This is a genomic window from Nonomuraea rhodomycinica, from assembly GCF_013363995.1.
Classification (GTDB): Bacteria; Actinomycetota; Actinomycetes; order Streptosporangiales; family Streptosporangiaceae; genus Nonomuraea; species Nonomuraea rhodomycinica.
Genome location: NZ_JABWGO010000017.1, coordinates 1 through 112,364 on the forward strand (window position 1 = coordinate 1; position 112,364 = coordinate 112,364).

The following is a 112,364-nucleotide window of genomic DNA, read 5'->3' on the forward strand; positions in this document are numbered from 1 at the left end:
CAGGGCGCCTGCCCGCCCGCGCCCGGTCCGGCGGGGTGGGCGCCGGCGCCGCCCGCGGCGGCCTGGGGCATGCCGGGGTGCTGGGCACCGGGCTGGGGCATACCGGGGTGCTGCTGGGCGCCGGGCTGCGGCATGCCGGGGTGCTGGGCGCCGGGCTGGGGGCCCTGCTGGGCCGCGCCCGGGTGCTGCCCGCCGGCGACCGCCTGAGGCATGCCGGGGTGCTGCCCGCCCGCGGCAGGCTGCGCGCCGGGGTGACCGCCGGGCTGCTGCGCCGCGTTGGGGAGATGCGCGCCCGTCTGGTGCGGGCCGGAGTAGGGGGCCTGGCCGTCGGCGACCGCCTGGCCCGGGATCGCCTGGCCGCCCGTCACCGGCTCGATCGCCGCCTTCGGCGCGGGCTGCCCCGTGAGCCGTACGATCAGCTCGTCCGCGCTCGGCCGCACCGCCGGGTCCTTGGACAGGCACAGGGCGACCAGCTCGCCGAGCGTCCCGTCCATCCCGCCGAGCTGCGGCTCCTCGTGCAGGATGCGGTTCATCACGACGGGGATGGAGTCGGCGCCGAACGCCGGCGCGCCCGTCGCGGCGAACACCATGGTGACGCCCCACGCGAACACGTCCGCGGCCTCGGACACCACGCCGCCGCTGAGCTGCTCCGGAGCGAGGTACGAGGGCGTGCCCATGGCCATGCCGGTGGCCGTCGCCCCGGGCGAGTCGAGCGCCCGCGCGATGCCGAAGTCGATCACGACCGGCCCCTCGGGGCCCATGAGCACGTTGGCGGGCTTGAAGTCGCGGTGCAGGATCCCCGCCCGGTGGATGGCCGCCAGCGCGGTCGCCGTACTGATCGCGAGCCGCTCCAGGGCGGCCCCCCGGCGCGGCCCCTCGTTGAGGACGAGCTCGCGCAGCGACGGGCCGGGCACGAACTCACTGACGATGTACGGCCGGCTGCCCTCGAGGTCGGCGTGGAGCACGGGCGCGGTGCAGAACCGGGCCACCCGCTGCGCCACGGCGACCTCGCGCAGGAAGCGGCTGCGGGCCTCGGGGTCGGCGACCGCGGCGTGGTGCAGGAGCTTGACCGCCACCTGCTCGCCGGATTCGTCACGTCCCAGATAGACGACGCCCTGGCCGCCCTCGCCGAGACGGCCGAGGAGCTCGTAGGCCCCCAGCCGTCGCGGATCGTCCGCCGCCAACGGCTGGTACGGATTCACGTTGGACCCCCATGACCACGCATGACTTCATGACAACTGGGGCAGAACGCTACCAGCGTGATGCTTGGTGCGTGGCCCGGCCTTGACATTTCTTTCACGATTTGTCGTCTCATGTCAGCGCTTGTGTGCGGATTGTGGCCAGGACCACGCTCGCCGTCATGCCCGGCGTCAGGGGAGGAGCAGGGCTAGATGGCCTTGCCCGGGTTGAGGATGCCCAACGGGTCGAACACCGCCTTGATCCCCTGCTGCACCTCCTGCGTGAGCGGCCCGGACTCCAGCGCCAGCCACCGGCGCTTGAGCAGGCCGACCCCGTGCTCGCCGGTCAGCGTGCCGCCGAGCTCCAGCGCCCGGGTGAACACCTCGTCGGCCGCCGCCCACACGTTCGCCGGCGGCTCGGTCAGGCCGTGCTCGAAGACGAACACCGGGTGCAGGTTGCCGTCGCCGGCGTGCGCGACCGTGAGGATCCTCGCCTCGTGCCTGGCCGCCGCCGCCTCGACCGCGCCGACCATCTCGGGCAGCGCCGAGCGGGGCACGCACACGTCCTCCACCAGGCACGCGCCGAGCCGCTCACCGGCGTGGTAGGCCATCCGGCGCACGGCGATCAGCTCCTCGGCCTCCTGCGGGCTGGAGGAGACGGCCACGAACGAGGCGCCGTTCGCCACGCACAGCGCCTCCATGCGCTCGACCACGGCCTGGCTGTCGGAGGCGTCGGACTGGCCGATGAGCATGGCGTTCGTCCCCGGCTCCAGGCCGATGTTGCGCCACTCGTCGATGGCCTCCAGCGTCGCCCGGTCCATCAGCTCCATCAGCGACGGCTGGCAGCCGGCCGCCATGATGGCCGCCACGGCGGCGCCCGCGTCGCGCAGCGAGCCGAACTCGGCGGCGAACGTCGCCGGCGGCCGGTCCGGTGCGCGCCGCAGCCGCACCGTGGCCGAGGTGATGACGCCGAGCGTGCCCTCCGAGCCGACGAACAGCCCGGTCAGGTCGTAGCCGGTGACGCCCTTCATGGTGCGGCGGCCGGTGGTGAGGATCCGCCCGTCGGCCAGCACCACCTCCAGGCCGAGCGCCGAGTCGCGCGTCACGCCGTACTTGACGCAGCGCAGCCCGCCCGCGTTGGTCGCCAGGTTGCCGCCGATCGTGGAGATCTCGTACGACGACGGGTCCGGCGCGTACATGAGCCCGTGCTCCCGGGCGGCCCGGTCGAGGTCGGCGGTGATCACGCCGGGCTCCACCACGGCGATCTCGTCGGCGGGGGACAGCTCCCTGATCGCCGTCATGCGGGCGAGGGACAGCACGACCGCGCCGTCGGTCGCCGTGGCCGCCCCCGCCAGGCCGGTGCCCGCGCCGCGCGGCACGACGGGGACGCGGTGCTCGCTCGCCCAGCGCATCGTGGTGACGACGTCGTCGCGGGTGGCGGCCAGCACCACGCCGAGGGGCTTGCCGGGCTCGACGAACGTGCGGTCGCGCGCGTAGGAGTCGGCCACGTCGGGATCGGTCACGACACGCCCGGCGGGAAGGGCGTCGACCAAGGCATCGATGGGTCTCACATGAAGAACCTTACGGTTTGCGCGTATCGACGCTTACGGCCAGACTGCCCGGGTGGAAGTGACGTGTCCGGTGTGTTCCCAGGCTGACCAGGTCGTCTCCGTGCCGGGCGCCGTGGCGGCGGGGACCACGTACCGCATCGGACGCGTGCGGCTGCCCGGCGAGCGCGAGATCGCCGACCTGCCGACGGCCGTGTCGCTCGGCGCGACCAAGCACCAGATGAGCCGCACCCAGCTCGCCGTGTGGATGTCCTTCCCCAGCCGCCAGTACGCGCCGTGGGTGCGCAACCAGGGCTACATCCTGCTCGGGGTGGCCGCCCTCGTGCACCTGGTGGTGTCGCTGGTGATCGCCATGGGCAAGGACTCGGGGTGGGGCGAGGTGCTGCTCGCGCCGTTCTGCCTCACCGGCCTGTTCTGGGGGTTCGGCCTGCTCCAGGTGCTCGGCTCGTACGGCGCCCGCCGGCGCGACCGGGCCGAGGAGCCCGCGCGCGAGCAGGCGCTCCAGGTGTGGGAGCGCCTGCGTTACTGCGCGCGCGACAACGCCGTCTTCGAGCCCGGCGTCGGCGTCTCGGTCCATCCGAGCGAGACGCGCGACTACATCTTCGGCTTCAGGCGCGCCGGCCGCTCCTGAAGCCGTCCTGCGTGGCGCCGGTCAGGCGTGCTCGTCGGCGACCAGGCGGGCGCACACGGCGAGCCCCGTGATGGCCTGCTCCAGCTCGTCGAGCCCCGGGAAGGTCGGCGCGATGCGGATGAAGCGGTCGTCGGGGTCCTTGCCGTAGGGGTGGGTGGAGCCGGCCGGGGTGAGCGCGATGCCCGCCGCCTTGGCCCTGGCCACCACCTCGGCGGCGTGCGGCACCTCCAGGCTGATGAAGTAGCCGCCGACGGGGCTGCTCCAGGTGCCCAGGTCGCCCAGCTCCTTGGCCAGCACCCGGTCGACCAGCTCGAACTTGGGCCAGATGAGCTCGGCGTGGCGGCGCATGTGCGCGGCGACGCCCTCGGGGTCGCGCAGGAACTCCACGTGCCGCAGCTGGTTGACCTTGTCGGGGCCGATCGACTGCTTGGAGGTGTTGTGCAGGAACCACTCGACGTTGGCGGGGGAGGAGCCGAAGAACGACACGCCGCTGCCCGCCAGCGTCACCTTGGAGGTGGAGGCGTAGACGAACACGCGGTCGGGGTTGCCGTGCTCGGCGGCCAGCGCCAGCAGGTCGGCCAGCTCGGCGGGGGCGTCGGTGAGGTGGTGCACCGCGTAGGCGTTGTCCCAGAAGATGCGGAAGTCGGGCGCGGCGGCCGGCATGGCGGCCAGCCTGCGCACCGTCTCGGCGCTGTAGGTGACGCCGGACGGGTTGCTGTACTTGGGCACGCACCACATGCCCTTGACGCTCGCGTCGGTGGCGACCAGCCGCTCGACCACGTCCATGTCGGGGCCGTCGGCGTTCATCGGGACGGGCACCATCGTGATGCCGAACCGCTCGGTGATCGTGAAGTGCCGGTCGTAGCCGGGCACGGGGCACAGGAACGTGACCTTCGGCTCCTCGACCCACCGCCGCGCGGCGCCGGGGACCGGGGTGAGCAGCGCGTGCACGATCGTGTCGTGCATCAGCGCCAGGCTGGAGTTGCCGCCCACGACGAGCTGGCCCGCCGGCACCTGCACCAGCGGCGCGAACAGCTCGCGCAGCTCGGGCAGGCCCTGCAGGCCGCCGTAGTTGCGGGCATCGGTGCCGTCGGCGGCGCGGAAGCTCGTCGGCAGGCGGAGCATGTCATTGGAGAGATCCAGCTGGCGCGGGGACGGCTTGCCACGGGTCAGGTCGAGCGAGAGGCCACGCTGGACGAGGTCGGCGTAGTCGCGCTGAGCGTTCACGAGATTCTCTCCTCCGAATGGGTCGGATACGAAGGATAGAAGACGCGGGCCCACGAGCAGGAATCCGTCCGCCATCTGGAAGGGCGGACAGGACGAAACATGACGAACGCATTGCGGGGCTTCACGCGGGGCGATCGGTGGCGTGCAATGGAGGGCACCCGGGGGTCCGGTACGGCAGGGCCATCACTCCGCTCAGGAGGGAGCAGGCGTGACCACTGTTCGCGAGACCTCGATCGCCCAGGTGAGGCGGCGCCGCACCGGCACCGTGGTCGTCTCCTGGCTGTCCACGACCGACCACAAGGTCATCGGCTACCTCTACCTGATCACGTCGTTCGTGTTCTTCCTGGTCGCCGGGGTCATGGCCATGGTGATGCGCGCGGAGCTGGCCCAGCCGGGCATGCAGCTCGTCACCCAGGAGCACTACAACCAGCTGTTCACCATGCACGGCACCGCGATGCTGCTCATGTTCGCCACCCCGCTGTTCGCGGGGTTCGCCAACGTGGTGATGCCGCTGCAGATCGGCGCGCCGGACGTGGCGTTCCCGCGGCTGAACGCGGTGGCGTACTGGCTGTTCCTGTTCGGCAGCCTGATCGCGACGGCGGGGTTCTTCACCCCGGGAGGCGCGGCCGACTTCGGCTGGTTCGCCTACACGCCGCTGGCCTCGGCGACCTACTCGCCGGGCATGGGCGGCGACTTATGGATCATGGGGCTGGCGCTGTCGGGCCTCGGCACGATCCTCGGGTCGGTCAACTTCATCACCACGATCATCGGGATGCGCGCGCCCGGGATGACGATGTTCCGCATGCCGATCTTCACCTGGAACGTCCTGCTGACCAGCATGCTCGTGCTCATGGCGTTCCCGGTGCTGGCCGCCGCGCTGCTCGTGCTGGAGTCGGACCGCAAGCTCGGCACCCACGTGTTCGACGCGGCCAACGGCGGCCCGATGATCTGGCAGCACCTGTTCTGGTTCTTCGGCCATCCCGAGGTCTACATCATCGCGCTGCCGTTCTTCGGGATCATCACCGAGGTCGTCCCGGTCTTCTCCCGCAAGCCGATCTTCGGCTACATGGGGCTGGTCGGCGCGACGATCGCGATCGCCGGGCTGTCGATGACGGTGTGGGCGCACCACATGTTCCCGACCGGTCAGGTGCTGCTGCCGTTCTTCTCGTTCATGACGTTCCTCATCGCGATGCCGACCGGCGTGAAGTTCTTCAACTGGATCGGCACCATGTGGCGCGGCCACATCAGCTTCCAGACACCGATGTTGTTCGCGATCGGCTTCCTGGTCACCTTCCTGCTCGGGGGCCTGACGGGCGTCATCCTGGCCTCGCCGCCGCTGGACTTCCACATCAGTGACACCTATTTCGTGGTGGCGCACTTCCACTACGTGGTGTTCGGGACGGTCGTGTTCGCGATGTTCGCCGGCTTCTACTTCTGGTGGCCGAAGATGACCGGCCGGATGCTCGACGACCGGCTCGGCAAGGTGCACTTCTGGACGCTGTTCATCGGCTTCCACACGACGTTCCTCGTGCAGCACTGGCTGGGGGCGGCCGGCTTCCCGCGCCGCTACGCCGACTACAGCGCCGCCGACGGGTTCACGACGCTGAACGAGATCTCGTCCGTCGGCGCGTTCCTGCTGGGGCTTTCCACGCTGCCGTTCCTCTACAACGTCTGGAGGACCGCCCGGCGGGCCCCGCGGATCACGGTGGACGACCCGTGGGGCTTCGGCAACTCCCTCGAATGGGCCACCTCGTGCCCGCCGCCGCGGCACAACTTCACGTTCATGCCGCCGATCCGCTCCGAACGGCCGGCCTTCGACCTGCACTACCCGCACGAGAAGCCCGCGGAAGACGCGGAGCGGGGCGGGACACCGCCGCAGGAGTGACCGCCATAACCCTCCTATTCTGAAATGTCCTAAATACATCACATTTCAACAACGCCCTTTACGTCCCCTTTACCCACCCTCTAACGTCCGGCATTGCACACCCCATGGCCATGCGCCCGGCGATCCCGGGCAGAGAGGGTTCCTGGTGCCCAGCACGAAACGCCTGTTAACAGCCATGCCCGCGGCGGCTCTGCTCGCGGCCGCGCTCACCGTCCCGGCAGCCACCTCCCAGGCCTCGGCGTCGGCGGCCGTCTACCAGCCGACCAAGGCCGACTACTACATCAACTACGCCCCGCCCCGGGACGAGCCGGAGCCCGGCGAGCCGCCGTCGCCGAACAGCCGGCGCGCCCGCGCCCAGTCCCCGGCGGAAAAGGTCGACCGCAAGTACACCGAGGGCAACCCGGCGGCCGCCCGCGTCCTCGCCGCGCGCGAGCGGGAGGCCATCAAGACGGGCCGAAACCCCGCTGAATTCATCTTCAAGAACGCGCAGCAGACGAAGACCGCCAAGCTTCTCACGCTGCTCGTCGAGTTCAACGAGAACGCCAACGACGACTTCTCCGGCTTCAACCGGCTGCGCACCCCGGACAGCGCCCCCGACGACTGCGTCGTCGAGCCGCCCGGCACCCTGAAGAACGGCCCGCTGCACAACAAGATCCCTGACCCGGCCACGCTCCCGCACCAGGACAACAACTCGTTCTGGGTCAAGGACTTCAGCACCGAGCACTTCAACAAGATGCTCTACACCGACCAGGGCATCACCGAGCGCGTCCGCCCCGACCTCAAGGACCCGCGCGACGGCAAGCCCGGCATCGACATCTCCGGCTTCACGATGAAGAAGATGTACGAGGAGATGTCCAAGGGCGCCTACTCCGTCACCGGCTCGGCCGCCGGCTGGATCAAGGCCCCGCACTCCGAGGCGTGGTACGGCGCGGCCGCCTGCGGTGGAGCGCCCCAGGACATGTCCGGCCACCCCGACAACCCGACCGGCGCCGGCCAGCTCGCCATCGACGCGGTCAACGTCCTGGCCCAGACCCAGCCGAACTTCCCGTGGGCCGACTACGACCTCGAGGACGTCTCCGACGCCGACGGCGACGGCAACTACGCCGAGCCCGACGGCGTGATCGACCACCTCGTGCTCGTCCACGCCGGCAAGGACAAGTCCGCCGACGGCGGCGCCGAGGGCACCTACGCCATCTGGGCCCACTCCAGCGCGGTCGCCGGCGGCTACAAGGTGCCCGGCACCGACAAGAAGATCTCCAACTACATCGTGCAGCCCGAGGACTCCGGCGTCGGCGTCTTCGCCCACGAGTACGGCCACGACCTCGGCCTGCCCGACCTGTACGACACCAGCGGCGCGGCCAGCAGCGCCGTGGACTTCTGGGACCTCATGTCCAGCGGCTCCCACTCCGGGCCGATCTTCCAGTCGATGCCCACCCACATGGGCCTCTGGGACAAGTGGGTGCTCGGCTGGGCCAACCCGAAGGTGTTCAACCCGGGCGACGCCGCCAAGCTCGTGACCGTCGGCCAGTCGTCGCGCACGCCCAAGCTCACCCAGGACGGCGTCCGCGTCAACCTCGCCTCCACGCCGCTGAAGATGATCGACCCGCACAGCGGCGCCAACGCGTGGTGGTCCGGCATGGACCAGGAGTGGGCCAACGTCTCCCTGGCCCGCGACGTGCCCGTCCCCGCCGGGAGCGACGTGCGCTTCTGGATGTGGAACAACTACGAGATCGAGCAGGACTGGGACTTCGGCTTCGTCGAGGTGTCCACCGACGGCGGCCAGACCTGGGCGCAGCAGAAGGTGTACGACGAGGCGGGCAACGAAGTCAGCACGCCCGACGGCTACCCGGACCCGAACAAGAACCTCAAGACGTTCGGCGACAAGAAGTACGGCCTCACCGGCAACACCAACGGCTGGCGGCACGACTACGTCAACCTCACGCCGTTCGCCGGCAAGACCGTCAAGCTCCGCCTGAACTACAACAGCGACGCGGCCTTCACCCCGCGCGGCTGGCACGCCGACGACTTCCAGCTCACCAACGGCGGCACCGCCGTGTGGAGCGACGACGTCGAGAACGGCGCCAACGGCTGGAAGGCGACCGGCGGCACCCACACCAACACCAGCGGCCAGGGCTGGACCATCAACAACGGCTCCCGCCAGATCGACCGCTTCTACCTCGCCGAGTGGCGCAACTTCGACGGCTTCGACAAGGGCCTGCAGTTCGCCTACGACAGCACGTACTCGCGGGACGGCGCCTGGAAGGTGCAGAAGGTCAAGTACAACGCGCCCGGCCTGCTGGTCTGGTACCGCGACTCCACCTTCACCAACAACTCGATCGGCAACAACCTCCAGCTCCCGCCGAGCATCGGCTCCAAGGGCAGCCTGCTCGTGGTCGACTCCCACTACGACCCGCTGCGCCGCACCGGCACGGCGGCCGCCAAGGACCCGACCCGGCACAAGAACATGGAGGGCCGCTCGCAGTCGTCCAACGCCGCCTTCTCCTTCGGCAAGACGTACCCGTTCAAGGAGTGCCTGGAGGCCGCGGACGAGCCGTTCAGCGAGTACTGCACGGACGTCCCCGCGCTGAAGGGCGTGCCGAACTTCACCGACGCCAAGACCTGGTACCCGGGCCTGGAGGTGCAGGACGGCAACCTGTACTACCGCGACTTCGACGCCTCGACGGTGGTGCCCTCCAAGGGCGACCAGCAGTACAGCACCCGCGTCGTGCACCTCGACGGCACCCCCGCCACCGAGCTGTACGGCACGGACATGGGTGACGGGCACAAGCTCGGCTCCGGCAACCCCGGCGACGAGGGCAAGGCCCTGGGCGTCCAGTTCAAGCTGGTCTCCCCGCTGCCGGGCAACCTGGGCGCCGTCGTCCAGGTGATCCCGCCCAAGAAGTGATCTCCACACGATGATCCGCAGGGCCGCCGGGGCACCCCCCGGCGGCCCTACGATTGGGCACTATGAGCGAACTGCGCACCAAGGCCGAGCACACCGAGGCGATCCGCAAGGACCGCCGCGTGGCAGTGGTGATCAACACTCGCTCCCGCCGCGGCCGGCGCCACTACGTCGAGGTGATCGAGCGGCTGCACCAGCTCGGCTTCGAGCCGCTGGCCGAGATCGGCGTCTACAACCCCAAGCGGCTGCGCGAACTCCTCGACACCGCCCTGGCCACCCGTCCCGACCTGCTCATCGTCGGCGGCGGCGACGGCACGCTGTCCTCCGCCGTCCGCCACGTCGCCCACCGCGACGTCGCGCTCGGCGTGCTGCCGCTGGGCACCACCAACAACTTCGCCCGCAGCCTGGGCCTGCCGCTCGACCTCGCGGGCGCGATCCGGGTGTTCGACACGGGCAAGGTCGCCGACATCGACCTCGGCATGGCCGACGACCGGCCGTTCGCCAACCTGGCCAGCTTCGGCGTGTCGGTCGAGGTGGCGGGCAAGGTCAAGCCGTGGCTCAAGCGCGTCCTGGGCCGTCCCGCGTACCCGCTCACGGCTCTGACGATCCTGCCGGGCCACCGGCCGTTCCGGGCCTACATCACGGCCGACGGCAAGCGGCACGAACTGCTCACCCACCAGCTCAACATCGCCAACGGCCGCTTCCACGGCGGCTGGCAGGTCGCCAAGGACATCAGCATCGACAACGGCATGCTGGTGGCCTACCAGCTCGGGTCCGGCAAGAAGCTGCGGCTGCTCGGTGAGACGCTGGCACGCGCCACGACGGGCCGCTGGCGCAGCCTCGCCGGCGGGCCGTTCGTGGTCGGGCGCGAGATGCTGCTGGAGACGGACCCGCCGATGGCGGCGGATGTGGACGGCGAGGTGCGGCTGCGCACGCCGATCCGGCTGCGGGTGGTGCCGAACGGGGTCCGCGTCATGGTCCCGTCCTCCTTCGAGGACCGCTGACCTCGGGCGTAGAGGGCTCTCAAAGCACGGTCCTCGTACGGGGCTCGGGCTGCGAGGGGACTCGAAGCGCGGTCCTCGCATGGAACGCGCTTCGCGCGACGAGGCTCGGGCTGTGACAGTGGGGGAGCCGAGCTCCCCCACACCCCCTTGCCGGGGGTCTCCCGACCCCCGGGCCCCCGAGCGTGGGCGAGCTGCGGCGGCAAGCGCATGCCGGGGCAATCACCAGAAGGCGTCACCGTCGGCGCAGCACGGGCACATCACGACCGGCGAGATCACGGCCAGATATCCGCGCTGTTCAGGCCGTTGATCGGCGCGCGGTCGTGAGTGCCTCCGCCACCGTCTCCACGTGCGCCGAACGACGACTTCGGAGGAGTGTCCGCACATCCACGAGTTCCTTGTGGGCATGGCGGTTCAGCTTGACGGCATCGTCGACGATCGGGAGCCCCACGTCCAGGGCAGTCCGTGCGTCCCCGGCCTCCGCGTACGCCCTGACCAGGCAGGAGCCGTACCACGCGCGGTCGCGTCTGTAGGACGTCGGCAGGCTCGCCAGTCCGGCCGTCAGCAAGTCGGTGGCCTTGGGCCAGTTCGACAGCTGCAGCTCGGTCATGCCGCGCTGCAGCCGGAACCATGTCTCGTCGTAGAAATACATCCACGCCGGTTCGCCGTCGGCGTGCTCGGCGGCTCGGCGGATCAGGGCTTCCGTCTCGTCCAGGAGCGTGCGCGCCGGACAGGCCTCTCCGGCCAGCGCGTGCCCTCGGGCCGCCATTTGGGTGGCCATGCCGCGTACGCCGGGAGTCACCCGTCCGGCGTGCAGACGCGCGGCTTCGGCCAGCCGGATGGTCCGGCGGGCGTTGCCGGCGCTCCATGCCTGATGGGCCTTCATGCTGAGCGTGGTGGTCGCTATGTTGACGTCGCCGATCTCCCATGCCCAGTCGTGGGCGCGGTCGTACCAGGCGAGCGCGGCGGCCTGGTCGTCGATGTCGAGTGACATCCACGCGACGAATTGGGCGTACTGCGCAGCCAGATCCACCACGGTGCCGGCGATGCCGCCGCGGGCGTTCCGCGCCAATTCGACCACAATGCGATGAATCCTGCAGGAGTTCCGACGCCCGCCGATCCGGCAGATGACACCGTCGCACGGCTCCATGCCGAATTTCTGCGGCAGGCCACCCGCTTTCCCGGACGATCGGCGACCTGGCGGCCCTTCCCGGTTCTACAGAATGGCGATCTCCTGCCGCGTCGCCTGATCCACCAGGCGGCGTCGGGAAAGCGGCTCCTTGAGGTGGAACTGATATGTGCGCGGAAAGCCGAAGTTCGTCGACACACCTCCGCCCTCCCAGGGGAAGATCGACTCACAGTCGTCGCGAACCTCGATACCCAGGACGACCTGCTCCGAGGTTTCCGACATCTCCGTATCGGTGACCCGCACGCAGAACCTCCCGTCGGGGCCCGGCCTGCCGGTGATGATCATGGCGGTTATCGTGCGACCCCCGGTGCTGACGGCGGCGGACTCGATGGGATACCAGTGTGCCTGCCGGGCGCACCCTGCGGTCAGCAGGGCGCTGACGGCCGCCAGCGCCCATCCCAGGCGGTTCACCATGACCTCCTCCGGCTCACTCAGGTGATCTTACGTTTCCTGGCCTCGCTGCCGAACGCGTCGCTTCCGCCCCCTGAGCCGGCGGTGTCCGGATGTGACAGAACACCGTCATGGCGGCCACGCGCCGCCACCGGTGACAATGAACGCATGTCCGCTCCGCACCGTGTCGTCGTCGCCGTGTTCCCCGACGTCGATCTCCTCGACGTCACCGGGCCCGCGGAAGTGTTCGCGGTCGCGAACCGGGAGATGTCCGGCGGGACGCCCTACCAGGTGCTCCTCGCCGGGCCGGACGGCGGCCAGGTGCATACCAGCGCCGGGGTCCGGCTCGCCACCGACCTGTCGTTCGACCAGGTCGGCGAGCGGGTGGACACCCTCGTGGTGCCCGGCGCGGTGGACGGTCGCGGCAGGCCGGTGATCGACCCGGCCCTGGTCGGCTGGATCGCCGAGACCGCCCGGCACGCCGGCCGGGTCGCCTCGGTGTGCGTCGGCGCGCACCTGCTGGCCGCCGCCGGGCTGCTGTCGGGCCGGACGGCGACCACGCACTGGGCCACCGCCGACCGGCTGGCCGCCGACCATCCCGACGTCACCGTGGACCCCGACCCGATCTACGTGCGGTCGGGGAACGTCTGGACGGGCGCGGGCATCACCGCGTGCATGGACCTCGCGCTCGCCCTGGTCGCCGAGGACCACGGCGAACGGCTCGCGCTGGCGGTCGCCCGGCACCTGGTGATGTACCTCAAGCGGCCGGGCGGGCAGAGCCAGTTCAGCGTCCCGCTGTGGCTGGCCCCGGGCGAGCGCCGCGACATCGGCGAGCTGCGGTCGTGGATCACCACGAACCTGGCCGCCGACCTGTCGGCGGCGGCCCTCGCCGAACGGATGTGTCTCAGCGAACGGCACTTCGCCCGGGTCTTCCGCAAGGAGACCGGCGTCACCCCGGCCGCCTACGTGGAGGCGGCTCGGGTGGAGGCGGCCCGGCGGCTGCTGGAGGGCACCGACGAGCCGCTCGGCCAGGTCGCCGCCGCGTGCGGGCTGGGCTCGGTGGAGACGCTGCACCGGGCGTTCCGGCGACGGCTCGGCACCACCCCGGCGGCCTACCGGCGACGCTTCCGCACCGCCGCCTGACCGCTCTTTCCCTGCCCCGGCCTGCCCGGCCGGCGGCTTCACCCTGCCCCGCTTCCCGGCGATCCCGGCCGGGCATGCCGAAAATCCAGGAGGACGAGATGACTGTTTCGACGACCCTGCGCGACGTGATCGGCCTGGAGGGCGCGCTGCCGGCGCTGTCCACCGGCACCCTGATCATGATCGATTTCCAGAACACCTACCGCACCGGCGTCATGGCGCTCCCGGACGCCGGCCGCGCCCTGGACGCCGCCGCCCGCCTGCTGGAGCGGGCCCGCGCGGCGGGCACCCCCGTGGTGCACGTCGTCAACGACGGCGGCGAAGGCACCCCGTACGACATCCGTGCCGAGATCGGGCAGATCGCCACGCCCGTCGCGCCCAGCGACGGCGAACCGGTCGTGGTGAAGCGTTTCCCGAACTCCTTCCACGAGACCGACCTGCTGGAGACGCTGCGCCGGCTGGACGCCGGGCCGGACCTGGTGCTGGCGGGCTTCATGACCCACATGTGCGTCCAGTTCACCGCTCAGGGCGCGTTCAACCTCGGCTACCGGCCGACGGTCGTGGCCGAGGCCTGTGCGACCCGGCCCTTGGCGGGCCCGGACGGCACGCCGATCCCGGCCGACGTCCTGCATGCCGCCGCGCTGACCACGATCGGCGACCTGTTCGGCCGGATCGCCTCCCGCGTGGCCGACCTCCCCGCCTGACCGGGCGTGCCGGCCGGCCCGGCTCGTTCATCGCCTGTTCCCTGGCCCAGGCGAGAATCCGGTCGGACCTGCTCGGTGGTTCGTCGCGGGCCGTCTCCTGATATCGGGCGGCGGCGTCGGGTCCGACGTCGACGGGCCAGATGGTGATCAGATACACCTCTGGGCAGACCTGCCGGCGCGCCTCGTCGTCGAGGCTCCCACGCGCCGAGGTCGGGCATGGGCGGGGCCGCTGTCGCGAGCTGGATCGTCACGTCGAGAAAGGCCGTGTGCACCCCTGTCCAGATCACCGCGGCCCCGGGCCGGGAAGAGGCCAACCGGTCAGGTGAGTGGTCCGGGGCGCCCTTGTCCGGACCCGCGGTCGCCCATCAGGAGCTCGTTCAGGGAAAGATCATCTCATGTCCCCGTTTCACCGGCGAATGTCAGCCCTCGTCTCCGCAATCGGCTACCGCGAGGACGAGCCGCTCGTCGCCGGGATACGGCGGCGCGGCGCGCCGCCCCTCCTCCTGGCCCAAGGGCTGACCTTCACCGGTGAACCCATGACCGCCACGACACTCGTCTACGCGGCGTCGCTGTCGAAGCAGATGACCGCGGCCTGCGCGGCGCTGCTCGTCCGGGACGGCGTGCTGGACATGGAGTCGCCCCTGTCGCCCTGGCTGCCCGAGCTGCCCGCGTGGGCCGGCGCCGTCCGGCTCCGGCATCTCGTCCATCACACGGCGGCCCTGCCCACCGACGCCGAGGTCGACGCCCTCATCGCCGGCGATGCCGACCGGACCACCGCCGGCGTCATCCGGGCGCTCACCCGCTTCCCCGCCCTGGACCGCCGGCCGGGCGCCGGGTACCTCTACTCCAACGCCGGATACGTCTGCCTGGCCGCGGTGGTGGAACGGGCGGCGGACATGCCGCTGCCCGCCTTCGCCCGGCGCCACCTGTTCGCCCCGCCGGCGATGGCGGACACCCGCTACTGGGCAGGCCCCGGCCCCATGCCGCCAGGGGCCGCGCCGCTCGCCCGGCCTCGTCCCGCGCCGCTGTCCCTGGGCGACGGAGGGGTGTGGACGACCCTCGGCGACCTGCTGCGATGGGGACAGGCGCTCAACGCCGACACGTTCGGCGTCTCGGAGCTCATGCAGACCCCTGGACGCCTCGATGACGGAACGCCGATCGACTACGCCTGGGGCGCCGGCGTCCGGTCGCACGCCGGGTACCGCGTCTACCGGCACGGCGGAGGCTGGCCGGGCCTGCGCGCCCTGCACGCCCGCGTGCCCGCCCTGGACCTGAGCGTGGCCGTCGTCGCGACCGACGACCGCACCGAGCGCCGGGTCCCTCTCCTGAACGGCCTGCTCGACGTCGCGCGGGACCTCGCCTCACATTCCGGGGGGCTGCGTCGTCGTACCGGTGAACCCAGGTGAGACAACAGGGAGAGCGAGCATGCGAACCGTGAACGTCGCGGTCATCTACTACAGCGCCACCGGCACCGTACACACCCTGGCCCAGGCCGTCGCCGAGGGCGCGGAGAAGGCCGGCGCGCACGTGCGGCTGCGCAAGGTCGCCGAGACCGCCCCGCCGGAGGCGATCGGCTCCAGGCCGGAGTGGGGCCGGCACCTCCAGGACACCGCCGGCGTCGCCGAGGCCACCCTGGACGACCTGGCCTGGGCCGACGCCGTGCTGTTCGGCGCACCGACCCGTTTCGGCAACCCGGCCGGCCAACTGCGGGCGTTCATCGACACCACCGGCCCCCTGTGGTTCCAGGGGAAGCTCGCCGACAAGGTGTACTCGGCCTTCACCGCCTCCAACACCGCCCACGGCGGGCAGGAGTCCACCATCCTGGCCCTGGGCAACACCTTCTACCACTGGGGCGGCGTCATCGTGCCGCCCGGCTACACCGACCCCGTCCAGTTCCGGACCGGCAACCCGTACGGAACCTCGCACGTGGCCGGCGACGGTGCGCCCGGCGAGGTGACCCTGGAGGCGGCCCGTCACCAGGGCCGCCGCGTCGCCGAGACCGCCGCCGCGCTCAAGGCCGGCCGCGCCGCCTGATCCCCCGGCGGAGCCGGGGGATCAGGCGTCCCGTACGGGGTCTCGACGCACTCCGTGATCGTCGTCTCCGCGCCCCCCGCCGGTAGAGTGCCGCTCGATGGAACCCGACCGGACCAACGCGCTCATCCACGCGCTGTCCTCCTGGATCGACCAGTCGCCGGACAACCTCCACCGTGACCCCGAGGCGCTGCTGTGGGGCAGGGTCGCCAAGGTCGCCGAGGAGGCCGGCGAAGCGATCAGCGCGCTCGTCGGGGTCACGGGCCAGAACCCCCGCAAGGGCCGCTCCGCGACCCGCCAGGAGCTTGAGAACGAGCTCCTGGACGTGGCGCTGACGGCCCTGACCGCCCTCGCCCACCTGCGGGCCGACGACCCGCGACCGGCCGACCTGCTCGACCTGCTCGCCGGCCACGTCGAAGCCGTCGCCCGGCGAGCCGGCCTCGCCTGAACGCCTGCCCGCGCGCCCACGGTACGCCGGAGCCCGCCGGTCAGGGGCCGTCGGCGGTGGCGAAGTCGGGCAGCTCGGTGGACAGCAGTCCGTCGGCGGCGCCGTCGAGGAGCCGGGCCGTCTCCGTGGAGCGGGGAAGCATGGTCTGCTCGTAGGCGTGGACGGCTGCGCCGAGGGTGTCGTGGCGGGCGATGGCCAGGGCCAGTTCGCAGGCGTCCAGCATGGCGAGGTTGACGCCGACGCCGAGCGGGGGCATGAGGTGGGCGGCGTCGCCGAGCAGGGTGACCGTGGGGTCGTGCTCCCAGGTGTGGGGGACCGGCAGGGCGAAGATCGGGCGGTCGACGTAGGGACCGTCGTTGTCGGTGATGAGCCGGCGCAGGCGGGGTGACCAGTCGCGGTAGCGCTCCAGGAGGAGGGCGCGGATGCCGTCGGTGGCCTGGGGGGTGAGACCGCCGGCGGTGATCCAGTCGGCCGGGACGCGCTGGATGATGTAGACGCGGATGTGGTCGCCGCCGTTGCGCTGGGCGAACAGGCCACGGTCGCCGTCGGCCGCGGCGGCGCTGCCCTGGCCGACGAGGTCGGCGATGTCGGGGTGCCGGGTGGTGACGTCGTGGAACCAGGCTTCCAGGAAGCCGATGCCGGTGTGGCGGGGGGTGGCCCGGGAGACGGCGCGGCGGACCGTGGACCAGGCGCCGTCGGCGCCGACGACGAGGTCGGCTTCGACGGTGGTGCCGTCGGTGAAGTGCAGCCGCCGGGGGCCTTCGGCGGGCCTGTCGATGGTCCGCAGGGTGTGGCCCCAGCGCACGGTGCCGGGCTGGAGCGAGTCGAGCAGCAGCTCGCGCAGCAGGCCGCGGTCGATCTCCGGTTTGAACCGCTCGTCCTGTTCGGGGACGTGGTGGTGGAGGATCGTGCCGGCCGGGTCCATCTGGCGCATCTCCTGGCCCTCGGGCCGGGCCAGCCGGAAGAACTCCTCCAGGAGGCCGGCTTCGCGCAGGGCGATCTGGCCGTTGTCGGCGTGCAGGTCGAGGGTGCCGCCCTGATCGCGGGCGGCGGGGCCGGCGTCGCTCTCGTAGACGGCGGCGGCGATGCCGTGCCGCTGGAGGATGCGGGCGCAGGTCAGGCCGCCCGGGCCGGCTCCGACGATGGCGATGCGGGGCGTCGCGGTGGTCTTCATGGTGGTGCTCCGTTCATTCCGTGCGGCCGGGTGGCGCCTCGGAAGCGCCGCCCAAGAAAAACACACCAACTCAATAAGTGCAACAACCCAACTTTTGGACTCGGTCAACCGAGGGAGGTAGGGTTCCGGTATGCCCAGCACGACGACCGACGCCGCCCCAGATCCCTCGCCCGCGCCGGTGGGACGCCGCGAGCGCAAGAAGGCCGCCACCCGCCAGGCCATCGCCGACGCCGCACTGCGGCTGTTCCTGGAGCGCGGATACGACGCGGTCGGCATCCGCGAGATCGCGGACGCCGCCGACGTGTCCACCACCACGCTGTTCAAGCACTTCCCGGTGAAGGAAGCCCTCGTCTTCGACGAGGACTCCGAGCAGGAGGCCCGCCTGCTCGCCGCCGTCCGCGAGCGGCCCGAGGGCCAGTCCGTCCCCGCCGCGCTGCGCGAGCACGCCCTGACCAGACGGCTCGCCACCGCCGGCGGCGACGCCCGCTTCGCCGCCTTCACCGACCTGGTGGCCGGCACCCCCGCGCTGCGCGACTACGCGCAGAACATGTGGCTGCGCCACACCGCCGCACTCGCCCGGGCCATCGCCGAGGAGAGCGGCCTGGCCGCGGACGACCCCGCCTGCGCCGCCCTGGCCCACTTCGCCCTCGAAGCTCCCCGCGCGGCCTACGCCTGCGCCGATCCCCGCGAAGCCGTCAACCGGGCCTTCGACCTCCTGGAACACGGCTGGACCGCGCTCGCCCGGACCGAGGCGCCCCCGCGATCGTAAGCGACTGCTTACGTCGCGACGAGGCCCGAGTTGTACAGTGAAATCATGAACCCTCCAGGATCGTGGTGCGAGCGGCCCGGGCCGCAGGCCCCCTCGTGCGAGCTCCCGTCGCCGTGGAGCGAGCCGAAGCGCCCGGCGGGCTGGTGCGAGGTTCCCGAGTCGCCGGTCGTGTCCCTCCTCGGCCACCTTCTGAAGGCCGCGGCCAAGCGCTGACGCCCCGCGAGGCCGCGGCCGGGCAGCACCGGTCGCGGACCGTGGCCGAGCGCTGACCGCCCGTCGGGACGGCGGGGCCGCCGTAGATCCTCCGCGGCCCCGCGCTGAGCTGTGCCGTCGTCCGCGGCGTGGCGGCAGCCCCGTGATAGAAGGGCGATTCGATGGGTAGGCGCCTTCCTCGTCAGAGGAGGCGACGACGTGAACGAGACCCACAGACTGGTCAACGACCTGTCCGATCAGGTCACCCGGCTCGTCAAGGACGAGCTGCGGCTGGCCCGGCTGGAACTGACCGAGAAGGGCAGGCACGCGGGGTTCGGCGCGGGCCTGTTCGGCGCCGCGGGCATGCTCGCGTTCCTCGGCGGCGCGACGCTGGTCGCCGCGGTCGCGCTGCTCCTGGCGCTGGTCATGCCGGCATGGGCGGCCACCGCGGTGGTGGCGGGCGCGCTGTTCGTCATCGCGGCCGTCGTCGGCCTGATCGGTAAGAGACAAGTGGAACGGGCCACGCCTCCGGTGCCCAGCGAGGCCATCGAGAGCGTGAAGACCGACATCGACGTGGTCAAGGGGAAGGTGCGGCGATGAGCGAGACGGACCCCGGATACAGCGAGCAGCACGCCGGGAACGTCGGTGCCCACAGGGTGACCGTGGGCATGCCGACCGACGAGGAGTCGATCAACGTGCCCCAGACCCGGGCGGGCGCGGCGGAGAACGCGCTCAAAGCCGAGGCGGACCGGACCGAGCACGAGAGGTTCGACCCCGAACCCTTGGTGCGGGACGACCGCACGGCGGCTGTGGAGGAACGCGAGGGTGAGGCCCGCTCCCAGGGCCCCCAGCAGGTGACGGCCGAGGCCAGGCACGGGGCCGGGCCGGGCGCGGGCACCGCCGCGGACGTGGGCCGGGGGGCCGGTGCCGGACACGCGCGCGAGGCGCGGCCGGCGCGTCACGGCGGTGGCGAGGACGACGAGGAGGATCAAGTGCGCAGACGCATCGAGGAGACCCGCGGGCAGCTGGGCCAGACCGTGGCCGAGCTGGCGCACAAGGCGGACGTGAAGCACCGCGCCGGTGAGATGGCCGGCAGCGCCAAGGCCAGGGCCGGCGAGATGGCCGGCGCGGTCTCGCACAAGGCGGGTGAGGTCGCGGGCACGGTCTCGCACAAGGCGGGCGAGGTCGCGGGCACGGTCTCGCACAAGGCCGGCGCGATGGCGGGCACGGTCACGGGCAAGGTCCGTGAGGTGACGCCCGACCAGGTCAAGGACGTGGCCGGCAAGGTCGGCGAGCGGGCCCGCAGGCGGCCCGCGCTGGTCGTGCTGGCCGCCGCCGGCACGGTCGCCGTGTTCGTGCTGCGCCGCGCCATGAGGCGCACCAGGCGCAGGTGAGCGGCAAGGAGGAGGAGGCCCACCGGGCACAGACGGGCGGCGAGGAACAGCGGGAGCGTCGGGCACAGGTGGGCGTCACGGAACAACAGGACCGGCGGGGCGTCCCCGAGCGCCCCGCCGACTTCCCGCGCAGGGCCTGGTGGAGCGTGCTGAAGCGCACGTTCATCGAGTTCAAGGACGACAACGTCCAGGACCTCGCCGCCGCCCTCACCTACTACGCGGTGCTGTCGATCTTCCCGGCGATGATCGTGCTGGTGTCGCTGTTCGGGCTGCTCGGCCGGGACGACACGGCGGTGATCGTCGGGCACCTCGCGGTGCTGGCCCCCGCGGAGGTGCGCGACCTGCTCCAGCAGGGTGTCGCGGGCGTGCAGCGGGTCGGGTCAGCGAGCGTGTTCGCCCTCGTCGGCCTGGCCGTCGCCCTGTGGTCGGCCTCCGGGTACATCGCGGCCTTCATCCGGGCCTGCAACGCCATCTACGACATCGAGGAGGGCCGGCCGTTCTGGAAGACGACCCCGCTGCGGATCGGCCTGACCGTCCTCGTGACCGTGCTGCTCGCGGTCGGCGCGATCGCCGTGACGCTCACCGGCCGCCTCGCCGACGTGGCGGGCCGGGCCCTGGGAGTGGGCGACGTGGTGGTGACCACCTGGAACATCGCGAAGTGGCCCGTCCTGGCGCTGATCGCGGCCGGCCTGATCATGGTGCTCTACTGGGCGGCGCCCAACGTGCGCCAGCCGGGCGTGCGCTGGATCAGCCCCGGCGGGCTGCTGGCGGTCGTCCTCTGGGTGATCGTCTCGGCCGGGTTCGCCCTGTACGCGAGCCACTTCGGCTCCTACAACAAGACGTACGGCACCCTCGCCGCGGTCGTGGTGTTCCTCATCTGGCTGTGGCTGTCGAACATGGCGCTGCTGTTCGGCGCGGAGCTCGACGCCGAGCTGATGAGGGAGCGCGCCATCGCGGAGGGAAGACCCGCGGATCGCGAGCCGTACGCCGAGCCGCGCGACGCGCCGGAGCCCGATAATCTGCCTGAGTGAGGCGTCGGCGAGCAGGCATCGCGTCCGTGCTGCTGATCGCCGCCGTGACCGCCGGATGTGGCGGCGGGGCGGCGGTCAGCGATCTCGGCGTGGTCGTCAAGGGCGCCAAGGGCGCCACCGTCCCGGTCGAACTGCACCCCGGCCAGCGGTTCTCGCTGGCCGTGCCCGACAACCGGTCCGCGGGCGACAGCTGGACCCTGGAGGCGCTGCCGGACGCCACGGTCGCCTCGTTCATCAGCAAGGAGGCGCGGCGCGAGGACGCGCAGGGCGTCACCTACTTCGTCTTCAACGCCAAACGGCCCGGCGCCACCACCATCAGGCTGCACGACTGCTGGCGCTGCGGCGGCGCGACCACGCCCCCGACCGAGGAGAGCCGCCTGCGGTCCGGCGAGGCGATCTTCGACCTGACCGTGTCCCCGCGCTGAGCCGGGACGCGGGAGGCGTCCAAGATCGATCCTTGATCGAAACGATTCGGGTCGGGCAGGCTGCGGGGATGGACTACGGCAGGGACTTCGTACGGGTGCGCGCCGCGGCGGACGGCGCCGAGACCATCTCGTGGTGGACCGGCGACGTGTACGGCTGGCGGCGCGACGACGGCCCGCACCACCTGTTCGGCTTCGAGGGGCTCAACGTGGCCCGCGCCGAGCGCGACGACAGCGGCGGCTGGCGGCTGCTGACCCGCGAGGCCGCCGCCTACCTCGACCCGGTCACCCGGGAGCCCCTCACCACCTGGGACAACCCGTTCACCGGCGAGGCCGTCGAGGTGATGCACGTCTTCAACGACCCGGTCAACCAGCCGCTCGGCGACCGGCCCGTGCCGTTCACCCGGGTCGGCGACCAGGTCGTCCACCACGTGGACGTGCGCCTGGCCTACCCGTCGCCGCTGCCGGTCGCCGACTTCCCCGGCCACTCGGCGGGCGACACGTACCGGGCGATGGAGCTGTTCCAGTTCTTCTCCCGCGCCGCCGACCTGGACACGGGCGCCCCCGACGTGCCGAGCCACTTCTCGTGGTGCCGGGTGTCGCCGTGGCTGCCGTGGATGGCGATGGGGCAGCGGGAGGGGGCGCTGGTCTACCACTGCCGGGGCGGCAAGGTGAGCGAGGTGCCCGAGTGGCTGGCCGGCTTCGCCGGGGAGCGGTTCCTGCGCGCGCCCGAGACCTGGTCGGCGCCGAACATGACGAGCTGGACCGCCTTCCGCGACCGCGCCGGGGACCCAGGCCGTGCCGGCGACCGCTCCCGCGCCGGCGATCCCCGCGGGAGCCGGGCCGGCGGGTAGGGTCGGCCGGTGAGCACCGACCTGTTCTGCGAGATCGTCGCCGGGCGACGGCCCGCGTTCGTCGTCCACTCCGACGCGGTGGCCGTCTCGTTCCTCGACGCGCGGCCGCTGTTCAAGGGCCACGTGCTGGTGGTGCCCCGGCGGCACGTCGAGACGCTCGCCGACCTGCCCGCCGCCGACGTGGGGCCGTTCTTCGCGCGGGTCCAGGCCCTCGCCCGCGCCGTGGAGGAGGCCATGGAGGCCGCCGGCACGTTCGTCGCGATGAACAACCACGTCAGCCAGAGCGTGCCGCACCTGCACGTCCACGTGGTGCCGCGCAACCGCAAGGACGGCCTGCGCGGCTTCTTCTGGCCGCGCACGAAGTACGACTCCGACGACGAGGCCCGCGCGTACGCCGCCGCCGTCGCCGGGGCGCTCGCCGCGGGACAGGCCGCCGGAGCCGCCGAGTAGGCTCGCGCGGTGTGGAGTACCTCGTCGCCGTCGCCGTGGCGGCCGGGCTCGTGGGCGTGCCCGCGCTCGTCCTCTGGCGGGTCATGCGCGGCCGCCGGGAGCTGGGCACCAGCCCGGCCGAGCGGGCCACGTTCGAGACCCTGCACACCGCCTCCCTCGCCGGCCCGCCGCTGCGGGCGGGCCTGACCGCCGACGGCGCCGAGCGGGCCTCGCGGCACCTGCGGGCGCTGCTCGGCTCCTCCGCGCTCGCCATCACCGACGGCGAGCGGCTGCTGGTGTACGACGGCGCGGGCGAGCACCACGCCGGGCAGGCGTTCGAGCAGGCGCGGGCGACGCTGAAGGACGGCCGGACGCAGGTGCTGGCCGTGGACTGCGACCTGCTGGAGTGCCCTGTCCGGCACGCCGTCGTCGTGCCGCTCACCACCGACGACCGGGTCGTCGGCACGCTGGCCGCCTACGGCCCGCACGCCTCGGCGGGCCTGGTCAAGGCCGCCCAGGAGGTGGCCGGCTGGGTCGACTCGCAGCTGGAGCTGGCCGAGCTGGACCGCTCGCGCACGCTGCTCATGGAGGCCGAGGTGCGGGCGCTGCGCGCGCAGATCTCGCCGCACTTCATCTACAACTCGCTGACCACCATCGCCTCGTTCGTCCGCACCGACCCGGAACGGGCGCGCGAGCTGCTGCTGGAGTTCGCCGACTTCACCCGCTACTCCTTCCGGCGGCACGGCGAGTTCACCACGCTGGCCGAGGAGCTGCGCTCCATCGACCGCTACCTCACCCTGGAACGCGCCCGGTTCGGCGACCAGCTCCAGGTGACCCTGCGCATCGCCCCCGAGGTGCTGCCCGTGGCCGTGCCGTTCCTGTGCCTGCAGCCGCTCGTCGAGAACGCCGTCCGCCACGGCCTGGAGAGCCGCAACGGAGTCGGCCGCATCGTCATCGTGGCCGAGGACGGCGGCGCCGAGTGCCGCATCAGCGTCGAGGACGACGGCCTCGGCATGGAACCCGACCGGCTGCGCCGCATCCTCGCCGGTGAGATCGCCCCGTCGGGCGGCGTCGGGCTGGCCAACGTGGACGAGCGGCTGCGCCAGGTCTACGGGGACGAGTACGGGCTGGTCGTGGAGACCGGCGAGGGAGCGGGCACGAAGGTCAACGTGAGGTTGCCGAAGTATCACCCGGGCGTCTCGGCCCGTTGACCGCGCCGCTGGATGTCGGTTTCATCCATGTCTATGGCGCAACTCAGGGTCCTCGCGGTCGACGACGAGCTGCCCGCTCTGGAGGACCTGTCGTACCTGCTGCGCGCCGACCCCCGCATCGGCGAGGTGGCGACCGCCCGTGACGGCGCCGCGGCCCTGCGGCTGCTGGACCGCGCCATCGCCGAGGGCCGCCCGATCGACGCGGTGTTCCTCGACATCCGGATGCGCGGGCTCGACGGCGTCGTGCTGGGCCGGCTGCTGTCGCGCTTCGCCAACCCGCCGCGCGTGGTGTTCGTCACCGCGTACGAGGAGCACGCCATCGAGGCGTTCGAGATCAAGGCGGAGGACTACCTGCTCAAGCCGGTGCGCCCGGAGCGGCTGGCCGAGGCGATCCGGCGGGTCGCGGTCTCGGCGGAGGTGCCGGTCGAGGGCGGCGAGTCCGACACGATCCCGGTCGAGCTGGGCGGCGTGACGCGGTTCGTCTCCAGCGCCGACGTCGTCTACGTGGAGGCGCACGGCGACTACGCCCGCCTGCACACGCCCACCGGCAGCCATCTGGTGCGCATCCCGCTGGCCACGCTGGAGGAGCGCTGGGCCTCGGCGGGGTTCGTCCGCGTGCACCGCAGCCACCTGGTGGCGGTCAAGCACATCGAGGAGCTGCACATCGACTCGGGCCGCTGCACGGTCCGGGTGGGGGAGACGGAGATCCCGGTCAGCCGCCGCCACACGCGCGAGCTGCGCGACCTGCTCGTCCGCCGCGCGCGGAGAGGACGCCCCGAATGAGCCACCGCGCCCGCAGAGGATGCCCCCGATGAGTCATCGCGCCCGCAGAGGATGCCCCGGATGAGCCGCCGCGCACAGAGGCCCCCGGACGAGCCGCCGCGGCGGGTGGCCGTGACCAGCCCGCGGACCGCCGCCGCGCGCCGTCCCCGCTACCCGGCGACCCGGGAGATCGACGAGCAGACCCACCTCGGCGAGGTCTACATGCGCTCGCTGCTGCGCACCCAGTTCCGGCTGGCGATGTTCGTCTGCACGGTGCTGGGCTGCGTGGTGTGCGGCCTGCCGCTGCTGTTCCTGCTGATCCCGCGGCTGCGCGAGGCCGAGCTGCTCGGCGTCCCGCTGCCGTGGGCGGTGCTGGCCGGCCTCATCTACCCGGCGTTCGTGATCGGCGCCTGGCTGTACGTGCGCCAGGCCGAGCGCAACGAGCGCCACTTCGCCGACCTGGTCGAACGCCCGTGAGCCTCACCGCCGTCCTGATCGTCGTCGTGGCGGCGGTGCTCATCGGCGCGTTCGGCATCCGGGTCTCGCGCACCACCTCCGACTTCTACGTCGCCTCCCGCACGGTCAGCCCGCTCTGGAACGCCTCCGCCATCGGCGGCGAGTACCTGTCGGCCGCCTCCTTCCTGGGGGTGGCCGGGCTGATCCTGTCGTTCGGCGCCGACATGCTGTGGCTGCCGGTGGGCTGGACGGGCGGCTACCTGGTGCTGCTGGTGCTGGTGTCGGCCCCGCTGCGCCGTTCGGGGGCGTACACGCTGCCGGACTTCGCCGAGGCGCGGCTGGAGTCGATGACCGTGCGCCGCGCCGCGAGCGTGCTCGTCGTGCTCATCGGCTGGCTGTACCTGATGCCGCAGTTCCAGAGCGCCGGCCTGGTGCTGAGGGAGATCACGGGGGCGCCGCACTGGGCGGGCGGGCTGCTCGTGGCGGTGGTCGTCGCGGTCAACGTGCTGTCCGGCGGCATGCGGTCGATCACGTTCGTGCAGGCGTTCCAGTACTGGCTGAAGCTGACGGCGCTGGCAGTGCCGCTGGTGTTCCTGCTCATGGCGTGGCGGGCCGGCGGCGGGCCCGGGCTGAGCCCGCAGGACGCCGCCACCTGGCAGGTGCCGCTGGCCGGCGGTAAGGAGTACGCGCTGTACTCGACGTACTCGCTGATCCTGGCCACGTTCCTCGGCACCATGGGCCTGCCCCACGTGCTCGTGCGCTTCTACACCAACCCCGACGGGCGGGCCGCGCGCCGCACCACGCTCGTCGTGCTGTCGCTGCTCGGCGCCTTCTACCTGCTGCCCGCCCTGTACGGCTGGCTCGGCCGGCTGTACGCGCCGGACCTGGTCCGCACCGACGCCGTCGTGCTCACCCTGCCCGGCCGGATGGTCGGCGGCACGCTCGGCGAGCTGCTGACCGCGCTGGTCACGGCCGGGGCGTTCGCCGCGTTCCTGTCCACCTCCTCCGGCCTGACCGTGTCGGTGGCCGGGGTCATCGCGCAGGACCTGCTCAAGGGCGGGGTCCGCTCGTTCCGGATCGCGACGCTCATGGCGGTCGCCGTGCCCCTCGGGCTGGCGCTGCAGGCCCGGGCGCTGCCGGTGGCGGACGTGGTGGGGCTGGCGTTCGCGGTGGCCGCGTCGTCGTTCTGCCCACTGCTGGTGCTCGGCATCTGGTGGCGGCGGCTCAGCACCGCGGGGGCGCTCGCGGGACTGTTCGTGGGCGGCGGGCTGGCCTGCGCGGCGGTGCTCGTCACGATCGTCGGCGGCCCGTACGAGGGGCTCGCGAACGCGCTGCTCGCCCAGCCGGCGGCGTGGACGGTGCCGATCGCGTTCGTGGTGATGGTGGCCGTGTCGTTCCTGACGCCGCACCGGGTGCCGCCGGGCGTGGGCCGCACGATGGTGCGCCTGCACACGCCCGAGGACCTCGACCTGGACCGCGGCGACTGGCGGCCCCGCTCCTCCTGACCCGCGCCCGGGAATGCGGGGCGGTGGCCGGGTGTTGAGGCGGGCATCCGGTTGAAGTTTCAATCAAATGGAGGTGGGACATGCCCGCCATCACCGCCGACACCCTGACCCTGCCCCGCGTCGCCGTACCCGACCCGGCCCTCGCCGGACGGCGCCCCGTGAGGTCGGTGACGACCGCGCCCAGCGGCTTCGAGGGCGAGGGCTTCCCGGTGCGCCGCGCGTTCGCCGGCCTGCCGCAGTCCCTGCTGGACCCGTTCATCCACATGGACCAGATGGGCGAGGTCGAGTACGCGCCCGGCGAGCCCAAGGGCACGCCCTGGCACCCGCACCGCGGCTTCGAGACCGTCACCTACATCATCGACGGCGTCTTCGAGCACCAGGACTCCCAAGGCGGCGGCGGCACGATCACCGACGGCGACACCCAGTGGATGACCGCCGGGTCGGGGCTGCTGCACATCGAGAAGCCCCCGGAGCACCTCGTGGTCTCGGGCGGGCTGTTCCACGGCGTCCAGCTCTGGGTCAACCTGCCCCGCGCCCACAAGTTCCACCTGCCCCGCTACCAGGACATCCGCGGCCGCCAGGCGGCGCTGCTCGCCTCGCCCGACGGCGGCGCGCTGCTCCGCGTGATCGCCGGCGAGCTGGACGGGCACGCCGGTCCGGGCGTCACGTTCACCCCGATCACGATGGTGCACGCGACCGTGAGCCCCGGCGCCCGGCTGGAGCTGCCGTGGAACCCCGGCTACAACGCCCTCGCGTACGTGCTGGCGGGCCAGGGCTTCGCCGGGCCCGAGCGCAGGCCGGTCCAGAAGGGGCAGCTCGCCCTCTTCGGCCCGGGCGGCGCGCTCACCGTCGAGGCCGCCACGGCCCAGCCGCAGGCCGAGCCGAACCTGGAGGTGCTGCTGCTCGGCGGGCAGCCCATCCGCGAGCCGGTCGTCCACTACGGCCCCTTCGTGATGAACACCCGCGCCGAGATCATCCAGGCGATGGAGGACTACCAGGCCGGCCGCCTGGGCGTCGTCCCCGCCGACCGCGTCCCGCACGCCGACGGGCCCGTCCCGGGAGAGGAGTGACATGCCGATCGAGAAGATCGAGCAGCTGGCCGAGGAGTACGAGCGCGGCCGCCTGTTCTTCGACGCCAAGGACTACATCGGGGCCGCCCGCATCCTGGCCGAGGTGGTGGCGGCGGCGCCGGACAACCTGGGGGCCCGGCTGCTGCTGGCCCGCGCCTACTACCACTCGGCCCAGCTCGGCCGGGCCGAGGCCCAGCTCCGGCTGATCCTGGAGCGCGACCCGGCCGAGGGGTACGCGTGCCTGCTGCTCGGCCGTACGCTCCAGCGGCAGCACCGGCCGAAGGACGCCGAGCCGTACCTGCGGCTGCACGCCGCGATGACCGGCGCCTGACGCTCCGGCTCCCCCCGCTAGCGGGCGGGCGGGGGGAGTTCGCCGGAGCCGCGGGCGACCAGCTCGACCGGGACCTTGACCCGGCGCGGCGTGTCCGAGGGGCTCAGCAGCAGGTCCACGGCGCTGCGCCCCAGCCGGGTCACGTCGTAGCGCACCACCGTCACCCCCGGATTGAACACGTCCGCCAGCGCGAAGTCGTCGAACCCCACGTACGCCGGGCGCTCGGGCCGCTCGCGCAGCGCCTGGATGATGCCGATGGCGGCCCGGTTGTTGGTGGCGAAGAACGCCGTGGGCGGGTCGTCCAGCTCCAGCAGCCGCGCCACCTCGTGCCCGGCCCGCCACGGGTCGAAGACGCCCCGCACCACCAGCGACTCGTCCACCCCGGCCCCGGCCTCCCGCAGCGCGGCGCGGTAGCCGGTGGCGCGGGCGTGGACCGAGCTGAGCGCCTCGTCGTCGGAGATCAGCGCGATGCGCCGGTGACCGCGCGCCAGCAGGTGCTCGGTCGCCATCCGGCCGCCCCGGACGTCGTCCAGCAGCACCACGTCGGCCCGCTCCAGGCCGTGCGGCACCCGGTCCACGAACACCGCGGTCAGGCCGCCGTGCTCGGCCAGCCAGCCGTGGTCGGCGGCCGAGGGCACGATGATCAGCGAGTCCACGCCCCGGGCGTACATGGACTCCACCAGCATCCGCTCCCGCTCCGGCCGCTCCTCGTAGGAGCCGAAGACCACGAGCGCCTCGTGGTCGGCCGCCGCCGCCTCGACCGACTTGGCGAGGCGCGAGTAGAACTCGTTGGAGATGTTCTCCATGATCAGGCCGATGGTCAGCATGGTGGCGCCGCGGGCCAGGCGGGCGGCGGCCTCGTTGCGGCGGAAGCCGAGCGCGCTGATGGCCTCCTGCACCCGGCGCTGGAGGACGGGGCTGACGTGCGGCTCCTGGTTGACCACCCGCGAGACGGTCTTCAGGCTGACGCCCGCCTTGCGGGCCACGTCCTCCATGGTGGGTTTGCGCGCGGTCATACTACTGTGCCCCCATGGACGATGACTGGATCTGTGGCCGGCTGGGCGAGGACGAACCGTGGATGCTGGGCGCGGTCAACCCGCCGGTGTTCGAGAACTCGCTGTTCACCTTCGCCGGCGCCGGCGAGCTGGGCGAGGCCATCAGGAACGAGGACGAGCGCTACGTCTACTGGCGCGGCACCAACCCGACCGTGGACCTCGCGCAGCGCAAGCTGGCGGCGCTGGAGCGGGCCGAGCGGGCCAAGTGCTTCGCCTCCGGGATGGGAGCCATCGCGGCGACGATCTCGTCGCTGGTGTCGGCCGGCGACCATGTGCTGGTGCTGGGCGCGGTCTACGGGCCGACCACCCAGTTCCTGCGTTACCTGGAGAAGTTCGGCGTCACGCATACGCACGTCGACGATCTCGCCAGTGGTGACAGCGCTATCAGAGAGAGCACTCGTCTACTGTACTTCGAGTCGCCCTCCTACATGCGCTACGAGATCTTCGACATCCCCGCCGTGACGGCGTGGGCGGCCGAGCGCGGCCTGGTGACGGTGATGGACAACACCTGGTCCACCCCGATCTTCCAGAAGCCGCTCACCATGGGCGTCGACCTGGTGATCCACTCGCTGTCGAAGTACGTGGGCGGCCACAGCGACCTCGTCGGCGGAGTGGTGGCCGGGCCGTCGCGGCTGATCAGGCCGCTCGCGCTGACCGAGTACCAGCTCTACGGCGCCGCCATGTCCCCGCACGACGCCGCCAAGGTCATCAAGGGGCTGCGCACGCTCCCCGTGCGGATGCCCGCCCACCAGGAGCGCGGGCTGGCGGTGGCGCGCTTCCTCGACGACCACCCGGCCGTGCGGCGCGTCAACCACCCGGGGCTGCCCTCGCACCCGGGCCACGCGCTGGCCGTGCGGCAGATGTCGGGCTTCTCCAGCGTGTTCAGCCTGGAGCTCGACACCGACTCGCGCGAGGAGGCCGGGGCGTTCATCGACCTGCTGCGGCACTTCCGCGTCGGGGTGTCGTGGGGCGGCTTCGAGAGCCTGGTCAACGCGCCCGCCCTGACCGTCGAGGAGAGCGTGCGGGCCACCATGGGCATCCCCGTCGGGCTGGTGCGGCTGTCGGTGGGCCTGGAGCCGGCCGACACATTGATCAAGGACCTGGGACTGGCGCTGGAGGGGGTCGGTCGCCTAGCGTGACCTGCACGCTGACAGCGCTGTCTCATCCCGTGCGGAGGCAAGATGAAAACCCCCCTCCTGTCCGCCTCGTCCGCCGCCATGGCCACGGCCCTCCTCCTCGCGGGGTGCGGCTCCGGCTCCTCCTCGGGGGAGGTGCGGCTGCGCATGATCGAGAGCCTGACCAGCCCCGAGCGGACCAAGCTGATCAAGACCTTGATCGAGGGCTTCGAGAAGGCGAACCCGGGCGTGGAGGTGGAGCTCGTCTCGCCCCCGCTGGACAGCGCCGATCAGAAGATCACCCAGATCCTGCAGACGAAGAAGGACCTGGACGTGCTGGAGGTGCGCGACCACACGGCCAAGTCCTTCTCCAACAACGGCTGGCTGGCCGAACTGCCCACCACGCAGTGGGCCGGCTGGGCCGACCTGACCGAGCTGGCCCAGAAGAAGGCCGTGGAGGTCGGCGGCAAGGCCTACCTCTACCCGTACGGCTTCTACCAGCGCACGCTGTTCTACCGCACCGACTGGGGCCTGGCCCAGCCGCCGAAGACCTGGCAGGAGCTGTACGAGGCCGGCAAGAAGATGACCTCCGGCGACCGCTTCGGCTACTCCTTCCGGGGCGGCAAGGGCGGCGCCGACTACGCGGTCATGATGATCAGCGCGTACAACGGCGAGGCCCTCGACCCGCAGAAGTCGTTCTTCCTCAAGGACAAGCGGACGATCTTCTCGACCCCCGAGGCCGCGCAGGCCCTCGACCTGTACGTCAAGATCTTCAAGGAGGCGTCGCCGCCCGACTCGGTCTCCTGGGGCTACCCCGAGATGGTCCAGGGCTTCACCTCCGGCGTCACCGGCATGCTCATCCAGGACCCGGAGGTCATCAAGACCGTCGAGGAGAGCGGGGTCAAGACGTGGTCCACGGCCCCCATCCCGAAGGGCCCGTCGGGCTACGCCTTCCAGCCGGTCGGCTACGCCGGGTGGGGCGTCACCTCCTTCAGCACGCACCAGAAGGAGGCGGTCAAGCTCGTGCAGTACCTGTCGGAGGCCCAGCAGAGCATCGCCTTCGCCAAGGGCAACTCCCTCATCCCGATCTCCAGGCAGGCGCAGAGCGACCCGCAGTTCTCGCAAGGGGCGTGGAAGGCGTACCTGGAGGCGCAGCAGGACCCGAAGCAGGTCATCACGGTCCGGCCGGTCGACTACCCGGGCTGGAGCCAGTTCATCGCCGACTCCGACCGTGACGTCCAGGCGCTCATCACCGGCAAGAAGAGCGTCGCCGAGGTGCTGAAGGCGTGGGACGCGTTCTGGGCGGACCAGGCGAAGAAGGTCTCATGAGCCGGGCCGCACAGGCCGCCCGTCCGGCCTTCACCGGGCGCAAGGCCAGGTTCGTCGCGCTGTGCCTGCTGCCGGGCGCTCTGTTCGTGCTGCTGTTCACGTACTACCCGATGATCCGCGGCGCGGTCATCGCCTTCCAGCGCTACAACCTGTTCGACATCACCTCGACGCCGTTCGTCGGGCTGGAGAACTTCCGGGCGGTGCTGGCGGAGGACCGGTTCTGGACGGCGCTGCGCAACACCGGCACCTGGGTGGCGGTCTCGCTGTTCTTCCAGTTCTTCCTCGGGTTCGGGCTGGCGCTGCTGCTGCGCCGGCACTTCCGGGGCCGCGCGCTCTACCAGGCGTGGGTGTTCTTCCCGTGGGCCATGTCCGGCTTCCTCATCGGGCTGCTGTGGCGGTGGATGTTCAACGGGCAGTTCGGCGTGGTCAACGACCTGCTGCTGAAGGCCGGGATCATCGACGAGCGGATCGGGTTCCTGGCCTCGCCGGGCTGGGCGATGACGTCGGTGATCGTGGCCAACGTCTGGTACGGCGTGACGTTCTTCGCGATCATGATCATGGCGGCGCTGCAGTCGGTGCCGGCCGAGCTGTACGAGGCGGCGTCGGTGGACGGCGCCTCCCGGGCGCGGCAGTTCTGGCACGTGACGCTGCCGCACATCCGCCCGACGCTGGCGCTGATCGTGCTGCTGCGGATCATCTGGATCCTCAACTTCCCCGACCTCATCTACGCGATGACCGGGGGCGGCCCGGCGGGCGGCACCGACATCATCACGACGTTCCTCATCCAGCAGGTCATCGGCGGCGACTACGGCCGCGCCGGGGCGGTCGGGATGCTCGTCCTCGGCCTGCTGCTCGCCTTCAGCGTCTTCTACCTCAACGCCACCCGATTCGAGAGGTCCCGATGAGACGCCTGGCCAAGGGGACCGTGCTGGCCGTCTGGCTGCTGATCACGCTGTTCCCGCTGTACTGGATCACCGTCACCTCGCTCAAGCCCAAGGCGGAGATCTTCTCCATGCCGCTGCGGTACTGGCCGGGCGAGGTGACCTTCGAGCACTACGCCGACCTGTTCTCCTTCGCCGACTTCGGCGCGTACCTGGTCAACAGCCTGCTCGTCTCGCTGGCCGCGGCGGCGGCCGTCACCGTGATCGGGGTGCTCGGCGGCTACACGCTGGCCCGCTTCTCCTTCCCGGGCCGGGGCGCGCTGATGCTGGCGTTCCTCGTCACGCAGATGATCCCGCTGTTCATCGCGCTCGGGCCGCTCTACCTGCTGATGTCCGACCTCGGCCTGCTCAACCACCTGGCGGGCCTCATGGTGGTGTACGTCGCCATGCTGGTGCCGTTCGCCACGATCATCATGCGCGGCTTCTACGAGCGGATCCCGGTGGCGCTGGAGGAGGCGGCGCAGGTGGACGGCGCCTCCCGGCTGGCGGCGATGGTGCGCGTGGTGATCCCCGTCATGCTGCCGGGCATCGCGGCGACGTTCGTCTTCGCGTTCGTGCAGTGCTGGAACGAGCTGTTCCTGGCCATCACGTTCATCGACAGCGAGGACGCCAAGACGATCCCGGTGGCCATGAACTCCTTCATCACCCAGTACGACATCGACTGGGGGTCGATGGCCGCGGCGACCGTGGTGTCGGTGATCCCGACGCTGGTGCTCTTCGCCGCGATCCGGCGCTACATCGTGGAGGGGCTCACCGCGGGCGCCGTCAAGGGGTGAGATCGCGCGGCGACCGTTCGTCGTGCGAATGGGACCTTTCACCGCAAGCGCCGCTCATCTGGTCGCCATCCGCAAGCGGCTCGGCGAACGAGCAGGTAGAGGGCCTCCACTACGGGTAGGTTGCGCTCCTACGGTGTGCGTGACCCGCATCACAGTGGAGGTCTCCGTGACGACTCAAGAACATGACGCGTCCGTTTATGAGCAGGTGCAGACGAGCAGCGAGTTCCAGGACCTGAAACGGCGCTTCCGCCGCTGGACGTTCCCGATGACCGTGGCGTTCCTGGCCTGGTACCTGCTGTACGTCGTGCTGTCCGGCTTCGCCCGCGACTTCATGGGCATCAAGCTGTTCGGCAACGTCAACGTCGCCCTTGTCCTCGGCCTGCTCCAGTTCGTGTCGACGTTCTGGATCGCCTGGGCGTACGCGCGGCACGCCGAGAAGAAGCTCGACCCGATCGCCGACAAGCTCCGCCACGAGGTCGAGGAGAAGACCCGATGAGTTCCGAAGCGCTCGCCACGACCCTTTTCCTGGCCTTCGTCGCGCTGACCCTCGGCATCACGTTCTGGGCCAGCCGCCAGACCAAGACGGCCGCCGACTACTACGCGGGCGGCCGGTCCTTCAGCGGCGCGCAGAACGGCCTGGCGATCGGCGGCGACTACATGTCGGCCGCCTCCTTCCTCGGCATCGCCGGCATCATCGCGCTGTCCGGCTACGACGGGTTCCTGTACTCCATCGGCTTCCTCGTGGCCTGGCTGGTGGCGCTGCTGCTGGTCGCCGAGCTGATGCGCAACTCCGGCAAGTTCACCATGGCCGACGTGCTCGCCTTCCGCATGAGCCCGCGCCCCGTCCGCACCGCCGCGGGCGTCTCCACGATCACGGTGAGCATCTTCTACCTGCTCGCCCAGATGGTCGGCGCCGGCGCCCTGGTCGGCCTGCTGCTCGGCATCACCTCACCGTCCGGCAAGGCGCTGACGATCGTCGGCGTCGGCGCCCTCATGATCGTGTACGTGGTGTTCGGCGGCATGAAGGGCACCACCTGGGTGCAGATCGTCAAGGCCGTGCTGCTCATGGGCGGCGCCGCGCTGATCACGATCCTCGTCCTCGGCCACTACGGCTTCAACCTGTCGTCGCTGCTCGGCGAGGCCGCCACCCAGAGCGGCAAGGGCGGCAACTTCCTCATCCCCGGCCTGAAGTACGGCACCGAGGCCCAGGGCCTGGCCGGCAAGATCGACCTGATCAGCCTCGGCCTCGCCCTCGTGCTGGGCACGGCAGGCCTGCCGCACATCCTCATCCGCTTCTACACCGTGCCCACCGCCAAGGACGCCCGCAAGTCGGTGCTGTGGGGCATCGGCATCATCGGCGTGTTCTACCTGCTCACGCTCGTCCTCGGCTTCGGCGCCGCCGCCCTGGTCGGCAGCAAGGCCATCGCCGCCGCCGACAAGGCGGGCAACACCGCCGCGCCCCTGCTGGCCAAGGCCGTCGGCGAGACGTTCCTCGGCGAGGTGGGCGGCACCATCCTGCTCGCGCTCATCGGCGCCGTCGCCTTCGCCACGATCCTGGCCGTCGTCGCGGGCCTCACGCTCGCCTCCTCCTCCAGCTTCGCCCACGACCTGTACGCGCACGTCTTCAAGCGCGGCAACGTCTCCGAGCGGGAGGAGGTGCTGGTGGCCCGCATCTCCGCGTTCGTCATCGGGGCCGTCTCCATCGGCCTCGGCATCCTGGCGCAGGGGCAGAACGTCGCCTTCCTGGTGGCGCTGGCCTTCGCCGTCGCCGCCTCCGGCAACCTGCCGGCCATCCTCTACAGCCTGTTCTGGAAGAGGTTCAACACGGCCGGCGCGGTCAGCGCCATCTACGGCGGCCTGGTCTCCGCGCTCATCCTGGTGATCTTCTCGCCGGTGGTGTCCGGGTCGCCGACCGCGCTGTTCAAGGACGCCGACTTCGCCTGGTTCCCGCTCAGCAACCCGGGCATCATCTCGATCCCGCTCGGCTTCCTGTGCGGCTGGCTCGGCACCGTGCTGAGCAAGGAGCACAACGCGGCCAAGTACGCCGAGATCGAGGTCCGCTCGCTCACCGGCGTCGGCGCCGAGAAGGCCACCCAGCACTGACCCGCGCCCCCATGGCGCAGGGCCCGGCCGGACGGCCGGGCCCTGCGCCATGGGGTGGGGCCGTCAGGTGCCGACGGGCTCGGCGCGCAGCCGGGCCGAGTGCTTGACCAGCGTGATGAGCACCTCGCGGCTGGAGTCGCGCTTGCGCGCGTCGCACATCACGATCGGGATCGACGGGTCGAGCTGCAACGCCATGCGCACCTCGTCCAGCTCGAACGTCTGCGCCCCCTCGAAGCAGTTCACCGCCACCACGAACGGCGTGCCGCGCCGCTCGAAGTAGTCCACCGACGGGAAGCAGTCGGCCAGGCGCCGCGTGTCGGCCAGGATCACCGCGCCCAGCGCCCCCTCGGCCAGCTCGTCCCAGACGAACCAGAACCGCTCCTGGCCGGGCGTGCCGAACAGGTACAGCACGTAGTCGTTGGACAGCGTGATCCGGCCGAAGTCCATGGCCACGGTCGTGGTCCGCTTGGCCTCCACCGCGGAGATGTCGTCGACGCCGATGCCGCGGTCGGTCAGGACCTCCTCGGTCCGCAGCGGCCGGGTCTCCGACACCGCGCCCACCATCGTCGTCTTGCCGGCGCCGAAGCCTCCGGCGATCAGGATCTTGATCGCCGTGGGAAGGCGCGGGCGCTCAGAGCGACCGAAGACCATCGAGCACCGCCCTGTACATCCTCACGTCACGCATGTCCACCTCGGATTGCGGTTCCTGGGCCGAGACGAGCTCCCTGTCGAAGAGATCGCCGAGCAGCACGCGGATCGTGCCCGCGGGCAGGTTCAGGTGTGCGGCGATCTCCGCCACCGACTTGGGTTCGCGGCAGAGCTGCAGGATCCGCAGGTGCTCGGGATCGAGCCCCGCGTCCGGACCCGGCAGCGGCCCCACCGCGAGCGCCATCGAGATCAGGTCGAACCGGCCGTGCGCGGGCCGGGTGCGGCCGCGCGTCACCACGTAGGGCCGGATGATCTCCGGATCGACCCAGTGCTCCTCGTCGTGATCCGCCGGAGGCGTCACCTGTCGCCCCCGGCCACGGCCTCGCCGGCGCGCGCCGGCGAGGTCAGGTACTGGCCTACCCGGGCCACCAGCATCGCCATCTCGTACGCCACGAGGCCGATGTCGGCGTTGCGCGTGCACAGGACCGCCAGGCAGGCCCGCTCGCCCGCGTTGGTGACGATGAGGAACTGCGACTTCCACTCCACCACCGTCTGCCTGATCGCGCCGCCCTCCACCCGCTCGGAGACGCCCTTGGCCAGGCTCTGCAGCCCGGACGCCACCGCGGACAGGTGCTCGCCGTCGGTCCGCTCCAGCGCCGCCGAGGAGGCCATGAGCAGCCCGTCGGAGGAGAGCACGATCGCGTGCTCCGCCTCGGGGATGCGCCCGATCAGGTCGTCGAGCAGCCAGTTGAGGTCCGTGCCGGAACTCGGTGTCACGTGTCGCCTCCCGGTCGCTGCTCGCCCATGAGTCGGGCCGCATCGGACCTGCCCAGGCGGGTGCCCGACTGCAGGGATCCCATCATCGCCCGGATCTCCTCCGGGGAGCGTTCGTCATCGTCGTGCTCCTCCGCCGCCCGCGCGGGCGGCGGTTCCTCCTTCAGGGCGGGCGCCAGGTTCGCCTGGGGCACCCGCAGGGGCAGCCCGCCGGGCGTGAACGCCGGCGCGGACGGCCCGTCCGTGGCCGGCGGCTCGGGCGCCGGCTCCGGCTGTCGTGGTGGCTGCTCCATCTCCGGCCTCCGATGGTTCGGGACCCTGCGTGGACGGCCGAGGTCGGCCGGCTCCCTCGGTTCGGGGAGGTCAGTCAGCTCGTCCGGCTCCAGCGTCAGCGCCCTGCGGTTCGAGGCGACCTTGAGCGTGCGGACGTTCTCGCCGTTCACCGGCCGCGGCGCGGTGGCCAGGCCGGTCTGCCGGCGCGGCAGCGTGGCCGGCAGGTCCTCGGGCGGCTTCGGGGTGTCGTCGGCCTGGACGAGCTCCTGCGGCAGCAGCACCACGACCGTCGTGCCGCCGTACGGGGACGCCTTCAGCACCACCTGGATGCCGTGGCGCTCGGCCAGCCGGCTGACCACGTAGAGGCCGAGCCGGGCGGTGCCGGTGATGCGGAACTCGGGCGGGTCGGCGATGCGCTCGTTGGCCGACTCCAGGTCCTCGGGCTTCATGCCCAGGCCCCGGTCCTCGACCTCGATCACGTACCCGTTGGCCACGAGCTGGCCGCTGACCTGGACCGTCGTGTACGGCGGCGAGAACGACACCGCGTTCTCGATCACCTCGGCGAGCAGGTGGATGACGTCGCCGACGGCCCGGCCGACGAGCACCACGTCGCCCATCGGGGTGATGGTGACGCGCGTGTAGTCCTCGACCTCGGCCAGGGCGCCGCGGACCACGTCCACCATCGGCACGGACCGCCGCCACGTGCGGGCGGGGGAGGAGCCGGACAGGACGATGAGGTTCTCGGCGTTGCGCCGCATGCGGATCGCCAGGTGGTCCAGCCGGAAGAGCTCCTTCAGCTCCTCGGGGTCGGTCTCGCGGCGCTCCATCACGTCGAGGACGGTGAGCTGCCGGTGGACCAGGCCCTGCGTGCGCCGGGCCAGGCTGAGCAGGATGTCGCGGATGCTGCGGCGCAGCTCGGCCTGCTCGGCGGCGACCCGCAGAGCGGTCTCCTGCACGGTGTTGAACGCCTGGCCGACCTGGCCGACCTCGTCGTCGCCGAACTCCAGGGCCGGCGCCTCGACGGCCACGTTGACGCTCTCGCCGTGGCCGATGCGGTCCACCACGCCGGGCAGCCGCTCGTCGGCCAGCTCGTGCGCCGCGTCGCGCAGCCTCTGCAACTGGGCGAGGAGCTGGCGGGTCGTGGAGATCGACAGGGCGATCGAGGCGATGACCGCGATGAGGCCGAGACCGCCGGCCAGCACCAGGCGGATGATGACGCCGATGCTGACGGGCGTGGCCCGCTCGACCACGCGGTCGCCCGCGCCGATGACGAACGTGTTGAACTCCGCCAGCGCGCGCTCGGTGGCCGAGGCCCACTGCTCGGCGCCGAACGGGATGCCGTCGCGGCCCCCGCCGTACTCGGCGACCAGCGTCTCCAGGTTGTGCAGGCGGACGATGCCGTTGCTCAGCATGAGCGCGTCGTAGCCGGGGCGCTCGGAGTCGGGCAGGTCGATGGCGGCCTGCTCGGTCATGACGTGCCAGGCGCCCACCGTCTCGGTGAACTTCGTCTTCTCCTCGACGTTCAGCCGCCCCTGGGCGATCGCGCCGGCCAGCATCGCGTCCTCGCGGGAGATCAGCTCGCGCGCCTTGCTGAGCATCGCCAGCGTGCGGACGTCCTTGGCGATGCCCTGGTCGTCGACCGCGCCGATGAGGCTGTACATGCCGTAGAAGGAGTCGATGATCTCGTCGTACGTGGTGGCGGCCTGGGCGCGGGTGAGCTGGCCGGCGTCCACGGTCTGCCGGATGGTGTCGAGGCCCTCCAGGCGCTTGAACGTTTTATTCAGACGGTCGACGCCGTCGTCGTCCAGCGCCCAGTCCACGATCCACGCCCGCGCGGCGGTCGTGAAGGCGGTGCGCGCGCGGTCGGCCGCCTGGCGCTGGGTCTTGAGGTCCTGCCGGGTCCGGGAGGAGGGGTTGCCGAGGCGGATCATCGTCATCCGGCGCTCCCGCTGGAGCTCCACGAGCAGTGGCTCGCTCGGGTCGATGACGCTGGAGTCGATCTGTGACACCCAGAGCAGGTTGACGCCGTCACGCAGCGTGACCCAGGCGGCGAAGACCCAGAGCGCTGTCAGGGAAAGGAGCAACGCCGTGACCTTGGTCCGCAGACGTGAATTGCGGGGGCGCATAGTACCTACCCTGCGAAGTCATTCGAATGGCTGACGACCAGGACGTGCCGTGGCATACCAGCGCTGACAATGTCGGGACCTTAGCAAGGGCCTGATCATGGCTCAAGTTAGCGGGGTGATTTGAACCCACATATCCGTTCTTGTCGGGACTTTTTGTCAATAATCAATACACGGGGCTAGGCTGCCCCGCGTGACCGGCACGGATCCTCAGGCGTACTTCGGCATTCGCAACGAGCTGGCGGACAAGCTGCTCAAGGGCGCCGACCAGCTCGCGGGCGTGCCGGAGGAGAGCCGGGCGCGCGTCCTGCGCGCCGCCCTCGACGCCGTGCCGGAGGCCGCCGGGCCGCTGCGCGCCTACTCCGCCCTGTACGCGGACGGCCGGAGCTCGGCCAGCCGGCTCGCGTTCAGCTGCCTGTCGGCGGCGGCGACGTTCCCTGACGGGCCGCGCGGCACGATCGCGGAGCTGGGGGCGCTGACGGCCGTCCTGTTCGCCGTGGACGACCTCGCCGACGGCGTCGCGGACGGCCTCGCGACCGGCTTCGCGGCCTTCTTCTCCCTGCTCCCGGCGGCGCTCGCCGACCCCTCGGGGAACCCTGGCGCCGGCGCGGGGGCGGTGGGGGAGGTGCTGGACGCCTGGCGGGGATGGGCCGCGCGCTTCCGCGCCCGCGCCGGGGGGCACACCGAGGTGCTCGCGGAGCAGCTGAGGCTCGCGGGGGCCGCCATGGCCCGCGAGCGCGCCTGGACGTCCGGGGACGAGCCGTGGCCCTCCTACGACGACTACCTGGCCAACGGCAGGATCACCATCCTCTACCCCACCTGGTGGGCCGCTGCCCTCGTCCTGTGCGGCCCCCGCCCCGTCCGGTGGGAGAGCGTCGAGCGGGCCACGCTCCTCGGCGCGTCCTGCGTGCGGCTGGCCAACGACATCAGGACGTTCGAACGCGAGAAGGCCGAGGGCAAGCCCAACTCCATCGGCATCCTCCAGCGCGGCGGCGCCACGGCCGAGGAGGCCGTGGCGCGGGTGGCCGCCCACATCGGCGAGCTGGAGACCGCCTTCCACGCCGCGCTGGCGGAGCTGCCGCAGGAGCTGGCGGGCATCGCCGAGGGCCAGCGCCGCAGCGTCGCCTTCAACGGCCGCTGGTACCTGGCCCGCGACACGCACGCGTACACGGTGGGCGAGCTGACGGCCGACACCGCCGCGCACCGCGCCCCCTGACCGCCGGCGTTCAGCGGGCCTGGGCGGACGGCGGCAACCGCGTCGCGGCCAGGTGGCCGGCGGCGAGCACCGCCGCGCCGACCACCGCCACCGGCGTGTAGAGGTCCTTGTCGTGCCAGAGCGGCGGATGGTCGGCGCCCGCGCGGCCCACCAGGTACGCGTGGCCCAGCGCCGCCGCCCGCGCGCACCGCGGGTCGTCGCGCCACCGCGTCATGAGCAGCACCTGCAGGCCGTACGCCGTCTCCTCGGCCGTGCCCTCCCAGCGGCCCCAGGAGCCGTCCGGACGCTGCGTCGCCAGCACCCACTCGACGGCCGCCCGCACCGCCCCGGCCGACGCCTCGCCGCCGTGCTCGTCCAGCGCCAGCGCGCAGCAGGCCGTGGCGTAGTAGGGGGAGGCGTGCCAGCGGTCGCTCCAGCTCCCGTCCGGCCGCTGCCGGTCGCGGACCCAGGCCGCCGTCTCGCCGATCGGCCGCCGGTAACGGGAGGCGGCGCCGGGGCACCGGGCGGCGTACTCGCCGAAGGCGTCGAGGACGTGCGCGTTCACGGTGACCGAGCTGCCCTGCTCGCCGGGCCAGGTGGCGAAGTGCGTCCCGGTGTGGAAGACCCACAGGCTCGCCGGCTCGTACGGCGCGCCGAGCAGCGCCAGCGCGTACAGGGCGACGGAGGTCGTGTCGGCGTCGGCGGGCAGTCCGGGGCCGGCGGGTGTGCCGGCGGGGCCGATGGCCGCCCTGAGGTCCGCGACCATCTCCGGCGGCGCCTCGACCGGCACGCCCGCCCGCAGCAGCCAGCTCAGCACCCAGCCCCGCTCGAACACCGTGATCGGCAGCCCGACGGGCACGGGCCCGCCGTGACGGCGCACGACGGCCTCCAGATGCCCGCGCGCCAGGCCTTCGAGCCGCCGCGACTCCGAACCGCCGGGCTCGCCGTCGGCGCCGTCGGCGCCGACGGCCGCGTCGGCCGCGTCACGCATGTCACCGGCGTCACCGGCGTCACCGGCGTCACCCGCGTCGGCCGCGTCGGGACGGCGGGCGTGGCGGCCCAGCCAGGCGGCGGTGGCGGCGGGGGAGGCGCCCACGGTCCCGATCTCCGTGGGCTGTACGGATCGGGTGCCGGCGGCGGACGGGCCCGCGATCTCCAGCGCGTGCGGCAGCTTCGCCGGGAGCTTCGCGCCCGACTCCAGCGCCGCCCGGATCCGGCGGGTCCCGTCGTGCCCCATCCCGGCGGGCAGCGGCAGCGGCCCGTACGCCGACAGCCCGCTCTCCCGCCCGGCCGGTCCCGCGAGGCGTTCGTTGATCAGGGCGACGAGCGAGGGGACGATGTGCTCGACGGCCGGCGTGTCCGGCAGCCCGCCGGGACCGTCCTCCGCCGTCCCGTTCAGCCGGTCGGCCAGCACGCGCAGGCCCTGCCGCGCCGCCCGCGTGATCTCCTCGGGAGTCGCCGGCGCGGGGGCGCCCGGCCTCGGGCCGTCCGCGGCGTCGGTCGCGGGCTCGTCGCTCGTCCGCGCCGGGCCGGGCGGCAGGAGCGACAGGAGGGCATCCGTGGCGCTCAGCGTGGGCACGAGCCCGTACCCGCCGGGCCCGCCCCACGAGCCGTCCGTGTTCCGCGCGCCGAGCAGGTACGCGATCCGCTCCTCGTGGCCGGTGAGCCAGGGCGCGAGCGCGACCACCCGGCCGGTCTCGTAGACCGAGGGCGAGACCTGCCCCCACGGCCGCAGCATCATCCCGGCCACCAGCTCGGCCGCCGCCCCGGCGACATCCCCCGCCGCGCCGGTCGTCGCCTCGGTGTCGTCCGGGGAGAGCTCGCCGACGCTCACGCGCCGCCACCCGGCCCCATCGGCCACATCCAGTCGTGCGCGCCCCCCACGCCCATGGCGGGAGCCGCCACGGGGGTCCGCCAGGCGTCGGGCTGCGGCTCCTCGTCGGTCCCGGACGGCAGCAGCCTCAGGAGCAACGCCTCCTTGGGCCGTACGGACGCGCCGGGCACGAGCGTGAAGCGCTGCGGGTTCGTCAGCACCGGCCGGTACCGGGCGAGCAGCCCGGCCACCACGAGCGCCGCCTGCAGGTGGAACAGGTGCTGCCCCAGGCACACGTGCGGCCCCGCGCCGAACGGGACATAGGCATAGCGGTGGCGCCGCTGCTCACGCTCGGGCGCCCAGCGCTCCGGGTCGAACTCCAGCGGCCGTTCCCAGAACTCCTCCAGCCGGTGGGTCGTGTACGGGCTGACCAGCACCTGCGAGCCCGCCTTGACCGGGACGCCGCCGAGCTCCGTGTCGGCCACGACCTGCCGCGGGATGATCCAGCCCGGCGGGTGGACGCGCAGCAGCTCCTGGAGCACCATCCGCAGGTACGGCAGCTCCTGGATGTGGGACGGCCGCACCGGGCCGTCGCCCACGACCCACTCGATCTCGTCGCGCAGCCGCGCGTTCACCTCGGGGTGGTCGTGCAGGAGCGTCCACAGCCAGGTCAGCGCCATGGCCGTGGTCTCCGAGGCGGCGCCGTAGATGCTGACCAGGTCGTCGCGCACCTGGCGCAGGTCCGCCGCGCCGTCCTCGCGGATCCGCGCCCGGATCAGCGCCGAGACCAGCTCGTCCGGCCGCCCGCCGTCGTCGCCGTCCCGCGGCTCCTCCGCGCGGGCCTCCTCGATCAGCGGGTACACGATGTCGTCGATCCGCTGCGCGGCGGCCAGGAACGCGCGGTCCCCGGGCACGCGCATCGAGTACGGCACGAACGGGAACAGCAGGCGGAACCCGATGGACGTCGCGCAGGTGGCGAACTCCGGCAGCAGCCGCTCGCCCACCTCCCGTGAGATGCGCCCGCCGAACAGTACCTTGATGACGGTCCGGTTGGTGACCGTGGTCATCAGGTGGGCGGCGTCGACGAGCCGGCCGGGGCGCGCGTCCCGCTCCAGCTCGCCGACGTGCTCGGCGACCACCTCCGCCATGTCGTCGGCGAGCGAGGCGATGCGGCGGGCGGTGAACAGCGGCTGGAGGATCCGCCTGCTGGACGCCCACCCCTCGCCGTCGCCGAGGATGCTGCGCCCGGTGACCCGGCGCAGCGGCCGCCAGAACATGCCCTCGCGCGCGAAGTTCGACCACTGCGTCTTCAGCACCTGCTGGACGTGGTCGGGGTGGGACACCAGGTACGGCCGGAACGGGCCGATGTCGAGCCGGACGATCCGGCCGCCGGCGTCCGTGCCCATCCGGGCCAGCTCGGTGACGGGGTCCTTCATCAGCCGCGGTACGGCACGGTAGAAGGGAAGGACGCGGGGCTTGGTCACGGTGGGGCCCGTGGCAAGCGGCATGACGATGTTCCCTGCCTCTGTCCGGATACGCGGTCGACGGCTCTCAAGCAACAGGCGCCCCAGAAGCGCGCTTTTTTGACTTTGGTAACTAATGTCCGTCAAGTATCACATGATCATTGTCGCTGATCAAGGCTGGATAGCGGTTTCCGGGCGAGGGTCGGCCGGTCAGGGGCGGGAGGCCGTGTCGAGCAGGCGCAGCTCGTCGGCGTCGAGCTTGAGAGCGGCGGCCTCCAGCAGCGGCCGGAGCTGCCCGACGTCGCGGGCGCTGGCGATCGGCGCCGTGACCGTGGGCTGCGCGGCCAGCCAGGCCAGCGCCACCGACGCGGGCTCCACCTCGCGCGCCGAGGCCACCCGGACGAGCGCCTCGATCGTGCGCGGGCCGTGCTCGGTGTCCAGGTACTCGCGCGCCCGCTCGGCCCTGGGGCTGTCGATCGTGACCCCGGGACGGTACTTGCCGGTCAGGAAGCCGCGCGCCAGCGACGACCACGGCGTGCTGGACAGCCCCTCACGGGCCACCACGTCCCGCAGCTCGCCCTCGTACCCGCGTTCGACCAGGTTGTAGTGCTGCTGGAGCGCCACGTAGCGGGCCAGCCCCGCGTCGTCGGAGACCTTCAGCGCCTCGGCCAGCCGGTCGGCCTCGTAGTTGGAGGCGCCGATGTGCCGGACCTTGCCCTCGCGCACCAGCGCGTCGAACGCGCCCAGCGTGTCGGCGAGCGGCGTGTCCCGGTCGTCCACGTGCGCCCAGTAGAGGTCGATGTAGTCGGTGCCCAGCCGCCGCAGCGACCCTTCGACCGCGGTGCGGATCGTGTCCGGGGCCAGGCCGCGCACGCCCTCCAGCATGCCGACCTTCGTGGCCAGCACGATGGACTCGCGGTTGCCGCGCTCCCGCAGCCACTCGCCGATGATGAGCTCGGAGGTCGGCTCCCCGGTGGCCCAGTGCGGATAGACGTCGGCGGTGTCGATGAAGTTGCCGCCGCCCTCGACGTACGCGTCGAGGACCGCGAACGCGTCCTGCTTGCCGGCGGTCCAGCCGAAGACGTTGGTGCCGAGCGCTATGGGGAACACGGACAGATCCGTACGGCCTATCACTCTCATCGGGCTCATCGGGCTCATCGGGCCAGTATTTCGCCCCCTCCGGAAATGCTTCCCACGCACCCCCGTAAAGCCGGGCGCGCGGGCGGCAGGACGGTCTCCCCACGACGGGATGGCGGGCCGGAACAGGCGGAGGTTAAGGTTCCGCTGTGGTGAACGGTGACGCGCGGACGCGCATCCTGGACGCGGCGGAGGAGCTGTTCGCCGGAGGCGGCTACGAGGCCACTCCCACCTCCGTCATCGCCCGGCTGGCCCAGGTGCCGAAGGGACTCGTCTTCCACTACTTCCCCCGCAAGATCGACGTCCTGGTCGCGCTGGTCGACGAGCGGACGCTCGTGGAGGAGGGGCGCGAGGTCGACGCCGTTCCCGGCGACCCGGCCGGCACGCTCTCCCGGCTGGCGCGGGGGCTGCCGCTGCGGGCCTCACCGGCGATGCGGCGGATCCTGTTCCGCGAGGCCGACACCCACGGGTCCGTACGCGAGCGGCTCGGCCGCCTCAACGGGGAGCTGATCCGGCGCGCCCGGTTCGCCCTGGGGCTGGCGCTGCCGGGGGCGCGGGGCGACGCCGCGCGGCTGGAGGTGGCGGCGGCCACGTTCGCCGCCGTCCTGCTCTACCAGGAGACCCTCTGCCAGCTCACCGGCCACCAGCTCGACCCCGACGCCGTCGCCGAGCTCATCGCCCACTCCCTCGCCTGAGCGGGCGGCGACCGGCTGCCCGCTCAGGCGCGGTCGAGGTCCAGCAGCTCGTCGAGCGCCGCCCGCAGGTGGCCGAGCAGCTCCCACACGTCGTCCACCCGCTCCGGGCAGGCGACGACGCCGAAGTCGAGCATGCCGTCGTACGAGAAGCAGGTGATGTTGAGCCCGCCGCCCACGTCGCTCACCACCGACAGCGGGTAGTACGACAGCACCCTCCCCCCGCACAGGTACAGGGGGAACTGCGGGCCCGGCACGTTGCTGACGATGATGTTGACGGGCGGGAAGGCCACCGACGCCAGCCGGAAGAGCGCCGGCGTGGCCAGGGCCGTGACCGGGGCGGGCAGCACCGAGCACAGGTCCTCCAGCCAGGAGGCCGGCGCCTGGGCGAACCTGCGCTTGGCCGCGCGCATCGCCGCCCCCGTCTCGCGCAGGCGCTCACGGACGCCGGCCACGTTCGTGGGGAGCGGGGCGACGATGGCGGAGATGTGGTTGCCCACGCCGTCGCGCCCGCCGCCCCCGCGCACCGCGACGGGGACGGCGGCGACCAGCGGCTCCTCGGGCAGCGCGGCCCGCTCGACCAGCCACGCCCGCAGGGCCGAGGCGCACAGCGTCATGACGACGTCGTTGACGCTGATGCCGTTCGCCTTGGCCACGCTCTTGACGTCCTTCAGCGGGACCGAGCCGAACGCCACCCGCCGCTCGGCGCTGACGGGGCCGTTGAAGGGGGTGCGCGGCGCGGCCAGTCGCGGCACCTCGGGACGTTCGTGCCGGTCACCGCTCACGAACCGGGCCGTACGGGAGATCAGGCCGGCGCCGGGCAGCGTGGAGACCAGCGGGATGGCGTCGAGGTCGGCGGCGGCGCGGACCGCGGAGCGCAGGGCGCGGACGGGCTGCGTGGCGTTGCGCACGGCGGCCCCGGCGAGCATCCGCGCCAGCCCGGGCCCTTCGTCGGAGCCCTGTCCGGCACTTCTGCCGGAGCCCTGGTCGGCGCCCCTGCCGGAGCCCTGGTCGCTTCGGCCGCGCGTCCCGGCGGGGGCGCGCAGGGGGACGACCGTGGCCCCGGCCCGTGACGCCGACGCGCGGCGGTCGCCCGGCGCGAGGTCGAGCAGGGCGGCGAGCGTCTCCGCCCCGGTGACGCCGTCGATGGCCGCGTGGTGCACCTTCGTGTACACCGCGACCAGGCCGCCCGCCAGCCCGCGGATGAGGTGCATCTCCCACAGCGGGTGCGCCCGGTCGAGCCGCCGGGCGTGGATCCGCGCCACCTCCTCGGCGAGCCGCCGCTGGTCGCCGGGCTCCGGCAGCACGGTCTCGAACAGGTGGTTGGCGATGTCGAAGCCGGGATCCGCCGCCCAGTACGGATGGTCGAGACCGAACGGCACCGGGACGAGCCGGAGACTGAGCGCGGGCGACAGGTGCATGCGGTCGAGCAGCAACCGGGCCAGCGCGTCGCGGGTGACCGCGCCGTCCGCCGGGTCGAGGATCGCCAGCCCCGCCACGTGCGCGGTGGTGGTCGCGGACTCGACGTTGAGGAACTGCGCGTCGAGTGCGGTCAGCTGGCGCATCTCATCTCCTCATGGTCTCGTGCGGTCAGCATCACACGGGCCGATTTCGGATGGGTTTCCGCGCGAGTCTTTCAGATGAATTCACCGTACCCGGACAGGTGAATGGAGAATGCGCAGCTCACCCGGCTTCCGTGACATTTTCCTATCCGCTGACAACGTGAATGGGATGTTGCACGACGGCGTCGAAGTGATAGCCGAAGGGGTGACGGGGAGTGATCAACGGTTGCGTCGCGCCGGTCTCGTCGGTCGCGCGGGCCATGAGGACGTGCCGCCCGGGGGTGCGCGGCGCCCACTGGACGTGCCACGGCAGCCAGGCCCCGACCAGGTGACGGCCGTGGTGCTCGGCCTGGCGCCAGGTGCGCCCGCCGTCGAGGCTCACCTCCACGCGGACGATCCGGCCGCGCCCCGACCATGACCGACCGTGCAGGACGTGCGGGACGCCGAGGGGCAGCACGGCGTCCCAGGCGAGCTCGAAAGCGCTCTTGACCGGCTGTGTAGTGATATCTCGGTAAAACAGGGTGTTCCAGGGGGTGAAGATCTCCTCGGTGGCCACCTCCAGATCGCCGAGCCATTTGATCGACGCTATTCCGGCCCACCCCGGAACCACCAGCCGCGCCGGAAAGCCGTGATCGGGCGGAAGCGGTGCGCCGTTCATCTCGTAGGCGACGATCACGTCGTCCATGGCCTTGCCGACGGGCAGCGGACGGCGTACCCGGCCGTGGTCCTCGAACGGCGCGTCGAGCCCGCGCGCCACCACGTCCACCGCGTCGGCCCGCAGACCGGCCTGCCGCAGCAGGTACGCCAGCGGCACGCCGCGCCAGCGCGCCACGCCGATCGCGCCGAGCCCCCACTGCGCGCCGGGGGCCGGTTCGTGCTGCTGGGTGTCGTAGAGGCTCCGGCCGTTCCCGGCGCACTCGATCGCGGTGTCGATCGTCCGGGCGGGCATGGCGAGCAGCTGCCGGTACGTGTACGAGCCGGGACATCGCACGCCGGGGCCGTGGACGCGCAGCCGCCAGGTGGCGGCGTCGAGGAGCGGGGTAGAAGTGTGGTTGCGCACGAAGAACCGGTCGTTGGGGGTGTGGTAGCCGACACCGGCCATGGCCTCCCAGCGCATCTCGGCGTTGCCGTCGTGCAGACGGAACAGGTGGTCCGGGAGGGGCTTGACGATCGTGGTCACGGCCTGCTTCACGGGGCACCACCTCCACAGTCCTTATTTCCTACTGGAAAACCATGTAATCATAGTCGGCGCCCCCGTTCCATGTGCCGTTCCGCAAGGAATCGTCAAGGAGGCCGTCCGGACCGGTGGCGCGGCGCTCGTCCGGGCTGTCCAGCCTCATCGGTTGCGTCGCGTCTACATCGAACCCCTCCGTTCCGCCGGGCGGCGGGCGACGCTGCGGGCCCTGCATCCGTGGCGCATGACTTCGAGACGCGGGTGGAGCGTAAGGCGGGGCCAGTTCGACGCCCTGTTTGCCGCGCTCGGCCTCGTCTCCAGGGTTGCGAGGTCGCATCATGGATGATGCATCTAACTTGATGCATCAAAATAGATGTGCCATGATCCTGGCCATCGGGGCGCACCGCCCCCGGCCCGAGAGGACATCCCATGGACACCGCCACCACGACGGGCACGCTGCGCGTACCGGGCGCCACCCTGTACTACGAGGTCCGGGGCGCCGGCCCGCTGCTGCTGATCTCCCAGAGCGGGGAGGGCGACGCCCGGCGCAGCGCCGATCTGGTCGACCAGCTCGTCGCCGACTACACCGTCGTCACCTACGACCGCCGCGGCCTGTCCCGCAGCACCCTGGACGACCCGGACCAGGACGTGACCATCGCCGAGCACGCCGACGACGTGCACCGCCTGCTGGCGCAGCTCACGGACCAGCCGGCGCTCATGCTCGGCTGCAGCCTCGGCGCCTCGATCGGCCTGCACCTGGCCGTCGACCACCCCGGCCGGATCAGCCTCCTCGTCGCCCACGAACCCGTCACACCCCGGCTCCTCCCGGCCGACCAGCGCGCCCACCACGAACACGAGCTGGAGCAGATCCAGGAGGTCTACCGGCGCGAGGGCCTGCCCGCCGCGTTCACACTGATCGCTGAGGTGCTGGGCATCGACCCCGCCCATCCGGACGCCGAGCCCGGCGTCACCCCGCAGCCGCTGACCCCTCAGCGGGTCGCCAACTTCCGCTTCTTCATCGAGCGCGACTTCACCGCCGTCATCGGCGACACCATCGACGTCGCCGCACTCAAGAACACCGGCACGCGCATCGTCCCCGTGACCGGCCGCACCACACCGCGCGCCGTCTTCGACCACAAGTGCGCCGCCGCGCTGGCCGGCCTGCTCGACACGGAGCTTCGCGAGTTCCCCGGCGGCCACAACGGCAACACCACCCACCCCAAGGCGTACGCGGCCGCCCTGCGCACGGCCCTGGCCAGCTGACGGCGGGCCCCCGGATCCCCCTCCTGACGCCAGACCGCGCCCGACGCCGCCCTCCTACCGCACCGCCGGGCCCCCGGGCTGCGCCGTCCCGAGGCCGCCCAACTGGCGGGGGCGAGCGCGGAGCACCGCTCACGCCTGGAGCGCGGCGAGCCGTCAGGGGCCTCCGACCACGTCCTGGACGCTCTGGCCCGCTTGCTGCGCCTGAACGTCGCCCCACGCACTCACCTTGAGGATCTCACCCGCACCTCTGTTTCTGGGCGGCGCTCCCGCGGCGCCAAGGGAGCCGTCACCAAGGATGCCCGCGCCCGAGGGAACGCCAGGAATGGTGACCGAGGGAACGCCAGAGGGATGTCCAAGTGGGCCGCGTGGAGGGGACGCCGAGGGAGGGGCTAGGAACGGTGGCCGAGGGAGCGGCGGGCGGCCCGCGCCAGGGCGGCCGGGTCCGGGGCGGTGAGGACGGCGGCGATGTGGGCGTCGGGACGGACGAGCCACGCCTCGCACGGCCTGGCCTCCAGAGCCTTGCGCACGTCTCCGACCGGATCGATCTCCTCCACCGCCACCACCGTGACCGGCGCCGCCCGCACCGCGTCCCGCGCCGCCGCCGTGAGCGTCTCGCGGTCGCAGCCCTCGGTGAGCAGGACGAGCAGCCCGTCGCGGCAGAGCTGCCGCAACCTGGTCACCTCCGGCCGTCCCGGGACGGAGACCGGCGCGTCGGGCACGATGACGCCCGGCACTGGGGCCGGTGACTCTCCTCTGGGTGGGCGCCCGGTGAACGTCCGTCCGGGCGCGGGAGTCGTCAGCGGCGAGTCGAGATACCAGAACGGCTCCGCGAACCGCCCCGAGTCCACCGCCGCCACCGCCTCCGCAGCGTCCGCGACCTCACTCACCTCTCGTGCGTCATGGCTCCCGTCCGGGTCGCGTCCGTCTGGGCGGGGTCCGTCCGTGGCGCGCTCATCCGTGCCGCACGGATCTGCGGTGCCGTCTGGATCACTCACATCCGCATGGCGTCCGCCTGAATCGCGCCCCGTCGTGTCGGCGTCGGGGTGCCCGTCCGAGTAGCGTTCACCCTCGCAGACGCCCGGGCGCCCGGACGGGTCGCGTACGACCTCCACAGCCTTTGGACATCCGCTCGTGGCGCGCCCGACCTCCACGGCGTATGGATCGCGCCCGGTCGGTTCGCGCCTGAGCTCGTCGGCGTTCGGGCGGGTTCGGGCGGCGCGTTGGAGGATCGCGCGGCGGCGGGCTCGGCCCTCCTCCGTGCGAGGCACCAGAAAGTGCATCGTCGCCCCCGTCACCTCCAGGTTCTCCAGCGCCGCCGCCCGCCGTTCCAGCTCGTACGTCTCCAGCAGCTCCTCCGGCGCCCACCCGTGCCGGACGAACGCGATCTTCCAGGCGGCGTTCTCCGCGTCCGGCACCCCCGAGTTGAGCCCCCGTGCGCCGAACGGCGCCACCAGGTGCGCGCAGTCGCCTGCCAGCAGTACCCGGCCGACCCGCATCCGCCCGGCCACCCGGGCGTGGAAGCGGTACACGGTCCGCCACAGCAGCTCGTACGCCCGTTCTCCCACGATCGTCCGGATCCGCCGGTCGAGCCCGCCCGACGCCTCCTCGGCGGCCAGGTCGAAATCCGGCGGCACCTGCCAGTCGATGCGGTACGTCGAGCCGGGGCACGGGTGGATGAGCACCTGACGGCCGGGGTTCCAGGCGGGGTCGAAGTGGAAACGCCGCTCCCGCTCCCAGCCGGGCAGGTCCGCCCGGATGTCGCAGATGAGAAACCGTTCGTCGAACGTCTCCCCGTCGAACGACACCCCCAGCGCGTCCCGGACGACGCCGCCGTGGGCGCCCGCGCAGGCGATCACGTGCGAACCCCGCACCTCGGCGCCGTCCGCGCACCGCACCGTGACACCACCGGGATCTTCGGTGAACGCGACCGCCTCGTGCCCCCACCGCACGTCGATGAGCGGCGTCGCGGCGATCCGCTCGTCCAGCAGCTCCTCGGTACGGGCCTGCGAGATGTTCACGAACGGCGGCAGCGGCGAACGGCCCGGATCGAAGCTCCACGCGAACAGCTCACGGTCGCGGTAGTAGGTGCGGGCGGTGGTCCAGGTCAGCCCCTCGGCGGTGATGGCCGCGCAGCCCGCCGCCTCCCACACGTCGAGCACGTCCCGCTGCTGGCAGATCGACCTCGACCCGGCGGCGACGCGGCCGGACAGCCGGTCGAGGACGACGACGGGGAGCCCCCAGCGGGCCAGCAACAGGGCAGCGGTCTGCCCCACCGGCCCGGCCCCGATCACCACCACCGGCAGCGACGCCGCCGCCTCCACCGCTGGCACGACTCCGGCCCGCGCCACCTCGGCTTCTCCGGTTTCCGGGTCCGGCCGGGCCTCGGGCTGGGCCCCTACTTGGGGATCCGAGCGTGTTTGGGATTGAGCGCGTGGCCGGGGTCGAGAGCTTGCTTGGGACTCCGCCGGCGGTCGGGGCTTCGGGCGCGCTCCCGACTCGGTCCGCTTCTGCGAACCTGAGCGTGCTTTCGAGGCGGGCCCCACCTTTGGGTCGGCCTGCCGCTGTGACTTGGCTCGCCGCTGTGGCTCGGCTCGTTCGCGTGAGTCGGCTCGCATGGCGCGGGGTGGGAGGTCGCGGAGCGGTTCGTCGTCCGGCATCGTCGATCAGCCCTGGAGGAGGTCCCAGACCTCGCGGTCGCGGGCGGCCGTCCAGATGCGGGGGCGTTCGACGCCGGACAGCTCGTCCCACAGCCGCGAGACGTCGAACGGCAGACAGTGCTCGAAGATCGGCCACCCGCCGAACCGGGGCGCGAGCCCCTCGTGCACCGCCTCGAAGGCCTGCTTGAGCGTGCCGCCCGCGTCGCGCACCGCGCCCACCTCCCGGATCATGACCTCCAGGAACATCCGCGTCTGCGCGATGGCCGCGTCCACCGCCTCACGTCCCCGGGCGACCGCGCCGCGACCTCCGACCAGCGTCTCGGCCCCCAGCTCCGCGATCCGGTCGAGCGTGCCGGTGGCCCAGTCGCGGTGGAAGGCGTCGCCGGTGTAGAGGGCGGCCTGGGCCTCCACCAGGTCGCCGGCGAACAGGATGCGCCGTTCCGGCAGCCAGGCCACCAGATCGCCCTCGGTGTGGCCGCGCCCGCAGTGCCACAGCACGAGGTCGCCGCGCCCGCCGCCGAGGTCGATCGTGAGCCGGTCGGAGAAGGTCAGCGTCGGCCACGTCAGGCCCGGGATGCTGGCGGGCTCCTTGAACAGGCGCGGCATCCGCCCGAACTCCGACTCCCAGTCCTCCTTGCCGCGCTCGGCGACCAGCTCCCGTGTCTTGTCGTGCGCCACGACGACGTCGGCGCCGAACGCGCTCGCGCCCAGCACCCGTACGGCGTGGTAGTGCGACAGCACGAGATAGCGCACCGGCTTGCGGGTGTGCTCGCGCAGCCGGTCCAGCCACGCGCGCGCCGCCACGGGCGTGGCCAGCGCCTCGAAGCAGACGAGGAAGTCCTCGCCCTCGATCGCGCCGGCGTTGGGATCGCCCTCGGCGGTGAACGCGTACACGCCGTCCGCGAGCACGTCGAGGGTCTGCCGCTGGTCGGCCAGGTCGGCCGACGAGGCGAACGCCTTCGCCGTCATGCGCCCTCCCGATGCCGGGGGATCGACAGGACCGGCTCGCCCCCGGAGGGAAGAGCCGGGTCGTCTTCACCTTACGCCGCCACAGGCCGGAAACCCGGAACCCGCGAGCCGGGAGCCGGGCGGGTGTCAGGGCCGCAGGAACGCCCGCAGCCGCTCCAGCGGCCAGGTGTTGATCACGTCGTCGGTGGTGAGCCAGGCCCGTTGCGCGATGCCGACGCCGTAGCGCTGGTGGGCCAGGTGGGGGATGGCGTGGGAGTCGCTGTCGATGGAGAACTTGACCCCGTGGTGCTTGGCCAGCCGCACCAGGTCGGCCGGCAGGTCGGAGCGGTCGGGATAGGAGTCGATCTCCATGACCGTGCCCGTGCGGGCGGCGGCGCGGAAGACGGCGTCCCAGTCGGCGTCGACCGGGTCGCGCTTGCCGATCTTGCGGGTGGTGGGGTGGCCGATGATGTCGACGTACGGGTTCTCGCAGGCGGCGATGAAGCGGCGGGTCATCTCGTCGCGCGGCATGCCGAAGTGGGAGTGGACGGAGGCCACGCACACGTCGAACGCGCGCAGCACCTCGGCGGGCCAGTCGACCGAGCCGTCGGGCGCGATGTTGAGCTCGGTGCCGTGCAGCAGCCGCATGCCCGGATGACGCTCCTGGAGCTTGGCCAGCCGCTCGCGCTGCTCCAGCGCCTTGTCGAGCGTCATGCGCTGCATGGCCAGGTCGGGCGCGTGGTCGGTGACCGCGTAGTAGGAGTAGCCGCGCGCCTCGGCGGCGGCCACCATGTCCTCCAGCGAGGCGATGCCGTCGGTCAGGTCGGTGTGGGTGTGCAGGTCGCCCCGCAGGTCCTCCAGCCGCACCAGCTCGGGCAGCTCGCCGCGCAGCGCCGCGCGCACCTCGCCGCCGTCCTCGCGCATGGGCGGCGGGACGTACTGCATGCCGAGTGCGGCGTAGATGGCCTCCTCGGTCTCGGCGGCGATCACCCGTTCGCCCTCGAACAGGCCGTACTCCGACAGCTTCCAGCCCTTCTTGACCGCCAGCTCGCGGACCGCGACGTTGTGCTCCTTGGAGCCCGTGAAGTACTGCAGGGCGGCGCCCCACGAGGCCGCAGGCACCACCCGCAGGTCGATCTGGACGCCGGAGGTGGTGCGGACCGACGTCTTCTTGTCGCCCGCGGCGATCACCTCCGCGACGTACGGCTGCGCCCGGAACTCCTCCATGACGGACTCGGGCGCCACGGCGAGGATGTCGATGTCGCCGATCGTGTCCTTCATGCGGCGCAGCGACCCGGCGTAGGTGATCCGTTCGGCCGTCAGCGACGCCATCACCTGCTCGGCCAGCGACATGGCGACGCCGATGTGGACGCGGCGGCCGGCCTGTTCGAGCTGCTGGACGCCCTTGGCGAGGTTGGCCAGGGTCTTGGCGCCGAGCCCCTTGACGCCGTCGAGCCGGCCCGCCGCGATGGCCTCGCCCAGCGCGGCGGGGGAGTCGATGCCGAAGTCCTCGAACAGCATGATCGCGGTCTTCGGGCCCAGCGACGGCACCCGCGTCAGCCGCAGCACGCCCTCGGGAACCCGGCCGCGCAGGTCGTCGAGCTGCCGGAAGCTCCCGCGCTGCAGGAACTCCTCCATCTTCTTCGCGATCGCCTCGCCGACGCCCGGGACGGAGCGCACGTCGACGGCCGAGATGTCCTCGGGGAAGCCGGCGATGGCCTTGGCGGCCTTCTGGTAACTGCGCACCCGGAAGGCGTCGCCGCCCGTCAGCGCGAACAGCTCGGCGTATTCCTGCAGCGCAGCCGCCGCTTCCTCGTTAGCACGTGCCATGGCCAAAGCTTAGAAGCCGCCACCGACACTTCCGCCCCGCCCGCGTGGCGGGCGCCGGGCGGCTGACAGCGCGCTGAGTGCGGTTGGTGAGCGGGGGGCTTGAGGGTGGGGACGTCCCGCAGCCGCGCGCCACCGGCCCGCGCCGGGCCGGTGGCGGTGTCGAGCGCGAGAGGGCCGAGGATGCCGACGCGCACCCGCCCACCGTCGCCGCCCGGCCCCGTCGCGTTCGCCATGGTCCGGAGTCTGTCAGACGTCCCTGCCGGCGGCCCGGCGGGAAGCGCGCGTCACGCCCCCAGAAGGCGCGTCCACACCCCCAGAAGGCGCGTCCACGCCGTCAGAAGCGGACCTCGCGCGGCCGGTACGGCTCGGCGAGCGCGGCGAGCTCCTCCTCCGAGAGGCGCACGTCCACCGCGGCGACGGCGTCGTCCACGTGCCGGTCCTTCGTGGCGCCCACGATCGGGGCCGTGATCGCCGGCTGCTGGAGCACCCAGGCCAGGGCGACCTGGGCGGGAGGCAGCTCGCGTTCCTTGGCGATCCGGGCCACCCGGTCGATGATCAGCTGGTCGTTGTCCGGCTCGTACAGGAAGCCGATGCGCGGGTCGGAGCCGGCCCGCGCGGTGGCCGCGTCCTGGCCGGCGCGGGCGAGGACGCCGCGCGCCAGCGGGCTCCACGGGATGACGCCCACGCCCTGGTCCTGGCAGAGCGGCAGCATCTCCCGCTCCTCCTCGCGGTAGAGCAGGTTGTAGTGCGGCTGCATGGACACGAACCTGGTCCAGCCGTTGACCTCGGCGACATGCTGCGCCTTGGCGAACTGCCACGCCCACATGGTGGACGCGCCGATGTAGCGGGCCTTTCCGGCCCTGACCACGTCGTGCAGCGCCTCCATCGTCTCCTCGATGGGCGTCTCGTCGTCCCAGCGGTGGATCTGGTAGAGGTCCACGTAGTCGGTGCCGAGCCGGCGCAGCGACGCGTCGATCGAGGCGTGGATGTGCTTGCGCGACAGGCCGCGGTCGTTGCGCCCCTTGCCCATGGGGAAGAAGACCTTGGTCGCGAGCACGTAGTCCTCGCGGCTGGGGAAGATCTTGCGGAGGAGGTTGCCGGTCACCACCTCGCTCGCGCCGGCGCTGTAGACGTTCGCGGTGTCGAAGAAGGTGACGCCCGCGTCGGCCGCGCGGCGGACGAGCGGCTCCGCCTGCTCCTCGGGCAGCGTCCACTCCATCTTGGCCGGATCGCCGAAGCTCATCATGCCGAGGCAGATCCGGGACACCTTCAGGCCGGTAGAGCCGAGTCGGGTGTATTCCATGGGGTCAACCCTATGACGGACATGTTTCTCCAGAATTGCGACCCCATGGTGTCCGAACCAGGCCATGTTCTTTACAGGCGCCGATCGATCGGGTCGATTAGAGACAGGGGCGGGACCGGGCGTCAGGCGGGGGGCTGGTGTACGGCACAGGGAACGGGTTCGCGTCCCGGATGCGCTCGGCGGTCGTCACTCCCCTGTCCCCGTTGCTGCTGGGCCGGGTCGCGCTGACGGCGGGGCTGGCGGGCGTGACCGCGCCGGTCCAGGTGGCCCTCTCGGCGGGAGGGCTCTCGGCCGGGCCGCTCCCGGCGGGAGGGGCGGCGGCGGGCGGGCCGGGATGGGCGCTCGCCGGGACGGCGGCGCTGATGGCGCTGCTGGTCGTGCACGCGCGGTTCCTGCTCGGGGTGCTGGCGCGCCGCGAGGGCGGGTGGTGGCTGGTCGGCGCGCAGGCGTGGCTGACGTACCTGCCGATGCCGTGGTACGGGGCGGCGTGGACGCCGGTGTGCGGGCTGCTGTCGGGCGCGCTGCTCGTCGTCGCCTACCGGGTCCGGTCGCCGGCGCTGGTGGCGCTCGCGGTGGCGTGCGGCCCGGTGCTGCTGTGGGCGCCGCCCGGCGCCCTGGACCACATCGGCTGGGCGGTGGCGGCGCCGGCGCTGGGGCTGGCCGAGTACGCCGTGGTGACGCTCGCCGTGCGGGCGCACTGGCTGGCCGGCGCCCGCAACGACGTCATCGAACGGGCGGTCGCGCTGGAGCGCCGCCGGTTCACCCGCGACCTGCACGACCTGGTGGGGCACCGGCTGACGGCCCTGGTGCTGAAGGCGCAGCTCGTGGAGCGGCTGGTGCGGGAGGGCGATCCCAAGGCGGGGATCGAGGCGGGGGAGACGCTGGAGCTGCTGCGCGTCCTCGCCTCCGACGTGCGCGCCGTCGCCCACGGCGCGGGGCACGCGTCGCTGGAGAGCGAGCTGGCGTCGGCGCGCGCCCTGCTGGAGTCGGTGGGGGTGCGCTGCGACGTACGGGTGTCGTGCCGGGAGATGCCGGGGGAGGTGTCCGAGGCGCTGGTCCACGTGCTGCGCGAGGGGGTGACGAACATCCTGCGGCACGCGGCGGCGCGGCGGTGCGTGATCCGGCTGGACGAGCAGGACCGGCTGATCCGGCTGTCGATGAGGAACGACGGCGTCCGCCCCGGACGGCGCCGGGACGGCGGTGACGGGCAGGGCCTGGGGAATCTCACCGAGCGCGTCGCGCTGCTGGGCGGGTGGCTGGAGACGGAGATCAGCGGCGCTGAATTCGCTTTCTCGGCTTTCGTTCCCCGGGCCCATCGTGACCGTCTAACCAGCGTTTGATGAGGAACGCACATATGTAATCACATTTCGCACAATAGAGCGGTTTAATGTGTTACTAGCCGCATACCCGCCCGGAGCGCCAATCTTTACTCCAGACCGCACCGGGAGGGGCGCCAGATGGACCAGTATGAGCTGTACTGCCTGGCAGACAGCCATTTCTACGACACGCTCGGCCGCACCCAGGCCGAGGAGTCGGGCTTCTCCGTCCTGCGCCGTCCGCTGCCCGAGGGCTGGGCCCACGAGGTCACCGGAACCTGGTGTTATTACGCCGCCACCGGCCAGCCGCCGCTGCCCCGGCAGGGCTGGAAGATCCACGTCTCCGCCCGTCTCGACGACGCCGAACGGGCCATCGCCGCGGTGTGGGAATATTGCCTCCCCCGCGGAATCGCCTTCAAGTTCCTGCGCGGCCCCGCCGTTCACGTGATGGTCAATTCCAAGGCCGCCTCCCGCGCCTCCAGCGGGAAACTCGTCACCATATATCCGCGCGACGAGGCGCAGCTCGAACTCGCCCTCAAGGAACTGCACGAGCTCCTGCGCGGCGTCCAGGGCCCGTACGTCCTCAGCGACCTGCGCTACGGCGAGGGCCCGCTCTACGTCCGTTACGGCGGCTTCGCCGAGCGGCACTGCCTGTCCGGCGGCGGCGAACGGGTGCTCGCCGTCGAGGACGGCGACGGCCGGCTCGTGCCCGACGTGCGCGGAGCCACGTTCACCGTGCCGCCGTGGACGACCCTGCCCGCCTTCCTGGAGCCGCACCTGGCCGCCCGCAACGCGGTCACCACGAACGGCCTGCCGTACGAGATCGAGCAGGTCCTGCACTTCTCCAACGGCGGCGGCGTCTACCTGGCCCGCCACCGCTCCACCGGCGAGCGGGTGGTGCTGAAGGAGGCGCGCCCGCACGCCGGGCTCGACGCCGCCGGCCGTGACGCGGTCACCCGGCTCGCCCACGAGCGCGACGTGCTGGAACGCCTGGCCGGTCTCGACGCGGCGCCCGCGCTGCGCGACCACTTCACGCTCGGCGAGCACCACTTCATCGTGACCGAGTTCGTGGACGGCACGCCGCTCCAGCGCCGCCTCGTCCACCGCTACCCCCTGACCCGGGCCACCTGCGGGCCCGAGGACGTCGCCGCGTACACGCGCTGGGCGCTCGCCACGCTCGACCAGGTGGAGGAGGCGGTCGAGGCGCTGCACGCGCGCGGCGTCGTCTTCGGCGACCTGCATCCCGACAACGTGCTGCTCACCGGTGGCGGACGCGTGGTGCTGATCGACTACGAGGTCGCCACGCTGGTGGGCGACGGCGCGCGCTCCGCGCTGGCGCATCCCGCGTTCGCCGCGCCGCCGGACCGGCAGGGGGTGGACGTCGACAGGTACGCGATGGCATGCCTGCGGTTCGGGCTGTTCGCCCCGCAGTGCACGATCATGCTGCCGCTGCACCGGCCCAAGATCCATCAGCTCGCCGAGCTGGTCGCCGAGCACTTCCCGGGAACGGCGGACATGGCCCGCGCCGCCGCGGCCACCATCGCCGGCCCCGTGCCGGTCGCCGCCGCCGAGCCGGCCGCCGGCGCCCGTCCCACGGCCGCCACCGTCGCCGGTCCCGAGACGACGTCCGCCGCCGGTCGCGAGGCGACGTCCGCCGCCGTCGCGGACCGCGTGCCCGTGCCGGGCCTCGCGCCCTGGCCCGACCTGCGCGACGCGATGGCCCGGGCCATCACCGCCGCCGCCACCCCGGAGCGCGACGACCGGCTCTTCCCCGGCGACGTGGCCCAGTTCCGTCCCGGCGGCGGGCTCAACCTCGCCCACGGCGCCGCCGGCGTCCTGTTCGCGCTCACGGCCACCGGCGCCGGCCGGTTCCCCGCGTACGAGGAATGGCTGCGCGAGCGGGCGCTGCGCCCCGCCCAGGGATCAGGGCTCGGCCTGTACGACGGGCTGCACGGCATCGCGTACGTCCTCGACCGGCTCGGACTCCGCGCGGACGCCCTCGACCTGGCCTCCGCCTGCTTACGCGAGCGGTGGGAGGAGCTGGAGTCCGGCCTCCACTCCGGACTGTCCGGGATCGGGCTGTGCCTGCTCCACCTCGGCGAGCCCGACCTGACCCGGGCCGCGCTGCGCGCCGCCGACATCTGCGCCGACCGGCTCGGCGGCCCCGGCGACGTCCCCGAGACCAGCGGCGGCGACCACCCCCGCGCCGGCCTCATGTACGGCTCCAGCGGCCCCGCCCTGCTCTTCCTGCACGCCTACGAGCACACCGGCGACAGCGCGCTGCTCGACCTGGCCGCCACCGCGCTCCGGCAGGACCTGCGCCGCTGCGCCACCGCCAAGGACGGCTCGCTCCAGGTGAACCAGGGCTGGCGGCTCCTGCCGTACCTCGACGAGGGATCGGCGGGCATCGCCCTCGTCCTGGCCCGCTACCTCGTCCACCGCGACGACCCCGACCTCGCCGAGGCGCTGCCCCTGCTGCGGCGGGCCGGCCACGCCGGCTACTACGTCCAGCCCGGGCTGTTCACCGGCCGGGCCGGCCTCGTCGCCGCGCTCCCCGACGGCGACCCCGGAACCGGCCGCCTCGTCAAGGGGCTGCGCTGGCACGCGCTGCCGTTCGCCGGCGGCCTCGCCTTCCCCGGCGACCAGCTGTTGCGGCTGTCGATGGACTTCGCGACGGGCACCGCGGGTGTCCTGTTCGCGCTCGGCGCGGTGCTGGGCGACCAGCCTGTGCACCTGCCCTTCCTGGAGCCGGTCCCGCAAGGGCGGCCCCGCCACCCCGACACACGGAAGGAGGTGTGAACCATGGTTCTCCTCGACCTGCAGGGCCTCGAGTCCCCGGCGAGCAGCGACGTCGCCAGCGGCGGCTCCACGCTCACCGTGCTGGGCTGCCACTCCGGCACCCCCAGCAACCTGAGCGTCGCGGTCTGCCACTGACCCGCGACATCGGCGATCCCCGCGCCGCCGCTCTCGTCGGCGCGGGGATCCCCGGCATTCCTGGGTGATTCGGTGAGGGAGGTACGGGTGCGGGCCGGAGACCGGCTGGTGCTGGACGCCGTGCGGCGCGGCGGGCCGTGGCCCGTGGTGCTGGCCGTCACGGCCGTCGCCGGGGCCGCCGCCGAGCTGGCCCTGCCGTACGCGGCGGGCCGTACGGTCGACGTCCTCACCGGGTCGGTCACGGGCGCGGCCACCGATTCTTCCGCCGGCGGGAGCGCCGGCGTGCTCGACGGCCTCACCGGGGCTCTCCTCGGCGGCGCCGGGGGCTGGCTGGTCGCCTGCGTCGCGCTCGTCGCGTGCGTCATGCTGTGCGAGAGCGCCGGCGTGTGGGCACGCGGCGCGAGCGGCGCCCGGGCCGCGGCGCTGCTCCGGCTCCGTGTCCTGCGTCACGTGCTCGGCGCCGGGCCCGCCGCCACCCGCCGCTTCCCCGAGGGGGAGCTGGCCACCCGGGCCGGGCTCAACGCCGAGGAGGCGGGCCGGGCGCCGGAGACGGTGACCGGCGCGCTCGCGCTGCTCGTCCCGACGGCCGGCGCGCTCGTCGCGCTCACCCTCATCCACCCCGTCCTCACCGTCGCCCTGGCCGCCGGGATCGTCCTCGTGCTGCTGGTGCTGCGCGGGTTCCTCCGTACGACGACGGCCATCGCGGGCGGTTACCAGCAGGCGCAGGGCGAGATCGCCGCCCGGCTCGTCGGCGCCCTGGACGGCGCGCGCACCATCGCGGCGGCGGGGACCGCCGGCCGCGAGGCCGGCCGCGTCCTCGCGCCCCTGGAGAACCTGCGCCGGCACGGCCTGGCCCTGTGGCGGGCCAACGCCTCGGCCGGGGTGCGCGCCGGGCTGGTGGTGCCGCTGGCCGAGGTGGCGGTGCTGGCCGCGGGCGGCCTCCTGCTGGCCTCGGGCGAGCTGACGGTGGGGGAGCTGTACGCGGCGGCCAGGTACGCGGTGCTGGGGTCGGCGCTCAGCACGGGCCTGGGACTGGCCGGGGCGCTGGCCCGGGCGCGCTCGGCGGGCGCCCGCCTGGCCGACCTCCTCGCGATCCCGCGCCCGGCGTACGGTTCCCGCGGCCTGGCCGGGCCGCCCGCGACGTCCGCCTCCGCAACCTCCTCCGTCTCCTCGAACGGGAGGACGTCGCCGGGCACGCCGAAGGGGGAGACGGGGACGCTGGAGTTCCGGGGCGTGGCGGCGCACGGGCTCGCGGTAGGGGACCTGGTCGTCCCCGGCGGGTCCGTGACGGCCGTCGTGGGACGCTCGGGCTCGGGCAAGTCGCTGCTCGCCGCGCTGGCGGCCCGCCTGGTCGACCCCGAACGCGGGACGATCCTGCTGGACGGCGTGCCGCTGCCCGAGCTGACGCACGACGAGCTGCGGCGCGCGATCGGCTGCGCCTTCGACCGCCCCGTGCTGGTCGGCGACACCATCGGCGACGCCATCGCCTTCGGCCTCCCGGGCGCGCCGCCGGCGGCCGTCGCGGCGGCGGCAGCGGCGGCCAGGGCCGACGGCTTCGTGCAGCGGCTGCCCCAGGGGTACGCCACCCCGCTCCCCGACGCGCCCCTGTCCGGCGGCGAACGGCAGCGGATCGGCCTGGCCCGCGCCTTCGCCCAGGCCGGACGCCTGCTCGTCCTGGACGACGCCACCAGCAGCCTCGACACCGTCACCGAGCGCCAGGTCGGCCGGGCCCTCACCGCCGACCCGGCCGGCCGCACCCGGCTGATCGCCGCCCACCGCGTCGCCACGGCCGCCCGCGCCGCCCTGGTCGTCTGGCTGGACGACGGCACCGTACGCGCCACGGGAAGCCACGCCGACCTCTGGCACGACCCCTCCTACCGCGCGGTCTTCCAGGACCCGGCCCCCGAGCACGAGCCCCACCACCGAGAGAGCCCCCACCAGGAGACCCCCGGGAAACAGACCTCCCGCGGGCGGATCGCCCAGCGGCCGGTCGTCCAGGAGAAGACCCCATGACCACCCCTCCGGCCGCCCCGCGCGGCGGCACGGCGACGGCCGTGCGCCGCGGCACGGCGACGGCGCCGCTCCGGCGGGCGTTGCGACGGCACCCCCGCCGGCTCGCCCGCATCGCCGCCTGGTCGGCCCTGGAGGCCGTCCCCGCGTTCCTCATCGGCCACGCCGTGGCCCGCGCCATCGAGGACGGCTTCGCGGCCGGCCGCCCCGGCACCGGCCTGGCGTGGCTGGCCGCGCTCGGCGCGGCGTGGCTGGTCGCCGCCGTCGCCGCGCGGCAGATCGTGCTCGCCGTGGCCGCCGTCGCCGAACCGTTCCGCGACGACCTGCTCGCCGTCGTCGTCCACGGCGCCGTCCGCCGGGCCGCCGCCACGGCCGGCGCGCGGCGGGACAGCGCGGCCGTCACCCGGGCCGGGCTCCAGGTCGAGCTGGCCAGGGACGCGTTCGCGGCGGTGGTGACGACGGTCAGGGGATTCGCGTTCACCGTGGTCAGCGTCGTGCTCGGCCTGCTCACGCTGGCGCCGGGAGCGGCGGCGCTGGTGCTGCCGCCGTTCGCCGCCGGGCTGGGGCTGTTCCTGGCGTCGCTGCCGGCGCTGGCGCGCGGGCAGCGGGCGTTCCTGCTGGCCGACGAACGGCTCGCCGAGGCGACGACGGCCACGATGGGCGGATTGCGGGACATCGCCGCCTGCGGCGCGGAGCGGCGCGAGGGCGACCGGCTGGCGGCCCGCGTCGCGGAACAGGCCGGCGCGGCGCGTGCCCTCGCCCGCGTCACGGCGCTCCGCACGGCCGCGCTGGCCGTGGGCGGATGGCTGCCCGTCCTGCTGCTCCTCGCCGGGACGCCGTGGCTGCTGCGCGGCGGGGCCGGCGCCGGCGTCGTCGTCGGCGCGCTCGCGTACGTCACGCAGTCGCTCGCGCCCGCGCTCGGCGGGCTCGTGCAGGGCCTGGGCGTCAGCGGCGTGCGGCTGGCGGCCACGCGGGAGCGCATCACCGCCTCGGGAGCGGACGAGGCGCCGCCCGAGCCGGCCGCGCCGGACCACGGCACCGCCTCGGCAGAGGGCGAGGCGGTGCCGGTCCCGCGCCTGCGTCCCGCGGGCGCGGAGGTCCTGCTGAGCGGGGTCACGTTCGCGTACGGACCGCACGCGCGGCCGGTCGTGGCGGCCCTCGACCTGCGCGTGCCCGAAGGGGAGCACCTGGCGGTGGTCGGGCCCAGCGGGGCGGGCAAGTCCACGCTGGCGGCCCTCGTCAGCGGCCTGCTGCGGCCCGACGCGGGTGAGGCGCTGATCGGCGGCGTCCCGGCCGCGTACGCCGACCCGTCCGCCCGGGTCCTCATCCCGCAGGAGGCGTACGTCTTCCGCGGCACGCTGCGCGAGAACCTCGCGTACCTGGCACCGGAAGGAGACGCGGAAGAGGAGCTCGGCCGGGCCGTCGCGGCGCTCGGCGCGGAGGAGCTGGTGCGGGCCGCCGGCGGGTACGACGCGCCGCTCGACCCCGCCGCCCTGTCCGCCGGGCAGCGCCAGCTCGTCGCCCTGGTCCGCGCCTACCTGTCGCCCGCCCGTCTCGTCGTCCTGGACGAGGCCACCTCCTGTCTCGACCCGGCCGCCGAGGCGCGGGTCGAGCGGGCGTTCGCCCGGCGCGGCGGCACGCTCGTCGTGGTCGCCCACCGCATCACCTCCGCCCGGCGCGCCGGGCGCGTCCTGCTCATGGACGGGCCCGACGTGCGCACCGGCACGCACGACGAACTCGTCCGCACCGCCCCCCTGTACGCCGACCTGGTCGGCCATTGGCAACCGGAGCCCGTGTCATGAGACATCCGGCCGCGCGATACCCAGCAGCGCCGCGTCTGCCCCACGTCGACCACCTCCACGGCCACGAGGTCGCCGACCCGTACCGCTGGCTGGAGGACCCCGGCGCCCCCGAGACCCGCGCCTGGCAGCAGGCCCAGGACCGGCTGTGGCGCGAGCACGCCGCCACGCTGCCGCTGCGCGACCGGTTCGAGGCGCGCCTGATGGAGCTGAGCGCCGCCGGCCTGGTCACGCCGCCGCTGTGGCGCGGCGGGCGCCGCTTCCACCTGGCCCAGTCCGCGGGGCAGGAGCACCCGGTGCTGCACCTCGACGGCGAGCCGGTCCTCGACCCCTCGGCGATCGACCCGTCCGGCCTGACCACGCTCGACGGCTGGCAGCCGGACCACGACGGCCGCCTGCTCGCCTACCAGGTGTCCCGGCGCGGCGACGAGCGCGCCGACCTGCTCGTCCTCGACCTGGACAGCGGCCGGCCGGTGGACGGCCCGATCGGCGGCTGCCGCTACTCGCCCGTCGCCTGGCTGCCCGGCGGCGGCGCCTTCTACTACGTCCGCTTCCGCCAAGGCGTCTACCTGCACCGCCTCGGCGACCCGGCCGATGTGGAGGTGTTCACCCGGGGGCCCGTCGCGTACGGGCTGCAGACCAGCGGCGACGGCCGGTGGCTGACCATCACCGCGGGCACCCGGGCGGGCAACGGCGCCTGGCTGGCCGACCTGTCCGCCGGCGACCCCGCCCGGCTCGACCCGCGTCCCGTCCACGAAGCGGGACGCGAGCGGGACGCCCGCACCGAGGCGGCCGTCGGCCCCGACGGCCGCCTCTACGTCCTGACCGACCAGGACGCCCCGCGCCGCAGGCTCTGCGTCGCCGACCCGGCGCAGCCGTCGTGCTGGAAGGAGCTGGTCCCGCAGGACGGGGCGGCGGTGCTGGGCGGGTTCACGGTGCTGGACGGCGACCGGCTGCTCGTCGCCCGCACCCGCCACGCCGTCGGCGAGATCGGCGTCCACGACGCGGTCACGGGGGAACGGCTGGCGGAGGTGCCCCTGCCGGGCAGCGGCACCGTCACCGCCCTGACCTCGCGCCCGGGAGGCGGCCACGAGGCGTGGTTCGGCTACACCGACGCCGTGACGCCCGCCGAGGTCTGGCGCTACGACGCCCGCGACGGCGCCGCGACCCGCTGGGCGACCGCGCCCGGGCACGTGCCGTTCACGGAGGTGGAGAGCCGGCACGTCGAGTACACCTCGGCCGACGGCACGCGCGTCCGCATGGTGGTCTCCGCCCTGCCCGGCCGCGACGGGCCGCGGCCGGCGATCCTGACCGGGTACGGCGGGTTCGGGGTGCCGCTCACGCCCGCGTACGCCGCCGACTCGCGCGCCTGGGTGGAGGCGGGCGGCGTCCTCGCCGTGGCGCAGCTGCGCGGGGGCGGCGAGGAGGGGGAGTCCTGGCACCGCGACGGCATGCTCGGCCGCAAGCAGAACACCTTCGCCGACTTCGAGGCCGCCGCCGAGAAGCTGGTCGCCGACGGCTGGACGGAGCCGGGCCGCCTGGCGGCCTGGGGCGAGTCGAACGGCGGCCTGCTCGTCGGCGCGGCCCTGACCCGCCGCCCCGACCTGTTCGCCGCCGTGATCTGCTCGGCCGGGCTGCTCGACATGGTCCGCTACGAGCGCTCCGGCCTCGGCGCCTCCTGGGCGACGGAGTACGGCACGGCCGCCGACCCCGAGCAGCTCGCCTGGCTGCTCGGCTACTCGCCCTATCACCACGTACGCCAGGGGGTCGCGTACCCGGCGACGCTCTTCACGGTCTCCGGCGGCGACTCACGGGTGGACCCGATGCACGCCCGCAAGATGTGCGCGGCCCTGCAGGCGGCGACGGCGGGGGAGGGGCCGGTGCTGCTGCGCCACGACCCCGACGTCGGCCACGGCGCCCGCGCGGTCAGCCGCTCCGTCGCGCTCGCCGCCGACGTCCTCGCCTTCGCCGCCGCCCACACCGGCCTCACCGCCCCCTGAGGGGTCAGGTCCCCTGCGGGGTCAGATCCAGCCGGACTCGCGGGCGATGCGGATCGCGTCGATGCGGCTGCGGGCGCCCAGCTTGGAGGTGGTGCGGTGCAGGTAGTTGCGGACCGTTCCCTCCGACAGGAACAGCGACGCCGCGATCTCCGACACCGGGGCGCCCTCGGCCGCCGCGCCGATCACGTCCAGCTCCCGGGGCGTCAGCGGCGGCTCCAGCGGTCTCATCGCGGCGATGGCGAGCTCGGAGTCGATGACCCGCTCCCCGGCGGCCACCCGGCGGATGGCGTCGGCGAGCTGGTGCGGCGGCGCGTCCTTGGCCATGAAGCCGCGCACGTGCACGTCCAGCGCCCGCCGCAGCAGGCCGGGCGTGCCGACGCCGGTCAGGATGAGGACGCCGCAGTGCGGCAGCTCCTCGTGCAGCTCCCCGGCCGCCTCCAGGCCGTCCTTGCCGGGCAGTGAGACGTCGATGACGGCCACGTCAGCCCCGGAGGAGCGGGCGGCGGCGACGATCCTGTCCCCCCGGTCGACCTCGGCGACGACCTCGATGTCCTCCTCGTAGGCCAGCAGGGCCACGATCGCGCCGCGTACCAGATGCATGTCCTCAGCCAGCAACGTTCGGATCAACGTTTGTCCTCGCGGTCGGCCAGCAAGACCTTTCCGGTTCTGAGGGCAGCCCTGACACTCGCGGGCGCGGTGTGTCAGGGAGCCGTCACCGCGAGTCTCTGCCCAGTTACGGCGGAAGCATGCTAGAGCGCCGGAAATTCCTGCATTTCTTCGCGCGAGCGGATCGCCGTTTGCGATCTTGGCCTGTGGCTGTGCCGCTAGCGTGGAGCAGGGTGCGCACCCCACCTCCACTGATCCCCGCGCTCGCACTCGCGCTGGGCCTGGCGGCGTGCACCCCCGCCGCCGCTCCCACGCTCACCCCGGCTCCCCCTTCGCCGAGCTTCTCACCGGCCGCGAAGGTTTTCACGCCCGATCCGGCCATCACCTGCGCCCGGTGGGACGGCGGGGCGACCGCGCCTCCGCTCATGACGGCGGGGGAGGGGTGGCGCATGGCGGTGGCGTTCACCGACGGCTATCCCGCCGACGTGGCCGCGACGCGGGACGGACAGGTCCGGGTGGTCGGCCACCGCCAGAAGGACTGCGCCGGGGTCCTTCCGGACTCCTCCGCCGGTGCGGTGTGGCGGTACGACGGCCGGGCGTGGGGGTCGGTGCCCTGGCCTGCCTGCGCCGTGGAGCTGGAGCGGGTCCTGACCACGCGGGAGGGCGCCGTGTGGGTGTTCGGCACCGGCGGGCTCCGGCTCAGGAAAGGACCCGCGATCGTCCGGTGGGCGGCCGGTCCTCCCGCGGACACGCGCTCGGGATGACGCCGGACCTGGTCGGCGTCCTGGGACCGGACGACGCCTGGGCGGCGGGCCACGTCAGCTCCGACATCCAAAAGCCCGGCTGTACACCCCACAAGGGGGACCCTTACTGCGCCCAGGGGCGGCTGCTGATCCTGCACTGGAACGGCACCGCGTGGTCGCAGCGGCTCGGCAAGCTGCTGGAGTGGCGTACCGGCGACCGGATGGTCCCTGACGGGAGCGGGGGGATGTGGCTCCCGGAGGCGGACGGCAACGAGCTGACGCACCTGACGCGGGGGCGCCTGATCCCCGTGAGGCTCCCCGGCGGCCTGCAGCACCTGACGGCCATCACCACGCAGCCCGGCTCCACCCGGACCTGGCTGCTGGGGCGGACCGGCTCCCCGGACAGCTCGGTGCTCTGGTCCACCGGATGACGTACGGCTCCTCGTCTCCCCTCCTCTTCGCGTCCGGGATGGGGGATGCTGGCGCTCATGGAACCTCGCGTGCGCCCCCTCCCGCCCGAGCAGTGGGACGACTTCCAGCGGGACAACCCCCAGAACGTCTTCACCACGCTCGGCCGCCACCCCAGGCTCTACCGCGCGTGGCTCGGCTTCGGCAGCGTCCTGCTGTACGGCACGCTGCCCGCGCGCGAGCGCGAACTGGCCATCCTGCGCACCGCGCACCGCCACGGCAGCGCCTACGAGTGGGCCCACCACACGCGCATCGGCCGCGAGGCCGGGCTGACCGACCAGGAGATCGACGCCGTACGGCGCGACGACGCGGACTGGCCGCCCGGCGACCGGCTGGTGCTGCGGACGGCCGACGAGCTGCACGCCACCGGCGACCTGAGCGACGCCACCTGGGCCGCCCTGTGCGAGCGCTACGACGAGACGGAGCGGATCGAGCTGGTGATGCTCATCGCCCACTACGGCATGCTCGCCACGGTGCTCGCCACGCTGAGAGTGCCCCTGGAGGACGCCTAACCGCCGGGGACGATCATCGTCACCCCCGGCACCGAGCCGATCGAGGCCAGCGCCTTGCCCGCGTCGGCCAGCCCGATCGTCCGCGTGACGAGCTGGTCCGGGTGCAGGATCCCGGCCCGGATCAGCTCCAGCATCGGCGGGTAGGCGTGCGCCGCCATCCCGTGGCTGCCCAGCAGCCGCAGCTCCTGCGCGATGACGCGGCTCATCGGCACCGGCGTCGCCTCTCCCGGCAGCAGCCCCACCTGCACGTGCCGGCCGCGGCGGCGCAGGCTCTCGACGGAGGCCGCGCACGTGCGCGGGCTGCCCAGCGCGTCGATCGACACGTGCGCGCCGCCCCGCGTCAGCTCCCGCACCTGGGCGCCGGCGTCGCCCGCGGACCCGTCCACGAAGTGCGTCGCGCCCGCCCGCTCGGCCAGGTGCAGCGCGTCGGCGCTGATGTCGACGGCCACCACCCGCGCGCCCGCCGCCGAGGCGATCATCACCGCGGACAGTCCCACGCCGCCGCACCCGTGGACGGCCACCCACTCGCCCGGCCGCACCTCGCTCACCTGGGCGACGGCGCGGAACGCGGTGGCGAAGCGGCAGCCCAGCCCGGCGGCCGTGGTGTAGGCCATCTCCTCGGGAAGGGCGATGAGGTTGACGTCGGCGTGGTCCACGGCCACGTACTCGGCGAACGAGCCCCAGTGGGTGAAGCCCGGCTGCGTCTGCCGTTCGCACACCTGCTGCTCGCCGGCGGCGCAGGCCGTACAGGTGCCGCAGGCGCACACGAACGGGACGGTCACCCGGGCGCCCGGCAGCCACCCGCGCACCTCGGAGCCGACCGCCTCGACCACGCCCGCGAGCTCGTGGCCGGGCACGTGCGGCAGGGCCCGGATGTCGGGATCGTGTCCTTGCCAGCCGTGCCAGTCGCTTCGGCAAAGGCCCGTGGCGTGCACGCGGATCACCGCGCCGTGCGGCGCGGGGGTGGGGTCGGGCAGGTCGCGGAGGTCGAGCTCTCCGCCGAACAGGTCAAACGCAACGGCTCGCATCTCATGAGCTTAGGGTCAGGCGCGGCGGCCGGCGCAAGGCTCTCACCCCGCGTTCCACCCGGCGCTCCCCGAGGCGACGATGAGACGGCGCAGCTCGCGCAGGGCCTGGTGCGAGGGCGAGCCCGGCTCGGTGGTGTAGATGACCAGGCGCAGGTCGTCGCGGTCGGGCACGGGCAGCACCAGGCAGGTCGCCTCGATGTCGCCCACGAGCGGATGATGGATCACCTTGCGCTGCTCGCGGCGCACCTGCACCTCGTGCCGGTCCCACAGCGCGGCGAACTGCGGGCTGAGTGCGAGCATCTCCGCGACCAGCGCCCGGATCCCGGCGTCGGCGGGGTAGCGGCCCGCGGCGGCACGCAGGTCGGCGACGGCGGCGCGGGCGAAGCGGCTCTTCTCCTCGTCGGCGAGGTGGTCGGCGAGGTCGGGCGCGCCGAAGACCCAGCGGATGGCGTTGGGCTGCTCCGGGCCCGGGCTGTCGAGGCCCTGCATGACGGCCCTCGCCATCGGGTTCCAGGCGAGGAAGTCGTACTTGGCGTCGAGCACGAACGCCGGCGCCTCCTCCAGGAAGTGGATGAGGTGCAGGATGCTGGCCGGCACGTCACCCCGGATCCGGCCGGTGGCGCCCGGCTGCTCCAGCGCCTGACCGGCCAGGTGGAACAGGTGCGCCCGCTCGTCCTGGCTGAGCATGAGAGCGCGGGCCAGCGCGTTGAGCACCTGCCGCGACGGGTGCGGCCCGCGGGCCTGCTCCAGCCGGATGTAGTAGTCGACCGACATGCCGGCGAGCTGGGCGACCTCCTGCCGCCGCAGGCCCGGTGTGCGGCGGCGCTCGCCTTCCGGCAGGCCGGCCTCGCGCGGGGCCAGGCGGGCGCGGCGGGAGCGGAGGAACTCGGCGAGCTGGTCACGGTCCATGCCTCCATCATCGCGGCATCGTCGCGGCCGGGCCGCCCGCGTGGGTGGTACCGCCGATCCCAGCCTCAGGAGGTCTCTCCCGCTCCGCCCGGCGCTCCCCGACGGTGGGGGCATGACGACGACAGCCCTCATCACGGGTGCCAACAAGGGAATCGGCTTCGAGACCGCGCGCCAGCTCGCCGAGCGCGGCGTCACCGCGATCGTCGGGGCGCGCGACGAGGAGCGCGGGCGGGCCGCCGCCGAGCGGCTCGGCCAGCCGTACGTGCGGCTCGACGTGACCGACGAGGAGAGCGTGCAGGCCGCGGCCAAGTGGATCGAGCACGAGTACGGCCGGTTGGACGTCCTGGTGAACAACGCCGCGACCGCCGGCGGCTGGCCGCCCGAGCCGGCGCCCAGCGCCACGACGGCGGCGGCCTTGCGCGAGGTGTACGAGACCAACGTCTTCGGCGTGGTCACGGTGACCAACGCCATGCTGCCGCTGCTGCGCCGGTCGGAAGCGGGCCGGATCGTGAACCTGTCGAGCGAGCTGGGCTCCATCAGCCTGGCCCTCGACCCGGACACCCCGTTCTGGGAGAACAACCTCCTGGCCTACAACTCCTCCAAGACCGCGCTCAACATGGTGACCGCCTCCTACGCCAAGGAGCTGCGCGACACCCCGATCAAGGTCAACGCGTGCAGCCCCGGCTACTGCGCGACCGACCTCAACGGCCACACCGGCTTCCGCACGGCCGAGCAGGGGGCGGTGATCGCGGTGCGCCTGGCCACGCTCGGCGCCGACGGCCCGACCGGCGCCTTCCTGTCCGAGGACGGCCCCCTGAGCTGGTAGGTGTGGCCGCCCTCTGTCCGGACAGTAAGGGGGGCATGGGACAGGATCTGGACAAGGAGCGCTTCACCGAGGCCGAGTACACCGCGTTCGGCGAGCGGCTGCGGGAACAGCTCGGCACGCTGCGCGGGCTGCTGGACCGGCCGGGGTTCGGCGCGGGCCCCACGACCATCGGCGCGGAGCTGGAGCTGGTCCTGATCGACGCGAACGGCCGGCCGCTGCCGCGCAACGAGGAGACGCTGCGCGTGCTCGGCGACCCTCGCGTGGTGCTGGAGCTGGGCCGCTACAACCTGGAGGTCAACCTCACGCCGCTGCCGCTGGCCGGCCGGCCGTTCGAGGAGCTCGGCGGCGAGGTGCAAGAGGCGCTGGCCAAGGTGGACGCGGCGGCCGGGGCCGCGGGGCCGGGCGCGGGGGCGGTGCCGATCGGCATCCTGCCCACGCTCGGCACCGAGGACTTCACCCAGGACGCGATGAGCGACCAGAGGCGGTACCGGGCCATGAGCCGCGGCTTTCGCCGGCTGCGGCTGGAACCGTTCCTCGTCAAGATCGACGATCTGGAGCTGGCGGTGTCGGACGTGCTCCTGGAGGCGGCCAACACCTCCTGGCAGGTCCACCTGCGCACCCCGCCCGAGCGGTTCGCCCGGGTGTTCAACGCCGCCCAGCTCGCGATCGGGCCGGTGCTCGCGGTGTGCGGCAACTCGCCGTCGTTCCTCGGCCGGCGGTTGTGGGAGGAGACGCGGATCCCGCTCATGGAGGAGGCGGCCGACGACCGCGACATCGAGCGCCGCGAGCGCCGCGACGGCCGGGTCACGTTCGGGTCGGACTGGGTGCGTGAGGGGGCGTACGAGCTGTTCGAGAGGTACGTCCGCGACTACGCCCCGATCATGCCCGAGCTGCGCGACAGCGACGACCCGCTGGACGTGCCCGAGCTGCGGCTGCACCAGGGCACGGTCTGGCAGTGGAACCGGCCGGTCTACGACCCGGCCGGCGGCGGTCACCTGCGGGTCGAGATGCGCGCCCTGCCCGCCGGGCCGTCGTGCGCGGACATGACGGCCAACGCGGCGTTCCTCATCGGGCTCACGCTGGCCGAGGCCGAGCGCGACCTGACCGGCTACCGCTTCGCCGAGACGTACCAGAACTTCTACCGGGCGGCCATGAACGGCCTGGACGCGAAGCTGTCCTGGCCGGGCAGGGACGGCGAGCTGGACGCGGCCGACCTCGTGCTGAGCCTGCTGCCGGAGGCGCGCGCGGCGCTGCTGGCCGCCGGGGTGGTGCCGGACGACGTGGACGCGGCGCTCGGCGTCGTCGAGCAGCGGACCCGGCTGCGCCGCACCGGCTCGACCTGGCAGCGGGAGGCGCTGGCGCGGCTCGGCGGCGACCGCGAGCGGCTCGTGCGCGAGTACCACGAGAACGCGCTGTCGGGGCTTCCCGTTCACATGTGGCGATAGTCGCAACAATCCCGGCGCTCTGCCCGTCAAACTGATCACATTGGACGGAACGGGGAGAGGATCACATGGCGGGCACGGGGATGGTTGCGGCGGACGCGACGCCGTACACGTTACGGCAGGCGACCGGCACCCTGGCGGAGGCGGCCGCGAAGCTCGCGGGGGAGATCGGCGCGGTCCCGCCGGCGACGGTGCTCGCCCACGCCAACCGCATCGGCATCCGCAGGGGAGCGGCGGCGGCGCTCGGCGCGATGCGGCCCCGCCCGGCCGACTGGTACGCCTTCGACGTCAAGGACCAGGACACGCGCGACTGGTATCCGCAGGGCCTGACCTGCGGCGAGGACTCCGGCTCCGCCGGGACCCCCGTGCTCGCCGTGACCTGGTACTTCAAGCCCGTGCCGCCGGCGCCGGAACGCGGCGTCAGGCTCACCTTCCTCAGCCCGCAGACGCTCAGGTACCAGCACGCGCTGCTGGTCGAGCCGCGCACCGACGGCTCGTACGTCCCGATCAACATCCACGCGGGCGGGGTGGCCTGGCACGGCGACCTGCTCTACGTGGCCGACACGACCCGGGGCCTGCGCGTCTTCGACATGCGTCACGTGCTCGACCTGCGCAGCGCGCAGAGCGACCTCGGCGACCCCGCGCAGGTGGGGCGGCGCGACGGCCGCTTCCACGCCTTCGGCTACCGGTACGTCGTCCCGCAGAGCGACTTCTGGCGCGTCGCGCAGCCCGGGCCGCTCTTCTCGTTCGTCTCGGTCGACCGCAGCACCACCCCGCACACGCTGATCAGCGGCGAGTACGACGAGAACGGACCCGGGGGGCGCGTGGTCCGCTGGGAGCTCGGCCCGGACCTGGGCGGCACGCCGCGCGACGCGTTCGTCCTCGGCCACCCGAAGATCCAGGGCGCGGTGTCGAGCGGCGGGGCGTGGTACCTGAGCCAGGCGGCTGACGCGGCCACCAACGGCAAGCTGCTCGTGTACCGCGACGGCACGCTCACCACCCGGCCGGCGCCGATCGGGCCCGAGGACCTGAGCGTGCGCGGCGGGCAGGTGTGGTCGGTCACCGAGTTCAGGAACAAGAGGATCGTCTTCGGCGTCCCGCTCTGACGCCCGTGTGACGCCCGTGTGACGCCCGTGTGACGCCCGTGTGACGCCCGTGTGACGCCCGTGTGACGCCCGTGTGCCCCCTACGGGCCGGTCGGGCTCGTGAGGTGGCGCTGGAGCACCTCGCGGTAGTCGCGGTCGAAGGCGTCGTAGCGGGCCCGCAGCTCGCGGCCCGGCCAGCCGTCCGGCAGCAACTCCTCGGGCAGCAGCGGATCGGCCAGCAGGTGCCGCAGCACGGCCGCTGACACGAGGAACCCCTCCGCCAGCCCCTCGGCCCGCTCCAGCCGCCGCTCCAGCTCCCGCGCCTCGGCGGCCCAGCCGTCGAGGTCCCACAGCAGGGGCGTGGGGTCGGTGCGCGGCCGGCCGTCGATGAGCGTGCACTGCGCGGTGACGGTCGCGGGCCAGGAGCGCAGCAGGTTGGCCGGGCGCATCCAGGTGCCCTCGCGCAGCTCGGCCATCCGCAGCGCCGTCATCGCGTGGCGCAGCGCGGCCCGGTCGGCGGGCGCGCGCCGCTCGGCGGTGACGACGGCGATCTCCCACGAGCCGTCCCACGCCCTGAGGTGCGGGTCGCGGCTCTCGTCCTGGCGCGCCTGCCGCTCGACCAGCCGCTCCGACAGCCGGTAGCGGCCGTCCTCCTGGAAGAGGTCTCCGGCGGCGACCATGCGGGACAGCGCCACCCGCACGGTGCCCTCGGCGATGCCGAACAGGCCGCCGACCCGTACCAGGTGGCGGGCGGGCAGGCTCGGCGGGTGGCTGCCGAGCAGCGCGCTCAGCACGGCCGAGCGCGCGCTCAGAGCCTTGCTGCTATTACGGTCTTCCATCGCGTGTTGATTATATGTAACACTCCGGGCATGGGGCAGCGCTATCTCATCGAACCGTTCGACGGCAGCGACCGCTACGCGACCGAGCGTTACCAGGGCGCCGCGGGCCGCAACTGGTGGACCTGCGACCCGACGCTGCGGCTGCTCATGCGGCGGCACCTCGGCGACGGCCTGACCTGGGCCGAGCAGCACCTGGACCGGCTCGGCGCGCTCATGGGCGGCCCCGTCGCGGCGTGGGCGGAGGAGACCGACCGCAACCCGCCCCGGCTGGAGAAGTACGACAAGTGGGGCAGGGACGTCAGCCAGGTCGTCATGCCGCCCTCCTTCCACGCCGCCCGCGACGCCCTCATGGCCGACAACTTCACCTCCCCCGCCTTCGCCGAGGAGGCCCGCGCCCACGGCGCCGACCCGGCGGCCCTCGCCGCCGCCTGGACGTACCTGCTCGACCAGGCCGACATCGGCATGGGCTGCGCCCTCGGCACCGGCGGCGACATGGTCGTCTCGCTGGCCGAGCGGCACGCGCCCGCCGACGTGCGGGACCGGGTCCGGGCCATCTTCGCCAACGGCTTCTACTCCGGCGAGGCCGCCCAGATGCTGACGGAGCGGACCGGTGGCTCCGACCTGGCCGCGCTGGAGGCCACGGCCGTGCCCGACGGTGAGGCGTGGCGGCTGACCGGGCTCAAGTGGTTCGCCTCCAACGCCAACGGGTCGGCGTTCGTCGTGCTCGCCCGGGCCGAGACCGGCGACGGGGTCGCCGTCGCCCCGTTCCTCGTGCTCTGGGAGCGGCGCGACGGCTCCCGCAACGGGGTGCGGATCAGGCGGCTCAAGGACAAGCTGGGCACGCGCTCGGTGGCCTCGGCCGAGGTCGAGTTCGCCGGGGCCGAGGCGTTCCTGCTGGCCGGGGCGCCCGGCACGGCACCGGGAGCCGGATCCGGCGGCGCGGGCTCCTCCGGGCTCGCCACGATGATGAAGCTGACCAACGCCTCGCGGCTCGGCGTGGCCATGATGGGGCTCGGCGTGGCCCGCCGCGCGCTCGTCGAGTCGATCTGCTACGCCCGCGCCCGCGAGGCGTTCGGCCGCAGGCTCATCGACCAGCCGCTCATGCGCCGCAAGCTGGCGGAGCTGATCGTCGAGGTCGAGGCCGTCCAGGCGCTGGTCTTCGACGGCCACGTCGGTCCCCGGCTCCGGCTCGCGCCCGCCCTGGTCAAGCTGCGCGCCACCCGCCTCGGCCTGACCGCCGCCAGCGACGCCGTCGAGATCCACGGGGGCAACGGCTACATCGAGCAGTGGCCGGTCGCCCGCCTCCTGCGTGACGCCCAGGTCAACCCGATCTGGGAGGGCGGGGACAACATCCTCTGCCTCGACGTCCGCCGCGCCATGGTCCGCGAGAACGCCCACGAGCCGTTCCTGGACCGGCTGGAGGCGGCCGTCGCCCAGGCCCCCGACGGCTCCGGCGACCTGGTCCGGGCCCGGATCGGCGACCTGCACAAGGCGATCGCCGTCTGGTCCGGCCTCGACCCGGAGGTGGCCGAGGCCCGGCTGTACCCGCTGGCCCAGCTCATGGCCGACGTCTACGCGGCGGCGCTGCTGCTGGAGCAGGCCGGCTGGGAGCAGCGGGAACTGGGCACGGACCGCAAGGCGCTGGTGGCCCGGCTCTACGCCGAGGCCCACCTCGCCGAGCACGGCCCGCTGCGCGGCCTCGACCGCCCGGCCGAGGACCTGGACCGCTTCGGCGACCTCCTGGAGGGCGCCGTCACCCTCTGACCGCGCCCTTCGACCGCGCCCTCTCCCAGGCCGGCCGCCGCGAGCCTCAGAGGGTGGACAGCAGGCGGGGGACCGCCTCGCTGATCGGGTCGCGGATCACCTCGTCGGCCTGGTCGTCGTACGGGGTCGGCTCGCCGTTGACGATCACGAGCCGGGCGCCGGACTCCGCCGCCAGCCCGGCCAGCGTCGCGGCGGGCTGCACCTGCAGCGAGGTGCCGACGACGACGAAGACCGAGCACCGCTGCGCCGCCCGGACCGCCTCCGCGAGCGTCTCCTCCGGCAGGACCTCGCCGAACATGACCGTCGTGGTCTTGAGGACGCCCCCGCACGCGGTGCACGCGGGGTCGGGCTCGCCCGCGTCGATCCGGTCGAGCGCCTCGCGCAGGGTGGAACGCGCGCCGCAGCCGAGGCACACCACGCCGAACATGTTGCCGTGCAGCTCCAGCACCGCCCGGGAGCCGGCCCTCTGGTGCAGGCCGTCCACGTTCTGGGTGATCAGCCGGTCGAGCCGCCCCGCCCGCTCCAGCTCGGCCAGCGCCCGGTGGGCGGCGTTCGGCTCGGCCGTCCAGGCGGGGCTCGCGCGCCGGAACTCCCACGAACGACGCCGTACGTCGGGATCGTCCAGGTAAGGGCCGATGCTGACGAGCTGCAGATGGTCGGGTTCGGTCTTCCACAGGCCGTTGGGTCCCCGGTAATCGGGGATGCCCGACGCCGTGGAGATCCCCGCGCCGGTCAGCACCGTGATCGTCATCCTCGCCTCCTCTTCCGCCACCGGCCCAGTCTTGCAGTGCGCGATCTTCTGGCGCGCGTTCTTTTGTCCGCGTTCCTCCTGGCCGCCTGGCGCGGCTTGTGCGAGCGGCGAGCCACGGGGATGCTGAGGCTGCCGTCCCCGATGATGTTCGCGGAGGTGGACATGACCGTACGGATCGAACGCGACGGGCCCGTCACGACCGTCGTGCTCAGCCGTCCCGAGGCGCGCAACGCGGTGGACCGCAAGACCGCCGGGGCGCTCGCCGACGCGTTCCGGGAGTTCGACGCCTCGGACGCGTCCGTCGCTGTGCTGTGGGGCGAGGGCGGCACGTTCTGCGCCGGCGCGGACCTGAAGGCGCTCGACAACCACGTCGACGAGGAGGGCGACGGGCCGATGGGCCCGACCCGGATGCGCCTGTCCAAGCCGGTCGTCGCCGCCGTCGCCGGGCACGCGGTGGCGGGCGGGCTGGAGCTCGCGCTCTGGTGCGACCTGCGGGTGGCCGAGGAGGACGCGGTGTTCGGCGTGTTCTGCCGCCGCTGGGGCGTGCCCCTGATCGACGGCGGCACCGTACGCCTGCCGCGCCTCATCGGCGCCTCCCGCGCCATGGACATGATCCTCACCGGGCGGCCGGTCGGGGCCCGGGAGGCGTACGAGATGGGGCTGGCCAACCGCGTCGTGCCCACCGGAGGCGCGCGGCCGCACGCCGAGGCGCTGGCCCGCGAGCTGGCCCGCTTCCCGCAGGCGTGCCTGCGCGGCGACCGGATGTCGCTGCTGGAGCAGGAGGGCATGACGGAGTCCGAGGCGATCACGAACGAGCTGCGCCACGGGCTGCTCTCGCTGCCGGACGCGGCGGCCGGGGCGGCCCGCTTCGCCTCCGGGGAAGGCCGCCACGGCCGCTTCTGACCCCTCCGGCCGGGAGCCCCTCGGCGCGCGTGCCGGCCCCCTCCGTCGCGCTGGGTCCGGGGGAATGTCGGAGGCGTTGCGTAGGGTTGGGCCCATGCCTGACATCGAGGTCGCCGGGCGGCGGGTGTCCGTCACGAGCCCAGACAAGGTGATCTTCCCGCAGACCGGCCACACCAAGCTCGACCTGGTGCGTTACTACCAGGCCGTGTCCGAGGGGGCCCTGCGCGGGGTGGTCGGCAGACCCATGATCCTCAAGCGGTACGTGCGCGGCATCGAGGAGGAGGCGTTCTTCCAGAAGCGGGTCCCGGCCAAGCGGCCGCCGTGGGTCGAGGTGGCCGAGCTGCGCTACCGGTCCGGGCTCAGCGCCGAGGAGGTCGTGGTCAACGACCTGGCCCAGCTCCTCTGGGTCGTCAACCTCGGCTGCGTCGACCTCAACCCGCACCCCGTCCGCGCCGGCGACCTCGCCCACCCCGACGAGCTGCGCATCGACCTCGACCCGGTGCCCGGGGTCGCGTGGGACGACGTGCTGGCGACCGCGACGGTGGCGCGGGAGGTGCTGGCCGACCACGGGCTGACCGCCTGGCCCAAGACGTCGGGTTCGCGGGGCTTCCACGTCTACACCCGCATCGAGCCGCGATGGACGTTCGCCGAGGTGCGCAAGGCCGCCGAGGCGGTGGCGCGCGAGGTCGAGCGGCGGGCCCCCGACGTGGCCACCAGCCGCTGGTGGAAGGAGGAACGGCACGGCGTCTTCGTCGACTTCAACCAGAACGCCTACGACCGCACCGTCGCCTCGGCCTACTCCGTCCGCGCCGTGCCCGACGCCCGCGTGTCCACGCCGCTGACCTGGGACGAGGTCCCGGGCTGCCGGCCCGAGCTGTTCACGATCGACACCGTCCCGGAGCGGCTGGCCGAGCGGGGCGACCCGTGGGCCGGCATCGACGACCACCCGGGCACGCTCGACGGGCTGCTCGAACTGGCCGAGTCGCTGGGGCCCGCCCCCAAGCCGCCCAAGGGCACCGGCCGCAGGCGCCAGGTCGTCCCGGTCATCGAGATCGCCAAGGCCCAGCACAAGGACGAGGCCCTGGCGGGCTTCGAGCGGTGGAAGGCCCGCCACCCGGGGGCCGCCGCCCGGCTGGAGCCCGCCGACGTGCTGGTCGACGGCATGCGGGGGCGCAGCAGCGTGTGGTACCGGGTCCGGGTCAACCTCCAGCACGTCCCGGAGTCCGAACGGCCGCCGCAGGAGCCGCTCGAGGTCGACTACGACCCCTGGCACTGACCCCGCGCCCGGCGTGGAGAAAGGCCGTGCCGAGGCTTGCCGGGCGGTGTGGGGGATGGCGCCGGGCGGTCCGCGGCCGGGCGCCGGCGAGATCACACCGAACGGTGCCTGTGATGTGGGAGAGTACGAGGCACCACAAGATCGAAAGGTGTGAGCCTTGGCACTTCCCCTCGCCGCACTGACGCTGGCCTCCTTACTCGTCTCCCCGCCCCTCGCCTCCGCCCCCTCGGCGCACTCGGCCCTCCCCGCGTGCCCGCAGATCTTCAGCCACGGCGGCTACCCCACCGGGCCCAACGCGTGGGAACGGGACCAGGTGCGCCAGCCCAACAACCCCACGGCCATCCGCCGCTACAAGGCGTGGGGCGCGTCCGGTGTCGAGGCCGATCTGCAGCTCACCAAGGACGGCACCAAGGCCGTCATGTGGCACAACACCTCCACGTGGGGTTTGACGGGCACGAAGAAGAACATCACCGACATCTGGTGGGCGGCCGGCGACACCGCGCTCAAGGGCCGGACCATCAACCGGGGCCTGTTCCAGGGCGAGACCGTCTACACGTTCCGCGAGTGGCTGGCCTCGATGAGGAGTGCCGGCATGGTCGGGCTGGTCGAGATCAAGCCGGAGGCCAAGCGGTCGCTGCTCAGCTCCGACCCCGCGATCAAGTCGCGCGCCTGGGCCGAGGTGCTGGGCCCGGTCAAGGAGTCCTACCGATCGCAAGAGATCATCCTGTACTCGCACGACAGCGCCCTCACCGCCGAGCTCCGGAACCGGGTGAGCGCGGCGGGCCTGTCCCAGGTGCTGAGCGGCGGGCCCGTCTGGCCGGAGGTCACCGACTGGGAGGAGCCGCCTCCGTCGTGGCGGCTCAACGAGAACGCGTGGAAGACAACGCTCCAGAGCGGCGCCAAGCGGGTGGCCACCGACTTCACGCCCCAGTTCAAGACCTGGCTGCAGGGCAAGTGCCAGTGACCGCGCCTCGGGAAACACCCGCCCACTGCTGACGCACCCCGAACCGCGTGCCTGGACCGCCCGCCTGGACCGCCCGCCGGGACCGCGTGCCGGACTGCCCGTCCGGACCGCCCGCCCGGACCGTGCGTTCGGGCGGCATGCTCGGACTGCGTGCTCTCGGGCCGCGTGTCTCTCGGGTCGCGCCTGGCCGCTGAGGAGGCCGCCGCTCGGGGGAGTGTCGAAGGACCGTCCGAAGGGATGATCCGGAGGCCGGAGGGGGCGGCGTGGGGTCAGCTGAAGACGGCGTCACGGGCCAGGTCCAGGGCTGTCAGGACCGCGCCCTGGAGTACGGCGTTGCCGTCCACCGTGCTCGGCCGTACTCGCGTGGGAGCCGGTGAGAGCGCTCTCAGGCGATCCGACACCAGGGCCGCCAGCGGGTCGCCGCCGGCGCGGCCGGTCGCGCCGCCCAGCACCACCAGGCCCGGGTCCAGGATGGTGACCAGCGCGGCCGCGCCCTTGGCGACCCGGCCCGCCAGCGCCTCCGGGGTCAGGTCGCGGACGGCCTCGGCGCCCACCTGATCGCAGTACGGCAGCCCGTCCACCTCCAGGAAGCCGATCTCGCCGGCGCCGCCCGAGACGCCCCGGCGCAGCCGGCCGCCCAGGACGACCGCGGCGCCCACCCCGTCGTCCAGCCACAGCAGGACGAAGTCCTCGCTCCCCGCGGCCGAGCCGGTGCGCAGCTCGGCGACGGCGGCGAGGTTCACCTCGTTCTCCAACGTCACCCGCGCTCGGAGACGCTCGCCCACCTCGCCCGGCAGGCCGGGGCGCCACCCGGGCACGTCGTTCGGGGACCCCAGGTCGCCGCTGCCCGGGTCCACGAGGCCGGGCGCTCCGATGACGACGGCCTCCAGGTCCCGTCCGGCCGCGGCCTCCGCGACCGCCTCCGCGACGAGAGCGGGCAGATCGGCGGGGCGGGCGGGGGCGATCTCGCGGCTGGACGTCCCCACCGCGGTCCCCGCGAGGTCGGCCACCGTCACGTGGACCGCCGAGCGGCGCACGTCCACCCCCGCCACGTGGGCGCGTCGCGCCACGATGCCGTACAGCCGGGCGTTCGGCCCGCGCCGGTCCTCGCCGTACTCACCCGTGACCTCGATGAGGCCGCGCCCCGTGAGCCGCTCGACGAGGTCGGACACCGTCGGCCGGGACAGCCCCGTCAGCGTGCGCAACTGGGGAGCGGTCAGCGGCCCGTGCTGGAGCAGCAGGTCGAGGGCCAGCCGGTCGTTGATGGCGCGGGCCAGCGACGGGGTGGCCGTCTTCACGTCTCCGGTGGCGGTCTTCACGCCTCCGATATTAGTCAGGGCCCCTGCCGGAAAAACTGTTTTCATCAGGGAGCCTGCCTGATAATTTCCGTGCCATGAGCCATCACCGCGCCATCGCCGGCGTGTTCGCCGTCCACGGCGCCGTCGCCGGCAGCCTCGCCACCCGCGTCCCCTGGATCCAGGACCACCTCGCGCTCGACCCGCGCACGCTCGGACTCGCGCTGCTCTGCCCGCCGATCGGCGCCGTCCTCGGCATGCCCCTGGCCGGACGGCTGGCGCACCGTCTCGGAGGGCGCGCCGCCACCCGGCTCCTGCTCGCCCTCTGGTGCGCGGGGCTCGCCCTTCCCGCGCTGTCGCCCGCCCCCGCCTGGCTGTTCGTGGCCTTCCTCGGGTACGGCATGGCCGCCGGCACGTGCGACGTGACCATGAACGCGCAGGCCGTCGTCCTGGAACGCCATCTGCGACGCTCGATCATGTCCGGGCTCCACGGCATGTGGGGCGTGGGAAGCCTGGTGGGAGGCGGCGCGGGCACGCTGGCCGCGCAGGCCGGCGTCGACGCCCGGCTCCACCTCGCGGGAGCGGCCCTCGTGCTGCTCGTCGCCGGGGCGGCCGTCGGGCGTGACCTCCTGCCCGGCGACCGGCCCCGGGCCGCGATCCCCGGAGGCGACGGGAAGTCCTCGGGGCCGCGGTTCGCCCTGCCCTCGGGGATCCTCGTGGTCATGGGGATCGTCGGGTTCTGCGCCACGTTCGCCGAGGGCGCCAGCGCGAACTGGGCCGCCGTCTACCTCACCGAGGTCACCGGCGCGGGCCCCGGGCCGGCCGCCGCCGGGTACACGATCTTCATGCTCTGCATGGCGGGGACCCGGCTGGTCGGCGACCGGGTCGTCCGGCGGGTCGGGCCCGTGACGGCCGTGCGGGCGGGCGGCGTCCTGGCCGTCGCGGGCGGCGCCGTCGTCGTCGCCTCCCGCGCGCCGCTGGCCGGCATGGCGGGGTTCGCCGTCATGGGGGTGGGCGTCGCGGTCGTCATGCCGCTGGTCATCGCGGCGGCCGGCCGGACGGGGAGCACGCCGGGAGCCGGGATCGCGGGCGTCGCGTCGATCACGTACCTGTCGGGGCTGACGGCGCCGGCCGCCACCGGGTGGATCGCGGGCGCCGTCTCCTACCCGGTGGCCTTCGCCGTGATCACCGCCGTGGTGCTGCCGGTGATCCTCCTCGCCCCGGCCCTCCGCGAGCCGGCGTCGCCTCTCCGCGAGCCGGCCCCGGCCCACCCCGAGAAGGCCACGGTCCACCCCGCGCCCGCTCCGGCCCTCAGCGAGCCGGCCCCGGTCCTCCCTGAGAAGGCCCCGGCCCCGGGCGAAGGGACGCGCGAACCGGAGCCGGGCCCCGGGTGTCAGCGCCCCGAGATCAGGTCCGCGAGGCGGGCGTAGGCCGAGGTCGTCGTGCCCCTGTCGTTCTCGTGGCGGTCGGCCGCCCGGTACAGCGCGTAGATGAGCTGCACCCCCGTCCACCGCAGCGGCTCCGGCTCCCACTGCCGCACCTGACGCCCGACCCACGGCAGCGCCGTAAGCTCCGTCTCGCGCCGCAGCACCAGGTCCCGCAGCGTACGGCCGGCCAGGTTCGTCGTGGTCACGCCGCTGCCCACGTAACCGCCGGCCCAGCCGAGCCCCGTCGCGTGGTCGAGGTGGACGGTCGAGCACCAGTCGCGCGGCACCCCCAGCACCCCGCACCACGCGTGCTGCACCCGCGCGTCGGCCGCGGCCGGGAACAGCTTGACCAGCATCCGCCACAGCAGCGCCACCGTGGACGCCTGGGTGGCGCCGTGCCGGTCGGTGCGCGAGCCGTACCGGTAGGGCACGCCGCGCCCGCCGATGGCGATCCGGTCGTCGGCCGTGCGCTGGGCGTAGATGTAGGCGTGCGCCTGGTCGCCCAGCAGCTCGCTGCCCGACCAGCCGATGTGCTTCCACACCTCGGCCGGCAGCGGCTCCGTCACGATCATGGAGCTGTTCATCGGCAGCCACTGCCGGTGCTGGCCTTCGAGGCTGGCGGTGAAGCCCTCGGTGGCGCGGATGACGTAGTCGGCCCGGACCGTGCCCCGGGTGGTGACCGCCGCGGCCCGCCCGCCGCCGCGGCGGGGCAGGATCGCGGTGACGGTCGTGTCCTCGAAGACGTCCACGCCGAGCTGCGCCACGGCCCGGGCCAGGCCGAGGGCCAGCTTGGCCGGCTGGATGCGGGCGCAGTGGGGCGACCAGGTGGCCTCCAGCGTGCCGGCGACCTGGAGCCGTTCGCGCTGCTCGTCGCGGTCGAGCGGCCGGACGTCGTCCTCCCCGTACCCCCAGGCGCGCAGCTCGGCCGTCTCGGCGCGCAGCCGCCGGCGCTGCGCCGGGTTGGTGGCGACGTGCATGACGCCGCCCTTGTGGATGTCGGCGTCGATGCCCTCGGCCCGGGTCACCTCGATGACCTCGTCCACCGTGCGGAACATCTCGCGCTGCAGGTCGATCATCGCCTGCCGGCCGCGCGCCTTGGCGTGCCGCTTGCGCGACCCGGCGAACTCGGCCGACAGCCAGCCGCCGTTGCGCCCCGACGCGCCGAACCCGGCGAACTCCTTCTCCAGCACCGCCACGCGCAGCCCGGGGTCGGCCTTCTTCAGGTAGTACGCGGTCCACAGGCCGGTGTAGCCGCCGCCGACGATCGCCACGTCGTAGTCGCGGTCGCCCGGCAGCGCCGCGCGCCGGGCGGGCAGGCCGGCCTGGCGGAACCAGAAGGACACGCCGCCGTTGGCGAAGTCGGCGGTCAGCGGCACGCCGGCCTTCACGGCGCGCTCACGGCGCCGGCGCGCCGCCCCTCGGCCCGGGACGGAAGGGTGGAACAGCGGGTCACTCTGGTCTCCTGGTTCTTTCGGTCGTGTCGGGGGGTCGGACGGTGTCCCGCTTTCCTCTTCGGCCGCGCCGGGCGGGCGGCCCGGAGCGGTGGCGCCGGTCCGCGCGCGTGCTCCGGTGGTGCAGGTTCATGTTCACCATGGTGACTCGGCCATGGTAGGCACGGGGGTCAGGTGGCCGGTGTGGGCGGGCTCACCACCCACAGGACCTCGGCGGTGCGCTCGCCCTCGTTGGCCACGCGGTGGGGGAGCGAGGTGCGGTACTCCACGCTGTCGCCGGGGCCGAGGACGTGGCGGGCGGCCTCGCCCGGCGGCCCGAGCCAGAGCGTGACCTCGCCGCGGATCACGAGCAGGATCTCCTGCGCGTCGCCGTGCGTGTACGGCTCGGCCCCGGTGGAGGCGCCCGGGTCGAACTCCCCGGCGTACATCTCCAGGTTGCGCAGCGGCCGCTGGGAGATGAGGTACTTGCGCGCGCCCGGCCCCGCCGGCAGCTCGGGGCGTCCGGAACGGGGCACGACCCGGTGCCCGACCTCGTCGTCCTCGCTGAACAGGTCGGCCACGGTGACGCCGAGGGCCAGCGCGATCCGGCGCAGCATGCCGACGCTCGCACCGGCCTGGCCGCGTTCGAGCTGGCTGATGAAGCTGGCGCTGGCGCCCGCCTCGGCGGCGAGCCCGCGCACGGTCATCCGGCGCATGGTGCGGTACGCCCGGACCCGGGCGCCCAGGCGCGCCGTCTCCGACTCGCTCATCGAACCCCTCGGCCGGCTGGACTGAACAACTTGTTAAGCAGCAACGAAAGGACCGTACAGAAACGGGAGAAAGCCCAGCAAGAGCCCCCGGCATAACGAGTCCAAATCGCGACGGGAGCACAGGCGGGAGCACGGGCGGGAGCATGGGCGGGAGCGATGGGCAGGCGTCTGCCCCGCCCGGATCCGGGTAGGTGCGCCGCCATGGCTCGCATCGCATCGGAATCCCTGATCGAACGGCTCGCCGAGTGGGGCGTCGACACCGTCTTCGGCATGCCCGGCGACGGCATCAACGGCATCATGGAGGGGCTGCGCCGCCACCAGGACAAGGTGCGCTTCGTCCTGGTCCACCACGAGGAGGCCGCGGCGTTCATGGCCACCGGCTACGCCAAGGCCACCGGGAGGATCGGCGTGTGCCTGGCCACGTCGGGGCCCGGCGGCATCCACCTGCTCAACGGCCTGTACGACGCCAAGCTCGACCACGCCCCCGTGCTCGCGATCACCGGCATGCAGGAGACCGCCGTGCTCGGCACCGGCTACCAGCAGGAGGTCCACCTCGACCGGGTCTTCGAGGACGTCGCCGAGTACAACATGACGGTCACCAACCCGGAGCAGCTCCCGGCCGTGCTGGACCTCGCGGTGCGCACCGCCTACGCCCGGCGCGGCGTCGCCCACCTCACGATCCCCAACGACGTCCAGGTGGCCGAGGCGGGGGAGGCGCCGTTCGCGCACGTCGGGCCGGTGCGCGCGCCCCAGTCCACCGCCGCGTACCTGCGCCCGCCGGGCGTGCCGCGGCAGGAGCACCTCGACGCGGCGGCCGAGCTGCTCAACGCCGCCGAACGGCCCGCCCTGCTGGTCGGCGCGGGCGCGCTGCACGCCCGCGAGGAGGTGCTGGCCGTCGCCGCCGCGCTCGGCGCGCCCGTGGTCAAGACGCTGCCCGGCAAGGCCGTCATCCCGGACGACTCGCCGTACACGACCGGCGGCATCGGCCTGCTCGGCACCCGCCCGAGCGAGGAGCTCATGGACGACGCCGACGCGCTGCTCATGGTCGGCACCAACTACCCGTACACCAAGTACCTGCCGCGGCCGGGGAAGGTACGCGTGGTGCAGATCGAGGCCGACCCGTCCCGCGCCGGCGCGCGCATGCCCACCGACGTGCCCATGGTCGGCGACGCCCGCGACGCCCTGCGGGCGCTGCTGCCCCTGCTCGCCCGGCGGGAGGACCTGTCCCACCTGCACGCGTACCAGAAGAGGACGGCCGCCTGGCGCTCCGACATGGAGGCGCTGGAGAACCCCGAGCGCGACCCGATCGCGCCGCAGTACGTGGTGTCCGTGCTCGACGACCTGGCCGCCGGCGACGCCATCATGACCTGCGACAGCGGCACCGTCGCCACCTGGGCCGCGCGCCACTGGACGATCCGCGACGGGCGCGAGTTCTACCTGTCGGGCAACCTCGCCTCGATGGCGCCCGGCCTGCCGTACGCGATCGCCATGCAGCACGCGCACCCCGGCCGGCAGGTGATCGCGTACGTCGGCGACGGCGGCTTCGCCATGCTCATGGCCGAGTTCCTGACCGCCGCCCGGCACGGGCTGCCGGTCAAGGTCGTGATCAACAACAACAACTCCCTCGGCCAGATCCTGTGGGAGCAGATGGTGCTCGGCTACCCCGAGCACGGGGTGCGCTTCCCCGACCCCGAGCCGGACTACTCCGCGTGGGCCGTCTCGTGCGGCGGGTTCGGCGCGAAGGTGACGAAGCCGGGCGACGTCGCGGGCGCGATCGGCGCGGCCCTCGCGCACGACGGGCCGGCGCTGGTGGACGTGGCGGTGAACCCGAACGAGCCGCCCATGCCGGGCAAGGTCACCTACGAGCAGGCCAAGAAGTTCGCCCAGGCGTTCCTCAAGGGCCAGCCGCACCGGGCGGCCATCGCCACCACCCTGTTCAAGGACCGGATCGACAAGTTCGGCGACTGATCGCAACGATCACAAATGATCACAGAACGGTGTGTAACGGCCGCCTCGTGCGTCACTTTTGGCGATACTTGCACCATGGCGAACGAAGGGGCGAGGGATGCACGATGACCTGCAGGCCGCCATCGAGAGCCTGGTCGAGGAGTACGACCGGCAGGTCCGCGAGGTCCGCGAGGCCCACGCCCGCCTCAGCGAGGTCACGGCGACGGTCTCCGACGGCGACGTGACCGTCACGGCGGGCCCGCAGGGCAGGATCGACGAGATCGTCTTCCATCCCCGCGTGTACGGCCGGCGGTCGCCCACGGAGCTGGCCCGGGCCGTGAAGGAGCAGATCGCCAGGGCCCAGGCCGAGGTGGCCGAGCGGTCGCGCGAGATCATGGCCCCGCTCATGCCCGAGGGGCTGGACGCCGAGGACGCGGCGGGCGGCGGGTTCGACCTGGGCGCGCTGCTGCCGGACCCACCGGTCCGGCCCGCCCCCGACCGCCGTGGCAGGGAGGGCCGCCGGTGAGCGCGTGGGCCGAGGGCTTCGACGTCGCGTGGGCGCACATGCGCCGGGCCGGCTCCTCCTGGAGCAACCCCGCGGAACGGCTGCGCCAGGCGCGCGGGCTGGTGGACGGCGTGCTCGCCGCCGCGCCGTGGGGCGACGACCAGTACGGCCGGCAGTTCGCCGCCGACCTCACCCCCCGGCTGGACGGCCTGGCCGAGGGCTGTGAGCGGGGCGCCCGGAACATGGACGACCTGGAGGAGCAGGTAGACACCGCCGCCCGCACCTACCAGCGGGTCGACCCGCCGTACCTCCAGGTCTGACGCGTGGACCTGCGCTCGCTGCTCGGCCCGGTCTTCCCGATCGTCGAGCCGTGGCTCGGCTGGGTCGTCGGCATGGACTATCCGGCGACCGACGCCGAGCAGTGCCTGGCCCAGGCCCGCGTCCTGCGCGCGGCGGCCGAGCACTGCCGTACGGCCGGCACCGAGGGCGACGAGGCCCTGCGGCTCGTGCTCCAGTACGCCAGCGGGCCCGCCGCGGACGCGCTCAGCGGCCACTGGAAGCGGTACACCACCGAGGACCCCTCCTTCCTGGAGACGCTGGCGGCCTCCAGCGAGGACGCCGCCGACCGGCTGGAGCGCTACGGCCTCGACAGCGACTACACGCAGAAGTACATCGCGCTGTGCCTCGTCCTGCTCGCCTTCGTGCTGCTGCGCACCCGGGCGCTCGCGCCGCTGACGGGCGGCCGGTCCCTGATGTTCCAGGGCCCCGCCTGCCGTCTCGCCCGCCTGAACGTCCGGATCGTGGCGAAGATGCTGCTGCTCAGCATCGCCTTCATGACCGGGCTGGACGCCGGGGTGCAGATCTGGCAGATCGCCGAGGGCAAGCGGCACTCGTGGGACGGGGAGAAGACGGCGGCGGCCCTGGAGGGCGGGCTGCTCACCGGCCTGGCCTTCGTGGCGCTGGGCGCGGGCGTCGTCCGGCTGGGCGGGCCCAGGATGCTCGGCGGCGGGGTGCTGAAGGCCGACATGACCGCCCGCGAGCGGGTCGCCGCCTGGCTCAGCCACACCATGGGCGGGGTCGCGACGCAGAGCGCCGTCGCCTCGGTCCTCGGCTCGGTGCCCATGCTCATGGAGTCGGGGCAGCTCACCCCGGAGAACCTGGCCAAGGCGCTGGTCTCCGGTTTCGCCGGCGGCATCGACGGGCGGGTGGGGCGCGCCGAGCACGTCCCGCTCAAGAACGTCGCCGGCCTCGACCTGCCGCATCTGGGGGAGGCGCCGCGCCTGGGGGAGGCGCCGCGCCTGGGGGAGGCGGCGTTCACCGACAAGAGCCTCACCAGCCTCGCGGGCCTCACCGACAAGGCGGGGGCCGCCGCGCGGCCGGAGGGCCCCGCGCCGGGAGGGGAACGCGTGCTCGCCGGCGCCGGAGCCGCCCACCACTTCGGCGGCGCCGACCACCCCGGCCGCGCCGAGTCGCCCGGCGGCGTCCCGCACGACGGCACGTCCGGCGCCTCCCGCGACGCGGCCTCTCGGGACGGCGGGGCCTCTCGGGACGGTGCGGCCTCTCGGGACGGTGCGGCCTCAAGGGACGGCGCGGCCTCAAGGGACGGCGCGGCCGGGGACGGCCACCCCGGCCACCAGGGCGGCCATGAGGGCGGGCGCCGGGTGCCCGAGCTCACCGACACCCACCGGGAGCTCGTCCGCCAGTCCCGGATCGAGGTCGACGCCGGCCTCTGGTACCGCGAGCCCGGCCGGCACGCCCTGCCGACCGCCGACATGCGGCTGCTGCGCCACACCGAGGGCGTCCTCGACGTGGGCATCCAGGCCGACCGGGACGGCTTCGTCATCGGCGACCGGCGGCTGTCGGCCCGCGACGTCGGCACGATGCTCGCCCACGATCCGAAGGTGATGGCCGATCCGGACGCCAAGATCCGCCTCATCGCCTGCGACATCGGCCAGAACCGCGCCGCGCTCCAGGAGATCGCCGACATCACCGGCCGGGAGGTCGTCGCCGCCGACAAGTACGTCTACATCGGCGCGGACCGGCTGCCCCACACAGGCGGAGTGCCGCAGTATCTGCCCGACGGCCGCCCTGTCTTCCGCGAGGACGGCACCTGGCACCAGGTCCGGCCGGAGCGGCCGCACGAGCAGCCGGCCGTCCCGATGCAGGTGCACCGGGAGGTGCGCGAGCTGCCGGGAGGGCCGATCGACGAGGCCACGCTCAAGACGCGGCTGGAGCGGGAGCGGCCCACGGTGACGTTCCTCGGCCACGGCCAGCACGGCATCGTGCAGCGCGTCCGCTTCCACTCCGACGGCCTGGTCCTCATCCGCAAGCTCCACACCTATGGCCAGGTGACGCTGATCAAGGACGTGCTGGCCTCGCTCGTCGGCCGCGCCATCGGCGCTCCGGTGCCGCACATCGTCCGTGATCCGTTCAACCGTGAGGCCGTCTTCATGCAGTTCGTCGACGGCACCCCGGTCGAGAAGCTCACCGCGAGGGAGCTGAACCGGTACCTGGAGGGCGAGCCGGGCAGGAGACTCGGCCTGCTCGACGCGCTGGTGTCCAACACCGACCGCCGGCGCCTCAACTGGCACGCCCATCGCGGGGTCGCACTGACGGGACTGGACCTGAGCCGGTCCTTCTCGTTCCACGAGGAGAGGGTCGAGTTCGCCCAGAACGACTTCTCCCACCACTTCATGGACATCGACGGTGCGTGGCTCGACAACACCCTCACCCGGGCCGAGATGGAGACCGTCATGGACGAGATCACGGCCCTGCGGCCCGCGTTCGAGGAGTCGCGCCGCCTCCACTGGTACGAGAACATGCTCGACAACCTCTACCACGTGAGCTGGCACGCCATGGGCGACGCGGCGGGAACGGCCGCCCCCGTCCACCACTTCGGCTACACCGACGCCCCCATGGTCTTCGACGGGATCCGCGACCAGGCGCAGGCGATCTTCCAGACGCGGTGGCGGGTGGGGGACGTCGTGCCGCTGCTGTTGGACTCCGGGGGGAGCCGGCGGGCGTTCGGGCTGGAGCTGGAGTACGCGCTGCCCGAGGTGCTGCCGGAGCGGCGGCCGGCCGTCAACGAGGCGATCGCCCGAGCCCTGCACGAGGCGGGCCTCAGCCACGACCGGCGGGTCCTCGACCACCACGCCGGCCACGAGCGCGGCTACGACGAGGACGCCTCCGGCTGGTGGGTCGAGACCGAGACCAGCCGGGACGTCGCCGGCGAGGTCATCTCGCCGATCCTGCGTGACACCCCTGAGACCTGGCGCAACCTCGCCCGGGTCGTGGAGATCATCCGGGCTCACGGGGGTGAGGTCAGGATGAGCGTCGGCGGGCACATCCACGTCGGCACGCCGGACTACCGCACGGTCGTCAACTACCTCAAGCTCCTCGACAACGTCCGCGCCAACCAGGACATCCTGTTCCGGCTGGCGCAGAACCCGCTCGCCGAGGGCGGCCTGCACCGGGGATACGACCAGTGCGTGCCCAACATGCCCAGGCCCGGCCTGCGGCCGTACTACTTCGGGGCGCTGGCGGAGGCCAACGGCGCCACGTCGGCCGTCAGCATGACGGAGGTGCGCGGGCAGGTCGGCGACCACGTCCAGTTCCGGCTGTTCGACGGGACGCTGGAGCCCGGCGTCATCCAGGCGCAGGTGCGGCTCGCGCTGGCCCTCGCCGACGCCACGCTGGGCGGCGCTATCCAGGCGGGGCCGCCCGAGCCGGTCGGCCACCACCGGGAGCACGGCGACGACTCCGAGTCGTTCCGCCGCCTGCTGGACGGGCTGCCGCTGCGCGAGATCGACAAGGAGCAGCTCATCAGCCTGTACGCCATCACGCACTGGCAGCCGTCGGTGCTCGACCGCCACAAGTCCGGGGGACACGGATGATCAAGGTCGCCCGGGTGTTCGACGGGGTCAGGGACGGGGTGCCGTACTTCGAGCCCGGCCATCCCCGCGTGCTCGACGCGGAGGAGCGCGAGCGGCTGGCCCGCTACCTGGAGGCCGGCACGCCCTTCCTGACGACCACCGGCCTCGACGTGGACCGCGTCGATCCGGGACGCGGCCAGGTCGTGCCGGTGAGCTTCCGCACCGACGGCGTCCACGTCTGGACCGACACGGTCACCTACTACCTGCGCGTCCACCACCTGCGGCCGGACCCCGAGCTGTGCGCGCACATCGCCGCCGCCGGATACGCCTGCCCGCCGGTCGGGACGGAGGAGGCGGCCCGCGTCCTCGCCGAGTTCCAGCGCTTCTCCGCGGACGGCTGAGCTCTCGTACGGGCTCGATCCTCACTGCCGTTGTTGACGCCGCCGCAGGCAGGAGTTACCGTCGTCTCTAAATCTAAAGGAAACTTTCCTAATAGTTTCCTGAGGGTCCACTCCCATCCCACCCCCCAGACACCGGATGTCGGAGCATCATGAGACACAGACCCCTCAGCAAGGTCCTGGCGGGGGTGGCGGCGTTCCTGCTGCCGCTGACCGCCGCCGTCGCCGTCCCGCCCGCCGCCCAGGCGGCCGCCCCGAGCAGCGTCCAGGCCGCCGCGGCCCTCCTCGCCGAATGGGCGCCGAACGTCGCGTACGCCACCGGCGCCCGCGTCACCTACAACGGCGTCACCTACGAGTGCATCCAAGGCCACACCTCCCAGACCGGCTGGGAGCCGCCCAACGTGCCCGCCCTCTGGAAGCCCGTCACCGGCGGCGGCGACACGCAGGCGCCGAGCGTGCCGGGCGGCCTGCGTTCGACGGGGGTGACGTCGAGCAGTGTGTCGCTGGCGTGGAACGCCTCGACGGACGACGTCGGGGTGACGGGTTACGACGTGTACCGGGGGAGCACCCTGGTCTCGACGGCGACCGGGACGTCGTACACCGATTCTGGGTTGAGCGCGAGCACGTCGTACACGTACACGGTGCGGGCGCGTGACGCGGCCGGGAACGTGTCGGCGGCGAGCGCGGCCGTGACCGCCACCACCAGCGGGGGCGGCGGCGGCGGGAACAAGCTGCTCGGCTACTTCGTCCAGTGGGGCGTCTACCAGCGCGGCTACCACGTCAAGAACATCGACACCAGCGGCTCGGCCGCCAAGCTGACCCACATCAACTACGCCTTCGGCAACGTGCAGAACGGCCAGTGCGCCATCGGCGACAGCTACGCCGACTACGACCGCTTCTACAGCGCCGCCGAGAGCGTCGACGGCGTCGCCGACACCTGGGACGCCGGCGCGCTGCGCGGCAGCTTCAACCAGCTCCGCAAGCTCAAGAAGAAGTACCCGAACCTCAAGGTGCTGTTCTCCTTCGGCGGCTGGACCTGGTCGGGCGGCTTCACCCAGGCCGCCGCCAACCCCGCCGCCTTCGCCGACTCCTGCTACCGGCTCGTCGAGGACCCGCGCTGGGCCGACGTGTTCGACGGCATCGACATCGACTGGGAGTACCCGAACGCCTGCGGCCTCACCTGCGACAGCAGCGGCCCCGCCGCGTTCAGGAACCTGATGTCGGCGCTGCGCTCCCGCTTCGGCTCCGGCAACCTGGTCACCGCCGCCATCACCGCCGACGGCACGTCCGGCGGCAAGATCGACGCGGCTGACTACGGGGGCGCCGCCCAGTACGTCGACTGGTACAACGTGATGACGTACGACTTCTTCGGCGCCTGGGCGGCGCAGGGACCGACCGCCCCCCACTCGCCGCTGACCTCCTACAGCGGCATCCCGACCCCCGGCTTCTACTCCGACAACGCCATCCAGAAGCTCAAGTCCAAGGGCGTCCCCGCGAGCAAGCTGCTGCTCGGCATCGGCTTCTACGGCCGCGGCTGGACCGGCGTCACCCAGGCCGCGCCCGGCGGCACCGCCTCCGGCCCCGCGCCCGGCACGTACGAGCAGGGCATCGAGGACTACAAGGTCCTCAAGACGCGCTGCCCCGCCACCGGCACCGTCGCCGGCACCGCCTACGCCTTCTGCGGCGGGCAGTGGTGGAGCTATGACACGCCGGCCACGATCGGCGGCAAGATGAGCTACTCGAAGGACCAGGGCCTCGGCGGCTCGTTCTTCTGGGAGCTCAGCGGCGACACCACGGGCGGCGAGCTGATCACGGCGATGCGCAACGGCCTCGGCTGACGCCCGCGCGAGCGCGAAGGGCCGGTCCGCCCGCGAGGGGGCCGGCCCTTCCCGTGAGCTCAGGAGGGCGGCAGGAGCCGGTCCACGGCCTCGTCGTGGGTGTCGCCGACGGTCAGCGGCGCGGGGCTGAGCGCGTCCAGGCGGCGCCGGAAGTCCGCGGTCAGGCCCGTCAGCACCATGGCCCCGGCCTTGGCGGCGTCCACCTGCTGCTGCGCGGTGATCAGCGCGGCCACGCCCATCGCGTCCCAGAACGTGACCTTGCCCAGATCGACCAGCAGCCGCGGCTCGGGGTCGGCGGAGACGATCTCGCGGACGACGACGGCGAGCTCCCGCGCGGCCTCGTCGCCGAGCGACCCGGACAGCTCCAGCAGGATGTGCGAGCCCCGGTCGTGGCGGGTGAGGCCGAACGGCTCGTCGTGCCCGTCCGGAGGAAGGGCGAAGTCGGCGACCGCGACCGTGCCCTCCGGGCCGGAGCCGATCGTGAACCGGTCGGGCAGGAAGCGGGCGATCCACAGCCCGTGCCCGTGCTCGACCGGCCATCGGGCGGCATCCGCGACGACAGCGTCGGTGCCGGTGCCGGTGCCGGTGCCGGTGCCGGTGCCTGTGCGGGCGTCGGAGTCGGGGTCGGCGTCGGGGCGCGGAACGGGGGCGACGGGGCGCGTGGCCCGGCCGGCGTCGCTGACCTCGCACCGCAGCGTGTCGCCGGCCCGCCAGATCCGCACCCGGCCCGTCCCCGCGCCGTGGACCACCGCGTTGGTCGCCAGCTCGTGCACGGTGATCACCAGGTCCGTGGCCCGGCCGTCGGGCATGCCGGCGTGCGTGGCGTGCGCCTCCAGCGTGGCGCGCAGCGCGTACAGCAGGTCGGCGTCGAACGGCTGGTCGAGGATGAGGCGCCGCTCCTCCTGGGCGGGCGGCGTGATGTTCACGGACTCGTCATCGACCATGACCGGTCACCAGACTGATCCCCGGAACGCCGCCGGCCCCCAACAGGACGAATCTCGACGCCGTGAGCCTGCTGCACCGCAGGTCCACCTTCCGGTCAGGGGCGATGCTGCGCGCCGCGTCCAGGATCATGCGGGCGCTGGACAGGTCGATGAACGCCAGCTCCGCCATGTTGACCGTGATGTCGCCCTCCCCCCGGATCGCCTCGGTCAGCGCCATCCTCAGCGGCTCCTCGGCGGTGCGGTCCATCTGCCCGGCCAGCCGGATGCCGGGTGGCGCGTACTGGCGACATATGCGTAGCAGCGGGGAGCTGTGGTACGTCGCGGCGGCCACCGAGCGGGTGTGGAACGGCGACACCGAGGCCAGGGTGACCGGGTCGAAGCGGTCGCGGTCGTACTGGCACAGCACCGAGACCCTCGTGTCGGCCAGCGCGGTGGCGATCTCCTTCTCGAACGCCGGCAACTGGTCGATCCCGCTGATCGGCCGCAGCGCCCAGCCCATGTCGAGCGCCACGCGCAGCCCGGAGTAGCCCTCGCCCGCGGTCTGCTCGATCTGGTCGCGCAGCCAGCCCATCGCGTGCTCCACCGCGAACGCCTGCCCCGACAGCAGGCCGTCCTGGCAGGCCAGCACCTCCATCCGCCCGGCGGCGGTGGCGGAGAGCACGGAGATCCCGCGGCGGCCCAGCTCGGTCAGCGCCTCCTGCGGCTCCTCCGACAGCCACACCACCCGCAGCCCGTCCGACAGGCCGTCGCGGACGAACGCCGCCGTCAGGTCGAGGAGCTCCTCCGGCTCGCCGAAGGTCAGACATGCGTGATCGTTGACCGTGAGGTCCGTGATCTGCACTTCGGCGTCCACCGTCACAGCGTCACCCATCCCTTCGCGGCGAGCGCCGCGACCCTTACCGCCCGTGAGACCAGGGTAGTGACCGGCGGCGATCCGTACGCACCTCCCGGCAGGAACGCTCAGCCCACGGCCGTCCGGCCCTGTTCCCGCAGGGCGCGGCCACGTTCCGCCAGGCCCGGCCCCCTCGGCCGGTACCCGTGCCCCAGCGGCGGCGGTCCACACCTGCGCCGTGAACCCGTGGCCCGCGAGGGGCGCCGTCCGCCACGATCACCCGCGCGCACAGGCGCCGTCGTCGGCCAGGGCGACGTCCTCGCCCCGACCAGGTGGTCGCCGACGCGCCCGCCGCCTCCGGCAACGGCGTTCACGACCGCCGGCACGCTCCTGGGGGTGGCCCGGCTGGGCTTCACCGGCCGGCTCGTCGAGCTCGACCTCACGGCCGCGCTGCCGGACCCGGTGGGATGAGCCCCGCCGTGGGAGGGCTGCCGGACCTCGTGGCCGCGGCCGGGGAGCGCGCCCTGAGGCCGGGCGTCACCACAGCTCGATCGAGCGGGTGAAGATGCCCGCCACGTCGTCCTCGGTGACCGGCAGGGGAGCGGTCGCGAGCAGGCGCTGCTGCCGCATCGTGCCCTCGACCAGCGCCTCGACGTCGCCCGTGCCGTAGCCGACGGCGCCGATCCCGTTGGGCACGCCGACGTCGCGCATCAGGTCGATGAGGACGCCCGGCAGGAACTCGGCCGGATCGGACGGCTCCTCGCGGTCCGGCGCGAGCAGCCGCGCGGCCCGCAGATGCCGTTCCGGCGCCGCCGCGAACGTGAACCTGAACGCCTCCGGCGCCGTGAGCGCCACCGACACGCCGTGCGGCACCATCGGCTCCTCGCCCGGATAGTCCTTGGGGTGGAAGTCGCGCACCCGGCCCGCGATCGGGTAGGCGTTGGCGTGCGGGACGTGCACGCCGGCGTTGCCGAACCCCAGCCCGGCGAACGTCGCGGCCAGCGCCATCTCGCCGCGGGCCGCCGCGTCGTCGCCGTGGCGCACGGCGCGCCGGAACGCCCCGGCCAGCAGCCGCATGGCCTGCTCGGCCCACAGGTCGGAGATCGGGTTCGCGCCGCAGTACGGCACGCGCTCCTCGGGACGCCTGCGCTCGCCCGAGGCGTACCAGCGGGCGGTGTAGCTCTCGACGGCGTGGCAGAGGATGTCCATCCCGGCCGAGGCGGTCACTCCGGGAGGCTGGGTGAGCGTGAGGCGGGGGTCCACGACGGCGAGCGACGGGCGCAGCGCGGCGTGGCTGATGCCGGTCTTGACCTTGAGCGCGAGCACGTCGAGCACGCAGATGGTGGTGCTCTCCGCGCCGGTGCCGGTGGTCGTCGGCACGGCGACGAGCGGCTTGAGCGGCTCGGCGGGGGCCCGGCCGCCGCCGACCGGGGCGTTGACGTAGTCCATCAGCTCGCCGGGGTTGGTCAGCATCAGGTCGACCGCCTTGGCGGTGTCGATGCTGGAGCCCCCGCCGACGGCCACGAGCGCGTCCCAGGGGCCGGTGGCGCGGGCGTGCGCGACGGCGGCCTCCAGGGAGGCGTCCGTCGGCTCCACATGGACCTGGTCGTACACCTGGGCGTCGAGGCCGTGGGCGCGGATCCGCTCGGCGATCCGGTGCGGCGCGCCGGTGGCGGCCACGCCGGGGTCGGTGACGATCAGGACGCGCCGGACGTCGCCGTACCGGCTCAGGTCGAAGCCGATCTCGTCGGAGGCGCCGTCGCCGAACTTGAGCCGGGGCGCGCCGTAGGTGAAGACGGTCTCGGGGGTGACCGGAGGCGTGGTCGTCATGTCCGTTTCCCTACCCGTGGCGGCCCTCGTCGGTACATGTCGGCAAACGGGCTGTTGGCGGGGACATGGGTGAGTAGGGTGGCGGGATGCGGGTGATCTTCCGGGTCGCGATGGTGTCCGCCGCTGTCGTGGGGATCGTCTGTCTGGCGACGGCCATCCGCACGCCGTGGGTGTACTTCACCGCGCAGAGCAACGTCCTGCTCGTGCTCTACTACGGCTGGCGGCTGCTCGGCGGCCAGGGCCCGGCCGGGCTCAAGGGCGCCGTCACGCTCTACCTCACGATCACCGGCCTGGTCGCGCACTTCTACCTGACGGGCGGCGGCGACCCGCTCCTCCTGCTCGACCGCGGGCCGCGCGGGATGGGCAACCTCCTGCTGCACTACGTGACGCCCCTCATGGCGGTCACCGACTGGCTGGTGTGGGACCGTGACCGCCGGCCCTCGTGGGCCGCGCCGCTCGGCTGGCTGGCCTTCCCGCTGGTGTACGCCGCGTTCGTGCTGGTCCGGGCGCCGTCGCTGCCGCCGGGCACGCGGCGCAGGTACGTGTACCCGTTCCTGGACGTGGGGCGGCTCGGCTGGGACGGGTTCGCGGTGGCGGCGGCCGTGCTGGCGGCGTGTTTCGTGGTGACCGGGTACGCGCTGCTGGTGCTCCACCGGCTGGCGGGACGGCGCTCGGTGGCCGGGGCCCTCGCCGAAGGGGAGCCCGGGTAGCCCCCCCGGCGCCTGGAACGACGAGACCCCGGGCTTCGCGGCCCGGGGTCTCGTCATGAGGTGTGGACGATACTGGGATTGAACCAGTGACCTCTTCCGTGTCAGGGAAGCGCTCTCCCGCTGAGCTAATCGTCCGTATTGAGTTGAAACTCAGAGCGGAAGACGGGATTCGAACCCGCGACCCTCACCTTGGCAAGGTGATGCTCTACCACTGAGCCACTTCCGCATGGCGCTGCTTTTTACTTTAGCGGATCCCGGGAGGACCCGCCGCCTGGCCGAGGTGGAGACGGGATTTGAACCCGTGTAGACGGCTTTGCAGGCCGCTGCCTCGCCTCTCGGCCACTCCACCAGGAGTCGAACTCCGAGCGGAAGACGGGATTCGAACCCGCGACCCTCACCTTGGCAAGGTGATGCTCTACCACTGAGCCACTTCCGCGTGTCTCCGGCGAAGTGCCGGCCACGGGAAAACCATATCGCCTCCTGGGAGTGCCCGCGCGCGTCCGGCGGCCTCCGGGCCGAATTCGTGCGCCCAATTCGGGCGCCGGATCATCGCCGGATCGCCGCCGGATCGGGCGCGCGGGCCGGTCGCTCACCGGATCACGCGGACGTCCCGCGCCCGCACGAACGCCACCCGGTGGCCGAGCTGGATCTGGTAGAACCGCCGGGTTCCCGTCACCAGGACGTGCGCGTCGCGGTCGAAGGAGCCGCCCTTGAGGTACGAGGCCGTCAGGGTCTGTCCCAGCGAGTAGGTCTGGCCGGGCCGGATGACGTAGGCCAGCGGCGTGCGCTCCTGGTAGGCGACGCCCGTCCCCTCGTACGCGGGATGGCCGGGGTAGGCCCGGCCGTACACCCGGACCTCGTCCCGGCGCGGCGTGACCAGCGGCCCGCGGGCGGGGATCGCGGTCGGCGCCGCGGCCGGGTTGTGGAACCACGCCTTCACCCCGAGGTACCAGATCGCCGTCCAGTCGCCCCGCCGGTCGGCCACCGCGTAGCGCTGGCCGGTGGAGGCGCGGGCGCTGTGGTCGTACACGCCGTACGTGCTGGGCTTGCCCACCCGCTTGCCGATGTCGTCGACCAGGGGCGCGTCGTCGCGCGGCTCGGTGTGCAGCCACACGGACGAGGCGCCGTGCGGCTCGCAGGCCCGTGCCGGCTTGTCCTTGACGCAGCCGGTGAAGCGGGGCTGGTTGGTGCCGTAGTAGGGCAGGATGATCACCGACTTGCCGCGCGGGGCGCCATCCGCGGCGGGCACGACGCCGGCGGCGCCCGCCGTGTCCGCCGTGTCCGCCGCGCCTGCCGCGCCGGTGGCGCCGGTCGTGCCAGGAGCGGTCGCCGTGTCGGCCAGGACCTCCATGGCCGGGTCGCCGTCAGAGACGGAGGCGTCGGCATCGGATGCGAGAGCGACCGCGGGGGCGGGGGCGGGGGCGGGGGCGAGGTCGGCGGGCGCGGTGTCGTCGAGGGGCGTGCCGTACGCCGGCTCACCGTACGCCGGCCCGCCGTCCGCCGGGGCGCTCACCGCCTCCAGGGCCGGGTCGCGGACCGGCACGCCGCCGATCGGGCTGCCCGCCAGCTCCAGGTAGTGGGCCCAGTCCCAGTACGGGCCCGGGTCCTCGTGCATGCCCGGATGGCTCTCGGCCGTCGTGCCCGGGACGTTGTCGTGGCCGAGGACGTGCGCCCGGTTGAGCGGCAGCTTGTACAGATCCGCCAGGTAGCGCAGCAGCCGGGCCGAGGAACGGTACATCGCCTCCGTGTACCAGGTCGCCCCCTTGGCGAGGTAGCCCTCGTGCTCGATGCCGATCGAGCGGGCGTTGACGTCCCAGTTGCCGGCGTGCCAGGCGACGTCGCGGGTGCGTACGTGCTGGGCGATGTGCCCGTCACCCGAGCGCACCGTGTAGTGCCAGCTCACGTAGTCGGGGTCGGTCACCATCGAGCGGATGCCGCTGTAGCGGCCCTCGGTGTCGTGGATCACGATGTAGTCGATGCGCCGCGTCGTGGTGGCGGGCAGCCGGTCGTGGTTGCCGTAGCCGCCCCCGCTCGTGCGCTCGTACACGGCGGGCATCCACTCGCAGTCGAGCGTCGCGGGGCACTCGGCCTGCCGAGCCAGACGCAGCGGGGGCCCGGCGGGCGCGCGCAGGCCGGGCACCGGGGGCAGGCGGACGACGAAGCCGTCGTCGGTACGGCGGGCCTCTCCCTCCCGGATCACCGCGAACACCTCGTCCGCGAAGCTCCGCGAGCCACCGGCGGCGGCCGGCTCGCCCGTCCCGGCGTAGCGGGCGACGGCGTCGTACCAGTCGGCCGGGTCGGAGCTGGGACGCTCCTGGAGGGAGGCGAGGACGGCGGCGCCGCCCCTGATGTTCGCGGCCGGGTCGGCGCGCAGCCGCGCGACCGGCAGTCCGGTGAGCCGCGCGGCCCGCGCCAGCGTCGCCGCCGCGCCTCCCGCCGCCTCACCGGCCGCCGCGCCTCCCGCCGCCTCACCGGCCGCCGCGCCTCCCGCTGCCCCGCCGGCCGCCCCGGCGGGCTCACGGTCCCCGGCGAGCCCGCCCACCAGGTGCATCGGCCCGTACCCGCCCGCCGTGCTCGGCCGCCCCCCGTTGGAGTCCCACCGCGACTCCAGGTAGGACACCCCCAGCAGCACGCTCACCGGCACCCCGGACTCCGCGGCGGCCCGCGTGAAGTCCGCCTGGCGGCCCGGCAGCGGGCCGGGGACGGTGAGCAGACCGGCGGCGAGACCGGTGACCAGACCGGCGGCAGCCCAGTGCGGCATGACAACCTCCACGGATCGACACGGATACACTACGCACAGTAATCAACCATGCGAGAGGCTCGGGGGCGCCGCGAGACCGTGTCCGGCAGGCTATTCCTGCCCGATTTCGGGCAGGATGTTGGCGTGTCGCGTTCCCTGTGCGTAGTGTCCTCGTCTGTGTCCACGACGTCGCACCCCTTCGAGGAGCTGATCGTCCACCTCACCCGGACGAGCGGGCTCGGCCCCGGTGAGGCGGCGCGCGTGGTCGCCGACGTGCTGGCGTACTTCTCCGAGCCGGTGGAGGAGTTCGTCCGGCGGCGTCACGGCGAGCTGAAGTCCCGTGGTCTCACCAACGACGAGATCTTCCCCAGGGTGGCCGCGGAGCTGAGGGGGCGCCGCGTCGCGGCGCCCGAGCTGTCCCTGCGGCAGCTGCGCCGCATCGTCTACGGCTGAGGCCGGCGGTTCGCCGAACGAACAACGGATGTCCGTCTTCCCGGTGAAGGCGGATGACGACGGATAGGAGATGTCGGATGTGCGGAATCGTCGCCTACGTCGGCCCCAAGGACGCCGCGCCCATCCTGCTGGAGGGGTTGCAGCGGCTGGAGTACCGCGGGTACGACTCGGCCGGTGTCGTGGTGTCCAACAAGGGGCTCAAGGTCCGCAAGGTCAAGGGCCGGGTCGCCGACCTGGCCAAGGTCATGCCGGCCAAGTTCAAGGGCGGGCTCGGCATCGGTCACACCCGGTGGGCCACGCACGGCGTCCCGAGTGACGTCAACGCGCATCCGCACCTGTCGTCGGACGAGCGCGTCGCCGTCGTCCACAACGGCATCATCGAGAACGCCGGCGAGCTGCGCGCCAAGCTGGCGGCCGACGGCGCGGTGTTCGCCTCCGAGACCGACACGGAGGTGCTGGCCCACCTGATCGCCCGCACCGTCAAGGAGACCGACACGCTGGAGGAGGCCGTCCGCAAGGCGCTCAAGAGCGTCGTCGGCACGTACGGCATCGCCGTCGTGGACTCCGAGCGGCCGGGAGAGGTGGTCGTGGCGCGCAACGGCAGCCCGATCGTGCTCGGCATCGGCGAGAAGGAGATGTTCGCCGCCTCCGACGTGGCCGCGCTGGTCCGCTACACCCGCCAGGTCGTCCACCTGGAGGACGGCGAGCTGGCCGTGCTCAAGGCCGACGGCTTCCACACCTTCGCCAGCGACGCCCGCGAGACGGCCAAGGAGCCGCTGACGGTCGACTGGGACGCCGGTCACTACGACACCGGCGGCTACGAGCACTACCTGCTCAAGGAGATCTCCGAGCAGCCCGAGACCGTGGCCCGCACCATGAGCGGCCGCCTCGACGAGCGCTTCCACATCGCCCACCTGGGCGGCCTCAACATGGACGCCCGCGAGACCCGCTCCTTCCGCCGCGTCAAGATCATCGGTTGCGGCTCCGCGTACTACTCCGGCCAGATCGGCGCCCAGCTCATCGAGGAGCTGGCCCGCATCCCGGCCGACGCCGAGCCGGCCAGCGAGTTCCGCTACCGCAACCCGGTCGTCGACCCCGACACCCTCTACGTCGCGATCAGCCAGTCGGGCGAGACCTACGACACGCTGGCCGCCGTGCAGGAGCTCAAGCGCAAGGGCGGCCGGGTCATCGGCATCGTCAACGCGGTGGGCAGCGCCATCGCCCGCGAGGTGGACGGCGGCGTCTACCTGCACGCCGGTCCGGAGGTCTCGGTCGCCTCGACCAAGGCGTTCACCTCGACCGCGCTGGCCTTCGCGCTGCTGGCGCTGCACTTCGGGCGCGTCCACGACCTGTCGCCGGCCGACGGCCGCCGCATCGTCGAGGGGCTGCGCCGGCTGCCCGGGCAGATCGAGGAGATCCTCACCCAGAACGACAAGATCGCCGAGCTGGCGCGGAAGTACGCCCCGTACCCGAGCATGATGTTCGTCGGGCGCGTGCGCGGCTACCCGGTCGCCCGCGAGGGCGCCCAGAAGCTCAAGGAGATCTCGTACGTCCACGCCGAGGCGTATCCGGCCAGCGAGCTCAAGCACGGCCCGCTCGCGCTGATCGGCCCGGAGATGCCGACGGTGGCGATCGTCCCGGACGACGAGCTGCTCGACAAGAACCTCACCACGCTCGGCGAGATCCGCGCCCGCGGCGGCCAGGTGCTCATGGTGGGCCACCGCGAGCCCGACGAGAAGCTGGCCGACGACGTGATCGTGGTGCCGAAGAACGAGATCGAGCTCGACCCGATCCTGCTGACGATCCCGCTCCAGCTCCTCGCCTACCACGCCGCCGTGGCGCTCGGCCGTGATGTGGACAAGCCTCGCAACCTCGCCAAGAGCGTCACAGTCGAATAAATTCGCGCGGCACTATGGCCACAATCGCACAAAGGTCGTGTTAACGGAGCAATCTCGACCTAAGATCCGGATGTGGCCGAGTTCGATCCTCACACGCCGAACGTCGCCCGCATGTACGACTACCTGCTCGGCGGCCACGACAACTACGCCGTCGACCGCGAGGCGACCGAGCGGCTGGTCGCGCTGGTCCCGCAGGCCGTGCCGATGGCCCGGGCCAACCGCGGCTTCCTGCGGCGGGCCGTGCGCCACCTGGCCGACGCCGGCGTGCGCCAGTTCCTCGACCTCGGCAGCGGGCTGCCCACCCAGGGCAGCGTCCACGAGATCGTCCCGGACGCCCGGGTCGTGTACGTCGACCGCGACCCGGTCGTGGCGGCGCACGCGCGGGCGCTCCTGGGCGAGCACGACGGAGAAGGGCCCGGCCCGGGCCGCCGGGCCTTCCTCCAGGCCGACCTGCTCGACGTGGACGAGGTGCTGCGCGGCGCCTCGGAGGTGCTCGACCTCGGCCGCCCGGTCGGGGTCCTGCTGGTGGGGATCCTGCACTACATCCCGGACGCGGACGGCCCGTACGCGATGGCGGCCCGGCTGCGCGAGGCGCTCGCGCCGGGCAGCCACCTGGTGATCACCCACTCCGTGACCCCCGGCCGCCCGGCCGGGGCGGGCCGCGCGACCCCGAACACCCGCGGCGGCGGCGCCGAGCGGTCGCCGGCCGCGATCCGGCGCTTCTTCGGCGACTTCGCCCTGGTCGAGCCCGGGCTGGTGCACGCGGCGGACTGGCGTCCCGATCGGCCCCGCCTGGCGGGCGAGCCGGGCGCGGGGTCGTACCTGATGGCGGGTGTGGGGTGGAAGCACCCCATTGAGGGGAGTAGCCCCGAAGTGTGACGGCTCGTGATGGTTAGCTAACCTGGTGTAGCGAGGCCGCGCCTCGCGGACCGGGGGAGGCCCACCATGCGCCGACGGCAGGTGATCGCACTCGGGCTCGCCCTGGCGGCCTCCGGGCTCGCCGGCTGCGGCACGCGGGGCGCCCCCGGCCGAGGCGTGCGCGGCCGGTTCACGATCGTGCCGCAGGGCGACCGCTGGACGCGCGTGGCCCACGCGCTGGCCACCGCCGCCTGGGACGCCGGGTTCGCCGTGTCGCGGCAGGACCAGGCGACCCCCATCACCGTCACCGGCCTGCCCGCGCTGGCCGCCGCCGAGCTCGGCGACGGGCCCGCGATCCTCGACACCGCCACCCCGCTGGCCCGGCTCGCCGGGGAGATCGAGGTCGTGGTCGTGCCCGCCGCCTCGAAGTTCCGCGACTTCGAGGACTTCGGGGCCCACCTGCTGGCCCGGCCGGGTGAGACCGTGCTGGCCGGCGGCCCGCGGGGCGAGCCCGACCACCTGCTGTTCGGCCTGGTCGCGCGGGGCCTCGGCGCCGACACCCGCCAGGTCGTCTACACCGGCTACCCGAGCAGCGCCGAGGTGGCCGGCGCCCTGCTCGGCGGCAAGGTGGCGGCCGCCGCCGGCGCCCTGGCCGACTGGCGCCACGACATCCGCAAGGGACGCTTCCGGGCGCTGGCCGTCTCGTGCGCGCACCGGGTCGACGGGATCGACGCCCCGAGCCTGCTGGAGAGCGGGGTGCGGGTGGACTTCGCCGCCTGGTGCGCGGCCGTCGGCCCGCACGGCATGGCCGGCGACACGCGCGACGCCGCACTGGAGATGTGCGAGGCCGTCTCCGACTCGGCGCCCTGGCGCGAGGTGTGCCGCAGGCGCGGCTGGAGCGCCATCCCGCTGTTCGGGGACGACTTCGCCGCCTGGCTCGCCACCGAGATCGGCCGCACCCGCGGGGTGCTCCGCGACCTCGGGCTCGTCGACACGACCAGCACAACATGCGGTGCTAGTTGCGTGAGCGGGCACTAGATGTAGGATCCTGCTCGTCGCTGGTTCGCCCGTCAGGGCGGAGCAAAAGGGAACCCGGTGCGATTCCGGGGCTGCCCCGCAGCGGTGAGCGGGAACGACCGCCGTCACAGAGCACTGGAGCACATCCGGGAAGCGACGGCCAGTAGGACCGAGCGCATGACCGCGTGAGCGGTCATGCGCGCCTGCCCGCGAGCCCGAAGACCTGCCAGCGCTGCCGGAGCACCACCGGCTGACCTGTCCAGGGCCTCGAGGGAGGGCCCGGGGGCCGTCGCGGCCGGGAACCACCCGCGCCGCCGTGCTCTCGCGCGCCCTCACCGGGGTGAGCTCGCGAGGAGAGAGCACGTGACGACCATCGTTGAGGGTGACCGCCGGCTGGCCATCGAGGAGGCCGCCGCCCGGGTGATCACCGACCCCGCCAACTCCCGGGTCGCCGCCCGGCTGCTGGCCGAGGAGATCGCCGCCGAGGCCGCGTCGTGCGGGGTGCGGTCGTTCTCCGAGTCCGTCGCCGCCACCCACGCGGCCGGGCTGGTGCAGGACGAGCTGGCGGCCTTCGTCGCCGCCCACGCCGCCGAGCTGGACGCTCTGGTGCCGGCCGACGCCGACGACCGCTTCGAGTACTTCGGCCTGCGCACCGTCTACGACCGTTACCTGCTGCGCCACCCCGAGACCCGCGCCGTGCTGGAGCGCCCGCAGCACTTCCTGCTGCGCGTCGCCTGCGGCCTGTCCGCCACCGTCGCCGAGGCGGCCGAGCTGTACGCCCTCATGAGCACCCTGTCGTACCTGCCGAGCTCGCCGACGCTGTTCAACTCGGGCGCGCGCCGGCCGCAGCTCTCGTCGTGCTTCCTGCTCGACTCGCCGCGCGACGAGCTGGAGGCCATCTACGACCGGTACGGCCAGGTCGCCCGCCTGTCGAAGTACGCCGGGGGCATCGGCATCGCGTGGACCCGGGTCCGCTCCCGCGGCTCGCTCATCCGCGGCACCAACGGGCACTCCAACGGCATCGTCCCGTGGCTGCGCACCCTCGACTCGTCCGTCGCCGCGGTCAACCAGGGCGGCCGCCGCAAGGGCGCCGCCTGCGTCTACCTGGAGACCTGGCACGCCGACATCGAGGAGTTCCTGGAGCTGCGCGACAACACCGGCGAGGACGCCCGCCGCACGCACAACCTGAACCTCGCCAACTGGGTGCCGGACGAGTTCATGCGCCGGGTCGAGGCCGACGAGATGTGGTCGCTGTTCGACCCGAAGGACGTGCCGGATCTGACCGACCTGTACGGCGAGGCGTTCGAGCGGGCCTACCGGGCCTACGAGGAGCAGGGGCGTCAGGTGCGCCGCGTCCCGGCCCGCACCCTGTACGGGCGGATGATGCGCACGCTGGCCCAGACCGGCAACGGCTGGATGACGTTCAAGGACGCGGCCAACCGCACCTCCAACCAGACCGCCCGGCCGGAGAACGTCATCCACCTGTCCAACCTGTGCACCGAGATCCTGGAGGTCACCAGCGACGCCGAGACGGCCGTGTGCAACCTCGGCTCGGTCAACCTGGCCGCGCACCTGCGCGACGGCGCGGAGCTGGACTGGGAGCGGCTGCGCGCCACCGTGCGGACCGCCGTGCGCTTCCTCGACCGCACCATCGACCTCGGCTTCTACCCGACGCCCGAGGCGGAGGCGGCCAACCGGCGCTGGCGGCCGATCGGGCTCGGCGTGATGGGGCTGGCCGACGTGTTCTTCACGCTGCGCCTGCCGTTCGACTCGCCGCAGGCGCTGGAGCTGTCCACCCGCATCGCGGAGGAGATCGCGCTGGCCGCCTACGACACCTCCGCCGACCTCGCCGCCGAGCGCGGCCGCCACCCCTCCTACGCCGACACCCGCGCGGCCGGGGGAGTGCTGCACCCCGACCACTACGCCGGCGCCGCCGCCTCGCCGCGCTGGGACGCCCTGCGCGAGAAGATCGCCACGACCGGCCTGCGCAACTCCCTGATGATCGCCATCGCGCCGACCGCGACGATCGCCTCGATCGCCGGCTGCTACGAGTGCATCGAGCCGCAGGTGTCGAACGTCTTCAAGCGCGAGACGTTGTCCGGCGAGTTCCTCCAGGTCAACCGCTATCTGGTGGCCGACCTGCAGGCGCGCGGCCTGTGGACCCAGGAGATGCGCGACGCCATCAAGCGGGCCGACGGCTCGATCCAGGACGTCCCCGGCGTCCCGGACGACCTCAGGAGCCTGTACCGGACCGCCTGGGAGCTGCCGCAGAAGGCTTTGATCGACCTCGCGGCGGCCCGCCAGCCGTACATCGACCAGTCGCAGTCGCTCAATCTCTTCATGGCCAGCCCGACCATCGGCAAGCTCTCGTCGATGTACGCCTACGCCTGGAAGAAGGGCCTGAAGACCACGTACTACCTGCGCTCGCGGCCGGCCACCCGGATCGCCCAGACCACCGTGGCGGGCTCCGCGGCGTTCACCGCCGCGCCGGCCGCCGGGACCGGCGCCGTGCCGGCGCCCGCGCTCCCGGCCGCCGAGGAGGCCGCCGCGGCGATCGCCTGCTCGCTGGAGAACCCGGAGGTCTGCGAGGCCTGCCAGTAGGCCGCGCGACCGTCACCCCGAAGAACACCCCACGTACGGAGATTTCCAGACATGCTGCTTGACCCGGGAATGGACCTGACGCTGCGCCCCATGCGCTACCCCGACTTCTACGAGCGCTACCGGGCCGCCATCCGCAACACCTGGACGGTCGAGGAGGTGGACCTGCACTCCGACCTGGCCGACCTGGCGAGGATGACGCCCCAGGAGCGCCACCTGATCAACCGGCTGGTCGCCTTCTTCGCCACCGGCGACTCGATCGTCGCCAACAACCTCGTGCTCAACCTCTACCAGCACGTCAACGCCCCCGAGGCGCGCCTGTACCTGAGCAGGCAGCTCTTCGAGGAGGCGGTGCACGTGCAGTTCTACCTGACGCTGCTCGACACGTACCTGCCCGACCCGGACGAGCGGGTCAAGGCGTTCGCGGCGATCGAGCACATCCCGTCGATCCGCGACAAGGCGGAGTTCTGCTTCCGGTGGATCGACTCGATCAACGGTCTGCGGCAGCTGGAGACGGCCGCCGAGCGGCGGCAGTTCCTGCTCAACCTGATCTGCTTCGCCGCCTGCATCGAGGGCCTGTTCTTCTACGGCGCCTTCGCCTACGTCTACTGGTTCCGCTCGCGGGGGCTGCTCGGCGGCCTGGCCACGGGGACGAACTGGGTGTTCCGCGACGAGTCCATGCACATGGAGTTCGCGTTCAGCGTGGTGGACACCGTGCGCGCCGAGGAGCCCGAGCTCTTCGACGACGCACTGGCCGAGCAGGTCACCGCCATGCTGGAGGAGGCGGTGGCGGCCGAGCTGGCCTTCGCCCGGGACCTGTGCGGCGACGGCATGCCGGGGATGACCGCGGAGCAGATGCGCGAGTACCTTGAGTATGTCGCCGACCAGCGGCTGGCCCGGCTCGGCCTGCCCACGCGGTACGGCACCGCCAACCCGTTCGCCTTCATGGAACTCCAGGACGTGCAGGAGCTCGCGAACTTCTTCGAACGCCGGGTTTCTGCTTACCAGGTGGCAGTTGAGGGCAATGTGAGTTTTGACGAGACCTTTTAAGTCCAGCTTTTAACGACATTGGGGGCATGACACGTGCAGTCGCCGGCTGACTGGCCCATCCTGGCCGTCTCCGTCGTGGGGGCGATCCTGGTCGTGGAGATCGTCCGCAGGCTGCTGATCCGGGCCCGGCGCCGCTCGGCGCTCGCCGGGCACCTGGTGGAGCACTGCACGTGGCCCGCGTTCGCCGTGGCCGCGGTGGTGGCGGCCAACTTCGTGTTCGGGCCGGGCATGTTCGGCAGCAGCTCGCAGGAGCGCGACCTGTCCTCGACCGTCGAGCGGGGGCTCGGGCTGGTCACGATCGCCTCCGTCACCTGGCTCATCGTCCAGGCCAGCTACGCGCTGACCGACGTGGTGCTGGAACGGCTCGTTCGGGTCGAGGGCGAGCGCAACCGGCGGGCCCGGCGGATCATGACGCAGATCGCGCTGGTCCGCCGGATCGCCGCCGCGACCATCATCGTGGTGGCGGTCGGCGCGATGCTGTTCTCGTTCCCCCAGGTGCGGGCGCTGGGCGCCGGGCTGCTCGCCTCCGCGGGCATCGCCGGCGCCGTGGTCGGCATCGCCGCCCAGCCGACCATCGGCAACGCCCTGGCGGGCCTCCAGCTCGCCTTCAGCGACGCGCTGCGCCTCGACGACGTGGTCGTGGTCGACAACGAGTGGGGCCGCATCGAGGAGCTGACGCTCACGTACGTGGTGCTCCGGCTGTGGGACGAGCGGCGGCTCGTGCTGCCCGTCTCCTACTTCACCCAGAACCCGTTCGAGAACTGGACCCGGCACGGCAGCCGGGTCGTCGCCGCGGTGTTCCTGCGGGTGGACTGGTCGGTGCCGGTGGAGAAGCTGCGCGAGGAGCTGTACACCTTCATCCAGTCCAACCCGCTGTGGGACCAGAAGGACTGGACCCTCCAGGTCACCGACATCCTGCCGAACGGCCTGGTCGAGCTGCGCGCCCTGATGAGCGCCGCCGACTCGCCCTCCGCGTGGGACCTCAAGTGCGACGTCCGCGAGCACCTCGTCCGCTACGTCCGGGAGAACTTCCCCGAGGCGCTGCCGCGCTTCCGCGTCGAGACGCCGGAGACCCGCGCCGGCGTGCCGTGGACCGCCCAGCTCGGCGCCGAGCTCGAACCCGGCCAGGAGGTCTCCCGGTCCGGGTACCCCGACCCCAAGCCGCCCACTCAGCAGTTCTGAGGCCGGCCCGGGGCTCTCGGCCGGCCTCGGCTTTTCAGGGCGTCCCCCGCCCCTTCACCAGCCCGGCCGACCTGCCGGTGCTGAGCGCGGCGAAGGCCCTGTAGTCGGAAGCGTCGGAATTATCAGTATGCCTACCGATATGCATACGGATTCCCAGCTCTGTGACAAGCGCCTACCGTCTGGCTCGCAGTGATCCTTCGCACGTGCGACACACCCCCCGCTTCCCGGCCGGCCCGTGCTCACAGGTGACCCCTGCGACGCGGGCCCGCGCGCGCCCACCCGGGCGGCCGGCCGGGGACAGCCGAAAGGAGCACAAGCGTGAAACGCAAGGGCCTGGCCGCCGCGACCGTGGGTATCACCGCGGCCGCGGCCATGGTGCTGTCCGCCTTACCCGCCTTCGCGGCCCCGCCCGGGGCCACCCCGGCCCAGCAGGGCTCCGGCGCGCAGGCGCGCGTCGCCGCCGACCCCGAGTCCCGCGCCGCGGCCGTCGCCGACCAGGCGATCTCCAGCGGCATGGACAACCTCGCCAAGGGGACCGACGAGGCGTACCGCCGCCTGAAGGTCGTCAAGGGCGCGGGCGACATGTTCTTCGTCTCCTACGAGCGCACCTACAAGGGTCTGCCGATGGTCGGCGGCGACGCCGTGGTCGTCACCGACTCCGCCGGCCACGTCCGCGACACCGTCGCCGAGTCCGGGCCCGCCCCGGCCGACCTGGCCACCACGCCCGACATCAGCGCCGCACGCGCCCTGCGGGTGGCCAAGACGAAGCTGGCCCGGGTGGACGACACCGCCGACCCGCGCCTGGTGGTGCTCACCTGGGGCGGCAAGCCGCGGCTCACCTGGGAGGCGGTCGTCAGCGGCCTGGCCGACGGCAAGCCGAGCATCCAGCACGTCTTCGTGGACGCCCGCACCGGCGAGATCGCCGACTCCTACGACCAGGTGCGCGCGGGCACCGGCAACGGCTACTACTACGGTCAGGTCACCATCAACACGAGCGGCTCCGGCAGCTCGTACTCCATGACCGACACCACCCGGCCGGGCATCAAGTGCGGCGGGCAGAACGGCTCCGCCTACACCGGCACCGACGACAGCTGGGGCAACGGCCAGGGCACCGACCTGGAGACCGCCTGCGTCGACGCGCTGTACTCCGTGCAGCGCGAGTGGGACATGCTGCGCGACTGGCTCGGCCGCAACGGCATCAACGGCAGCGGCGGCGGCTTCCCCGCCCGCGTCGGCCTCAGCGACGTCAACGCCTACTGGAACGGCAGCTACACCAACTTCGGCCACAACCAGGCCAACACCCGCCAGGCCACGCCCATCGACGTGGTGGCGCACGAGTTCGGCCACGCCATCTTCCAGACCACGCCCGGCGGCGCCGGGTCCGGCAACGAGAACGGCGGCATCAACGAGGGCACCGGAGACATCTTCGGCGTCCTGACCGAGCACTACGCCAACAACCCCAACGACCCGCCGGACTACCTGGTCGGCGAGGAGGTGGACCTCGTCGGCGACGGCCCCATCCGCAACATGTACAACCCGTCGGCGCTCGGCGACCCCAACTGCTGGTCCACCTCGATCCCCAACACCGAGGTGCACGCCGCGGCCGGCCCCATCAACCACTGGTTCTACCTGCTGGCCGAGGGCAGCAACCCCGGCGGCGGCAAGCCGTCCAGCCCCATCTGCTCCGGCGGGCCCTCCTCGGTGACCGGCATCGGCATCGAGAAGGCCGGCAAGATCTACATGGGCGCGCTGAACCGCAAGACGTCGTCCTGGCGCTACACCAACGTGCGCGCCGCGGCCGTCGCGGCGGCGATCGAGCTCTACGGCGCCAACAGCGTCGAGTGCAACACCACCAAGGCGTCCTTCAGCGCGATCGCCGTGGCCGCCGCGTCCGGCGAGCCCGCCTGCGGCACCCCGGGCAACGACTTCTCCCTGTCGCTCAACCCGACCTCGGGCAGCGCGCAGCCGGGCCAGCAGGTGACCACCACGGTCAGCACCCAGACCACGTCCGGCAGCGCGCAGACCGTCAACCTGAGCGCCACCGGCCTGCCGAGCGGCGTCACCGCGAGCTTCTCCCCGTCGTCGGTGACCTCCGGCAACTCCTCGACGCTCACCCTGTCCGTCGCCTCCTCGGCGGCGCAGGGCAGCTACCGGATCACCGTCAACGGCGCGGGCACCACCACGCACAGCGCCGTCTACACCCTCCAGGTCGGCAGCACGCAGACCCGTGACTTCTCGATCTCGGCCAACCCGGGCTCGGGCACGGTGCAGGCGGGCTCCTCGGCCACCACCACCATCGCCACCCAGACCACGGCCGGCAACGCCCAGGCGGTCAACCTGTCGGCCAGCGGCCTGCCCACCGGGGCCACGGCCAGCTTCAACCCCGCCTCGGTCACCTCGGGCGGCTCCTCCACCCTGACCATCGCCACCGCCCCGACCACCCCGGCCGGCTCCTACAACGTCACGGTGACCGGCACCGGCGAGACGGCCACACACACCGCCACCTACGCGCTGACCGTCCAGGGCA

Annotated in this window: 97 protein-coding genes, 4 tRNA genes, 1 pseudogene and 1 riboswitch; of the genes and pseudogenes, 66 read left to right on the plus strand and 36 right to left on the minus strand. The window is 73.0% G+C overall.

The window, feature by feature from the left end; genetic code table 11:
* Together HT134_RS47395 and HT134_RS41315 are read right to left on the minus strand one after the other, a co-directional pair.
* A partial coding sequence (locus HT134_RS47395) for a serine/threonine-protein kinase (RefSeq protein WP_312888826.1) occupies positions 1–1,202 on the minus strand: 1,202 nt, incomplete at its 3' end.
* Between the two features lie 185 nt (positions 1,203–1,387).
* A complete protein-coding gene (locus HT134_RS41315; protein ID WP_312888827.1) occupies positions 1,388–2,749 on the minus strand; it encodes an FAD-binding oxidoreductase in 1,362 nt (453 codons plus the stop codon).
* Positions 2,750–2,801: 52 nt separating this feature from the next.
* On the opposite strand from HT134_RS41315, the gene HT134_RS41320 reads away from it, so the two are divergent.
* Positions 2,802–3,377 (plus strand): hypothetical protein, encoded by a 576-nt coding sequence (locus HT134_RS41320; RefSeq protein ID WP_175605965.1) that lies wholly within the window; start codon positions 2,802–2,804, stop codon positions 3,375–3,377.
* 21 nt (positions 3,378–3,398) lie between these two features.
* Here HT134_RS41320 and HT134_RS41325 read toward each other — a convergent pair whose 3' ends face one another.
* Entirely contained in the window at positions 3,399–4,604 is a 1,206-nt protein-coding gene (locus HT134_RS41325) for an aspartate aminotransferase type Ic (protein WP_312888829.1), read from the minus strand.
* A 208-nt stretch (positions 4,605–4,812) separates the two neighbouring features.
* Between HT134_RS41325 and ctaD the strand changes: the two genes are divergently transcribed.
* From ctaD to HT134_RS41340, 3 genes are all read left to right on the plus strand, one after another.
* Entirely contained in the window at positions 4,813–6,489 is a 1,677-nt protein-coding gene (ctaD, locus tag HT134_RS41330; protein ID WP_175605967.1) for an aa3-type cytochrome oxidase subunit I, read from the plus strand.
* Between the two features lie 175 nt (positions 6,490–6,664).
* A complete protein-coding gene (locus HT134_RS41335) occupies positions 6,665–9,394 on the plus strand; it encodes an immune inhibitor A domain-containing protein (RefSeq protein ID WP_175605968.1) in 2,730 nt (909 codons plus the stop codon).
* Between the two features lie 62 nt (positions 9,395–9,456).
* The gene (locus HT134_RS41340) at positions 9,457–10,395 is read left to right on the plus strand and encodes a diacylglycerol/lipid kinase family protein (protein WP_175605969.1); all 939 of its coding nucleotides are present in this window, start codon (positions 9,457–9,459) and stop codon (positions 10,393–10,395) included.
* 295 nt (positions 10,396–10,690) lie between these two features.
* Here HT134_RS41340 and HT134_RS41345 read toward each other — a convergent pair whose 3' ends face one another.
* Together HT134_RS41345 and HT134_RS41350 are read right to left on the minus strand one after the other, a co-directional pair.
* Positions 10,691–11,542 carry an NsdA family TPR-like regulatory protein gene (locus HT134_RS41345; protein ID WP_175605970.1) on the minus strand — a complete coding sequence of 284 codons (852 nt, stop codon included), beginning with the start codon at positions 11,540–11,542 and terminating at the stop codon, positions 10,691–10,693.
* A 66-nt stretch (positions 11,543–11,608) separates the two neighbouring features.
* Positions 11,609–11,995: a hypothetical protein gene (locus tag HT134_RS41350; RefSeq protein WP_175605971.1), complete on the minus strand. Its 387-nt coding sequence runs from the start codon at positions 11,993–11,995 to the stop codon at positions 11,609–11,611.
* A 144-nt stretch (positions 11,996–12,139) separates the two neighbouring features.
* Between HT134_RS41350 and HT134_RS41355 the strand changes: the two genes are divergently transcribed.
* The 5 genes from HT134_RS41355 (at position 12,140) to HT134_RS41375 (ending at position 16,294) form a co-directional block, all read left to right on the plus strand.
* Positions 12,140–13,114: a GlxA family transcriptional regulator gene (locus HT134_RS41355; protein ID WP_175605972.1), complete on the plus strand. Its 975-nt coding sequence runs from the start codon at positions 12,140–12,142 to the stop codon at positions 13,112–13,114.
* A gap of 98 nt (positions 13,115–13,212) precedes the next feature.
* Positions 13,213–13,815 carry a cysteine hydrolase family protein gene (locus HT134_RS41360; protein ID WP_175605973.1) on the plus strand — a complete coding sequence of 201 codons (603 nt, stop codon included), beginning with the start codon at positions 13,213–13,215 and terminating at the stop codon, positions 13,813–13,815.
* 416 nt (positions 13,816–14,231) lie between these two features.
* The gene (locus HT134_RS41365) at positions 14,232–15,221 is read left to right on the plus strand and encodes a serine hydrolase domain-containing protein (protein WP_175605974.1); all 990 of its coding nucleotides are present in this window, start codon (positions 14,232–14,234) and stop codon (positions 15,219–15,221) included.
* 19 nt (positions 15,222–15,240) lie between these two features.
* Positions 15,241–15,849: an NAD(P)H:quinone oxidoreductase gene (wrbA, locus tag HT134_RS41370; RefSeq protein WP_175605975.1), complete on the plus strand. Its 609-nt coding sequence runs from the start codon at positions 15,241–15,243 to the stop codon at positions 15,847–15,849.
* A 97-nt stretch (positions 15,850–15,946) separates the two neighbouring features.
* Positions 15,947–16,294, plus strand: coding sequence for a MazG-like family protein (locus tag HT134_RS41375; RefSeq protein WP_175605976.1), 348 nt, complete (start codon positions 15,947–15,949; stop codon positions 16,292–16,294).
* A 40-nt stretch (positions 16,295–16,334) separates the two neighbouring features.
* On the opposite strand, the gene HT134_RS41380 is transcribed toward HT134_RS41375, so the two are convergent.
* A complete protein-coding gene (locus HT134_RS41380; RefSeq protein ID WP_175605977.1) occupies positions 16,335–17,468 on the minus strand; it encodes an FAD-dependent oxidoreductase in 1,134 nt (377 codons plus the stop codon).
* Between the two features lie 130 nt (positions 17,469–17,598).
* On the opposite strand from HT134_RS41380, the gene HT134_RS41385 reads away from it, so the two are divergent.
* From HT134_RS41385 to HT134_RS41450, 14 genes are all read left to right on the plus strand, one after another.
* A complete protein-coding gene (locus HT134_RS41385; RefSeq protein WP_175605978.1) occupies positions 17,599–18,237 on the plus strand; it encodes a TetR/AcrR family transcriptional regulator in 639 nt (212 codons plus the stop codon).
* Positions 18,238–18,282: 45 nt separating this feature from the next.
* Positions 18,283–18,450, plus strand: coding sequence for a hypothetical protein (locus HT134_RS41390; RefSeq protein WP_175605979.1), 168 nt, complete (start codon positions 18,283–18,285; stop codon positions 18,448–18,450).
* 198 nt (positions 18,451–18,648) lie between these two features.
* A complete protein-coding gene (locus HT134_RS41395; protein ID WP_175605980.1) occupies positions 18,649–19,029 on the plus strand; it encodes a phage holin family protein in 381 nt (126 codons plus the stop codon).
* Positions 19,026–19,823, plus strand: coding sequence for a DUF3618 domain-containing protein (locus HT134_RS41400; protein WP_175605981.1), 798 nt, complete (start codon positions 19,026–19,028; stop codon positions 19,821–19,823). The genes HT134_RS41395 and HT134_RS41400 overlap by 4 nt, the downstream gene beginning before the upstream one ends.
* Positions 19,820–20,854 carry a YihY/virulence factor BrkB family protein gene (locus HT134_RS41405; RefSeq protein WP_175605982.1) on the plus strand — a complete coding sequence of 345 codons (1,035 nt, stop codon included), beginning with the start codon at positions 19,820–19,822 and terminating at the stop codon, positions 20,852–20,854. The genes HT134_RS41400 and HT134_RS41405 overlap by 4 nt, the downstream gene beginning before the upstream one ends.
* A complete protein-coding gene (locus HT134_RS41410) occupies positions 20,851–21,279 on the plus strand; it encodes a protease inhibitor I42 family protein (RefSeq protein ID WP_175605983.1) in 429 nt (142 codons plus the stop codon). Before HT134_RS41405 ends, HT134_RS41410 begins: the two co-directional genes overlap by 4 nt.
* Positions 21,280–21,311: 32 nt before the next feature.
* On the plus strand, positions 21,312–22,130 hold the full coding sequence (locus HT134_RS41415; RefSeq protein WP_217708993.1) for a DUF1838 family protein: 819 nt from the start codon (positions 21,312–21,314) through the stop codon (positions 22,128–22,130).
* A 9-nt stretch (positions 22,131–22,139) separates the two neighbouring features.
* Entirely contained in the window at positions 22,140–22,580 is a 441-nt protein-coding gene (locus HT134_RS41420; protein ID WP_175605984.1) for an HIT family protein, read from the plus strand.
* 11 nt (positions 22,581–22,591) lie between these two features.
* Complete coding sequence (locus HT134_RS41425) at positions 22,592–23,770, plus strand: sensor histidine kinase (protein WP_312888831.1); 1,179 nt, start codon at positions 22,592–22,594, stop codon at positions 23,768–23,770.
* A 33-nt stretch (positions 23,771–23,803) separates the two neighbouring features.
* Positions 23,804–24,553, plus strand: a complete 750-nt coding sequence (locus HT134_RS41430; protein WP_175595273.1) for a LytR/AlgR family response regulator transcription factor — start codon at positions 23,804–23,806, stop codon at positions 24,551–24,553.
* 60 nt (positions 24,554–24,613) lie between these two features.
* Positions 24,614–25,009 carry a hypothetical protein gene (locus tag HT134_RS41435; RefSeq protein WP_175595272.1) on the plus strand — a complete coding sequence of 132 codons (396 nt, stop codon included), beginning with the start codon at positions 24,614–24,616 and terminating at the stop codon, positions 25,007–25,009.
* Positions 25,006–26,493 carry a sodium/solute symporter gene (locus tag HT134_RS41440; protein WP_175605985.1) on the plus strand — a complete coding sequence of 496 codons (1,488 nt, stop codon included), beginning with the start codon at positions 25,006–25,008 and terminating at the stop codon, positions 26,491–26,493. Before HT134_RS41435 ends, HT134_RS41440 begins: the two co-directional genes overlap by 4 nt.
* An 80-nt stretch (positions 26,494–26,573) precedes the next feature.
* Positions 26,574–27,563, plus strand: a complete 990-nt coding sequence (locus HT134_RS41445; RefSeq protein ID WP_175605986.1) for a pirin family protein — start codon at positions 26,574–26,576, stop codon at positions 27,561–27,563.
* 1 nt (position 27,564) lies between these two features.
* Positions 27,565–27,894, plus strand: a complete 330-nt coding sequence (locus HT134_RS41450) for a tetratricopeptide repeat protein (RefSeq protein ID WP_175605987.1) — start codon at positions 27,565–27,567, stop codon at positions 27,892–27,894.
* A gap of 17 nt (positions 27,895–27,911) precedes the next feature.
* On the opposite strand, the gene HT134_RS41455 is transcribed toward HT134_RS41450, so the two are convergent.
* Positions 27,912–28,910, minus strand: a complete 999-nt coding sequence (locus HT134_RS41455; RefSeq protein WP_175605988.1) for a LacI family DNA-binding transcriptional regulator — start codon at positions 28,908–28,910, stop codon at positions 27,912–27,914.
* 14 nt (positions 28,911–28,924) lie between these two features.
* Between HT134_RS41455 and HT134_RS41460 the strand changes: the two genes are divergently transcribed.
* The 6 genes from HT134_RS41460 to HT134_RS41485 all read left to right on the plus strand — a co-directional run bounded on the left by HT134_RS41460 (position 28,925) and on the right by HT134_RS41485 (position 35,213).
* Positions 28,925–30,088 (plus strand): trans-sulfuration enzyme family protein, encoded by a 1,164-nt coding sequence (locus HT134_RS41460; RefSeq protein ID WP_175605989.1) that lies wholly within the window; start codon positions 28,925–28,927, stop codon positions 30,086–30,088.
* Between the two features lie 42 nt (positions 30,089–30,130).
* Positions 30,131–31,393 carry an ABC transporter substrate-binding protein gene (locus HT134_RS41465; protein WP_175605990.1) on the plus strand — a complete coding sequence of 421 codons (1,263 nt, stop codon included), beginning with the start codon at positions 30,131–30,133 and terminating at the stop codon, positions 31,391–31,393.
* Entirely contained in the window at positions 31,390–32,298 is a 909-nt protein-coding gene (locus tag HT134_RS41470; RefSeq protein ID WP_175605991.1) for a carbohydrate ABC transporter permease, read from the plus strand. Before HT134_RS41465 ends, HT134_RS41470 begins: the two co-directional genes overlap by 4 nt.
* Positions 32,295–33,110, plus strand: coding sequence for a carbohydrate ABC transporter permease (locus HT134_RS41475; RefSeq protein ID WP_175605992.1), 816 nt, complete (start codon positions 32,295–32,297; stop codon positions 33,108–33,110). The genes HT134_RS41470 and HT134_RS41475 overlap by 4 nt, the downstream gene beginning before the upstream one ends.
* A gap of 166 nt (positions 33,111–33,276) precedes the next feature.
* Positions 33,277–33,606: a DUF485 domain-containing protein gene (locus HT134_RS46515; RefSeq protein ID WP_312888832.1), complete on the plus strand. Its 330-nt coding sequence runs from the start codon at positions 33,277–33,279 to the stop codon at positions 33,604–33,606.
* On the plus strand, positions 33,603–35,213 hold the full coding sequence (locus tag HT134_RS41485) for a monocarboxylic acid transporter (RefSeq protein WP_175605994.1): 1,611 nt from the start codon (positions 33,603–33,605) through the stop codon (positions 35,211–35,213). Before HT134_RS46515 ends, HT134_RS41485 begins: the two co-directional genes overlap by 4 nt.
* A gap of 63 nt (positions 35,214–35,276) precedes the next feature.
* On the opposite strand, the gene HT134_RS41490 is transcribed toward HT134_RS41485, so the two are convergent.
* From HT134_RS41490 to HT134_RS41505, 4 genes are read right to left on the minus strand one after another with little or no spacing between them, the layout of a single operon-like run.
* Positions 35,277–35,864, minus strand: coding sequence for a GTP-binding protein (locus HT134_RS41490; RefSeq protein WP_175595261.1), 588 nt, complete (start codon positions 35,862–35,864; stop codon positions 35,277–35,279).
* The gene (locus HT134_RS41495; protein WP_175605995.1) at positions 35,845–36,222 is read right to left on the minus strand and encodes a DUF742 domain-containing protein; all 378 of its coding nucleotides are present in this window, start codon (positions 36,220–36,222) and stop codon (positions 35,845–35,847) included. The genes HT134_RS41490 and HT134_RS41495 overlap by 20 nt, the downstream gene beginning before the upstream one ends.
* The gene (locus HT134_RS41500; protein ID WP_175605996.1) at positions 36,219–36,638 is read right to left on the minus strand and encodes a roadblock/LC7 domain-containing protein; all 420 of its coding nucleotides are present in this window, start codon (positions 36,636–36,638) and stop codon (positions 36,219–36,221) included. Before HT134_RS41500 ends, HT134_RS41495 begins: the two co-directional genes overlap by 4 nt.
* The gene (locus HT134_RS41505) at positions 36,635–38,992 is read right to left on the minus strand and encodes a sensor histidine kinase (RefSeq protein WP_246366476.1); all 2,358 of its coding nucleotides are present in this window, start codon (positions 38,990–38,992) and stop codon (positions 36,635–36,637) included. The genes HT134_RS41500 and HT134_RS41505 overlap by 4 nt, the downstream gene beginning before the upstream one ends.
* 232 nt (positions 38,993–39,224) lie before the next feature.
* Between HT134_RS41505 and HT134_RS41510 the strand changes: the two genes are divergently transcribed.
* Positions 39,225–40,247, plus strand: coding sequence for a terpene synthase family protein (locus HT134_RS41510; protein ID WP_175605998.1), 1,023 nt, complete (start codon positions 39,225–39,227; stop codon positions 40,245–40,247).
* Positions 40,248–40,257: 10 nt separating this feature from the next.
* Here HT134_RS41510 and HT134_RS41515 read toward each other — a convergent pair whose 3' ends face one another.
* The 3 genes from HT134_RS41515 to HT134_RS41525 form a co-directional block, all read right to left on the minus strand.
* Entirely contained in the window at positions 40,258–42,060 is a 1,803-nt protein-coding gene (locus tag HT134_RS41515; protein WP_312888833.1) for a prenyltransferase/squalene oxidase repeat-containing protein, read from the minus strand.
* Positions 42,057–43,547: a cytochrome P450 gene (locus HT134_RS41520; protein WP_175605999.1), complete on the minus strand. Its 1,491-nt coding sequence runs from the start codon at positions 43,545–43,547 to the stop codon at positions 42,057–42,059. Before HT134_RS41520 ends, HT134_RS41515 begins: the two co-directional genes overlap by 4 nt.
* A 165-nt stretch (positions 43,548–43,712) precedes the next feature.
* Positions 43,713–44,612 (minus strand): aldo/keto reductase, encoded by a 900-nt coding sequence (locus HT134_RS41525; RefSeq protein ID WP_312888834.1) that lies wholly within the window; start codon positions 44,610–44,612, stop codon positions 43,713–43,715.
* 179 nt (positions 44,613–44,791) lie between these two features.
* Here HT134_RS41525 and HT134_RS41530 point away from each other — a divergent pair, with 179 nt between their 5' ends.
* Entirely contained in the window at positions 44,792–45,334 is a 543-nt protein-coding gene (locus tag HT134_RS41530; RefSeq protein ID WP_312888835.1) for a TetR/AcrR family transcriptional regulator, read from the plus strand.
* 23 nt (positions 45,335–45,357) lie between these two features.
* On the opposite strand, the gene HT134_RS41535 is transcribed toward HT134_RS41530, so the two are convergent.
* Positions 45,358–46,896 (minus strand): WS/DGAT/MGAT family O-acyltransferase, encoded by a 1,539-nt coding sequence (locus HT134_RS41535; protein ID WP_175606002.1) that lies wholly within the window; start codon positions 46,894–46,896, stop codon positions 45,358–45,360.
* A gap of 142 nt (positions 46,897–47,038) precedes the next feature.
* Positions 47,039–48,085 carry a sulfite oxidase gene (locus HT134_RS41540; RefSeq protein ID WP_312888837.1) on the minus strand — a complete coding sequence of 349 codons (1,047 nt, stop codon included), beginning with the start codon at positions 48,083–48,085 and terminating at the stop codon, positions 47,039–47,041.
* A 411-nt stretch (positions 48,086–48,496) separates the two neighbouring features.
* Here HT134_RS41540 and HT134_RS41545 point away from each other — a divergent pair, with 411 nt between their 5' ends.
* Positions 48,497–49,330 (plus strand): alpha/beta fold hydrolase, encoded by an 834-nt coding sequence (locus HT134_RS41545; RefSeq protein WP_175606003.1) that lies wholly within the window; start codon positions 48,497–48,499, stop codon positions 49,328–49,330.
* Positions 49,331–49,402: 72 nt separating this feature from the next.
* Positions 49,403–49,723 (plus strand): annotated as a pseudogene (locus tag HT134_RS48240) (hypothetical protein); the annotation flags it as partial.
* Here the strand turns inward: HT134_RS48240 and HT134_RS46520 are convergent.
* The 4 genes from HT134_RS46520 to HT134_RS41570 form a co-directional block, all read right to left on the minus strand.
* Positions 49,720–51,678: an FAD-dependent monooxygenase gene (locus HT134_RS46520; protein WP_312888839.1), complete on the minus strand. Its 1,959-nt coding sequence runs from the start codon at positions 51,676–51,678 to the stop codon at positions 49,720–49,722. The pseudogene HT134_RS48240 and the gene HT134_RS46520 overlap by 4 nt on opposite strands.
* A 315-nt stretch (positions 51,679–51,993) precedes the next feature.
* Entirely contained in the window at positions 51,994–52,956 is a 963-nt protein-coding gene (locus tag HT134_RS41560; RefSeq protein ID WP_175606004.1) for an MBL fold metallo-hydrolase, read from the minus strand.
* Positions 52,957–53,082: 126 nt separating this feature from the next.
* A complete protein-coding gene (polX, locus tag HT134_RS41565) occupies positions 53,083–54,765 on the minus strand; it encodes a DNA polymerase/3'-5' exonuclease PolX (RefSeq protein WP_175606005.1) in 1,683 nt (560 codons plus the stop codon).
* Positions 54,766–55,099: 334 nt separating this feature from the next.
* Positions 55,100–56,068, minus strand: coding sequence for an aldo/keto reductase (locus HT134_RS41570; protein ID WP_175606006.1), 969 nt, complete (start codon positions 56,066–56,068; stop codon positions 55,100–55,102).
* A gap of 137 nt (positions 56,069–56,205) precedes the next feature.
* On the opposite strand from HT134_RS41570, the gene HT134_RS41575 reads away from it, so the two are divergent.
* From HT134_RS41575 to HT134_RS41600, 6 genes are all read left to right on the plus strand, one after another.
* The gene (locus HT134_RS41575) at positions 56,206–57,408 is read left to right on the plus strand and encodes a sensor histidine kinase (RefSeq protein ID WP_175606007.1); all 1,203 of its coding nucleotides are present in this window, start codon (positions 56,206–56,208) and stop codon (positions 57,406–57,408) included.
* 117 nt (positions 57,409–57,525) lie between these two features.
* On the plus strand, positions 57,526–60,183 hold the full coding sequence (gene lanKC, locus HT134_RS41580; protein ID WP_175606008.1) for a class III lanthionine synthetase LanKC: 2,658 nt from the start codon (positions 57,526–57,528) through the stop codon (positions 60,181–60,183).
* Positions 60,184–60,186: 3 nt separating this feature from the next.
* On the plus strand, positions 60,187–60,318 hold the full coding sequence (locus tag HT134_RS41585) for a SapB/AmfS family lanthipeptide (RefSeq protein ID WP_175606009.1): 132 nt from the start codon (positions 60,187–60,189) through the stop codon (positions 60,316–60,318).
* A gap of 72 nt (positions 60,319–60,390) precedes the next feature.
* Complete coding sequence (locus tag HT134_RS41590) at positions 60,391–62,331, plus strand: ATP-binding cassette domain-containing protein (RefSeq protein ID WP_312888842.1); 1,941 nt, start codon at positions 60,391–60,393, stop codon at positions 62,329–62,331.
* The gene (locus tag HT134_RS41595; RefSeq protein WP_175606010.1) at positions 62,328–64,130 is read left to right on the plus strand and encodes an ATP-binding cassette domain-containing protein; all 1,803 of its coding nucleotides are present in this window, start codon (positions 62,328–62,330) and stop codon (positions 64,128–64,130) included. Before HT134_RS41590 ends, HT134_RS41595 begins: the two co-directional genes overlap by 4 nt.
* Complete coding sequence (locus HT134_RS41600; RefSeq protein WP_175606011.1) at positions 64,127–66,127, plus strand: prolyl oligopeptidase family serine peptidase; 2,001 nt, start codon at positions 64,127–64,129, stop codon at positions 66,125–66,127. Before HT134_RS41595 ends, HT134_RS41600 begins: the two co-directional genes overlap by 4 nt.
* A gap of 21 nt (positions 66,128–66,148) precedes the next feature.
* On the opposite strand, the gene HT134_RS41605 is transcribed toward HT134_RS41600, so the two are convergent.
* The gene (locus tag HT134_RS41605; RefSeq protein ID WP_175606012.1) at positions 66,149–66,754 is read right to left on the minus strand and encodes a response regulator transcription factor; all 606 of its coding nucleotides are present in this window, start codon (positions 66,752–66,754) and stop codon (positions 66,149–66,151) included.
* Between the two features lie 212 nt (positions 66,755–66,966).
* Between HT134_RS41605 and HT134_RS41610 the strand changes: the two genes are divergently transcribed.
* The 3 genes from HT134_RS41610 to HT134_RS41620 are packed head-to-tail and all read left to right on the plus strand — an operon-like array spanning position 66,967 to position 68,456.
* Positions 66,967–67,497, plus strand: coding sequence for a hypothetical protein (locus HT134_RS41610; RefSeq protein ID WP_175606013.1), 531 nt, complete (start codon positions 66,967–66,969; stop codon positions 67,495–67,497).
* On the plus strand, positions 67,494–67,907 hold the full coding sequence (locus tag HT134_RS41615; protein ID WP_175606014.1) for a hypothetical protein: 414 nt from the start codon (positions 67,494–67,496) through the stop codon (positions 67,905–67,907). Before HT134_RS41610 ends, HT134_RS41615 begins: the two co-directional genes overlap by 4 nt.
* Positions 67,908–67,964: 57 nt before the next feature.
* Positions 67,965–68,456 (plus strand): carboxymuconolactone decarboxylase family protein, encoded by a 492-nt coding sequence (locus tag HT134_RS41620; RefSeq protein ID WP_175606015.1) that lies wholly within the window; start codon positions 67,965–67,967, stop codon positions 68,454–68,456.
* Here HT134_RS41620 and HT134_RS41625 read toward each other — a convergent pair.
* Positions 68,453–69,484, minus strand: a complete 1,032-nt coding sequence (locus HT134_RS41625; protein ID WP_175606016.1) for a zinc-dependent alcohol dehydrogenase family protein — start codon at positions 69,482–69,484, stop codon at positions 68,453–68,455. The genes HT134_RS41620 and HT134_RS41625 overlap by 4 nt on opposite strands.
* Before the next feature lie 42 nt (positions 69,485–69,526).
* A complete protein-coding gene (locus tag HT134_RS41630; protein WP_175606017.1) occupies positions 69,527–70,393 on the minus strand; it encodes a helix-turn-helix transcriptional regulator in 867 nt (288 codons plus the stop codon).
* A gap of 112 nt (positions 70,394–70,505) precedes the next feature.
* Between HT134_RS41630 and HT134_RS41635 the strand changes: the two genes are divergently transcribed.
* The 3 genes from HT134_RS41635 (at position 70,506) to HT134_RS41645 (ending at position 73,767) form a co-directional block, all read left to right on the plus strand.
* Positions 70,506–71,219, plus strand: a complete 714-nt coding sequence (locus HT134_RS41635) for an SDR family oxidoreductase (protein ID WP_175606018.1) — start codon at positions 70,506–70,508, stop codon at positions 71,217–71,219.
* 35 nt (positions 71,220–71,254) lie between these two features.
* Positions 71,255–72,664: a glutamate--cysteine ligase family protein gene (locus HT134_RS41640; protein WP_175606019.1), complete on the plus strand. Its 1,410-nt coding sequence runs from the start codon at positions 71,255–71,257 to the stop codon at positions 72,662–72,664.
* Positions 72,665–72,729: 65 nt separating this feature from the next.
* Positions 72,730–73,767 carry a hypothetical protein gene (locus HT134_RS41645; RefSeq protein WP_175606020.1) on the plus strand — a complete coding sequence of 346 codons (1,038 nt, stop codon included), beginning with the start codon at positions 72,730–72,732 and terminating at the stop codon, positions 73,765–73,767.
* Between the two features lie 80 nt (positions 73,768–73,847).
* On the opposite strand, the gene HT134_RS41650 is transcribed toward HT134_RS41645, so the two are convergent.
* The gene (locus HT134_RS41650; RefSeq protein ID WP_175606021.1) at positions 73,848–74,585 is read right to left on the minus strand and encodes a PaaX family transcriptional regulator C-terminal domain-containing protein; all 738 of its coding nucleotides are present in this window, start codon (positions 74,583–74,585) and stop codon (positions 73,848–73,850) included.
* Positions 74,586–74,615: 30 nt separating this feature from the next.
* Between HT134_RS41650 and HT134_RS41655 the strand changes: the two genes are divergently transcribed.
* Positions 74,616–76,349, plus strand: a complete 1,734-nt coding sequence (locus tag HT134_RS41655; protein ID WP_175606022.1) for an acyl-CoA dehydrogenase family protein — start codon at positions 74,616–74,618, stop codon at positions 76,347–76,349.
* Positions 76,350–76,395: 46 nt separating this feature from the next.
* Here HT134_RS41655 and HT134_RS41660 read toward each other — a convergent pair whose 3' ends face one another.
* Positions 76,396–77,100: an SIR2 family NAD-dependent protein deacylase gene (locus tag HT134_RS41660; RefSeq protein WP_175606023.1), complete on the minus strand. Its 705-nt coding sequence runs from the start codon at positions 77,098–77,100 to the stop codon at positions 76,396–76,398.
* A gap of 120 nt (positions 77,101–77,220) precedes the next feature.
* Here HT134_RS41660 and HT134_RS41665 point away from each other — a divergent pair, with 120 nt between their 5' ends.
* The 3 genes from HT134_RS41665 (at position 77,221) to HT134_RS41675 (ending at position 80,243) form a co-directional block, all read left to right on the plus strand.
* Positions 77,221–78,003 carry a crotonase/enoyl-CoA hydratase family protein gene (locus tag HT134_RS41665; RefSeq protein WP_246366478.1) on the plus strand — a complete coding sequence of 261 codons (783 nt, stop codon included), beginning with the start codon at positions 77,221–77,223 and terminating at the stop codon, positions 78,001–78,003.
* 94 nt (positions 78,004–78,097) lie between these two features.
* Positions 78,098–79,279, plus strand: coding sequence for a non-homologous end-joining DNA ligase (gene ligD / locus HT134_RS41670; RefSeq protein ID WP_175606024.1), 1,182 nt, complete (start codon positions 78,098–78,100; stop codon positions 79,277–79,279).
* Between the two features lie 157 nt (positions 79,280–79,436).
* Positions 79,437–80,243: a glycerophosphodiester phosphodiesterase family protein gene (locus HT134_RS41675; protein ID WP_246366480.1), complete on the plus strand. Its 807-nt coding sequence runs from the start codon at positions 79,437–79,439 to the stop codon at positions 80,241–80,243.
* A gap of 269 nt (positions 80,244–80,512) precedes the next feature.
* Here HT134_RS41675 and HT134_RS41680 read toward each other — a convergent pair whose 3' ends face one another.
* Positions 80,513–81,562 (minus strand): ROK family transcriptional regulator, encoded by a 1,050-nt coding sequence (locus HT134_RS41680; RefSeq protein WP_312888844.1) that lies wholly within the window; start codon positions 81,560–81,562, stop codon positions 80,513–80,515.
* A 74-nt stretch (positions 81,563–81,636) separates the two neighbouring features.
* On the opposite strand from HT134_RS41680, the gene HT134_RS41685 reads away from it, so the two are divergent.
* Positions 81,637–82,968 (plus strand): MFS transporter, encoded by a 1,332-nt coding sequence (locus HT134_RS41685; RefSeq protein WP_175606026.1) that lies wholly within the window; start codon positions 81,637–81,639, stop codon positions 82,966–82,968.
* Here the strand turns inward: HT134_RS41685 and HT134_RS41690 are convergent.
* Entirely contained in the window at positions 82,932–84,353 is a 1,422-nt protein-coding gene (locus HT134_RS41690) for an NAD(P)/FAD-dependent oxidoreductase (protein WP_175606027.1), read from the minus strand. The two genes, HT134_RS41685 and HT134_RS41690, sit on opposite strands and share 37 nt — an antisense overlap.
* A gap of 233 nt (positions 84,354–84,586) precedes the next feature.
* A complete protein-coding gene (locus HT134_RS41695) occupies positions 84,587–85,165 on the minus strand; it encodes a helix-turn-helix domain-containing protein (RefSeq protein ID WP_175606028.1) in 579 nt (192 codons plus the stop codon).
* 201 nt (positions 85,166–85,366) lie between these two features.
* Here HT134_RS41695 and HT134_RS41700 point away from each other — a divergent pair, with 201 nt between their 5' ends.
* From HT134_RS41700 to HT134_RS41725, 6 genes are all read left to right on the plus strand, one after another.
* The gene (locus HT134_RS41700) at positions 85,367–87,133 is read left to right on the plus strand and encodes a thiamine pyrophosphate-dependent enzyme (protein ID WP_175606029.1); all 1,767 of its coding nucleotides are present in this window, start codon (positions 85,367–85,369) and stop codon (positions 87,131–87,133) included.
* A 97-nt stretch (positions 87,134–87,230) separates the two neighbouring features.
* Positions 87,231–87,638 (plus strand): YbaB/EbfC family nucleoid-associated protein, encoded by a 408-nt coding sequence (locus HT134_RS41705; RefSeq protein WP_175606030.1) that lies wholly within the window; start codon positions 87,231–87,233, stop codon positions 87,636–87,638.
* Positions 87,635–87,937 (plus strand): type VII secretion target, encoded by a 303-nt coding sequence (locus HT134_RS41710; RefSeq protein WP_175606031.1) that lies wholly within the window; start codon positions 87,635–87,637, stop codon positions 87,935–87,937. The genes HT134_RS41705 and HT134_RS41710 overlap by 4 nt, the downstream gene beginning before the upstream one ends.
* A 3-nt stretch (positions 87,938–87,940) precedes the next feature.
* Complete coding sequence (locus HT134_RS41715; protein WP_175606032.1) at positions 87,941–91,510, plus strand: DUF8616 domain-containing protein; 3,570 nt, start codon at positions 87,941–87,943, stop codon at positions 91,508–91,510.
* On the plus strand, positions 91,507–91,890 hold the full coding sequence (locus HT134_RS41720; protein WP_175606033.1) for a hypothetical protein: 384 nt from the start codon (positions 91,507–91,509) through the stop codon (positions 91,888–91,890). Before HT134_RS41715 ends, HT134_RS41720 begins: the two co-directional genes overlap by 4 nt.
* 149 nt (positions 91,891–92,039) lie before the next feature.
* Entirely contained in the window at positions 92,040–93,725 is a 1,686-nt protein-coding gene (locus HT134_RS41725) for a glycosyl hydrolase family 18 protein (protein WP_175606034.1), read from the plus strand.
* A 59-nt stretch (positions 93,726–93,784) separates the two neighbouring features.
* Here the strand turns inward: HT134_RS41725 and HT134_RS41730 are convergent, their stop codons facing one another.
* Positions 93,785–94,669: an ATP-binding protein gene (locus HT134_RS41730; RefSeq protein ID WP_175606035.1), complete on the minus strand. Its 885-nt coding sequence runs from the start codon at positions 94,667–94,669 to the stop codon at positions 93,785–93,787.
* Positions 94,659–95,522 carry an MEDS domain-containing protein gene (locus HT134_RS41735; RefSeq protein WP_175606036.1) on the minus strand — a complete coding sequence of 288 codons (864 nt, stop codon included), beginning with the start codon at positions 95,520–95,522 and terminating at the stop codon, positions 94,659–94,661. The genes HT134_RS41730 and HT134_RS41735 overlap by 11 nt, the downstream gene beginning before the upstream one ends.
* Before the next feature lie 225 nt (positions 95,523–95,747).
* Here HT134_RS41735 and HT134_RS45025 point away from each other — a divergent pair, with 225 nt between their 5' ends.
* Positions 95,748–95,972 carry a hypothetical protein gene (locus HT134_RS45025; RefSeq protein ID WP_217708994.1) on the plus strand — a complete coding sequence of 75 codons (225 nt, stop codon included), beginning with the start codon at positions 95,748–95,750 and terminating at the stop codon, positions 95,970–95,972.
* Between the two features lie 66 nt (positions 95,973–96,038).
* On the opposite strand, the gene HT134_RS41745 is transcribed toward HT134_RS45025, so the two are convergent.
* Positions 96,039–97,331: a hydroxyacid-oxoacid transhydrogenase gene (locus HT134_RS41745; RefSeq protein WP_175606037.1), complete on the minus strand. Its 1,293-nt coding sequence runs from the start codon at positions 97,329–97,331 to the stop codon at positions 96,039–96,041.
* 86 nt (positions 97,332–97,417) lie between these two features.
* Between HT134_RS41745 and HT134_RS41750 the strand changes: the two genes are divergently transcribed.
* Positions 97,418–98,041: a Pr6Pr family membrane protein gene (locus tag HT134_RS41750; RefSeq protein ID WP_175606038.1), complete on the plus strand. Its 624-nt coding sequence runs from the start codon at positions 97,418–97,420 to the stop codon at positions 98,039–98,041.
* 63 nt (positions 98,042–98,104) lie between these two features.
* Here the strand turns inward: HT134_RS41750 and HT134_RS41755 are convergent.
* From HT134_RS41755 to HT134_RS46525, 5 genes are all read right to left on the minus strand, one after another.
* A tRNA-Val gene (locus HT134_RS41755) sits at positions 98,105–98,176 on the minus strand.
* 19 nt (positions 98,177–98,195) lie between these two features.
* Positions 98,196–98,267: transfer RNA gene (locus HT134_RS41760), tRNA-Gly, on the minus strand.
* A gap of 52 nt (positions 98,268–98,319) precedes the next feature.
* Positions 98,320–98,390: transfer RNA gene (locus HT134_RS41765), tRNA-Cys, on the minus strand.
* Positions 98,391–98,405: 15 nt separating this feature from the next.
* Positions 98,406–98,477 (minus strand) — tRNA-Gly (locus tag HT134_RS41770).
* A gap of 153 nt (positions 98,478–98,630) precedes the next feature.
* A complete protein-coding gene (locus HT134_RS46525) occupies positions 98,631–100,802 on the minus strand; it encodes an N-acetylmuramoyl-L-alanine amidase (protein ID WP_246366484.1) in 2,172 nt (723 codons plus the stop codon).
* 156 nt (positions 100,803–100,958) lie between these two features.
* Between HT134_RS46525 and HT134_RS41780 the strand changes: the two genes are divergently transcribed.
* The 8 genes from HT134_RS41780 to HT134_RS41815 all read left to right on the plus strand — a co-directional run.
* Positions 100,959–101,234 carry a hypothetical protein gene (locus HT134_RS41780; protein ID WP_175606039.1) on the plus strand — a complete coding sequence of 92 codons (276 nt, stop codon included), beginning with the start codon at positions 100,959–100,961 and terminating at the stop codon, positions 101,232–101,234.
* A 77-nt stretch (positions 101,235–101,311) separates the two neighbouring features.
* Entirely contained in the window at positions 101,312–103,132 is a 1,821-nt protein-coding gene (gene glmS / locus HT134_RS41785; RefSeq protein ID WP_175606040.1) for a glutamine--fructose-6-phosphate transaminase (isomerizing), read from the plus strand.
* Positions 103,133–103,204: 72 nt separating this feature from the next.
* Positions 103,205–104,011: an SAM-dependent methyltransferase gene (locus tag HT134_RS41790; protein WP_312888848.1), complete on the plus strand. Its 807-nt coding sequence runs from the start codon at positions 103,205–103,207 to the stop codon at positions 104,009–104,011.
* 66 nt (positions 104,012–104,077) lie between these two features.
* Complete coding sequence (locus HT134_RS41795) at positions 104,078–105,028, plus strand: tripartite tricarboxylate transporter substrate-binding protein (RefSeq protein WP_175606041.1); 951 nt, start codon at positions 104,078–104,080, stop codon at positions 105,026–105,028.
* A gap of 4 nt (positions 105,029–105,032) precedes the next feature.
* Positions 105,033–105,252: riboswitch (cobalamin riboswitch) on the plus strand.
* Positions 105,253–105,370: 118 nt separating this feature from the next.
* The gene (locus HT134_RS41800) at positions 105,371–107,608 is read left to right on the plus strand and encodes a ribonucleoside-diphosphate reductase subunit alpha (protein ID WP_312888849.1); all 2,238 of its coding nucleotides are present in this window, start codon (positions 105,371–105,373) and stop codon (positions 107,606–107,608) included.
* Between the two features lie 51 nt (positions 107,609–107,659).
* The gene (locus HT134_RS41805) at positions 107,660–108,655 is read left to right on the plus strand and encodes a ribonucleotide-diphosphate reductase subunit beta (protein WP_175606042.1); all 996 of its coding nucleotides are present in this window, start codon (positions 107,660–107,662) and stop codon (positions 108,653–108,655) included.
* A gap of 33 nt (positions 108,656–108,688) precedes the next feature.
* On the plus strand, positions 108,689–109,837 hold the full coding sequence (locus HT134_RS41810) for a mechanosensitive ion channel family protein (protein ID WP_175606043.1): 1,149 nt from the start codon (positions 108,689–108,691) through the stop codon (positions 109,835–109,837).
* A 318-nt stretch (positions 109,838–110,155) separates the two neighbouring features.
* Positions 110,156–112,364: M4 family metallopeptidase (locus HT134_RS41815; protein ID WP_312888850.1), on the plus strand; the 2,209-nt coding region annotated here is incomplete at its 3' end.

Coding starts and splice junctions, on each gene's coding strand:
- HT134_RS41805 (WP_175606042.1), top strand. CDS start 107,660: ATGCTGCTTGACCCGGGAATGGACCTGACGCTGCGCCCCATGCGCTAC.
- HT134_RS41560 (WP_175606004.1), bottom strand. CDS start 52,956: ATGACGGCGAAGGCGTTCGCCTCGTCGGCCGACCTGGCCGACCAGCGG.
- HT134_RS41645 (WP_175606020.1), top strand. CDS start 72,730: ATGGCGGGCACGGGGATGGTTGCGGCGGACGCGACGCCGTACACGTTA.
- HT134_RS41375 (WP_175605976.1), top strand. CDS start 15,947: ATGGAACCCGACCGGACCAACGCGCTCATCCACGCGCTGTCCTCCTGG.
- HT134_RS41465 (WP_175605990.1), top strand. CDS start 30,131: ATGAAAACCCCCCTCCTGTCCGCCTCGTCCGCCGCCATGGCCACGGCC.
- HT134_RS41470 (WP_175605991.1), top strand. CDS start 31,390: ATGAGCCGGGCCGCACAGGCCGCCCGTCCGGCCTTCACCGGGCGCAAG.
- HT134_RS41400 (WP_175605981.1), top strand. CDS start 19,026: ATGAGCGAGACGGACCCCGGATACAGCGAGCAGCACGCCGGGAACGTC.
- HT134_RS41490 (WP_175595261.1), bottom strand. CDS start 35,864: ATGGTCTTCGGTCGCTCTGAGCGCCCGCGCCTTCCCACGGCGATCAAG.
- HT134_RS41625 (WP_175606016.1), bottom strand. CDS start 69,484: ATGCGAGCCGTTGCGTTTGACCTGTTCGGCGGAGAGCTCGACCTCCGC.
- HT134_RS41630 (WP_175606017.1), bottom strand. CDS start 70,393: ATGGACCGTGACCAGCTCGCCGAGTTCCTCCGCTCCCGCCGCGCCCGC.
- HT134_RS41730 (WP_175606035.1), bottom strand. CDS start 94,669: ATGGTCGATGACGAGTCCGTGAACATCACGCCGCCCGCCCAGGAGGAG.
- HT134_RS46525 (WP_246366484.1), bottom strand. CDS start 100,802: ATGCCGCACTGGGCTGCCGCCGGTCTGGTCACCGGTCTCGCCGCCGGT.
- HT134_RS41570 (WP_175606006.1), bottom strand. CDS start 56,068: ATGGAATACACCCGACTCGGCTCTACCGGCCTGAAGGTGTCCCGGATC.
- HT134_RS41585 (WP_175606009.1), top strand. CDS start 60,187: ATGGTTCTCCTCGACCTGCAGGGCCTCGAGTCCCCGGCGAGCAGCGAC.
- glmS (WP_175606040.1), top strand. CDS start 101,312: ATGTGCGGAATCGTCGCCTACGTCGGCCCCAAGGACGCCGCGCCCATC.
- HT134_RS41335 (WP_175605968.1), top strand. CDS start 6,665: ATGCCCGCGGCGGCTCTGCTCGCGGCCGCGCTCACCGTCCCGGCAGCC.
- lanKC (WP_175606008.1), top strand. CDS start 57,526: ATGGACCAGTATGAGCTGTACTGCCTGGCAGACAGCCATTTCTACGAC.
- HT134_RS41795 (WP_175606041.1), top strand. CDS start 104,078: ATGCGCCGACGGCAGGTGATCGCACTCGGGCTCGCCCTGGCGGCCTCC.
- HT134_RS41340 (WP_175605969.1), top strand. CDS start 9,457: ATGAGCGAACTGCGCACCAAGGCCGAGCACACCGAGGCGATCCGCAAG.
- HT134_RS41485 (WP_175605994.1), top strand. CDS start 33,603: ATGAGTTCCGAAGCGCTCGCCACGACCCTTTTCCTGGCCTTCGTCGCG.
- HT134_RS41750 (WP_175606038.1), top strand. CDS start 97,418: ATGCGGGTGATCTTCCGGGTCGCGATGGTGTCCGCCGCTGTCGTGGGG.
- HT134_RS41660 (WP_175606023.1), bottom strand. CDS start 77,100: ATGACGATCACGGTGCTGACCGGCGCGGGGATCTCCACGGCGTCGGGC.
- HT134_RS41640 (WP_175606019.1), top strand. CDS start 71,255: ATGGGACAGGATCTGGACAAGGAGCGCTTCACCGAGGCCGAGTACACC.
- HT134_RS41355 (WP_175605972.1), top strand. CDS start 12,140: ATGTCCGCTCCGCACCGTGTCGTCGTCGCCGTGTTCCCCGACGTCGAT.
- HT134_RS41345 (WP_175605970.1), bottom strand. CDS start 11,542: ATGGAGCCGTGCGACGGTGTCATCTGCCGGATCGGCGGGCGTCGGAAC.
- HT134_RS41665 (WP_246366478.1), top strand. CDS start 77,221: ATGCTGAGGCTGCCGTCCCCGATGATGTTCGCGGAGGTGGACATGACC.
- HT134_RS41615 (WP_175606014.1), top strand. CDS start 67,494: ATGACGCCGGACCTGGTCGGCGTCCTGGGACCGGACGACGCCTGGGCG.
- HT134_RS41435 (WP_175595272.1), top strand. CDS start 24,614: ATGAGCCGCCGCGCACAGAGGCCCCCGGACGAGCCGCCGCGGCGGGTG.
- HT134_RS41360 (WP_175605973.1), top strand. CDS start 13,213: ATGACTGTTTCGACGACCCTGCGCGACGTGATCGGCCTGGAGGGCGCG.
- HT134_RS41455 (WP_175605988.1), bottom strand. CDS start 28,910: ATGACCGCGCGCAAACCCACCATGGAGGACGTGGCCCGCAAGGCGGGC.
- ligD (WP_175606024.1), top strand. CDS start 78,098: ATGCCTGACATCGAGGTCGCCGGGCGGCGGGTGTCCGTCACGAGCCCA.
- HT134_RS41460 (WP_175605989.1), top strand. CDS start 28,925: ATGGACGATGACTGGATCTGTGGCCGGCTGGGCGAGGACGAACCGTGG.
- HT134_RS41445 (WP_175605986.1), top strand. CDS start 26,574: ATGCCCGCCATCACCGCCGACACCCTGACCCTGCCCCGCGTCGCCGTA.
- HT134_RS41695 (WP_175606028.1), bottom strand. CDS start 85,165: ATGAGCGAGTCGGAGACGGCGCGCCTGGGCGCCCGGGTCCGGGCGTAC.
- HT134_RS41720 (WP_175606033.1), top strand. CDS start 91,507: ATGATCAAGGTCGCCCGGGTGTTCGACGGGGTCAGGGACGGGGTGCCG.
- HT134_RS41535 (WP_175606002.1), bottom strand. CDS start 46,896: ATGCGCCAGCTGACCGCACTCGACGCGCAGTTCCTCAACGTCGAGTCC.
- polX (WP_175606005.1), bottom strand. CDS start 54,765: ATGGCACGTGCTAACGAGGAAGCGGCGGCTGCGCTGCAGGAATACGCC.
- HT134_RS41595 (WP_175606010.1), top strand. CDS start 62,328: ATGACCACCCCTCCGGCCGCCCCGCGCGGCGGCACGGCGACGGCCGTG.
- HT134_RS41745 (WP_175606037.1), bottom strand. CDS start 97,331: ATGACGACCACGCCTCCGGTCACCCCCGAGACCGTCTTCACCTACGGC.
- HT134_RS41650 (WP_175606021.1), bottom strand. CDS start 74,585: ATGGAAGACCGTAATAGCAGCAAGGCTCTGAGCGCGCGCTCGGCCGTG.
- wrbA (WP_175605975.1), top strand. CDS start 15,241: ATGCGAACCGTGAACGTCGCGGTCATCTACTACAGCGCCACCGGCACC.
- HT134_RS41600 (WP_175606011.1), top strand. CDS start 64,127: ATGAGACATCCGGCCGCGCGATACCCAGCAGCGCCGCGTCTGCCCCAC.
- HT134_RS41350 (WP_175605971.1), bottom strand. CDS start 11,995: ATGGTGAACCGCCTGGGATGGGCGCTGGCGGCCGTCAGCGCCCTGCTG.
- HT134_RS41635 (WP_175606018.1), top strand. CDS start 70,506: ATGACGACGACAGCCCTCATCACGGGTGCCAACAAGGGAATCGGCTTC.
- HT134_RS41430 (WP_175595273.1), top strand. CDS start 23,804: ATGGCGCAACTCAGGGTCCTCGCGGTCGACGACGAGCTGCCCGCTCTG.
- HT134_RS41700 (WP_175606029.1), top strand. CDS start 85,367: ATGGCTCGCATCGCATCGGAATCCCTGATCGAACGGCTCGCCGAGTGG.
- HT134_RS41705 (WP_175606030.1), top strand. CDS start 87,231: ATGCACGATGACCTGCAGGCCGCCATCGAGAGCCTGGTCGAGGAGTAC.
- HT134_RS41475 (WP_175605992.1), top strand. CDS start 32,295: ATGAGACGCCTGGCCAAGGGGACCGTGCTGGCCGTCTGGCTGCTGATC.
- HT134_RS41380 (WP_175605977.1), bottom strand. CDS start 17,468: ATGAAGACCACCGCGACGCCCCGCATCGCCATCGTCGGAGCCGGCCCG.
- HT134_RS41620 (WP_175606015.1), top strand. CDS start 67,965: ATGGAACCTCGCGTGCGCCCCCTCCCGCCCGAGCAGTGGGACGACTTC.
- HT134_RS41685 (WP_175606026.1), top strand. CDS start 81,637: ATGAGCCATCACCGCGCCATCGCCGGCGTGTTCGCCGTCCACGGCGCC.
- HT134_RS41725 (WP_175606034.1), top strand. CDS start 92,040: ATGAGACACAGACCCCTCAGCAAGGTCCTGGCGGGGGTGGCGGCGTTC.
- HT134_RS41365 (WP_175605974.1), top strand. CDS start 14,232: ATGTCAGCCCTCGTCTCCGCAATCGGCTACCGCGAGGACGAGCCGCTC.
- HT134_RS41390 (WP_175605979.1), top strand. CDS start 18,283: ATGAACCCTCCAGGATCGTGGTGCGAGCGGCCCGGGCCGCAGGCCCCC.
- HT134_RS41545 (WP_175606003.1), top strand. CDS start 48,497: ATGGACACCGCCACCACGACGGGCACGCTGCGCGTACCGGGCGCCACC.
- HT134_RS41655 (WP_175606022.1), top strand. CDS start 74,616: ATGGGGCAGCGCTATCTCATCGAACCGTTCGACGGCAGCGACCGCTAC.
- HT134_RS41450 (WP_175605987.1), top strand. CDS start 27,565: ATGCCGATCGAGAAGATCGAGCAGCTGGCCGAGGAGTACGAGCGCGGC.
- HT134_RS41520 (WP_175605999.1), bottom strand. CDS start 43,547: ATGCCGCTTGCCACGGGCCCCACCGTGACCAAGCCCCGCGTCCTTCCC.
- HT134_RS41385 (WP_175605978.1), top strand. CDS start 17,599: ATGCCCAGCACGACGACCGACGCCGCCCCAGATCCCTCGCCCGCGCCG.